Raw genomic sequence first — 110,308 nt, forward strand, 5'->3', positions numbered from 1 at the left:
CGGCGAGACCTGCCAGATCGTGTAGGCGACGCCGCTCTGATTGCCGCCACCCCACGGCGGAATGACAAGATGCGTGGTGTCGGTCACGTCGGAGATGACCGACTGAAAATTTCCGATCTGGAAAATGTCGCCGGGCTTGACGTTCGTTCCCGACCAGATCGTGCCGGAGCCGGTGACGGTCGTTCCGCCCGCCGAGACAGTGGCGAGGCCTGTGGAGTAGCTGGCAAGCGCGGTCAAAGGGATTTCTTCCTTGCTTCAACAATGGCATTTGCTTCGGCGATCGGCAGCCATTTGCCGTCGATCTTGCGCCAGGCTTTGCCCGTGGACGGCTGCCAAGCTAGCCAGCCGCGCGCGTCATGCGGCGGCTCGGTGAGTTCGGGCGGAAGGTCGTGAAGTTGGGTCATCTAATCTCGTCCGGCCATCGCTTCAGCAGCTTAATCCGGATGCCATCCGCATCGACCTGCGTGTGTTGAACGAAGCCTCCGACAACTCTCCCGATAGCGCCCGCGCCGAATGTGCCTTCGGCGGCTTGTTGACACTTCGTTGCATACTGTTTTTCGAGCAATCTCAGTCCTTCCTCAGGGAAACGCATCTCACTTGAGCCATCCACGCGGGGCCGGATGTATCGCTCGACTGCCCTTCCCTTGAAGATGTCGTGCTCGAAATAGCATTCGGTGACGAAGATCAACGGTCCTGCATTCTCAGACCAGCCTGCCAGCACGACTTCGCACCGGCCGGTCAGATTGTGGCCGACTGCCCTGCCCCGTGCGATGCATTTCTTGACCAGATCCGGCATGGCCGCGACAAGCGAAGGAAGATCGGCAAACTGATTTTCGATCAACAGTGCCGATAGCAGAGTCGGCACCGTCGACAGGCCCGTGACCCCAAACGCGGCATTGTACTGAGGCAAGACCGAAACCTTGGTGCCGATGCCGGCAAGTTTTCCGGATGCTGGGTCGTGCCAAGCACCGTCGCTAAAAACGTGCACCGAATCGGGAGTTGCAAATGCATTGATCGCAGTCATTAGTCATCTCTCTCGTTCTCAGTCTCTTCTGCGACTTCGACGATCTCTGCTTCGCCGCAAAGGGTGCTGGTGATCCCGACAGTAGCCAACGTGGCTGCTGCCACGGCTGTAAAAATTGGCATCTAAAATTCCTTTGAGGTTGTAAGTTCAGCAGTTCGGTAGCCGTACTTTAGTTGCTCGCATCAGCTGGCGTTGCGTGCAGAAATGCCGTGCACGCGTCGGATTCTTTCTGTTGAAATATTATGCCGGAACGTAATGGCGAGCGGACATTTGGTTCAGGTAGTGGAACGTAGCGAGAGGTGGCGATATGGCCCACCACGCCCTCATGCACTGTAGGGTTCTCATCCTAGAGGATGAGTATTTGGTAGGTGATGACCTCGCAATTGCACTGCGGTCGCTTGGCGCTCATGTGATCGGGCCAATTTCCCAAATCGCAGAAGCGCTGTCTCTTGATCGCGATTGCTTCGATGTCGCAGTACTCGACGTAAATTTGCGCGATCGCTCTAGCTATCCGTTCGCGGACGAGCTCGCTCGTATCGATAAGCCATTTATGTTCGTGACCGGATACGGCGCCGAGACAATCCCCGACCGCTTCACGCATGTGCCCCGAAGGGAAAAGCCGTGTCTTCCTGAAGAGGTAATCGACGACATCGCTGAACTGTGTAGCAAGGTTCGGCCACCTGTCACGGTGTAGTGCGCGCCAGCCTCTTCGAGAGTGAGTATCATTGAAAATCCCTTTGGTTATCAATTCGGTTCGCGGCTCTCAGCAGCTCCGCCCTAAGCGCCAGCACCGCTTCAACGGGCTCTGGGTCACCACCGATCAGCGATCGAGGCTCCGCACCCAGTGGACAGGCGGCGAACTTGCTGCGCCCGAGCGCAGTAGCCAATGCGATCTTGATGTCACGAAATCTGTACGGGTCGCTCTCGCGGAGGCCCTGCCGGAACAGCTCGATGGCCCGTGGCGTGATCTGACTGAGGCGGTGCCGTTTATTTCTCCTCAGGCGCGCGGGCATCCGGATCTCCGAATTGTTCGAATCCCCAGCAGACGTACTGCGAACCGTTCGGGTGCTCGGCGCGCCACCTGGCCATGATTTGCGATCCGTAGAGCTTCCACGCGCTGCGCGCAGCCTCCCGATCAGGATAACCATGCTCGTCGAGTTCGCAGATGCCGTCCAAATCCCCGGTGCACGGCCATCCCAGTTCGAGCGCCCATTCCCAATCTTCCAGAGTGCCCGTGTTGCGTCGCTTGCCGGCTCGTTTGCGAACCGGCATTAGCGGCGGTTTCCGTAGCTTGCGTCACGCGGCATGCGCGGCCCGTCTGGAGGCTGCACGTCCAGGCCGAGTTCACGGCAAAGAATCCGGAATCGGTTCTGCGCTTTATGCTGAATATCAACCCAAGGGCTGGGTTTCTGGCAGCCAAAGCGGTCCAGAACTACCGCACCATCCTCCGAAATGGCTGCCCGCGCCTGCTCAGATTGATCCAAACTTTCGCAGGCCAGCCGCAAGAGGTGGCGATGGTGATCATCCAAGTCGAAGTCCGTATGAACTTGGCGCCACCAGCCTTTGGCGGCCCCAGATAAGTGATCTGGCGGTCTCGGTGAGGCCATTAAGGTCTCCAAAATATTTTAAACTCTGGGGCAGCGCCCGCGAATGTTGAGGTATGGCGCCGGTAGCTAGAAGCCGAGGCTGGAAAGATCTGACCCACCCCCCTGGGGCCGCTGCCCGGCCCGAGCTAATGGTGCCTTCGCGAGAGAGGGTACTGATCCCTAAGACGAGAAAGGGGGCTGCTCTTGGCCACAGCGACTCGCTCAGTCTCACCGGGGGCTAGCCCACACTTGCCGCCAACAAGCGGTTGTCGGACCAACAAATGCGAGCGCACCTGCAAAGAAAACGAGCGGCAATTCGCCGAAAAGAGATGGCGACGCCGGTAGTGGCCAGCGCGCCGAAGTCTTGCACGTCACGTTGAGAGCGTTGCCCTCGTCGAAATACGTTCCGAATTATGATTAGAATGTGTTCTTAGGCCACAAGGGCAGCATTCTGCGAGCGCTTGCGCCGCGACCTTCGGCGCCTGCCAGCGGGCTCGTTGTCGTTCGCTGCGACAGTCGGCGCACGCTGGGCATCGATCAATGCGATCATCGCATCTTCAGCCGCGTCGAACTTAATCTGGCGTCCACCGACAGAGGGGGTTGTCTTGCCGCCGAGGAATTCCGCGCCTTCCGCGACGGTCGATGCGTAAAGATGGTACGTCGCGCCCACGTCTTGACCCCGATAAAGCAGAGCCGGTCGCGCCGGCTTGCTCGGCTTGACGAGCCGTCTGCTGCCCTTCTGTTGGCGATATCGTTCGACGCAAGCATGCCAGCGGCCGTCGCTGCCCAGCCACTTCGAAAAATCAGCGTTGAAGGTTTTCCGAGCAGCTTCGTCCAATTGCCAGCCATGGGCCGGCCCGATGCCCGTGAAGCGGCGATGAAGCAGCCGGTTCAATTCCTGCGGAGATGGGCGGATCTCCATCACGCGGTCAGCGGCTGGCATGTTGTCGTTCGCGTGTCTCAACGAAACCTCGTGACTTGGTGTGTGCGGGATCCGGCCATCTGCGCGGCTTTAATTTGGAAATCGGCCCAAATGCCCAAGAGATCAAATACTTGCCTACGAAAACAGGGCCGAAGGAAATCAGGGGGGCCGACATGCTCCCCTACTCCGTCACGCCTTAAAGCCTCTCAGTTCGGAGATACACCCCATCCCGCTCGGCACGGCAGGCGTCCACCGTCTCGGCACCAAAACGCTCTATGAGTAGTTCCTGGTCGAGCCTCCTGCTGGTGCGATTCTCCAACACAACTGACCACGTATGGCCCACCAACTCGACGCGGCCTGTACTCAAGATCTGCTGCCTCAGCTCTTCACGGCGCACCTTCAGTCGGCGCAGCGCAGCATCTACCTCACCGAACTGGTCAGCCAATGAAACCCTTCGCGCGGGAGCTGGCGGCGGCTCCAGGCCCAGGTTGAGGTGATAGGTGACGGTTGAAGCGTCATCGTCCGCGCTGGTGCGGTGCAGGTCGGCATAGGCCATTTTATTTGTCTCTCTGCTTCAAAAATCAGGTTGTCTTCTTCCACACCACCCCTTTGCTACGTACCTCCCCACCCACCCCCTTAAAGGGGGGGGTGGTAGAGGTTGAGCACGTAGCGCGCGCAACTACTTAGCTGGAGGGTTGCGCAAGGTTGCGCAGGGTTGCGCAAAAAGTGCAGTTCGAGTGATCGACGTCCTATGATGCAACCTCTACGTGATCGAAGGATTTCCGCTTTATTGGGTCAATGCGCGAAACTTTGATCAGCAGGCCGACCGTAATCATGGCATCGAGAATGGCCTGCACGCGCCCCTTTTCTGAAGTCAGCTTCTTGCCGTCGTCCACCTCGATCCCAAGAACGCTTGCGATCTCGTTGCCGGCCCAATTTGACGATTGGTAGTTGTACCTCACGTCACGATTCCTTATGCCGATCAGAATGGCGGCAATCTGATCCTGCTCGACTGCTGCAAGAGTCATCTCCGCACGCTCTTCGGCCGAGGCATCTGGAGCCATCCAGCGCCTGACCGCAGGGGCGAATTCCTGTGGCCTGGCCAGACCATCGCCATTTCCCAGAGGCACGCTCTCGATGCGATACCAAGCCCCGGTTCCGACGCGCGAGAGATTCCCCTTGTCGATGACCGCGTTGAAGTACTCCCGACGTAGCCCCTCCGGGATGTTCCACCTTTTTGCTTGATCTTCGGTGAGCGGATTGATGACTCGTACGATGCGAGCTTTGTCTTTCAAGGCACTGCCACCACGGCCCGAGTTTGCCGTGACGGGACCCTCGGATTTTACGACATGGTGGGCGAGATCAATCGCGCAATTTAGCCTGTCTGCGATCGTCACCCAGAGCGTCGCAACCTGCTGAATCGCATTGTTGTCGTTCTCGCTGACACCGTGGGTGGATACGAAGGGGTCGATGATGATTGCGTCGGGTTTGAATTCGCCCCCGATTTGGGCGATACCCTCTACCACTGGATGATTGATCCGGAATCCAGTCCTTTTGTCTTCGGTCGCAACCACAAAATTGGACTCGCGTCCACTCGACCACATCAAGCGACCACCGATGTCATCATTGGTGATGCGGTGCAGTGCTGCGGCGGTTTCGAATTGACGCTGGATAAGCTCTGGTGGATCTTCAGTGTTGACGTACCAAACTCGAGTTCTCTTCTTGTGTCCGACACCCAACAAATCGCGGCCCGTCACCATGTCCAGAGCTTCCGCAGTTAGCAACGCTGTCTTCCCGCCACCGCCCGGCGCATAAATAGTCGAGATGTATTTTCGGACTCTGGTTTTCCCATATACAAATTCAAGTTGCGGGAGGGTCTCTGTCCCGCTCAGCTGTAGGATTGTGGTCTTGGGACGACCATCTCCAATGGTATTATCATTCGCAGGCGATAGGAAAGTGTGCAGCACGGGACTGTGCTGTTCGCCATCATCATAGTCCGCGCAAACGCGCGCCCCAATAACCTCGCGCACTGTCGCGAAGCCGAACTGCTGATGTTTTACGCGATCGCCGGCTTGGTATGGGTTATCGGCCTCAACTGCGGTGGTCGTCACTGGTCTGAAGCTCCTTGAAGGCAAGATCTGCAATCGCCCTGTTGAAGGACGGAGAAAAGCCAGCGACACGTTGCTGGAACGCGTTAGGAGCGATGACGTGCGCACGCCCGTCACCGCGTTGGCGAAGCGCCAAGTTGTAGAGACGCAAGTGGTCGTTCAGCTCAAGGTCGAAACGAGCGAGTGTGGCCGAGCCTGGTGGGCTCGGTCTGCAATCCAAGATCCTCACGCTCCGATCCTCTCTTCTGAGCCTCGAGCAATTCCGTACACTATGCGGTCGCCATCAATGGCGCAGAAGGTCCACTCCTCACGAATGATCACGCGTTCCCGTGGCTGCTCATACGGAAGATAGCGACGCCTAAAGTCTTCACAGATCTGCTGGCCGAGCGTCACAGATTGTCTCCTTGGGTTAGACCCGCTGCAAACTAGTAGGGTTGGTGGGGTGAAACACTAAACGCGCTATGACCTAGAGCGGTCAGCTGGAGACCTTCCGATCGGCACCGGTTGACTCATCGTGCGGCTCAGGCTCGCAAGCGCGCACGCCTTCTTCTTCGAAACGAGCGCATGCTCGTCCGGGACAGCTTCGTAGCCATGGGTTGTCGGGTGGTTGGACTAACAGGCCCGGAAAAAGTGCAATTAGCGGGCGTCGTCTAGGGACCGATGCTTCCTGGGCAGAAGGGCCAGTCGAAGCTGCGACTTATATCGCGTAGGTGTCATCAACATGGCCGACAAGTTCGCTATTGACAACTCGAAGACCGTACAAAGCCGCTTTTTATTTTCTGCGATTCCGCTCGATCTGTGAACGGATGCCGTCCTCGGGCGGTTTGTGCCGCCTTGAGCGGAGTGCTGGACAGAAGTAGCTAGATGCTGGGCAAGCGCTCGCCCCCCCCGACCCAGCTAATGCCCTTGCGGCCCGCTGTCGCGGAGCATGCCGCCGCGTTCAATGGCTCGGCGAACTCCCCCTACCCGCCGACCGGCCCTGATAAGCACTCCAACGCTGCCTCAATTACCGGGCGCAAAGCCGCCGACGGTGCATATTCATGTTATCGAGCGAATGACGGTCGTTGAGCCCGCATGGCTCCAGGATCATTTTCGTCGAGCTGGACATAACCTCGCCTCACAAGGTCATTCGGGTTGCACTCGACGCAGCCCATCCTCCTGCCAGGCTCGTCGGAAATCAGACAAACAGCCTAGCGCCTGCCCACCGCGCCCGGACTTTAGTCTGATAGCGACATTGTGCCTTGAAACCGGCGTGCCGCAGCCTATACGGACACTTGGGCTGGCGCTCTACCTCCTGCTGTCTACCGACGCTGCCGGAGGGTCACGGGGAAAATACGTGAGAAACGTTCGAATACTACTGTCCATGGCCGCGCTAGGGGCGGCTATCGCTTTGGTGCTTTACAACAGCGACGTCGAGTCCCTAAAGCTTGCCGCACGTAACATTTCGACACCTACGGTAGTTGAGATCGCGGTAGCCATTGCGATCGGCTATTTGATCGCGAGTGCGCGCGTTCGGATGTTGGCAGCCTACTCGGGCCATTCGCTTGGGTTCAGGCAAGCCGTGGCAGCAGTCAGCGTTGGCCAGATTGCCGCCAATCTGTTTTTTCAAGTCGTTGGCCAAGTGATCGCGAGAGGTTTTCTGTTCTCTCGAGCTGGAATCCCGCTGGCGACGACGGTCGTCATCACGGGATACGAAAGGCTGTTTGCCCTGATCGTATCCGTGCTGCTCGCGGCCTCTGGCGCGCTGTACCTGTTCGGAGTTATCAGCGTCGATGGTCAATCGGGTGGATATGATCTGGCTAAGTTGTTCGTCGGAGCAATTACGGCCCTGATTAGCGGCGCTTGGTTGGGATGGGGAGAAATCGCTCGCTCCCAATTACCCACGATCGATCGCGGACACATCGGCCAGTTCGCGGTTGCATTCGTGTTAAGCGCGGCCATCCAGCTATCAACCATGACGGCCTACATCTTCGTTGCGCATGCGCTCGCGCCGAATACCCCCCTTCTCCATCTTGCCGCAGCTACCACTGTCGTCATGCTGGCTGCCAGCCTGCCGATCAGTCTCGCCGGGTGGGGCATCAGGGAAGTGAGTGCTGTCTTCGCGCTCGGCGCGGTTGGCCTATCTCCCGGCGAGAGCCTAGTGTCCGCGGTGACCATCGGTGTCTTATCCCTGCTCGTGGCGGCAGTTCTCGCTGGCATCTCGCACAGAGCATGGAGATCGACGGGCGCTGTCTCTAATGTCGACGAAAGCACGGCTGGCCGCGATTTCGGAACCGCCCTCGCGAACTGGCTTCCGATCGCAGCAGCAACAGCCGTAGCTTTTCAGGTCTACCTGCCATCCGGCCACGGACGGATCAATGTCAATTTCGCCGATCCGGTGGCCATTCTCGGCGGCGCACTCTTTGCCATTTGGCACATCCGCGACCGCACTTGGCCGCACTGGCGCGTCCCGTTCGTGAACGCATTCCTGATCTTCTTTTCGATCGATACGCTCATCGCGCTGGTCAACGGATATTTCCAGATAGGCTGGACCTCGTGGGCGTTCACGAACAAGGGGCTCGGCTGGCTCGTTCTCATCGCTTACTTCTTTGTGGGGGCCTTGGTCGCAAGTCTCTCTGAAAAGAAGGGGTTCAACATCCTGCTTGGAACGTTCGTTGGGACGGTAACGGCCATCGCAGCTCTCGATCTCTTTCTTCTTATTTTGCGTAGTGCTGGCGTGCCCGTTCCCGAGAGCCTACTTCCGTTCAGGATATCAGGGTTCGCCCAGAACCCTAACGCGTTCGGATTTCAGCTTCTCCTGGCGGTTGCGGCGACAACCGTTTTGGATATTGGCCGGGTGAAGAAGACCTGCATAGCAGCTACGCTTTTTGCTGCGATTTGGTTTTCGGGATCTCGCGCATCCTTCGGTTCGGCGTTGGTACTATCTCTCGTCATTCCACCAGCATTCTGGGGACTCAGCAGGAAGACTTTGCTTCGCGGAGCTCTAATCGCTGTAGGTCTCGCCGTTTTGTCGATGGCGCTTGTCCTCGTTTTCAATAACTGGACCAAGCAAGGCGATGTTCTCTACTCGTTGCTCTACAACCAAGACGGAGAGCGATTTCAAAGTCTCAAAGGAGGTTTTGCACTGTTCCTCTCCAGTCCAATTTTCGGAGATGGGCTCGGGGCGTTTGTGCATGACTACGCTATGCAGACGGGCGATTTCCTTCCCATTCACTCAACGCCAATCTGGCTTTTGGCCGAATACGGAATAGTCGGGTTCCTCATCATCTATGGTGCCGTCGTTTATCTCTGGAAGCGGTCCGCCGGCAACGCATGGACTGGCGACCCAATCGACAGGTTTGTGTTCTTGCTGTTGACAGTTTTCGCAACGATGTCCGCCGCTCATGAAATGCTATACCAGAGAAGTCTATGGCTTCTCCTCGGCGCCGCCCTCGCTGCTCACGGCACGTTTCGATATGCGGCTGCGGAATCCAGATGATACCTAAGCACCTTCGCGCTGCCCTAGAGAGTGCGCGCTATATCACAGCTATTGCTACAGCCTTCATGATTCCAATCAGCACAAGCGGATTGGCGATCGCACTGGGGATCTTTACTTTATTGGCGCTGCTAACAGCGAGACCGTCGGCTTGGTCTGTGACCATGCGATCCGCAGCGGCAATCACACCGGTGCTTATCTTCGCGCTTGTAGCTATCGGGACCCTATGGTCCCATCAGCCCCTCGGTCCGGGAGGCTTGAGCCACTACGTAAAGCTGCTGCTCATTCCTCTCGTGATGGCGACGACATTCAACCGGCAAGAAGCGCTCCACCTGGGCTATGCGTTCGTGGCCTCTTGCCTAATCATCCTCATACTTTCGCTTGCCTCATTGGCCTGGCCATCTGGGCCATGGAGCTGGTTTAAGACACCGGGCGTTCCGGTGAAAGATAATGCCGTGCAAAGCACCTGCTTTGCGCTCTGTGCTTTCGGATTGGCGCTGTTGGCGATTAAGACCTTTGCTGAGGGTCAGAAAAGGCGAGCCCTGGTCGCGGCCGTCCTTGCTCTGCTTTTCTTTGCCGATATCTTCCTAATCTATCTCTCCAAGACAGGTATGCTGATCAGCGCCGCACTACTTGGTCTTTTGCTGGCAAGAATTGCCGGCTGGCGCAAGAGCGCAGTACTCGTGCTGCCCCTGGCAGTCATTGCTGTTGCGGCGACGATGCTATCGAGCGAAGCTCAGCGTCGCATTGTTCAGATCACGACTGACGTTCGCTCACTGAGCGGCGGTGACTCAAAAGCAGGACCAACTCTCTCGACTGCCAGTCGCGTCGACTTTTGGCAAAAAGCAATCGGGATGATCAGCGAAGCTCCTCTCCTCGGACATGGAACAGGCAGCACAAAATCACTTTACCAGAGGTTAGAGGCAGAAACGCCCTCTCCTTACGGCGAGGCAGTTCCTGACCCACATAACCAATTCCTAGCGATCGCTATACAGGTGGGGCTCCTTGGCGGTGCGCTCTTGCTGGCAATGTGGATCAGCCACTTCCTGCTTTTCGAGGGGTCGAGCGTCTTCGCTATGCTGGGACAAGCTGTTGTCTTCCAAAACGTACTCGGCTCGCTATTCAACAGTCAGCTTTCCCAGGTGACGCAAGGAACGTTGTACTGCCTTGCAGTGGGATTGTTGGGTGGCTTGGTGGCCAGAACCAAGACCGACAAAGATGCGCCTCGGCGAGAGTCGGCGGGCCGGCGGTGAGTTTCGCAGGACAGGAAAAGAAAAACCCGCCGGGAATAGCGTGAGCCTGCAAATCAACCTTTGGGCGGGAAAATCGTATAGCCCTTCCGCGCCATGCATTCCGAAATGATCCCGTGAGTCCATACGGTGTCTGCGGTGCGGGCGATCTTCCCGTGGGTGCAGGCCGAGAGGACATGCGCGGCATGGGAGTGCGCGGCGTGCTCGTCTACTGCCACTGCGGCCATCACGTCGCTCTGAGCGCCGATCCCTGGCCGGACGAGATGCGACTATCCGACCTTGAGCCGCGGGTCATTGTGGGGGGTGCGGTAGTCGTGGCGCTGATGTCCGGCCGGACTTCCAGAGTGGAAACCAAAGGCTTGCAATCAGGTCCGTGGCGACCCCAGCATCGGGCCGGGGGGCGTAATGATGCTGGGGCCTCCGGACAGGCTCTTGCCCCGTGAGACCGAGACCGTCGCCGGTGCAACAAGCCAGTTGCCGAGAGGACGTTCCCGCCCCTCTCTCACTCTTTTCAGCTGTGGCGCAATTCCCACACAGCGCGCGTCGCGTGAACCAACGCCGCCTCTTGCCATCAGAGCGTCAAACTAGGCGGTCAGAAAATAGCAGGGCGGCAAGAATTCCGACTATCATAAGCGGGATGAGCCAAAGTTCCATGGTTCCAATATGGATCCCTAATAGGCGAAATTGGTTACGCGTGACACGACAATCGAGTACGCTTGAGGGGACAGGCGATGGATTGGGTTCTCGGGATGATCGCGGTGTTTTTCTACGCCGCTGGTTTTAGCTATGTCGCATTCGCCGTTCTTGCTGCGGCTCTAATCAGCAGCGCCACTACGTTCGCTCTCAGATTGAGGGCTCGAGCTCAGGGATCGTTTCCTGATGATAACTGGATAGCGCCGAAGCTGTTCACCGCTATGGTGCTCTTTGCTGCGACCTGGTGCCTGGCCGCGCAGACAGGCATTGTCCGAGGGTAGATAAGCGGCGCGCACGGAAGTGTCATGACCGAAAAAGAGCCTCCGCTTGAGTGGCATGGCGTCGCTGGACTTCGGCTTATTGTGCCGCACGGCAGGCCCGACGTGATGCTCGTCGAGATCAAGACGATCTCCGGACCTATCCGATTGTCGATGCCAAAGAGCATTGCTCTTAGGGTTGGCCGCTCCATCTTAGAGGAAGCGGAAAAGCTTGCCCCCGAGTCGTTCGTTTCCTGAGTGTGAGACGGCGAGCCCCTGCCCTTAGACTTCCCAAGTTCAAAGAAAACCGGACGACTCTGGTAGCCGGCGGGTTCTCCATGGCTTCGTTCAGGTTTGCTTGCCGCGCATGCAGTTCATGACAAACTCTCGCTTTGCGCGACCTTGTCCCTTCATTATTCCGCCCGCACTCGAGAACCCACGCTCGGCAGCAAGCTGCTTGCAGCTATCTAAACTGCGGACAAAGCCTTTACGAGACATGCCCTGCTGAGCCTGCACGGTGCCGGCGGCCAGAGCCAAAGCGACGAAAGCAAAAACGATAGGCCTGATCATTCCCAGTCTCCTGCGGTAAAGAGGAGAGGAATGGCGTGAGCGCCCGTTTTGCGCGGGATGTCTCACGCCCGTGTCAAATGATGAGACCAGCGCGGGAAGTTACCTACACCTATGGCGCCGACCTAGTCTGTTGGAAGCTGAACGAGTCGACCTGGACCGCGAACGGCGCAACTGAGCTTGCGCTAATCGGTTCCGCACGACCCCAAATTCGGACATTTGACAGTCGAGAAAAACGATACGTTGGTGCAGAGCAACAGCGGCATCGAAAGTGCGATCGGAAATACTCATCACGACCTCAACACAACTGGACTGGATAATCTCTCAACAATCAAAGCACTACGACAGTAGACGGGCACAATTGCAAGGCGAATTCTTGGGCGCCCCGGCGACCCGCGGCTACAAAAAGGAACATGTTGGCGGTTGCCCGGGCACTCAGCGGAGCGCCAAGCCCAAACCGTTAGCATTGCCGGCCGCTGGCACGATCACCGGGTGCACGAAACCATTTAACGCCATCGGCGAAGTCGTCCAGAAACGGACAAGGTTCTAGGTTGATGGCGTCAGACACGGGGATGCCACCATGCTAGTTCTGATGAACCTGATTTGGCGGCGACTTGCCTACACAATGCTGATCGGCATGAGATCCAAGCTCGTACGTCAATGAGACTAGGGGCGGCTGTGGTCAGGAGGCCACCATGCCCAAGGAGGATTGTGATAGCTCTCTGCTCACTAGCTGCCGCATGCGTGGTCGCTTTTGGCATGGCAGCGTTGGTTGCGCCACACTAGGACCGCTACAGGACGCGAGCTGGCACGGAGTGGAATGTGAATGGGGTCTGGTTTGTTTGGCTTCGCAGTTTGCGCGGCCCGACGGCTGAGATCTAGCGAGATCATCTGGACGTTTACCGCAACCGGTCTGGTGCCAGGGTCCTCGGATTTCGCCAGCTCATGAAGCACGTGAGCCCCTTGATCGGCTAGTCAGGAAGTACCCAGCCCCGCCGCAAAAGGACGATTGAGCGGGGACTTTTCCGACACCGCGACACGCAGTAGCTCACTCGCGTTCCGAACCCCTAGGCATTGATAATTTGACTCTCGCCGGCGCCGCGCTTCGATAACGCCATGCCTCGTGTTCGACGCCACACACCCACCCACCCCGACGGCCGGCCGATGAAGATCACGTTCGGCCAGATGCGTGCGATGGGCCTGAGCTGCATCTTGATCTATTGCCATTGCGGCCACCATGTCACGTTGGATGCTGCCTCCTGGCCCGACGAGGCGCGGCTGTCGGACGTTGAGCCTCGCTTCGTATGTCGGGGCTGCGGCGCGCGGGGCGCCGAAGTCCGGCCCGATTTCGAGCGAGGCAATCCGAAGATGGCAATCACGGGCCGCCAACCTGAGAGCGATGAGACCTGACAAAGTACGCAGCCCCACGTCCCTATGCAGATCCTGAAGCCACCGCCCGGCTCGTCCAGCTCGCCGCCAGTATCGAGCCGGCTCAGGACGGGCGCGAGAAGGATCAACTCGTCGTTTCTCTTCACCTTGAAGCGCGACGCCTCAGAGTCGGGCGCTGGTACCAAGTATGCTATCGAGCGAGGCTGGCTCGATCTGCACGAGCGGGACATATGTGCGATCGAAATCCAGAAGCTGATTCCGAGACAATCAAGGCGCGGTGATCCCCTGCCGCCGTTATCAGCTGAACTCTCACGCACCAGCCGGGCAACCCTGCGAGGCCTGTCCCACACCTCAACGGACTGATGTGCGTCTAACTCTGGCACTGCAGAGGGGGCTGAAGGCCAGAGCACAACCAAGCCCGCCGCATTACCACTAGTTCCTAATTGATGGGCCGCCTCCACCGCTGATCCTAGAAATAGTAGCGCCGTAGGGGAGCTAACCATTCCCAGCAAGTCAGGGGATTGGTGAGCCGATAACTGCAAGCACGCCATCGATGAAGGCCCGACATTCAGCATGGGTCTTAAATGCCCCCTTGTACCTCCCAAACAGCAAGACGGTTCGACCCGCGCCCTTCCCAAAAAAGTATTGACCGACAGGCCGGCCGAGCTGGTCTTTGAGCTCTAGGCTGCCAATGGTTTGCACGGTCTTGAGGTCTATTTCGGGAAGATCGATCTTCACGCCAGTCTCCGGCTCCCTAACGTGGTTCAGCCTCTTAGCGGTGCGGCGGACAACAGGACCAGCATAATTGACTTGCGTTGGCATTCGAAAGCGTGTGCGGCCCGCGTCCGCATGTCGCAGTTTCCGCCCTTAGCCTGATTACGCTTATCTCGGCGCAGCCGCGCTTGCTTCGACGGAGCGAACTCTCATAAAAACCAAGCAACTACCAGCTGAGGGACAGATCGATTGCATCGCCACTGTTGCGGGCGAGTAACACCATTCGCGCGACTCTGAGCTATGTTGCATCATCAAATTGCTTGCATTCAACGTCTGAAAATTGGGGAAGATAATGAAAAAGCTTGTCATCAGCGCTGCCGCTCTCGTCCTCGGCACCGCCAGCGTGTCAGCGGCCGATCTGGCCGCCCGGCCTTACACCAAGGCTCCCGCGCCTGTCGCCGCCATCTACAACTGGACCGGCTTCTATATTGGTGCGCAGGTCGGTTACGCCTGGGGTGACAACAGCACCCGTGAGTTTGTCACCGCAACTGGCGCCCCCACCGGCTTCGTCCAGGGATTCAATGCTGATGGCGTGGTTGGCGGCGGTCACATTGGCTACAATTGGCAGGCTGGCCAATTCGTCTTCGGCCTCGAGGGTGACGTGGAAGGCGCCGACGTAAAGGGTGGCTACCGCCTGGCAAACACCAACGGCACGGACTTTCGGATCGACGCTCAGGCCTCTATCCGCGGTCGCCTCGGTGTCGCTTTCAACAATTCGCTGCTCTACGTGACCGGCGGTGTGGCTTGGGCAGACATGGACCACACCTACGTGCTCGCGAACACTCTTTTTGAGAGGGTCTCTACCACCCGCACCGGCTGGACCGTCGGCGCAGGCTGGGAATATGGCTTCACGCCCAACTGGTCGGCCCGCGTCGAGTATCGTTACACCGATTTCGGCACCTTCCGGAACAACTCGACTGTCTCGTTCCCCGGCTTCTCGTACGAGCATGATCCGGTGTTCCACACCGTGCGAGCGGGTGTCAGCTATCGCTTCGGCGGGCCGGCGGTCTCGGCCTACTGATCGCCCAACTGATCAAAGTTAAGAGCTCAAAGCCCCGGCATCGTCCGGGGCTTTTCGTTTGCCTCCTTCGCGGCCCCTCGAACGGCCAATACGCACAGATTCCGCACTCGTTTGTTCTCTTTGCGTTCACATGCGATAACTCTGCCATGACCGCCCTCACCCGCCGGCCCGACGACGAGCAAGGCTGGCACGTTTATTTCGGCGACGTCCGCATCGGCCAGATCGGCAAGCGTTCCGGCGTGCCAAACCACGCCGATCAATGGGGTTGGATCATGGGCTCCATCCAAGTCTAAGCACCCGCTTGACCGAGAGGGCGCAATCCTTCGAGGCGGCTCGGGAGCAGTTCGAGACAGCATGGGCCCGGTTCCCGACCCTGTCCGAGGAGCAATTCGAGCGCTGGCGCCGCGACCGCGATTTCCACGCATGGAAGCGCCGCATGTGGGACACGGGCAAGCGGCTGCCGACGCAAAACACGGATCGCCGCGCGCGCTGCTTCTGCGGCGAGGCTGCCGACTTCGAGCCGCACATTCAGGGCGCCCATCGCGGGATCGGGGCATGAAACATGTCGAGACCCGCCTCTATGCAGCTGGCCGCCGGCATCGAAGTCGACAAGATCAACACGCCATTCCTGTTCCCGGTGAACGGCATTCGCTGGCACTCGTTTTGCCGCCGAAAAGAGCTGAGAGCGGTGCGACTACCGGCATATCGCGATGAGAAAGAAAAGGCCCCAGCTCGCAGGGGGGCGATGGAGCTGGGGCCACGTCAACTTGGGGACTTGCCCTCGGGCAAAGGGCACCGGGAAAACGTGGTAGTCGCGCAAACGTTCCAGAGGAGGCGAGTTCTCAAGTTAAAACCTATTCAGATTCACATTTGCGATAGTTGGAACTTATAGGATCGGGAAAAACCGGCAAACCGGGGCTGGCCGCATATTTCACCTGCATCCATTTTACCCGGCATTTTGACACGGTGCGGGCCGCGGCGATTGAGTTCGCCGCGGCCAACGTCCTGGGACAGTGGCTCGCGGATTGCCGCTTTCTCCCTATCTACATGCCATACCCAATGCGTTCGAGTTTTGCCTGCCGACCGCCGCCAAGGTCGTACCCGCCGGCCCCGACTGGATCCACGAAATCAAATATCGAAGGCGTAAAGCTGCACCTCGTCCTCATGCCGGCGCGAATGCGGGGGCGTTGAAGTCGGGACGCCGTCCACGCCGAGCACCACGGCCTCTCCCGTCGACGACGAAGTGCTGCTCACGGTTCTTCAGCGCGGCTTGGACAAATCCGCCATCAGCGAATTGTCGGAAGAAATGCATTGCCGGCAGATGAGGACAGATGAAGCTTCGACCGCTTTAGTTGAATGTTTGCAGCCTCAATTTGAGCGAGCCGTCGGCTTGGCGTTCGAATACATGCATCGCCAAGCCACCCAACGGAGATGGCTTGCCCTCCTTGTCCTTACCGGTGGCACTCCACTTTGCTGTGCCGAATACAACCTTGTCGTCTCCGCCGGCGTCGATCATCTCCAACTTGTGACCCGTCACACCGTTCGCGAAGAGGCCGGCAAAGAAACTCTCGATCTCAGCCGGACCTGACGCCACCTGATGCGTGGGCGGCATCAATTTTGCCGTCGCGACATAGGAAGCGCCGATGGCTTTCGCGTCATGCTTGTTGAATGCGGCATCCCAAGCGGCGTAAGCCTGCTGCACGTCCCCCTTGGCGTCCGCGGCCAACGAAATTCCCGGCGCGCCGAGCAGACAAATGACTAGTGCTGATATTTGAGCCAACTTCATAGGATACTCCTCTGTTGGATAACGCCTCCGATTGATCAGATCATCAGTCCAGTCGCCTGCCGCGGCAGCGCGCCCGCCAGCATGACGACACCCTCGCCGGTCGCTCTGGTGGCCGGCCATTGGTTCATAGGGAAGAGGTGCAGGCGATGGTAACTTCAACGGCGCCGTTCACCTCGGAAGTCCATATCGCGCGCCATGACACCGCTAATGCAGCCGGTCGCACATGCGCCGAACTTCACCACCACGACCAGTTTTGCGAAGACACGTTCGTCATGGCTCGTGCCGGAAGACTCCATCCAATAGTTCGCGCAACAGCAATTCCGGGCGATTACCGTCAGCCACGTTGACAAATGGGAGAGAGCGACGGCGCATATAATCCTGGCCGGAAATCCCTGCGCTTATCACCGAGTAATTCGCCTTTTGGCCCATCAGCGAAGTTGCGCCGCATCTGGCGGAGGTGCGCTCGCTGCGTCAGAGCGGACCAGATTTGCTCAACCTGAGTGCTTCGCATTTTGACGGCGGACGCAGCGACCCCGAACGTCTTGTTTCTGGCTGCGCCTGCTAAGCCGAGGCTTTCGAAATGGCATTCAGCAAGACATCCCGTGCGAATGGCTTGCGTAAATATGCGATACATCCGGCGTTCATCGCCTCATTGCGCGTGGCCTCGTCGTCCGGTCATGAAGACGGCGGTTTGATCCCGATGCCGCAAGCCGGCGCTGCAGCGCAATCCCCCGAAATTCCCCCTAGGTTAATGTCGAGCAAGCCGCGCCACGCTCTTCAGAAACTCGCATCGTCATCGACTACTACAACAACTGTCCGCCGCGCCATCCTGTCACCCTCCAGCCCCTAGCACGACACCCCAAGGGGCCAGCCTTTGATCTGCATCAAAGGAGAGTCCGCTGGCGCTGACTGATGTTATCGCTGGGACCTGCGAGGCGCTGACGCAGGGGCCGGCCGCAACTCCATGCTGGACACGCCCGCTGTAATGTTCACGCCCGTCTGACCCTGCAGGGACAGTGGCTGCAAAGCGACCGTGCGGTCCGAGCCGCCGATCAAGAGGTTGGCACCCACTCCGGCGCCGACCGTGCCGCCGGCGGTCGCACCCGTATAGGTTCCTGCCAATGCGGCCCGACGCAATGTGGTCGGTGCAAAAACGGCCCAAGTCAGCTTGCCGCCGGACGTGGCGCCGATGTCGAGCCCAAGGGTACTGACGGTGCCTTCATAAGTCTCGCGCGCCCTACCTCTGGCCGATGCATAGATGCAGCTCAGTTGCCGCTGTCCAGCGACAATCATGCCAACGCCCGGCGATATGCTGCAGGTGAGCGTGCCGACCTGCGTTCGCCCAGCCTGCTGAGCCGTAGCAGGAACAATGGCCAGCGCGAGCACTAGGGCGGCGCATGCGATTGGTCTGTTCAGCATTGCTTTGTTCATGGGGCGGCCTCTCAACGACGTATTCTGGTGCTCCCTAACGCGGACTAGCATTGCGATGTTCCTGTTTCTCGCACGTGCGAGTTGAGCGCAGAACCTGTCGCGGCGAGAGAGCTACGAATAAAGGCGCTAGATCAATTATCAGGACCGCCAAGGAGCCCGGGTTCGCGGCCGATGACTGAGTGAAGTCCGTTTGTGGCCCAACTGCGAAGTTGCGCCGCATCTGCCGGACGTCCGCCCACCGCTCCTCAATGGACATCGCGCGATAGCACAGTGCGCTGGGCTCCGTTGCTTTTTGGCACTCTCACGGCATTGACTGCCAAGCCAGTGACGAACAGGCTGTTTTACGTCATCACCCGCCACCTGCCTTGAATGTTAACGCGAGAAGAACATCTCAAACTGAGCAAGGAAGCCGCGCTCGCGCTTCTGAGCGCCGGCCGTATGCGCAATGCGGTTTTTTCGGTGATGACGGATATCGTCAAGAGCCCAAGGAGCGCATTGCCTCATGAAATCCATGCATTCGGCATCTGTGCTGCCGCGGATGGCGACACAAGGGCGGTGCGAGAATACATCGAAGGCTTTATCTGATATCTCTCAGCTCTATGTCCGCATGTGATGCTGTGGACGGCTCCTCCACGGGCACGAGAGTGCCAAGGAGTGGGCGCCGTTTGAGGCTCTCACGATTCGGAGGAGCAGCCTATGCAGTCAATTTCGACGATTGGTCTGGATATCGCGAAGTCGGTCTTTCAAGTGCATGGCGTCGATGCAGCCGGTCAGGTGGAGATCCGCCGCCAGCTCAAGGCGCCGTTTGGTGCTATCCTTCTTTGAGAAGTTGCCGCCGTGCCCGGTGGGGATTGAGGCTTGCGCGTCATCCCATTATTGGTCCCGCGAACTGCAGGCGTTGGGGACATACGGTGCGGTTGATGCCTCCGGCCTATGTGAAGCCCTACGTCAAGCGGCAGAAGAACGACACCACGGACGCGGAGGCGATTTGCGAGGCGGTCACCAGACCCAACATGCGGTTCGTGCCGACCAAGACGGTCGAGCAACAGAGCTGTCTGATGCTTCATCGAGCGCGCCATCTCTTCATCCGACAGCAGACTGCCGTCAACAATTCAATCCGCGCTTTCATGGCGCCTCTAAGCGTCATCGGGCTATCTGACGCAGGGTCTCGCCGGCTTCGGCGTCATGGTCGTGCTGCTCAACGGATTGTTCCAGGAAGAGGCCCTGTTCGCGCCACTCGCGCTCGGGCTCATGCTCTCGCTCACGGGCCTCGTCATCGGCAGCCATGTGAGAATGCAGAGTGCCGCCAGCGAGGACGCGGAAGTCGAGCCTCTCCCGCGCTACCAGCCGCAGCGTAGCTCGGCCTCAGGCTTGCGGTCCCGCTCGCCGACCCGACTGTGTGATGCAGGAACTTCCACTTTTTCCCGGCGTTGAGCCGCGGTCCGCATCAGCGGCCGGCGCACGCGATGAAGAACTTTTCCAACGCTGAATTTTCCCCCGAGATGATCGAGATCATGACGCGCGCCCTGGAAGCCGCGGTCGCGAGCCTGCCGGAGCCCGTGCACGCCTCGCACGTCAATGCGCTCGCCGAATCCATCCTGCGCACCGCGGGCGCGGGCGAGCGCGATGTCGCCGACCTGCAACGCATTGCCTTGATGGAGCTGCAACTGATGCCCCGCAACTGATGAGGCGGAGATGAAATGGACGCTCGCTCCCACCCTCGCGCTGCTTGCCACGCTGTCTGCCGCCCGCGCGGAGAGCTGGACGACCTTCCGGGTCGACGAGTCCGGAACATCGGTCGACATGCCGGCGTCGCTCTTCACGGAGATGGCCGGCAGGCCCGACGGATACGGCCAGCAGTTTCGCACGACCGACGGCAGGGGCGATCTCACTATCCAGGCCGTCTCGAACCGGCAGGGTCTTTCGCCGGCCCAATTTCTGGCGGAGAAGAAGCCGCCCTCCGGAATCATCTACAAGCGCGTTTCGCCGAACTTCTTCGTGGTCTCCAGCATCAAGCGCGACAAGATCTGGTACAACCGCTGCATTTTTTCGCGCAGCTACGTGCACTGTGTGCTGATCAATTATCCCGCGGCCGAGAAGCGGCAATGGGACCGCGTCGTCACGCGGATCAGCCATAGCCTGACCGGCGGCTGAAAGGGATCCAAAGAAAAGAGCTGCCCGACCTGGTCGGGCAGCAGGTCGTGAGGTTTATCGGGCAGTCGTCGACGTGGTCGACATGGTCGGCTTGGAGCCCGGCACATGCGACATCGACTTGGTCGTCGAGCCGACCTCTTCGCCGGCCTTGACCTTGGTGCGCGTATGCGAGCGGCTGAAGGTGCCGCCGTCATGAGCCTGCGCGCGTGCGTTCGAGTTCATCACCGGGCCATTGCCCTTGTTCATGCTGACGCCGGTCTTCGTCTTGCCGTCCACGGCCGCGGCGCTGCCGCCGGCCGCGATCGACGAGCCGGTGCTGCCGTTCGTCGAGGTGGACGTGCCACCGGTGCCGACCGTCGAGGCCGAGGTGCCGCCCGCTGCGGCCGAGCCGCCGCTTCCGCCGGTGATACTTTTCTGGGCGAGAACGGGCGAAGTGGCGGCTAGCAGGAGTACGACCGCCGAGGTCGTAAGCAGAGTCCTCATGTTTCAATCCTCTCAGATGGAATTTAAGGGGACGATGTCGAGATCGTGCAGCCGTTGACGGTGATGGTGCTGGCGCTGGTGGTGCCAGGACCGCCCGCCGTCGACGAGGAGCTCGAGACGTTGCCGCCGCCCGCCTGCACATGTACCGACGACCCGCCGGCCGAGCTCGAGCTCGAAAGCGAACCGCTCGACGCCGTTGATCCGGTGGTGCTCGAGCCCGACGCGCCGACTGCGGCAATGCTGCCGTCTGCATGCTTTTCGACAGTGACCTTGCAGGTCTCGCCCGATGCCGTCTTGCCAGTCTTTTCCATGGTTGCCGCCTGAGCTGCGCCAGTCATCAAGGCCAACGCCGCGATCACAATGATTGATCTGTTCATGCGAAGTCTCCTCCAACAAAGACGAAGGAGCGGCATCGCTGCCGCTCCCTGGTCAAGTATCAATCCTTGTCCTTCTTCATCTCGCCCTTGTGATGGCCTTTGCCCTTTTCCATGCCCATGTCGCTGGCATGGCCCGCAGAGGAGCCGGCCGCGCCGACCGTCGAGCCGCTCTTGCCGCCGCCGGCAGACGACCCGCCGGTGCCGACGGTCGATGCGGAGTTCGAGCCACTGCCCGCGGCTGAGCCACCGGTGCCGACACTGGACGAGCTCTTGCCGCCGCCGGCCGATGAGCCGCCGGTGCCGAGCGTCGATGCCGAGCCGCTGCCCGAACCGCTGCCCGCCGCGGAGCCGCCGGTGCCGACCGTCGAACTGCTGGTGCCGCCGCCTGCCGACGAGCCGCCCGTGCCGAGCGTCGATGCAGAGCCCGATCCGCTGCCGCCCGCCGACGAGCCACCGGTTCCCACGGTCGAGTTGCTGGTGCCGCCACCCGCCGACGAACCGCCGGTGCCGATCGTCGAGCTCGATTGCGCGACGGCGAGTGCGGTGCCGGCCAACAGCGCGGCCGCGGCTGCAGAAAGCTTCAGGATCCTCATGTCCGTTTTCCTCCAGGGGTTTCCAAAATCAAATTGCCAATTAGGCCCGGGATAAATTGGCAAATGCGCAAACGTTCCTTGTGTCCGTCACGCTGACGCATTGATTCAAATGCTGATGCGAAGTTCCGTGGCGCGAGCCGTCTGGCACCGCTTCATTCATTCATTGTTCATCGAGCTCACTGCTGCGCGCCGCGGTAATGCGACAGCACTGTCAGAATGTCCCGACGATCACCTGACGATCGGCGAGCCAGCGTGGAGAGGCGGTATGCGCTGTCTGGGCGGACGCGTCGAAGATGATTTTTTCGGGCCATGCGCGTGCGGAGTGGATACGAATGTTGCTGCGGTCGACACCGGGCCCCGTCGAAAGCTCGGCGAGCGGTGGCAAAGAGCGATCCAGCGCGAACAGCAGCGCCACCACGAAAGCGCCTGCGATCAAAAAATATCGAACGATGGGCATCAAGTATTACCGCGGTATGTAAACGGTGCGATGACGCCGGCGGACCGTGCCTTCACGGCCCGCCGTGCGGTGGCGTTAATCAACCTCTTGAACAACCATGCGGGTCTCGGGATCGACCAGCATCACGTGGCTACCCGAATAGACGTAGCGGTATTTGGTGAGCGACGGGCCCCAATCGCCTGGCACCGTCGCGAGTTCGACGTCGCGCGGCACCGGCGAGCCGACCACGATCTTCTCCCGCGTCTCGACCGGCCGGACCTTGTGCTCGGTGACATAGGACCGGATCTTGGTGCGATACTCGGGTTCGATCTGGACAGTCGCGCCGCGCGCGGTTCCCGTCGTTGTTGTGACGGTAGTCGTGGATTGAGCCATCGCGCCAGTGGTCATGAGCAGCCCAGCTGCCAGTATCAAAATTCTATTCATCGCGTTCTCCCTCGCCGCTGGATGCGGCGCGGCAGAAAACTCCTCATTGCGGGGTGGGGTTCCTTCTGGAACGTATGTTGACCTTTCCGGTTTTACCCGGGAGGGCACAACTGAGGAGAGACGAATGCCTGTGCTTCTGCTTTGGGCTGTTCCGGCCGTGATCGTTCTTGGTGGTGGCATCTATCTGATCGGCCACATGCACTGATTGCGCGCTATTAGGGTAGCGCCGATGCAAACTCCTGGTGCGAGCACAACCTAGCATTGCCCGGTCGTATCGCCTGACCGCCGCCCGTGAGTACGACGCACGGGCGGCGGTTTGCGTTCGCCACCTGTTAAGGCCCAGAACAAAATAAGCCACTCAATGGCGATGTCGGACAGCGCCAACTGACGCACTCTGCACTTCGCGACCAGCGGTCCCGATCCGCTTTGCCATTCCTTCTACTCTGGTCCTCTTCATCGGTTGCTCGGCCATAAGCACTCGCATGCGCAATTCTTCCAGCTCAGCCTGTTCAAAACTCAGCCTTTCGCGTTCATGAAGGAGTGCAATATCGCGTGCGAAGCTGAAAGCATGCATCGTCAGGCCCTCTACGCAATGCCGATTTCCAAATTTTCCCAATGCCCATCCCCAAGTGGGTACTGAAGGTCGGGCCCTAGCTCTTCCCCCGCTGCCCGGAGCTGGGGCCCATTTTTGTTCAGTTACTGGCGGCCCACGGCGCTGGGCGGTTTCTCAGGGACATCGACTCAGCAAGCCCTCTCCTGGCTCTTAGCGTCGGACGAGGGACACAGATTGCGATCTGCCCTGCTAGTGTTTGCGTGAAGTGTGTCAACGCAGCAGTCACAAGTTTTCATCAGTTTGGCGGAAATGTTCGGGGCTGCGCACGTTGATCAAGCGGCGGGGCTAGATGGAGAAACAGCCATGCGATACCTATCTGCAGCATTGCTTGTCGCACTTCCAGTGATGTCGATACCTGCTGCCGCCCAGCAGCAAACGGAGACGACGTCTCAATCCGGTGTCGTTCAAAACGTGCAAACTGAAGCTGATAAGGGCATTAAGACCCGCAATTCCGGCGAATCCGGCTATGTGGGCAACCAGGACCGGGCTGGCTCGGCTTCTCACGCACCGGGAGAGCCAACGAGCACGAGCGCGGCGACGACCGGTAGCAGTGCGCCCGGCAATCCATCAAACATCAATAGTTCGCAGGCCGACTACAACGCTTCCTTGAAGGACGGCTCCGCGCCGAAGAAATAGAAATAGCTTTCGAGGACCGCCTTAGAAAACGAGATCGCCCGCGATCTGCCAGCGGCGCAAGGAGCGAACCCGCGAGAACGCTCGGCTGGTTTCTTTGTTTGCGCAGGGCTTTGCCTCTTTTGGAGATGTCGGCTGTCGGCCCATCGGCGACGTTCGCAGCGAGTTTCGGTTGTTCGGTTACCGTGGGAATAGCGGACATTGTGTCCGTCCCCGCCCATTAGGAAGCGGTATTCTGCACAGGCGCTACGGAACACGGGGACAAGCCCTTCCCCTGCCGATTGCGAATCCCTGACCCGTGCTAACCGCCTGGAACGAGCAGTCGGGCCGAAGGATTCGTCCCCGCAGGAGTGATCTCGATGCTGATGACCAAGGAACGACGGCCGGCGATCCGCACGTTGCGCGGCTGGGCGATCAACTTGCTGCAGGAGGCAGGTGCCGTCCGCGAATGCGAGGAGCATGGCTGGCACTGGACCGGGCAGACCCGCACGCTCGAGAGCGCGCCGTCGATCTCGCCTGCCAGGATCCACCGCGCGGGATCCCTCCGGATGACGCCGTCGCCGAGATCCATGAGGTTCTGAACTCCATCAGCGAGGCCTGCCCGGAATGCCTCCCCGGAGGGTAGGACGGTCGATCAGACCGGCGACTTGTTGGCGGCGCACCCATCTTGCAGTCCCTGAGGCGCACTCGCGCGCAGCAAAAGAGCGGCTGCACTCAGCTTAGCGCCGGCGCGCCACCCACACTCCGAGCACGAAGGCGGCGAAGAGTGACTGCAGCGGCGCTTTCACGGTCACCTCGCGCAACCGGTCGGCCCAGCGAATCAAATCATCCGGCGAGGGCAACACACGCGCAGTAGAGCCCGCGTGCGCCGTGGACGGGGCCGGCGTGCCTTCCTGTTTGCTCGCGAGGCCGGAGGCTTCCGTCATTGCAGAGCTTTCCTTGACGTCCATGCGAACCTCCCTTCGCTGCAAACAAGGCAACCGATGCGAGGACATCCGGTTCCTTGGAGACGGCGCTAGGCCGACTTCCGTCGCGCCCCAGGTGCAGGCTTCTTCGCCGCAGCTTCCTTCGCAGGCTTCTTGCCCGCGATGGGCATCAGCATTTCCTTCTGGCCAGCTGGCGCCTTCTTTGGCTTCTTGGCGGGCTTTGCCTCCTTCGCCGGCGCAGCTTCCCGACCGACGCTCTTGCGTAACGCGTCCATCAGATCGACGACGTTCTCCCCCTTCGGCCGCTCTTTCGGACGAATGACCTTACCGGCCCGCTTCTGATTGATGAGCTCGACCAGGGCGCTTTCGTAGTGGTCCTCGAACTTCTCTGGATCGAAGCGGCCGGCCTTCTGGTTCACGATGTGCTTGGCGAGATCCAGCATGTCCTTGGTGACTTTGACGTCCTGGATCTCGTCGAAATATTCCTGCTCGCTGCGGACCTCGTAGGGGTAGCGCAGCAGCGTTCCGACCAGGCCCTTGTCCATCGGCTCGAGCGCGATGATGTGCTCGCGGTTGGTCAGCACCACTCGACCGATGGCGACCTTGTCCATCTCGCGGATGGTCTCGCGGATCACCGCAAAGGCGTCGTGGCCAACCTTGCCGTCGGGCCGCAGGTAGTAGGGGCGGATCAGGTAGCGCGGATCGATTTCAGTCCTGTCGACGAATTCGTCGATTTCGATGGTTCGTGTTGATTCCAGCGCGATCTCCTCGAGCTCCTCTTTCGAGACCTCGATGTACTGTCCCTTGTCGAGCTCGTAGCCCTTGACGATGTCCTCGTTCGGCACCTCGTCGCCGGTGTCGGCGTCGACCTTCAAGTACTTGATGCGATGGCCGGTCTGCCGGTTGAGTTGGTTGAACGAAATTTTTTCGCTCTCCGACGTGGCCGGGTAGAGAGCGACTGGGCAGGTCACGAGGGACAGACGCAGGAAGCCTTTCCAGTTGGCACGCGGGGCCATGGTACGCAGAACTCCGGTTCGGAACGCCTGATTCAAGACGAATAAGCGCGCCCAGTTCCGACAGCACTGCCCCTGCCCGCCCGGAATCTTTTCCGCGCACTATCGACTCTTTTGTTCTCTTTATGTTCTAATTCAGCATGACGAACCGACCCGCGAGCTGGCGCATGCCGACACCCAAGCAGATGGACAAATTGGCCGCTCTCGTCGGCCGAAACGTGCCGCAGAGGCCCGAATTGCCTCCCGAAGCCGATTTACCCGCGGAATATTGGCAGGCGCTGCTGGACGACCCTCGCGCCGAGGCGCGGTCGGTCGCATCCGGAGCGGCGCTGCGGCTCAACCAAATTCCTCAGCATCTTCTGAGGGTCGGGTGCCGCCGCTGTGCGAGGGTGGTCGAGATCCAGAAGGTCGACGCCATGCGCCTCTATGGCCGGGAGGCGCTCTGGAAGGATGTCGGGCGGCGCCTATTGGACAACACCTGCACCCAACGGACTGGGCGTCATGAGGAAGACGGTTGCTGGCCTGCGTTCGAGTAGTCGCCGGCGCGGCCGGGGATGGATGCTGCCATGGCACCGAAGCGCCACCCGACTCCGCTCTCCGGAGGCGACCGCAAGGCTCTCGCAAAAGAACTCAGCCGCGACCGCCATGACCACGATTCTCACGACGCAATCAGCTGAGGCTAGATCCAAAGGTGAGGCGCTGGTCCGAGGCCGACAAGTTGCTCTGCGAATTTTGGAACGAGCGGATGTGGTCCGATGGTGGACCGATCGACCGTCCTAACGAACGACCTGCGCTCCCCGCCCCTCTACGTGCGCAAGAACAGGTGCAGCAGCTATTCGCTCGCCGGCCGGACGGGATCATCATGGCGCCTTTCGAAGGCGAGATCGGGCGCGATGTATTTCGAGCCGCCTGCTTCAAGGGCCTGCGCGAGGACCTGCAAACATCGCCCCACTCACCCCCGCCGAGCAGAACGAGCAGAGCTATGTAGAGGGGTCATCGGGCACTAGCCGGGCCCGGTTGCTCGATTCCGGTCGCTCTAGCGCACCGACCATGGCCATGCCAATGATGGCTGCGGGTTTTTGGCTTGCGGCAGCGCCGGGGTTGGCGCCGGCTTTTGCGTCTGGGCTACATTGGCCGACTGCCGCGTCCGCGGCAGTGGTATTTTGGACATCGCCTTTGGCTCTTCGGGGCTCACCTTTGGCTCTTCAGGCATCACATTGGGCTCTGAGGCGTTGGCGATGACGTGGGCGGATTCCTGTTTTGCGTTGAGCCGCTCGGTGAGCGTTTGGCTGTCGCGCGCCATCTGGATCTGGGACGCCTTGATCTGGTCGATGGTACTGTTGTTGTGTGCCATTTCTTCCCGGGTCGCCTTGATTTGGCTCAGGAGACTTTCATTGTCGCGGACCAATTGTTCTTGCCTCACCTCGAGCTGTTCGACCGTTTGCCTCAAAGCAGCGAGATCGTGCGCCATCGGTTGGAGCTGCCGCGCAAGCTCGGAAGACAGGGCAACTGCAGTCGGCATGGCAGCGTGCGGCGCGGCCTGAGTCAGATGTCCCGGGTCTGAGGGAGCCACCATCGCCGTATCAACGGAGGGTGACCACCGCCACGCAGCGACACCAATGGATGCTGCCAAGAGAGAACCGAAAACAATGTAGCGCCGACCCGCCGAGCGATGAACCGTTGCTGGCGTGGCGCGAGACGTCGGCGGGGCCAAAGCACCGACTTCCTCTTCGCGCGCTGGGTTGAGCAGTTTAGAAAACTGCTCCTCCAGGCTCTTCGTGATTTGCTCTTCCGCGAGCTTGTCGCCCAGCGCGGAATCCATTTGGCGCTCCATATCAAACGCAGTGGCACCCGCCTGAGAGCGATAAACGCATCTGCGGTACGGCGAGCTAACATTCAAACGACTCAAGATGGTTTTTGAGACTTCGAAGCCTTCTGGAGCTGCCCGTCACGTCGTCTTTTTACTGGCTCACCCCAGAGCTGTACTGGCGTTTTTAACGCAGTCGAGGAGGCGGAAGTATGTTCAGAGGCGGGGAACTACAAATTTACGGATGACCGGAGTGCCGTGCTCTTTGGCATAATACGGAAGAGCTTTTGGAGCCGCCCAAGAGCCTCAGACGTGACCGGTGAGTGCCTCTAGAGCGGAAGGTTCTGCACGGCTCTCGCACCTGAGCGCACGGCGAGACGCTGACGATCGCCACTTCAAGATCAAGGAGATCCTTCGACGGCGTCTATGTGGGCCGGGATCACGGCGGCAAGCTGGTATATGCCGGCGAGGTCGAGCAGGGCTTCCAGCCCGCGACCTCAAGGATTGCAGCAGCGATTGAAGAAGCTGGTGCGCAGTTACTTTGGTTTCTCGGCGTGGATGTGGAGGACGTAGAGGGTGTTCTGGAACTCGTCCACGACCTCCATCCGCCATCCACGGTCCGGCGTTAGCTTCCCGTCGAGGCCTTGGAGTATCTGCCCAGCCGTCACCGTGGCTTCATGCCAAGCGGCGTGCTTGTCGGGCAGCTCCTCGCCCTCAAGGTCAGGTTCGTGGCGTTCGTGGGTCACATGGAAGAAATAGCGCGGCATGCGTCAATAATGCTGACACGCGGGCGCACGTTCCCGCCGACCGTCTACTTCTGTTCCTGTACAACCGTATTTAGTCTTTAGGTTGTGGTGCATGCGAACAAACCGGGAAGCGGGATTCGCGACCAGTGAACCTAGGACACCTTATGTTGCCGGACTTCCTCAGGCTGCATGTTCAACGCCGCCACCTCGCTGGCGCCGAGCTCCCGATCAACAAGGCTAGCCGTCCACCCCTCAGGGATGGCATCGAGCACCGCGTCGATTGCGTTGTCCCGAGCGGTTGCCGCAAGCCATATCTGGCGTTCGCCGCGGTCAGTGATCACCCGAACAATGTGAACCCGCTACATCCTTGCGTTTCAATGCTCATAAGAGCTTTCCCGCTGCGCTTTCTCCGCCATGGCCATCCACTCTTCGCTCAGCTTCAGCCACGCCTCCTTGTCGGCAACACGCGTTGCCTTCTGCGCCTCCTCGAGACAGGCGTTTGCTTGGCGGAGGTATCTGTCAGCATCGTTGTCGTCCATGAGCAGCAAATACGTCCCGGGGGCGAAGGTGCCAAAAAAATAACACGGGCGCAGCTCTGGAGCGGCGCGCCCGGCTGCGCCGCGAGGAACGTGAATCCCCCGGGCCGAAGGACAGGTGACCTCTCTTGGCTGGTGCCCCAGCCTTCCAAACAGCGGCTGGGGCAGCCGGAGCGCCGCGCCGAAATCTCCTCTCCATATCGTGATCGAACCTATTAACTATTTAATATATTTAATTGTGGATTAAATAATTATATCAGCCGCGCAACTCTCGGAGGGTGGAATGGCAGAACAAGAAGATGACGATCGGCGGGAATTTCTGAAGACCTGCGGCAAGTTCGCCGTTGTAACTCCCCCTGCCATCACAGCACTGCTGTCGACGTCCCTGACTAGCACAGCCATCGCGCATTCCGGCGGCGGCTTGAAGGATGGCCCTCGTGGCAACAATGGCTACGGCAATGGCGGGGGTGACGGCAGCCCCAACGGCAAACCCGACAAGAACCGGTGACCTGAGGCAGGGCCAGGACGCTTGGCATATTGCCTAGTTTTCCCGATGCCATTTCCCCAGGACGCCCCGGCAGGCCCCAGCTCCGGCACCCTGCCCCACGGAGCTGGGGCCATTTTTGTGGGCCTCGAGCCACTCATTTCGCACTCAATCGTGACCGGCCTCACCGGGTGCGTTGCAATGTTTTCCCGACATTCATGAATCAAGCTGATACACTCCCTAGGTGCAGGGCACGTGGGGAGCAACTTCATTGCCTGTCGAAATACCACCGCCCAACCGATTCTTCGTTCGAATGGGAGGCAAGGGTTGGATGGTCTACGATCGAGAACGCAAAGGCCCTGCAATGATCGGGACCGGTTGGGCGGCCAATTTAACCAAGGAGCAGGCCGAACAAGTGCTACGTTCGCTTACTGCTTCGCCTGCCGACAAGCCGCGCCTCTGAAACCGACAGAGGCCAGCCGCGTGAACCGGCAGCAATAATGTACAGTTGGTCCAAGTATTCCTTGCGAATCCGGCTTCGGTCGGGAAAAATAAGCAGCGCGCGCCTATTTTCGAGGCTGCGCCGAACGGCCTCAGCATCCGAGCCAGCCCCGGAACTGCTCGAGGCCGTTTTGCTATTTCCTGTCACAAACCTGTGGCACGGTCATTGCTAAGCTTAGGCCAACTGGGATTTCAGGGCTCAGTTGGAGAATAAATGCTGCCGGGACATTCATTTCGAGCCCGGCAGCGTTCTACTTCGAGACGCGCGGGACATTTGCCAGCGTAAACTAAATGAACGGCCTCGGCTCGGCGGGAGCTGCGTCGGGGACTGCTCCGAGGGAAGATCCAGCTCATCAAATTGCCACCTGTTCCCAACTCGTAAAGTCAGCGGGAAATCTTATCTTCAGCCTATGCGTATGGCGTACGAGCTCTGCCTGGCTACCGCCAGCAAGCAGGTCCCGAACGGGCCGGACTGGATTCATGAGGTGAAGCACGACGGCTACCGGATGCTGGTTATCCGGGAGAACGAGCGCGTGCGCCTCCTCTCTCGCAACGGAACGGACTGGACGAAGCGCTATCCCTGGATTGCTGAAGCGGCCCTCAAGAACCGGCAGCAGCGCTTCGTGATCGATGGCGAAGCTGTGATCCTGGGCGTAGACGGCATCTCTGATTTCAACGCCCTGCTCGCGCAAGCACGAACATGAAGTGCAGCTCTACGCCTTCGATATCCTCGCGATGGGGGGGCGACGACTACCCCTCCACATGCGCAAGGCCAATCTAGAGCAGCTCTTGGCCCGCCGGCCGGACGGCATCACCGTTGCACCGTTCGAACGGGGCGAGATCGGGCCGGAGCTGTTTCGCGCCGCCTGCCGGATGGGCCTAGAGGGCTTGGTCTCCAAACATCGCGATCGGCCATACCGCGGAGGCAGGCAGAAGTACTGGATCAAGATCAAGAACAGGAGCCATCCTGCGATGGGGCGCGAGCTTTAGTTTGTCTCCTGCAAGGGTCGCCCTTGGAGACAGCCGTCCTACTGCACGGTCGGGCGCCCTCAACTATTCAGGGCGTCCGAGCGCAACTCTCCCCTCTGAGGGGCGAGTACCGGGTCGGCGCCATCTGATCGGCCCGGGGAAGCGATTGGCGATGCTCAAGGCGCGTTCCTCATCCGTCTCAAGAGCTACTTTCTGAGCTAACATGACATCGCCCTCGACCAAGCCACCCAACGGGACGAAGCACCAGCCTGTGCCGAGCCGCCCATATTCGTCGATCTCGTTGACGTTGCCGGACGTGCCCCGCCGGATGCGGTACCGCTTTCCGGTATCGCAGCCCACGACGTCGAAGTACCCCTTCCTCTCGAACTCGAGCCTTTGCTGGGGCGAAAGCCAAGAACGCAGCAGTCGCAGCGCGCGAGCCTGAACCGTTTTCTCCTCCTTTGCTGCTTGATAAAGCGTACCAACAGCCATGCTCCGAAAAGTCCACGGGCCGATGCGACCAAACCCTCTCTTCACTGGTCCTCACCCGCCCACGAGCCGCGGGAAAAACAATGTCTCTTCGGCGGCCGGATCGAACGCGGTGATCCTGGTTACCTCACCAGGCCCCTTCCGCACCGCCGCGGTATAGCCTTTGTTGGTAAATTGCACAAAAAGCTTCTCCGCCTCTACCAACGCTTCTGCATTGGAGTTGTCGAAGAAGTGCCGGCTGTCGCCGCTATGATCCATCACGATTTGCACTGCCATGCTCAGACTCCCGATTGCACATCACAAGCAATGTGGAATGCGATCGCTCGTTCCTAACTGACCCAATCGCCAGTGAGATACCTTCTATTGCTCTGCATCATGCGCACGGGACGGTGTAATGGCTTGGAGCAACAGTTTCCCGGCACCTTGACCAGTGCGCGATTGTTAATTTGCGTCGTGTGAGCGACTCAGTCCTCCTTTCTGCACGAAGCAGACAAAACCTAGGGGGCGGGGAATGATTGTACGCGCGGGGGCCACTGTTGCGTTGCTGCTGTTGCCGCTGGGGTCCGATGCCTTCGCTTCCCGTCACCACAGGCCCACAACGCGCATATCTTGCAGTGAGTCAGATACTACGTCGCAAAATACTCGGCAGCCGTCGCCGAGATGTACGCTCGAAATCATGGCGCTACCGACGCACAGATCGAGCGGGCGCGACGTTGCTTGGCGTCAAACGAGACTGCCGAAACCGACCGACCACGCGCTTATACCGATTGAAGTTGATCGGCCCCGGAAACTGGACCATCTGACGGCGGCCCGGCCTTGCATTCGCACCCGTATCCCATGGCACGAGCACAATGAATCCATCGCACGGCCAGATTTCGGCCGTATAGCTGCCTAGGTCGGTGCAAAGGGTCATCCCGGGTGGGCGCAACACCGGGAGTTTTCGATGTCCGGTTCTTTGCGATTGTGCTTCGTCAGTTTCGTTCTTCTTGAAACTCTCACGGCGCCTGCGTCCTCCAATCCTCTTGCGGATCTCAACACTGCTGCAGCCCCACCTCCGGTGACTTCTCCACCGCAAGCAGAATGCGTGGGACGCCCGGGCAACTCGGCTCCCGACGGCCAACATTGGGTCTATCGACTGGACGGGCATCGCAAATGCTGGTTCCTGACCGAGGCCACCGCGAAAGTGAAGAAGATCGCTCGTCGCGCCCCCAAACCTGCCACGGCCAGTTTAGACGAAAGCGAGACCGCGCGGCCCAGGCAGAGCGGGGTCCTCGATGCGCGCGCGGAGTTGCTGCGCTCCGCACCCGCCTTGCCTTCTCAGCCGCCTCGCGCAGAGTTCAAGGTGGCTGATGCTGACCCTGATCTCGGTACAAGCACTGCTCTGGCATCGGCCGCTCTCACTGCCCAGCACAGTCGCCAGACCATGCCCTTCGGACAGAACCAAAATCAAGTCGACGTTGAGCAACTTCTAGCGGCCGCGCCGGCCAACGATGTGGCAACTTCGTCCGAACTTCAGAGCGTTCCGGCCGGCGTACGCCTCGCTAAAGCCGATGGCGAGGCGACGAGCCGGACGGCAACTTGGCTCGGCGTATTGCTGATGATGCTAGGGATGCTTTCCATCCTAAGCACGAGCCGCCCGGTTCGGCATGCGGTGAGATTGCGCTCCTGAAGCGCATTGCGCTTGGCAGGATACCTTGCCGCCAAGGCGAGTCTCGCGCCAAGTTTGCCTAGGTACAGCAAACGGCGACCCCAGAGCGGACATTCTCGCGATGGCGGTTAGTGGACGTCTCGGTCCAACTCTCGCAACAGTCGATGCAAGAAGTCGCTGGCGTGGTTATATTGTGCGTCGCCGTCCAAGATCTGATGAGCGAGCGGTGACATTATTTTGCCAACAGCCTCAGGGCCAATCAGCTCGGTCCGTGATGACCACAACTCTAACAGACGATCGGGGATGTGGTCACTCGATCCAAACAGTTTGAGGAGCCGGCCTTCGGCGACGCCGTTATGATCATGGTGGGCTTTGGCCGCATAGAACGCGAACGAAAGGCGTCACGGGAAACGGAAGGCTTAGCCATCGCAATGTCCCCCAAAGAGTTTTATGAATGTTCGAAATCTGGAGCTGTGCGGAACCCATTCCTTCAAAATACTGCGCGAAGATTCTACAGCAGACCGGGAAAAAGTGGCAAGCCCTTTATTGATGTTAGATGTGGCCGACTGATGGCGATCCGGCTTGTTCTTTTTCATAATGTTGGCGCGTCAAAGCGCGTCCATCACGGCCCGCGAGGGCCTAACGGCAGAATGCTATGCGAATCTCGCCAGCAAGCGTTGCAATGTCAGAATCCGAACCGACCAGAGGGTCGGATTGCTCTCTAGTTCGTCCGTTGCTGAGCACCGAACCATATTGGCGATCAGTCCGGCGCAAATGCCGGCCTTTTCGTCGAGCTCATCCCTTGGACAACGCGCGTCGGGCGCCGAACCATACTAGCGATCTGGATTGCACGACGCACTGGCTACGCGGCTCACTTCTCGAACACGCTATCATTTCCCTTGAGGGCCGCGTTCGTCTCCCGGTCAGGAACCTGCTCCGGGCGATAGCGCACCTCGCGCGGACGCGGCGGCGGCCGCTCGGAAGGATTGCGACCGATCTTAGCCTGAAGCTCGGTGAGTTCGGTGAACACGTCTGCTTGGCGTCTTAGCTCGTCCGCGATCATAGGCGGATGGCTGGCGATCGTGGAGATCACCGTGACCCGCACGCCGCGGCGCTGCACGGCCTCGACCAGAGAGCGGAAGTCACCGTCACCGGAGAACAGCACCATCTGGTCTATGTGCTCAGCGACCCACGCACGATCTCTATTGCGAAACGCAGCCGGTCCATACATTTGGGTCAGAAGCGGTCGTCGGGCGAGCGCGGCTCCGCGTCCGCTCTACCAACGATAACGGACATCACGCTGGGATTACCATGGTTCGACTAAGGGCCGAGAGCTAACGTTCACGTCGCTCATACTTCTGGAATGTGCACCTCCGGTCAGGAGTGAATACCGAGACTCACCTTAAGCTGCCTCGCTCATTCCTTTAGATCAACGGTTCTTTTTTCACCGGACAGTGTGACGAAAGTACCGGTTTTGAGGCAAGCTAGACGGGCGGGCTCGCATCGTGAAGCCATGTTTGGATTGAGGCTGTTCTCTCTGCGGCAAGAATCGGCACGAGAAGAGCAGCTAATAGCGGGTCGCTGAGCATTGAGCCCCTCTTGCCCTTTGCTGCAATCACCCATGAAGCAGCCTTTGCCGCCGTTGATCCTCTTGTCGTACCCGGCACTACGGTCGCCAACGTACTTATAGTTGAATGCGGCTGCGCAATTGCTGGTGAAGATCAGCACCAAAACGATGAGTGCTGAAGTGGATGAATGATTTTTCATTAATCGCCTACTCCAAGCCCCTTGCAACTTAAACAGGTAGAGCGCGGTGCCCCTCGGCCGCAGGAGCGCTAACCGCGAGCTCGGGGACCGGTTGGTGTCAACTGGCTCCAGCCGATCCCGCGAAGCGCGCCCCGCTCATCCCCGCCGGGCCCGCGCCATCGCTTTTTGGTTGCCAATGCGGTTTTGCAAAGACGTCGGTTGGGTCTGCGAAAACCATCCGGACCTGCCCCGGGATGGAGAGGCGCTTGCCGTTGAGACGGAGCCCGCGCGCCCTGCCCTCGCTGCAATGTGCCGACTGAAGGTAGCGCACCGCGCCTGGAGGACGTTTTTCCGGGTCGAATTCGACAAAGATGTCTGGCGCCACTAGGCGTCGCCGAAGGCCTCCCCACTGAGGCGGATCACTGAATCAGCAAATGCAGAAATAGCCCGCGACGGCGGCGAGCCCGACCAGCGACGGGATGTAAAGGCGGTCGTGGGGCGCGGTTGTGAGAACGTCACGCTGCCAACGGGCCATAGCTTGCGCGGCGGGCTAACCGACCAGCGCCACTCTACACTACGCTATGGTGGCAAGCATCGAACCACCCCGCGGTCGGCGAGGTTCCTATTAGACCGTTGCTCCTAGGATTATTTCGGCGGTTGCAGCCCTGTCGAGCGAGCGACCTTGCGCGGTGGGACCGCGATGTATTCTGTCGACAAGACATTTCATCGGGGAGCTAATGCGATCCTCGAATTGTCCTAGATTGATTGCGGCCAAGTTCGCCTAATTATCCCCTCCTGCGGGCGCTTCGGCGCGCTGGAACGTTTGGTGCCGTGGCGCGTCCTTGAGATATCGATCCAGCTGCTTGTGGGTCGACCGATGGACACAGTAGCTGCCTATGCGATCTCGGCCTTTATCGTCGGCTTTGGCATCGGGATCTTCATTGCCGGCCTAAACTCTGGCGCGCCGGCTTTGTGGGCCTGCGTCGCCCTGATACCCGTCGCGATCGGGCTGCTCAGCCTTTTCGGTCCCAAATAACGAAACCTCCCGAAAAAAACGGCCCCAGCCGTCTTGGCAGCGACTGGGACCGTTGGACTACTCCGGCCCACGGGGGGCATGGAGTCGGAGCACAGCATCAATCCAGTCGCTTGCCGGTCGTTCCTGGGCTGTCCGCGGGCTTGAGGCCGCCCAACTCAGGCAGCCTTACTTCTACGTGTTCCGTTTATAAATACACGCCTGGGGAACAAATGCTGACCTATTAATTTCCACGGGTGTTCTTATCCGGAGAACTACGGGCCCCGGGCCTTTGTTCTCCGGTCGGAGAACTACGGGCCGCCAACTGAAGGGGCCTTACCTTGTCATAGCGTAGACGAAGAAGCCCGCCGCGATGGCCAGCCAAATCAGCGAGAGGCGGAAGTACAGAAGGTCCCGGGCCATCAGTCGTCCCATATGCGCTCGCCGCAATTGCACTGAAATAGCCGGACCGTGCGCCCCTTAATCGGATCCAGGAGGGATTGCATCAAGCGGGGGAAGGCTGCGCAGGTTGGGCATCGGGGGCCATGGTCCTGTGCCTGTTGCTTGGGAAGATCGGCTTCCTTCTCGTCGGTCACCATCTCCTCCTCCTCCGGAGTCGGGCGAGATATGCGCCAAAGTGCGCACTTGTTCCAAAGACGAAGCTAGGACAGCTCTAAAATCAACTCGGACACTTGACGGTCAAATACGGACAGCACCTCCGGTTAGGAACGCGAGCCTCCTCAAGGTGCTTGACCTGCACACCTGCCGAAGAACAGGTGAACTCTCTTGGTTGACGCACCAGCCGTCCAGACAGCGGCTGGGGCTTTTTCGGTGGGCCTTGGGCCTACAACACTCATGCAAGGGCGGTTTCAACTTCGCCCTTTTCAGCGCTCGTTCTGGTTCCAGGAAAGTTGAAACTCGCATTGAGATTGAGGACCATTAGGCCGGCCTGTCACGCCGGAGGTCGCGGGTTCGAGCCCCGTCTCTCGCGCCATTTTGGCAACCCCTTCATAGTCTTAGCTTGAACTCCTCGACTTCGGCCGCATCTGCGCCGGCGATTGCCTGCCGCTGGCGGGAACTCTCGGCATAGTCAGCCCGCGCCCGAATCGTCTACGTCTCAAAGGACTTAGAGGGATCCCCACGCATTCTCGGCTTTTCCAGGGATACCCTGTCATTGGACAACCGAGGAGGCCAGTCATGGCTAAAAAGGATACGGCCAAGAAGGATTCGGCGAAGAAGGCAGCTGCTCCCGCTACCATCACGCTCAAGCACCTCGCTGCCGATATCGCCGAGAGCCAGGACCTGTCGAAAAAGCACGCCGAGGCGGTCCTGACCGACATGGTCGATTTGATCGCCAAGCACCTTAGGAAGGGCGACCGGGTCCGCATCGTCGGACTCGGCATTCTCCAGGTCCGCAAGCGCGCCGCCCGAACCGGCCGCAATCCCGCCACCGGCGAGCCGATCCACATCAAGGCCAGCAAGAAGGTCACCTTCCGCCCGGTCAAGGAACTGAAAGAGGCGATCTGAGGCTACTCTTCGTTAAGCCTGATCCTACCCCCTTCCTGCCGCAACGCGGCCCGCTTTTCTGGTATACCGGCTGCTCCCCTGACCCCGGCGGTTTGACCAGAAATGTCCTCCCTCACCTTTTCGCATACCGTGACCGAGCGCTTCCTGCGCTACGTCACTATCGACACCCAGTCCGATCCGGAATCCCCTCACTCGCCCTCGACCGAGAAGCAGAAGGATCTCGGCCGCGTGCTCGCCGCGGAGCTGAAGGCCATGGGCGTTGAGGACGCGCATCTCGACGATTACGGTTACGTCTACGGAACGATCCCGGCCAACACGACGAAGAAGGTGCCGGTGATCTGCTTCTGCTCGCACATGGACACTTCGCCCGACGTCACCGGCAAGGACGTGAAGCCGCAAGTTCTGAAGAACTATCGCGGCGGCGACATCACCCTGCCGGGCGACACCAGCCAGGTGATCCGCTTCAATGAGCATCCCGCGCTGAAGAACCAGATCGGCAACGACATCATCACCACCGACGGCACGACGCTGCTGGGCGCCGACAACAAGGCGGGCGTTGCCGAGATCATGGATGCCGCGCACTTCTTCATCAACAATCCCGATGTGAAGCACGGCACCATCAAGATCCTGTTCACGCCGGACGAGGAGATCGGCCGCGGCGTCGACAATGTCGACATCAAGAAGCTGGGTGCCGATTTCGGCTACACCATGGACGGCGAAAGCGCCGGTTGCGTCGAGGACGAGACCTTCTCGGCCGACGGCGCCACCATCACCATCAACGGCGTCAGCGCCCATCCCGGCTACGCCAAGGGCAAGATGGAGCACGCGATCAAGATCGCGGCCGCCATCGTCGAGCGGCTGCCGAAGGAAGGCTGCTCGCCGGAGACGACCTCGGGCAAGCAGGGCTTTCTGCATCCGATCGGCATCGAGGGCGCGCTGGAACAGGCGAGGCTCTCTTTCATCGTCCGCGACTTCACCGAGGAAGGGCTGAAGGAGAAGGAGGTCCTGCTCGAGAGCATCGTCAAGGACGTGATGAAGGACTATCCGCGCTCGACCTACACGTTCGAGGTGCGGGAGCAGTACCGCAACATGAAGCAGGTGATCGACCGTCACCCGCACGTGCTCGAATACGCCATCGAGGCGATCCGCCGCGCCGGCCTGCGGCCGATGCGCACCGCGATCCGCGGCGGCACCGATGGCTCGCGCCTGTCCTTCATGGGCCTGCCCTGCCCCAACATCTTTGCTGGCGAGCACGCATTTCACTCGCGGCTCGAATGGGTCAGCCGGCAGGACATGGAAAAGGCCGTGCAGACCATCGTGCATCTCGCGATGATCTGGGAAGAGAAAGCCTGAGGCTTCCGTCCGTTATGGCCGGGCTTACGCCCGGCCATTTGTTTCAGAGCTTACGGCACCGGCATTGCGCGCGGATTGCGATGGAAGCGGTTTGAGCTCGCCATCCAGTTCGGCAATGGTTCGCCATCGCGATGCCGCCCACCGGCCACAGCCGCAGCCCACGCCACCGCGGCGCCGATCAGGGTCGCGGCCGCGACCGAGAACGCCACGATGATCGAGTTGCGCCGCGCGCGGTTGATGGCGGTCTTGGAGTCCGCGATCAGCGCATCTACCCGCCGTTCGGCGTCGGGGGCCTGTAGCCCCGTCAGACCAGCAACCTGCTGCACCAGATAGGCGCGGTCATCGGTGCTGATTCCGCTATGGCTGGACGACGTCATCAGAATCCGTCCCGCCTCAGCGCGTGCCTCCCTCAGATCGATGTTTGGGGCGCGACGCGGCGCACGGAACAGCTTGTCGAGCTCATAGCTGAGCAGCGGCTCGGCCGCGGACGTATTGCTTGCCGAGCTGCGCATCGGCGAACGGTCGATCGCGGCAGCGCCGAGCAGCGCGAGCAGAGCCGCGCCAGCCAGCACGGCCAGGGCCCAGGAGGTCAGCCCATGCAGGCCGTCCCGTCGTTCGCCATCGTCTTCGATCGTCGTCAGCGCGGGCGCCGGTCGCGTCGTCCGGCCGGCGATGTAGCCGCCGAACCCGAAGCTGATGATCGCCTGGATGATCAGGTACAGCCCGGACAGCAGCGCCAGCGCCGCCGAGGCATCGCGCCATGTCGGCGAGGCTGAACTGACACCCAGGCCGACCGCGACGCCAAAGCCGATCAGGATGAACGACATTGCACCGGCGGCGAGAGCGCCTGCGAACACCGAGCTCCACTGGATGGTCCGGCGGTTGTCGGACGCCGCCCCGCCGCCCTCCATCATGTCTTCCCGTACGAGCGTTTCCATTGCCGTTCTCTCAGCGCAGGCCGAAGAACGACAGGATCGCCATGATCACGACGATCAGGCCGATCAGATAAATCAGTCCGTCCATAGTCCCATCCTCCTCAACATTCCTGATCGCTAATCGGGAGGAATGAGGAACGTTCCTAATTCGGCATCGAGGTGCGGAACGAACCGGCCCGATGTGCATTGTCTGTTCAAGTCCCAAGGATGAAGATTGTGAGCACGAAGGCCTCAGCCGGTCAGCCCCGGGCTGGGGCCCTTCCTTTTGCGCTTCCTGTCCTATGTTAACGACGCCGGCTCTCCGATCATAAAGGATGCCACCGGGGCGGAACCTCCGGATCGGGGAGAGCCGCGTGGACCGCAGAACGGCGTGCCTTCATCAGGCAGATGCATTTCGGGAAAAGGCGATCGCCGATCCCGAGCAGCACGACAGATGGATCGATGAAGCCATCAAATGGCTGGAGCGGGCGATGGAAGCCGGCCGTTGCGCAATCGTCTCGGCCGAAGCCGGCGACACCGGCGATGTTCCAGAGGTGGCATGCGAAGTGGCAGCCGACCCTCAACTCGGCCTGATCACGCGTCAATGAGACGCGTTGGCGTTTGCGGCCAGGACTGCGGCAATTCTTCAAGGGACGTAACAATGTTGCGGGTCGACACTGTTCCTGCCCCCATGCTAGGCCGGGCATGGACCGCAACCAGAGTGACGTCGTGCCCACGAACCGCCAGCCCTCAGGAACTTGCCGCCGGCGCAACTGGCGCGGGCTGCTGTCTGTGCTGATCGCGGTCGTCTACCTGCTCGCGAGCGCGCTGCATGGCTCGCACGACATCGACGTCACCACGCCCGGCGGTGGCTCGGAGATCGCCGCGGTGCTTGATGGCCCCACGGGCCATAGTGACCACAAGGCCATCGGCGGACATCATTGCCATGGCTGCTTCTCGCTGACGGTGACACAGCCGGCGCCGGCAGCCGTGTCGGTCGCGCTTGCATCCGCATCGAGCCCGCAGCATGCGCCCCGGCTCGCCGGAATTACCCCCGACACCGATTCCCCGCCTCCCAAACATATTGCCTGAACGGATTGGTCGGGCGTCCGCGCCCATTAGGTTCATCCTTCACAGGTCGGTTTTATGTTTCGCAGGAGAATGGCCGCGCGCATGGCGTGCGCGGTGGCGTGTCTGATTGCAGGATCGGCGATTGCGCCGTCGCACGCCCAGACTGTGACGATGCGGAGCGCGCTGTCGCGCGCGCTGGCCGCGAGCCCGCGGCTGACGGCGGCGGAGCGCGACGTCGGCATCGCCACGGGCCAGCGCATCCAGGCGGGCGCCCTGCTTAATCCGGAACTGTCCTACGAGCAGGACGATTCATTCGGCTCCGGCAACTACCGCGGGACGCGATCGGCCGAGACCACGCTCCAGATCAGCCAGGCCTTCGAGCTGTTCGGCAAGCGCGACGCGCGGATCGCCGCTGGCGCGGCCGGGATCGAGGTCGCCGCGATCCAGCGCAAGGCTGTCAGGCTGGAAGTGCTGTCGGAGACCGCGATCGCCTTCCTCAGCGTGCTCGGCGCGCAGCGGCGCATCCAGATCCTCGACGAGCAGATTGCCGCGATCGACCGCTTGACGCCGCTCTTGCGCCGCCGCGTCGAAGCCGGCGCCTCCTCGCCGGCCGAGACCGGCCGCGCCGAAGTCGCCTCCGCCCTGGTGAAGGCCGATCGCGAGCGCTTCAAGGCAACGCTGGCCAGCGCCCGGCGCGAGCTTGCGGTGCTGATGGGCGATCCCGCAGCGAAATTCGGCGAGGTCTCCGGCCGGCTCGACACCATGGGCAAGCCGCCGACCTTCCAGTCGGTGGTCGCCGCCATCGACGCCAATCCGCAGCTGGTGCGCTGGACCGCCGTCTTTGCCCAGCGCAATGCCGAGCTGCTGCTGGCCCGGCTCAAGCCCTATCCGGACGTGCGGATCGCGGCCGGCTGGCGCCACTTCAACGAGACCAATGACGATGCGGTGCGGCTCTCCCTCTCGGTGCCGATCCCCGTGTTCGACCAGAACCAGGGCAATATCCTCTCGGCGCAGGAAAGCCTCGCCAAGACCAAGGCCGAGCGCGAGGCCAACCGCAACGCCTTGATCGTGATTGCCGGCCGCGCTTATGACTCGTTGCAAGGCTCGCTGCGCGAGCTCGCCGTGCTGCGCGAGACCGCCATTCCCAAGGCCGTCGAGGCGTCCGAGGCGATCTCGCAAGGCTACGGCCAGGGCCGCTTCACCCTGCTCGAGGTGCTCGACGCCCAGGCGAGCGTCACCCAGGCGCGCCTGCGCGAGCAGGAGGCGCTTCAGAATTTCCACGCAGGCGTTGCGACCATCGAAGGCCTCGTCGGCAATCCCTTCACGCTGGCGCGGGAGAGCGCACGATGAAGACGTCCTCCACCATTCTCGTCGCCATCGTTGCCGCCGCGCTCGGGGCTTACGGCTATTCCCTGCTCGCGCCGACCACGCCCGCACATACCGAGCACACCGAGCATTCCGAAAAGAAGCCGAACGACCATGTCGAGCAGGACGAGCACGGTGCCGACCGCATCCGCATCTCCGACGTCAAGCTGGCAGCCGCGGGCGTCACGCTCGCCGAGGCCGCGAGCGCGACCCTGACCGACACGCTCGCCTTCAATGGCATCCTGCGTGCCAATCAGGAAGCCGTGGTGCAGGTGACGCCGCGCTTTCCGGGCCTCGCCAAATTGATCCAGAAGCGCATCGGCGACAAGGTCGGCAAGGACGATCTGCTCGCCGCGATCGAGAGCAACCAGAGCCTCACCGTCTACGAGCTGAAAGCGCCCATAGCCGGAACCATCATCGAGCGACAGATCTCGCTCGGCGAATACGCCTCCGAACAGAAGCCGGCCTTCGTCGTCGCCGACCTCTCGACCATCTGGGTCGACCTGTCGATCTACCGGCAGGACCTCCGCCGTGTCCACCTCAACGACGAGGTGCTGATCGATCCCGACGATGGCCGCGGCGAGATCAAGGGCACGATCTCCTACATGGCGCCGATCGGCTCGAGCGAGACCCAGACCGCATTGGCACGCGTGGTGCTGCAAAATCCGGACGGCCGCCTGCGCCCCGGCCTGTTCGTCACGGCACGGCTGATCCTCGCCGCACGCAACGTCGCGGTCGCCGTACGCCGCAGCGCGATCCAGACGCTGGAGAACCGGACCATCGTGTTCGTGCGCGAGGACGGCGACAAGATCGAGGCACGCCCGGTCGAGCTTGGTGATTCCGATCCGCGCCATGTCGAGATCAAGGCCGGCCTGTCGGCCGGCGAGCACTACGTTGCCGAGAACAGCTTCGTCGTGAAGGCGGAGATGGGCAAGGGCGAGGCCGAACATGATTGAGCGCCTGATCGCCGCTTCGCTGCATCAGCGCTGGCTGATCCTCCTGCTCGCGCTCGGCGCCATCGCTTTCGGGGCCTGGAATTTCCAGCGCCTTCCGATCGACGCGGTGCCTGACATCACCAATATCCAGGTCCAGATCAACACCCGCGCCCCCGGTTATTCGCCGCTCGAGACCGAGCAGCGCATCACCTTCCCCGTCGAGACCGCGATGGGCGGACTGCCCAAGCTCGACTATACCCGCTCGCTGTCGCGCTACGGCCTCAGCCAGGTGACGGTTGTCTTCAAGGACGGCACCGACATCTTCTTCGCCCGCCAGCTCGTCGGCGAACGCATCCAGCAGGTGAAGGACCAGCTTCCGGCTGGCGTCGAGGTCGCGATGGGTCCGGTCTCGACCGGGCTCGGCGAGATCTTCATGTACACCGTCGAAGCCAAGACGGGCGCGAAGACGCAGGGCGGTCACGACTATTCGCTGACCGATTTGCGCACGGTGCAGGACTGGATCATCAAGCCGCAGCTTCGCAACGTGCCAGGGGTGATCGAGGTCAACACCATCGGCGGCTTCGAGCGGCAATTCCACGTGCTGCCGGACCCGGGCAAACTGATGGCCTACCGGCTCGGCTTTCGCGACGTCATGACGGCGCTCGCCGCCAACAACGCCAATGTCGGCGCCGGCTATATCGAGCGCAACGGCGAGCAATATCTGGTTCGCTCGCCGGGCCAGGTCGGCAATATCAGCGAGATCCAGGACATCGTCATCGGCTCGCGCGGCGGCAATCCTGTCCGGATCAGGGACGTCGCGACCGTCACGGTAGGCCGCGATCTGCGCACGGGCGCCGCGACGCGCGATGGCGAGGAGACCGTGCTCGGCACCGCCATGCTGCTGATCGGCGAGAACAGCCGCACGGTGGCCCGCCGCGTCGCAGCCCGGCTCGAGGACATCGCCAAATCGCTGCCCGACGGCGTCGTGACGCGAACCGTCTACGACCGCACCGATCTGGTCGAAGCCACCATCCGCACGGTCAGGAACAACCTCCTCGAAGGGGCCGCCCTGGTGGTGGCCGTGCTGTTCCTGATCCTCGGCAACATCCGCGCCGCCCTCGTGGTGGCCTGCGTCATTCCGCTGTCCATGGCGATGACGATCACCGGCATGGTCGAGACGAAAGTCAGCGCTAACCTGATGAGCCTCGGCGCGATCGACTTCGGCATCATCGTCGACGGTGCCGTAATCATCGTCGAGAATTGCCTGCGCATGCTGGCCGCGGCCCAGCGCGAGAAAGGCGGCCTGCTCACGACCTCTGAGCGGCTGCGCGCGATCCTGCGCGGGTCGAGCGAGGTGATCAAGCCGAGCCTGTTCGGAACGCTGATCATTGCCGTGGTCTATCTGCCCGTGCTGACGCTGACGGGCGTCGAGGGCAAGATGTTCACGCCGATGGCGCTGACCGTGCTGATGGCGCTGGGCGCCGCCGTGCTGTTCTCCATCACCTTCGTGCCGGCGGCCGTCGCCATCTTCGTCACCGGCAAGGTGTCCGAGCACGAAAACCTGTTCATGCGCATGGCCAAGCGCGCCTACGTCCCCCTGCTCCGCTTTGCCATCGACAACCGGCTCGCAGTCGCCGTCATGGCTGCATTCATCGTGGTCGCAAGCGGCGTCGCCGCTTCGCGGATGGGCGGCGAGTTCATTCCGAGCCTGGACGAAGGCGACGTCGCGCTGGCCTCGATCCGGATTCCCGGCACCAGTCTGACGCAATCCCTCGACCTGCAGAAGGCGCTGGAAAAGCGCATCACGCAGATTCCGGAAGTGAAGGAGTTCTTCACCCGCATCGGCACCGCCGAGATCGCGACCGATCCGATGTCGCCGGCGCAGACCGACGGCTACATCATGCTGAAGCCGCGCTCCGAATGGCCCGACCCGGGCAAATCGAAATCGGAGGTGATCGAAGCGATCGACAAGGCCGCCGACGACATTCCCGGCAGCGCCTACGAGATCTCCCAGCCGATCCAGTTCCGCGTCAACGAGCTGATCTCGGGGGTGCGCAGCGACGTCGGAGTCAAGATCTTCGGCGATGACCTCGACATCCTGCAAGGCGCGGCCAAGCAGGTCGAGGCCGCGATCCGCGGCATCCGCGGCGCCAGCGACGTCAAGATCGAGCAGGTCGCAGGGCTTCCGATCCTCACCGTCCGCCTCGATCGCCAGGCGCTCGCCCGCTACGGCCTCAGCGTCGGTGAGGTGCAGGGCATCGTCGAGATCGCGGTCGGCGGCAAGTCGGCCGGCAAGCTGTTCGAGGGTGATCGCCGCTTCGACATCGTGGTTCGCCTGCCGGAGCATTTGCGCGGCAATCTCGAGGCGATCCGGGCGATCCCGATCCCGCTGCCGCCCGGCGAGGAAGCCGGCTCCGGCACGGCCGTTCGCACCGCGCTGTCCGCCTCCCCGCTCACCCAGATGCGCTATGTGCCGCTGTCGTCGGTCGCAACCGTCGACGCGACGCCCGGCCCGAACCAGATCAGCCGCGAGAACGGCAAGCGGCGCATCGTCGTCACCGCCAACGTCCGCGCGCGCGACCTCGGCTCCTTCGTGGCCGAAGCCGAGACGGCGGTAGCGGAGAAGGTCAAGCTGCCACCCGGCTACTGGATCGGCTGGGGCGGACAGTTCGAGCAGTTGGTCTCCGCGACAAAACGGCTGATGATCGTGGTGCCGGTGGCGCTTCTGCTGGTGTTCCTGCTGCTGTTCATGGGCATGGGATCGGCGGCGGACGCGGCGCTGGTATTTTCCGGCGTGCCGCTGGCGCTGACCGGCGGCGTCGCCGCGCTCTTGCTGCGCGGCATTCCCTTGTCGATCAGCGCCGGCGTGGGCTTCATCGCGCTCTCCGGCGTCGCCGTGCTCAACGGCCTCGTCATCATCGCCTTCATCGAGCGGCTGCGCAGCGAGGGGCGGCCCATCGCGGACGCCGTGCGCGAGGGCGCGCTGACGCGGCTGCGCCCGGTGCTGATGACGGCGCTGGTCGCCTCGCTCGGCTTCGTGCCGATGGCGCTCGCGACCGGTGCCGGTGCAGAAGTTCAGCGGCCGCTGGCGACCGTGGTGATCGGCGGCATCATCTCCTCGACGGTGCTGACATTGCTGGTGCTGCCGGCGCTCTACGTGCTGTTCCGCCGTGACGTCGCAAACGAAACGCCTACAATGGCGCCTGATTTGGCGGCTTCCGGGGAGCGCTAGGATTGGGCAGCCACGACCATCACGGTCATCACCACCATGATCATGGCGACCATGGACATGGTCACGACCACGGTCACGGCCATGTCCATGCGCCCGTCAATTTCGGCAAGGCGTTCGCGATCGGCATTTCGCTCAACACCGCGCTGGTGGTGGCCGAGGCGGTCTACGGCTATCTCGGCAACTCCACCGCCCTGCTCGCGGACGCCGGTCATAATCTGTCCGACGTGCTCGGTCTGGTCGTGGCCTGGGGCGCCTCGATCGCGGCACGGCGGGCGCCTAGCGGCCGCTTCACCTACGGTTTTCGCGCCTCCACCATTCTGGCGGCGCTGGCCAATGCGGTGTTCCTGCTGGTCGCGACCGGCGCAATCGGCTGGGAGGCGATCCTGCGGCTGCGCGAGCCGGAGCCGGTCGCGGGCGTCACCGTGATGGTGGTCGCCGGCATCGGCATCCTCATCAACGGTTTTACCGCCATGCTGTTTGCGAGCGGCCGCAAGGACGACATCAACATCGAAGGCGCCTATCTGCACATGGCCGCCGACGCTGCGGTCTCGCTCGGCGTCGTGGTGTCGGCGGCGCTGATCATCTGGACCGGCTGGCTCTGGCTCGACCCCCTCACCAGCCTCGTCATCTGCGCCACTATCCTCTGGAGCACGACCAGCCTGTTGCGCGGCTCCGTCGACATGTCGATGGCGGCAGCGCCCAGAGGCACTGATCTTGCCGCGATCAGGTCGTTCTTGCTCGCGCGTCCCGGCGTCACGGCGATCCACGATCTCCATGTCTGGCCGATCTCGACCACCGAGACGGCGCTGACCTGCCACCTCGTCATGCCCACTGGGGCTGGCGATGCCTTCCTGATGGAGACGGCGCAGCTGCTAAAGACGACCCATCGCATCGGCCACACCACGCTTCAGGTCGAGACCCAACCGGACAATGGTTGCGCGCTGGCGCCGGATGATGTGGTGTGACCGCGTCTATGCCTCGACGCGCTCGGCCCGGTCGGACTTGGCCCTGGCCCTGAGCCAATCACACAGCACGCTCCCCAGGATCGCACTCGAGCCGGCGAGGAAGGGAATGACGTAATACGCGTAGCGATTGAGCCCATAAACGAGGAAGGTCGGAAATGCGGCGCTGGCCAACGCCAGCAGGATCATCAAGCTGCCTCCGGCAACGAGGCGGCCGGTCGGCCACCGCACCAAACCCGCATGGCTCGCAGGGACGCCAATCAGAAGCACGAGAGCGAGGCCGAGTGTCGCCGAGGATAGCCACCAGATCGGACCCGGGAAATCGTCGTATTCGGTCGAAACCTGCAACCCGCAGCACAGCGCGACCAGTTCCGAGTTCGGCGCGTAGCCACGCGCAAAAAGGCGATTCAGGGTGAGCTGAAGCCGATCCGCGGAGAGCAGCCGCGACAGTGGCCACCAGGGTTTGTAGTAGTCGTGAACCAACTGTCCGGGTTTGAGCCCGGTCGGGCTGTCAAAGAACGGGAACCTGTCGCGGTCCATGAAATATTCGTAGCCCTGCGGATTGGGAGTCCGCCGCGCCACCGAATTTGCGTCGAACAGCAGGAAGTACATTTCCCGGAGAAAGTGCTTCGTGAGGTGTCGATAGAGCGTCGACGGCGTCGTCAGCGTTTCCACGAAGATGTCACGCACGACCCGCTCGAGATCCACTTCGCTGTCGCCGGGCTTCGCCAGCCGGTGTATCGCGCCGAACGGCCACTGATAGACACCGGTGTCGAGCCATCCCTGAGCAGTGTCCGCAGCCCGCATCTGCTCGACGTATCCCCGCGCCTGCGCCTTCCGGTCGAGATGAACGCCGTGCTCGAAATCGCCGGAATAGCCGACCACGAAGGCCATCGCGGCCACGATCTCGTTGCCGGCGGGGCGTTTGCCGATCGCCAAGTTGATCGCTGCCGGCGTCAGGTAGACGACCGAGGCGAAAAAGCCTGCCAGTGCAAGTACGCCAAGCCGACGCAGGAGCCCTGCGTCCAGCACCACCACCAGCCACAACAGAATGACCGCGGCCTGTCCTATCGCCGCCGACCGGCATGTTATCACGGTGCCGAGCGTCAAGCCCACGGCCGCTGCGGCCGGCAACGCCGGCCATTTCCTCAAGGCGGCGCCCGCGGCGATGAAAGCCGCAAGACTGACCAGGAAGTTGGAGATCGTCTCCGCACCGATCGTGTTATCGTAGTGGACGATGCGGCCGTGCAACGCGGCCAGACAAAAGGCCACGAGCGCGAAGAAACGCGGCGCGCCGGCAAAACGCACGATCCCTGCAACGAAAAGCGCAGTGCCGACGCTCATCAGGTGCTGCGCGATGACGAAGACGAGGATGTGCGGGCCGAACAGTTTTGACAGCAGCACAAGGAAGGCGGCCACGCCGTACGGCCGCTTCATCATATCCTCGAGATATTGTCCTCTCAGGATGGATTCGGCCTGGATGATATAGGCCGCGCTGTCCTCATGGATGAAGTGATCCGGCCAGTTCATCAGGAAAGCAAGATGAACCATCAAGACCAGGCCGATCGCGCAAAACCAGACCCAGAACCACGCGATGGAGTTCACCCACCGGGGCAAGGCGGACCAAAGACCAGTGCGCTGGTTCAGTGCTGGATTCATCTTCAATGCTCGCAACCGGGAGTTCGGGGGCGACTACGTCGCCTTCGCGGTCACGATCAAGATCGCGCCCTGCAACGCGACGCTCTGCCCCTTCTGGAACGGCGCGAGCATCTCACGGATCGAGGCTTTTGCGGCCGCATACGTCTCCGGCGGGTGTCCCTGCAGCGCGCGGCTGGCGGGGCCGATCTGCAAGGCGCCATCAACCGCGGCATCGAGGCCGCCGCCGATCGCCACATCCATCGCCAGATTGCGCGGCTCCATCGCCATGTCGACGAAACCCGCTCCCTTCAGGATGCGCATCACACGCCCCTCCGAGGCGAACGCGAACGGGCCCGGCTCCTCCGGCCCGACCGGCGGCATCTTCGGCACGTGCTTGTAGACCGCCATCAGCGGCGCCATCATCCACGGATTTTCCTTCGGCTCGCGCCAGCAGGCAAAGGCAAGACGCCCGGTCGGCTTCAGCGCGCGCCGCAAGTTGGTGAAGGAGGCAACGGGATCGGCGAAGAACATCACGCCGAAGCGCGAGGCCAGCAGATCGAAGCTCGCCGGCTCGAACGGATGCACCGTCGCATCCGCCAGCACGAAATCGAGCGGCAGGCCTTTGGGCGCGAATGCGCGCGCCTGCGACAGCATCGGCTCGGACACATCGAGGCCGAGCGCGAATCCACCGGGCGCCACCGCCTTGGCGAACGCGAACGTCGTCGCGCCGGAGCCGCAGCCGACATCGAGGACGCGCTCCCCGGGCCTCGGCTTGGCGCGGTCGATCAGCGCGTCGGCAATCGGTCTGAGCAGGCTCTCCTGCGCCGCATGGCGATCGGCCCAGCGCTGGCCGCTCGGGCCGTTCCAATAGGCGATCTGGTCGGCGTTTTGCTCGTGGCCGCTTGGCTGCTGCATGGTGTTCCCGGTCATTCCCATTCGCGATGCCCATCCCGTCGCGGTTTTGCAACCGCACAGGGGCGATACCACGTCGGGATGGCGGGCGCACCCTTCAAGGAGTCAAGGCGGGTCGCACGCCGGGCCCGGAACTACGAGATTGCGATGGTCGAACGGCCTCGGCTCATGCGACGCGCTTCGCGCAGGCACGCCCGGCAGCAATAGCGATAAATGAAATCAAGCAGCGCGCACATTGGACCAACCCTCCGTTGTGACTTGCAAGTCGATCATGGCGCGGGCTGGCCCGGATGCCTGTGACGTTGGTCACATAGGGGGCTTTGCCTTGATGGCATGCTCTGGACTATTCTGGTCACATTGCGATTTGGGGCTGCAATGGGCGTGTTTCGGTTTTTTCTATTTTTATTGACGGTCTTGTGCCTCGGCTGCGGCCCGGCGCACGCGGAAAAGCGCGTCGCCCTGGTGATGGGCAATTCCGCCTACAAGAGCGCGCCTCGGCTGACCAACCCGGTGAACGACGCCTCGGCGGTCGGCGGCATGTTGAAGAAGGCCGGGTTCGACCTCGTCGACATCAAGCTCGATCTCAATGCCGCCGAGATGCGGCGGGCGCTGCGCGACTTCGGTGGCAAAGCGCGTGAGGCCGACGTCGCCGTCGTCTATTATGCCGGCCACGGCATCGAGCTTGACGGCACCAACTATCTGATCCCCACCGACGCAACGCTCGAGACCGACAGCGACGTCCTCGACGAGACGCTGCCGCTGGACCGCGCTTTGTTCGCGGTCGAGCCGGCCAAGCAGCTCCGCCTCGTCATCCTCGATGCCTGCCGCGACAATCCCTTTGCCAAGACCATGAAACGCACGATCGCCGCGCGCGCCATCGGCCGCGGTCTCGCTAAGGTCGAGCCGACCAGCCCGAACACCATGGTCGCCTTCGCGGCGAAGGCGGGCTCGACGGCCTCAGACGGCAACTCCAAAAACAGCCCGTTTGCCGCAGCGCTGGTCGAACGCCTGCCGACGCCGGGGCTCGACCTGCGCAAGGCCTTCGGTTTCGTTCGCGACGATGTCCTCAAGAACACCGGCTACAAGCAGGAGCCTTATGTCTATGGCTCGCTGGGCGGCGACGACGTGCCGCTGGTTGCGACGAAACCGGTCGTCGCCGGCCCCCAGGCCAACCCCGACAGTGAGATCCGGCGCGACTACGAACTGGCGCTTCAGCTTGGGACGCGCGACGGATGGACCGCCTTCCTCAACCGCTTTCCGAGCGGCTTCTATACCGATCTCGCCAAAGGCCAGTTGAACAAGATCGCCGCCGAGGAAACCCGCGCGACCACGGCGGACAAGGCCCGGCAGGCGGAAGAGGAGAAGGCCCGGCTCGCAGCCGAGCGCGCCACCAAGACCGAGCAGGAGAAGGCGGCGGCCGCGGCCAAGGCGGCCGAGGACAAGCGTCTCGCCGCCGAGAAGGCCAAGCAGGTCGAGGAAGCCAAGGCGGCCGCAGCCGAGCAACGCCGGAAAGAAGCCGAGGCGGCAGTCGCGAAGGCAATCGCCGAGAAGCAGGCTGCCGAGAAGGCGCTGGCCGAGAAACTCGCGAGCGACAAGGCCGCAGCTGAGCTCGCCGCCAAGCAGGCCGCCGAGAAACAGGCCTCCGCCAACACGGAGCAGAAAGTGGCAGCGGTTGCGCCCTCTTCGACTCTGCCGGCGATGTCGCCGCAGGAAACGACAAAGCTGGTGCAGTCGGAGCTCCGCCGTGTCGGCTGTCTGACAGCTTCCGCAGACGGCGATTGGAATGCCTCGTCACAACGTTCGCTGGCGCTGTTCAACAAATATGCCGGCACCAAATTCGATGCAAAGCTCGCGAGCTTCGATGCGCTGGACGCGATCAAGGCCAAGCCCGGCCGCGTCTGCCCGCTGATCTGCGATCGCGGCTTCAAGGCAGACGGCGACACATGCACCAAGATCGCCTGCCGCGCCGGCTACCGCGTCAATGACGACAATGAATGCGAGAAGGTGCAGGACAAGAAACCGGTTGCGACGCGCGAGGACGCCAAGAAGCGGGATACTGAGCGCAAGCAAACGGAAGCCAAACCATCCAAGCCTCAGGCAAGCGGGCAGCTTATATGCGGCAGCGGAGGCTGTCGTCCGGTCAAATCGGGATGCCGGGTCGAGAGTGGGAGCTCGTCGGGTGCGGGATCGGTCGGATACAGGGAAGTGTGTCCCTAACTCTTCGGCAGCTTCAGGAGTTTAGCCGGGTCGAATTTTGGTGCCGGCCCGTCCGGCCCCAGAGTTGGCTGTTCTTCACTTTCCTGGTGCCAGCATTCCGCTCCCTCTCTAATCGTTGCCGATCTCGCTCAAGGCCGCCCCCCGCGTGCATTTCATTGGGCCACCGCCTGTTGCGCAGGTGGATATGCCTGCGGTGCACGTCGCTCCCGGTCGCATCGTGCCTGTCGAAGTGAACGCCGCGGGCGCAGCGCGGCGAAGGCGAGTCTTGCAAACTGGAACACCTGTCCTCGTCGAGTGGTTTGATTGCTGTTCGACCTTTTGGCGTCGACGTTGAAATGTTGCCTCGCTTTCGAGCGGGTGGGCGGTCACGGATTCGAACCGCGGACCCTCTCGGTGTAAACGAGATGTCCTAACCAATTAAGCTACCCCCTTGCCGTAGACATCACCGAAGCCCGCGCAGCCGGTCTCACCTGTGCGCATTGCGGCCGCATTGGTTTCACCGAACGGCCACATCGGAATCAGATGCCAACCAGATTTCGTCGATAGGTTTCGCCGTTCCTCAAACTGGAAAAGGCATGCCCATGCGCAGATTCACCGCATCCGTCATCGTTGCGGCTCTCTCCCTCGGAACACCGGCTCTCGTGCAGGCACAGGGCGCATCGTCACAACCCGGCGCGGAACAGCCATCCACTCAGTCCAGCACGGAGATCCGCAGCATCCAGGTCGTCGACGTCAAGGAATTGCAGCCGGCGGTGCGCGCGAAGGTCGATGAACTCGTGGCGCACACAAGCGACAAGGACATCCAGTCGCTCCGGCAGTCCATCGACGCCACACCGCAGGCGGCCTCCGTGCTCAAGGCCAAGGGCTTGAGCTCGTCGCAAGTCGTCGCGATCAATATCGCCGACGGTGTCCTGACGATGTTCACCAAGACAGCCTGACATCAGGCGGGGTTCCGGGCCGAGGCGTTGCACAGCGGCGGCGAGCACGATCGCCGCCTCCTCGGGCGCGCTCGGCCCTTGCTCCGACACCCGCCGAGGCGCTAAAGAGGCGCCGTGGGGCGGTTAGCTCAGCTGGTTAGAGCATCTCGTTTACACCGAGAGGGTCCGCGGTTCGAATCCGTGACCGCCCACCAGCCTTCGCTCGCTTCGCGAGCTACGGCTCGGCAAGCCAGCAACTCGGCAAGCCAGCGTTAGTGCTCGTGGCGCGAAGCGAGCGCAGGCCGCCGCCGAAAGCCCAACGGGCGAAGCCGGGCCTGTCGCAAACCAACCTCAATCCTGCGGCCTCCCCGGCAGCAGCGGCACCGCGTCGATCCACACCGCCGCCGACTGGCACCAGATCTGCCTGACGGGGCGCAATTTGTCGCGCTGGCGGATAGAGCCCCAGCGGATGCCCCAATCGTCGGCCTGGTCGCCCTCGCCGCTGGTGAACAGCGGGGAACCGCAATCGGCGCAGAAGTGCTGGAAGCGCATCCGGCCGTTGTCACCGCGCTTGCCGTAGATTTTGGGCGTACCGCCGGTCAGGCGGACATCAGCACCGGCACAGACGGCCGTCACCCGGAACGGCGAGCCGGTCAGCGTCTGGCAATCGGTACAGTGACAGACCGAGACCTCCTCCGGATCGACCTCGGCCTCGAAGGTGATTGTCCCGCAATGGCAATGCCCGTCGATCTGCATCGGCCTCCTCCCCCTGCCCGCAAAACAAAAACGGCGCCCGAAGGCGCCGTTCTATCATCTTTTCGCTGAGCCTCAGTGAGCGGTCAGACCGCCGGCAGCTTCATCGCCGTCCGGCTTCACCGTCACCTTGGTGTCCTCTTCCCAGACGATCGGCACAGGCTTCTTCACCAGCGCCTTGGCGACGACGTCGTCGAGGCGCGAGACCGGGATGATCTCCATGCCGCCCTTGATCGCATCGGAAATCTCCGTGAGATCCTTGGCGTTGTCCTCGGGGATCAGCACCGTCTTGATGCCGCCGCGGGCCGCAGCCAGCAGCTTCTCCTTCAGGCCGCCGATCGGCAGCACGCGGCCGCGCAGCGTGATCTCGCCGGTCATCGCGACATCGTGGCGGACCGGGATGCCGGTCATGACCGAGATGATCGCGGTGGCCATGGCGACGCCCGCGGACGGGCCGTCCTTCGGCGTCGCGCCCTCAGGCACGTGCACGTGGATGTCGCGGCGGTCGAACATCGGCGGCTCGATGCCGTAGTTGATCGCACGCGAGCGGACGTAGGACGCCGCCGCCGAGATCGACTCCTTCATCACGTCACGCAGATTGCCCGTGACCGTCATCTTGCCCTTGCCGGGCATCATGACGCCTTCGATGGTGAGCAGCTCACCGCCGACATCGGTCCAGGCAAGGCCGGTGACGATGCCGACCTGCGGCTCGCTCTCGATCTCGCCGAAGCGGTACTTCGGCACGCCGAGCAGCTCTTCCAGAGTCTTCTCGGTGACCTTGACCGACTTCTTCTTGGAGATCATCAGCTCCTTCACCGCCTTGCGGGCGAGTGTGGAGAGCTCACGCTCCAGATTACGCACGCCCGCTTCGCGGGTGTAGCGGCGGATCAAAAGCAGAAGCGCGTCGTCGTCGATCGAGAACTCCTTGGAGTCCAGGCCGTGCTTGGACACCGCGTTCGGGATCAGATGCTTGCGCGCGATCTCGACCTTCTCGTTCTCGGTGTAGCCCGCGATCCGGATGATCTCCATGCGGTCCATCAGCGGCCCGGGAATATTGAGCGTATTCGCGGTCGTGATGAACATCACGTTGGACAGATCGTAGTCGACCTCGAGATAGTGGTCGTTGAAGGTCCCGTTCTGCTCGGGGTCGAGGACCTCGAGCAGAGCCGAGGACGGATCGCCGCGGAAATCGGCGCCCATCTTGTCGATCTCGTCCAGCAGGAACAGCGGATTCGACGACTTCGCCTTCCGCATCGACTGGATGATCTTGCCGGGCATCGAGCCGATATAGGTGCGGCGATGACCGCGGATCTCGGCCTCGTCGCGCACGCCGCCGAGCGAGACGCGCACGAATTCACGCCCCGTCGCCTTCGCGATCGACTTGCCGAGCGAGGTCTTGCCGACGCCGGGAGGACCGACCAGGCACAGGATCGGGCCCGTGAGCTTGTTGGCGCGTGACTGCACCGCGAGATACTCGACGATGCGTTCCTTGACCTTCTCCAGCCCGTAGTGATCGGAGTCCAGGATGGCTTGCGCCGCTTCCAGGTCCTTCTTCACCTTGGACTTCTTGTTCCACGGGATCGACAGCAGCCAATCCAGATAGTTGCGCACGACGGTCGCTTCCGCGGACATCGGCGACATCTGGCGCAGCTTCTTCAACTCATGCTGCGCCTTCTCGCGCGCTTCCTTGGAGAGCTTGGTCTTGGCGATCTTCTCTTCGAGATCGGCGAGCTCGTCGCGACCGTCGTCGTCGCCGAGTTCCTTCTGGATCGCCTTCATCTGCTCGTTGAGATAATACTCGCGCTGGGTCTTCTCCATCTGGCGCTTGACGCGTGAGCGGATGCGCTTCTCGACCTGCAGCACCGAGATCTCGCTCTCCATCAGGCCCAGCACCTTCTCCAGGCGCGTGGTGACGGACAGCGTCTCCAGGATACCCTGGCGATCCGCGATCTTGACGGCGAGATGCGAGGCAACGGTATCGGCGAGCTTGGCGAAATCGGTGATCGCCTGCACGACGCCGACGACCTCGGCCGAGATCTTCTTGTTGAGCTTCACATAGCTCTCGAAGTCGGACACGACCGAGCGCGACAGCGCTTCCGCTTCGACCGACTTCGCATCGGTGTCGGCCAGCGCAATGGCGGTCGCTTCGTAATAGTCGGCGCGATCGGTGTATTTCTGCACGCGCGCACGCTCGAGCCCTTCGACCAGCACCTTCACGGTGCCGTCGGGAAGCTTCAAGAGCTGCAGCACGCTGGCAAGCGTACCGGTCTCGTAAATGGAGTCGGGCGCCGGATCATCGTCGGACGCGTTCTTCTGCGTCGCGAGCATGATCAGCGCGTCGTTCTTCATCACCTCTTCGAGCGCGCGGATCGACTTCTCGCGACCGACGAAGAGCGGAACGATCATGTGCGGGAAGACGACGATGTCGCGCAGCGGCAGCACGGGATAGGCGTGCGTTTCGCCATGAACGATGGTTGGCCTGGGTTTTGGATTAGTCATGGCCTTTTCCTTTTGCTTTGCCCCCTTGCACGCAGCCCGCCATGCTCATGCGCAACCGCCACAAGGTGCCGAGGTGATCCGCAAAACCGATCGGTCCGTTTTTTCGCGTTGGACCGGCTCGCCGGATCGGAACTGAGGCGAATCTGGAAGAGAATTTTCGCTCGCCGCCGACATTAGGTGGCTATCGACCCGGGGGGTGTCAAGTCATTGAAAAACGCGCGCCATCAGGCGCTTACGCAACGCGGTAAGCGACGCAACACCGGCTGCGGAGATACACTTCCGCAGCCCACTTTGAGGATACAATTGGAGCGTTCCAGCGCCGAAAGATCAGGCGCTGGCGTTCTCGACGGCGCGATCGGACCGATCGGCGTAGATGTAGAGCGGACGCGCCGTTCCTTCCACGACTTCGCGCGAAATCACGACCTCTTCCACACCTTCCAGGCCCGGCAGATCGAACATGGTCTCGAGCAGGATCGCCTCGAGGATCGAACGCAATCCGCGCGCACCGGTCTTGCGCTCGATCGCCTTGCGGGCAACCGCGCCAAGCGCCTCGTCGGCGAAGGTCAGCTCGATGTTCTCCATCTCGAACAGCCGCTGGTACTGTTTCACCAGCGCGTTCTTCGGCTCGGTGAGGATCTTCTTCAGCGAGGTCTCATCGAGGTCCTCGAGCGTCGCCACGACCGGCAGACGGCCGACGAACTCGGGGATGAGGCCGTACTTCAGGAGGTCCTCAGGCTCGACGTGACGGAAGATCTCACCGGTCCGGCGGTCTTCCGGCGCCATCACCTGGGCTGCGAAGCCGATCGAGGTCGACCGTCCGCGCGCCGAGATGATCTTCTCAAGGCCGGCGAAGGCGCCGCCGCAGATGAACAGGATGTTGGTGGTATCCACCTGCAGGAACTCCTGCTGCGGATGCTTGCGACCGCCCTGCGGCGGGACCGAAGCCACCGTGCCTTCCATGATCTTGAGCAGCGCCTGCTGCACGCCCTCACCCGACACGTCGCGCGTGATCGAGGGGTTGTCGGACTTGCGGCTGATCTTGTCGATTTCGTCGATGTAGACGATGCCGCGCTGGGCGCGCTCGACATTGTAGTCGGCGGCCTGGAGCAGCTTCAGGATGATGTTCTCGACGTCCTCGCCGACATAGCCGGCCTCGGTCAGCGTCGTCGCATCGGCCATGGTGAACGGCACGTCCAGGATGCGGGCGAGCGTCTGCGCGAGCAGCGTCTTGCCCGAGCCGGTCGGACCGATCAGCAGGATGTTCGACTTCGCGAGCTCGACGTCGTTGTGCTTGGTCTGGTGGTTGAGGCGCTTGTAGTGATTGTGCACCGCGACCGACAGGACCTTCTTCGCATGGCTCTGGCCGATCACGTAGTCGTCCAGGACCTTGCAGATTTCCTTCGGCGTCGGAATGCCGTCGCGCGACTTGACCAGCGAGGATTTGTTTTCCTCGCGGATGATGTCCATGCAGAGCTCGACGCACTCGTCGCAAATGAAGACCGTGGGACCCGCGATCAGTTTGCGGACTTCGTGCTGGCTCTTGCCGCAGAACGAGCAATATAGCGTGTTCTTGGAGTCGCTCGTGCCGACCTTACTCATTCATGTCTCCGTCCGCGGTTCGATCCCGTTCCGCTCGATCGCTCCATTCCGACACGATGGTCGGCATGAAGCTTAAGTAGAGCAAATTCCGTACCAAAAAAGACCCTACGCGTTACATCCCGTGCGAATCACGGTCACTCGATTCTCCGCGATCATAGCCGATCATTCGTAGCCAACCATGCTGTCACCCGACTATCAAGAATTCGCTAATCGGGGCTCGCCGGCTACCCGTGACAATACCGTGATTTCCGGTCTTGGCACGGGCGAAGTGATCGAAATCACCCCGGCGTTGCTGGATTGCCACGAAAAACAAGCACGAAAGCGGAACTTTCTGCTTGTCGCAGGGCGCAAACCACCGTTTTGCGACGCGCGCACGCGTCCATAGCGTGAACGCCACCTGATGGTAACAGGCGATCCCAAGGAGCTGCCCAAGGAGTTGCCCAAGGGCCTAACAAGGGATCGCCGCAGCCCCAGTAGTGCTACGGGGTCTTCGCCGCCGCCGGTTCCTCGGCGCGCTTGTCGATGACCTTGTCGACCAGGCCAAACTCCTTGGCGTCGTTCGCGGTCAGGAACTTGTCGCGCTCCAGCGCGTCCTCGATCGACTTGTAAGTCTGGCCGGTGTGCTTGACGTAGATCTCGTTGAGCCGCTTCTTCAGGTTCAGGATTTCCTGCGCGTGCAGCATGATGTCGGTGGCCTGGCCCTGGAAGCCGCCGGAGGGTTGATGCACCATGATGCGCGCGTTCGGCAGCGAGAAGCGCATGTCCTTCTCGCCGGCGGCGAGCAGCAGCGAGCCCATCGAGGCCGCCTGCCCCGTGCAAAGCGTCGAGACCGGCGGGCGGATGAACTGCATGGTGTCGTAGATCGCAAGGCCCGACGTCACCACGCCGCCCGGCGAGTTGATGTACATCGAGATTTCCTTCTTCGGATTTTCCGCCTCGAGGAACAACAACTGTGCGACGACCAGCGTCGACATGCCGTCCTCGACCGGGCCGGTCAGGAAGATGATGCGCTCCTTCAAGAGGCGCGAGAAGATGTCGTAGGCGCGCTCGCCACGGTTGGTCTGCTCGACCACCATGGGCACGAGGTTCATGTAGGTTTCAACCGGATCGCGCATGAGTCACCTAGGGTTTTTAAGAGGCGGACATCGCCAGTCTTGACTGCCAGTTTGGGCTGGATCTGTTGAAGGCCGACGGACGTCCTGTGATGCAGGAACTTGGTAGAGATAGAAAGGCGTACCGACAGATATAGCCCAATTCGCTTCTGACAAGTGCGGAGCGCATTAAGGCTTAATCCGTCGGGCAGTTGAAGCTGATTCGCACAAAGAGGCCCAGCCGGCCATCTGGCTAGCTGGGCCTCTTCGCTGATCATCCTTAATAGATGACTGCCTCAAGCTCTTCAGGCAGCGGTCTTTTCGGCTTCGTCGTCCTTGTAGAGGTCCTCGCGCGAGACCTTCTTCTCGGTCACGTTGGCGAGCTCGAGGATGAAGTCGACGACCTTGTCCTCATAGATCGGTGCACGGAGCTGGGCCAACGCCTGGGCGTTGCTGCGGTAATAGTCCCAGACTTCCTTCTCGCGGCCGGGCATCGAGCGGGCGCGCTCGATCACGGCGCGGCCGACCTCGTCGTCGGTCACGGTGATCTTGTTCTTCTCGCCGATCTCGGAGAGCACGAGACCGAGCCGCACGCGGCGGTCGGCGATCTTGCGGTACTCTTCCTTGGCGGCGTCCTCAGTGGTGTCCTCGTCGGCAAAGGTCTTGCCGGCGGAGTCCATCTCGGCCTTGACCGAGTTCCACATCAGATTGAACTCCTCGTCGACCAGCGAGGGCGGCGCCTCGAAGCGATGGGCTTCGTCGAGGCGGTCGAGCAGCGCGCGCTTGACGCGCTGGCGCGTCGCGCCGGCGAATTCGACGTTCAGACGCTCGCGCGCGGCTTCCTTGAGCTTGTCCAGCGATTCCAGGCCAAGCGTCTTGGCGAACTCGTCGTCGATCGCAATGTCCTGCGGCGCCTCGATCGAGGTCGCGGTGGTCTCGAACTCGGCCGGCTGGCCGGCGAGCTTGTCGTTCATGTAGTTCTTCGGGAACGACACTTTCAGCGTGCGGGTCTCGCCCGCGCCGATGCCGGTCAGCTGCTCCTCGAAGCCGGGAATGAAGGTGTTGGAGCCGATCACGACCTGGATGCCTTCGCCGGTGCCGCCCTCGAAGACTTCGCCGTTGATGGAGCCCTTGAAGTTGATGGTGACGCGGTCGCCGGACTCGGCCTTGGCGCCCTCCGCCTTCGCGGCATAGCCGCGGTTGGTATCGGCAATGCGCTTGATCGCCTCGTCGACGTCGGAATCGGTGACGTCGGCCACGGGCTTCTCGACCTGGAAGGTTTTGAAGTCGGCGAGCGCGATCGCCGGCACCACCTCGATCGCGACCGTGTAGGTCAGATCGGTCTTGCCGCTCAGCAGCTCCTCGACCTCGGCCTGCTCGCTCGGCATGGTGATCTTCGGCTCGGTCGCAAGGCGGAAGCCGCGCTCGGAGAACAGCTGCGTGTTGGTGTCGCGGATGGTCTGGTCGATGGTCTCGGCCATCACCGAGCGGCCGTACACCTTCTTCAGGTGAGTGACCGGCACCTTGCCGGGGCGAAAGCCGTTGATGCGGACCTTGTCCTTGAGGTCGACGAGCTTGGCGCCGGCCTTGGCGTCGAGATCAGACGCGGGAACGCTGATCTTGAACTCGTGCTTCAAACCTTCCGAGAGGGTTTCTGTGACCTGCATGGCGTCCAATCTTCTTCCCGTTCGGTCCCGGCGCGCATGCGTCGGGACGCTGTCATTAATCGATCCGGCGCGAGGCAAACGCCTCAACGCCGGTGCTTCATCAAACCGGCTCCCGGCGGACAAACATCCGCGCGAAAGCAGGTCTCGTAATCCGTGCAAACGCGATAAGCGCTTGGTGCGGGCGGAGGGACTCGAACCCCCACAACTTTCGTCACTGGAACCTAAATCCAGCGCGTCTACCAGTTCCGCCACGCCCGCGTAAATTTGCATCAAGACCGGCCGCGATGCCGCGGGCGGCCGGGCTTATAGCATGTGCCTGACTGTTCGCAGCAAAAAAATGGCCCGATGGAGGCAGGCTTTACGTAGGCACGACGGCTGGACTTATCCAGCGCGGCGTGGTCGGGATCGGCCCATGAAAACGCGGTTCTTCGACCCGACCCGACGTGAGCTTTTGGCCGGCCTTGCCGCCGGGCTTGGCACCTCGGCGGCCGGGTTGGTCGCCAGCAGTGCCGCGCCGGGCCTGACCACCCAGCTTTCCCTTCAGGCGAGGCCCCAAACCCTGGCTCTGAGGCCGGGTCAACCACCTACACCAATCTGGGAGCTGGCCGCCGTAAGCCACCTCGGGAACGTCCGTCTCAAGCGCGGCGATCGCTGTGAGGTGGTGTTTCGCAACGACTTGCCTGTCCCACTTGCCCCAGCCTGGTACGGCCTCAATGGCCCGGCCGCGGCCGACCCACTGCGCGGGCGCGCGCCCGCTCCGCCGGGCGCGACCGAAACCTCAATTATTTCAGTACCAAGCGCGGGAACCCTGCTGGCGGACTTCCGCCTCTTCGAGGACGTCCTAACGCGGCCCGCGCGCCCGCTTCCGGTCATCGCGCAGGAGGCAAACGCTGGCGCGGTCGATCGCGACGAGGTCCTGCTGATCGAGGAGTGGCGGCTGCGGCCGGACGGCACCGCTCTCCCCCCGGGACGGGCCCCAAAGGACGCGACGCCGCTCTATACGCTTAACGGACAGACTTCATTTGAACTCTCAGCTGCAGCTGGTGAGCGTTTGCGGCTGCGCTTTATCAACGGCTCCCAACGCACTGTTCTGGCAATCAAATTGGAAAACCACGACGTCCGGGTGATGGCCCTGGACGGACAACCAGCCGAACCGTTCCCGGCGCGCAATGGCGCTCTGGTCCTGGCCCCGGGCGGGCGTGCCGATGCCATTGTGGATGTGGCCAGCTCGGCCCCGATTCTGCTCCATGACGGCAAGGAGGCGTACCAGGTCGGCTCGCTTGCGGTCTCCGGCAGACTGGAGCGCCGCGCGCCGCTGTTGCCGCCGCAGCCGCTCCCTTCCAACGACCTGCCCGACAAGCTCGATCTCCGAGGCGCCCTGCGGTTCGATGTCGCGCTCGGCGCAGCCGACGCTGGATGGGCACGGTGTGCCGACTTCTCCAGATCCTCCGCCCCGGCCTTCCGCGCCAAGCCCGGCCGCACCGTCGTGCTGGCCCTCAAGAACCCCGACCCGGTCGCGACCGTCTTCCATCTCCACGGCCACCACTTCCGCCTGCTCGACAAGCTCGACGACGGCTGGAAGCCCTACTGGCTCGACACGCTCGCGATCGAGCCCGGCCAGATCCAGCGCATCGCTTTCGCGGCGACCGCATCCGGACAATGGCTGATCGAATCCGTCGCGACCGACTGGGCCGCCCCGCGGCTGGTGCGCTGGTATGGGGTGGAGTGAGGTTGCGGCTACGCGTGCGGTTTGGCCGTCAGTTCGATGCCGAGCGCCTTCATCACTGCGATCGTCGTTTTGAGCGTCGGATTGCCGTCGGTGCTGAACGAGCGATAGAGCTGCTCGCGAGAAAGACCGGTCTCCTTGGCAATCTGCGCCATTCCCTTCGCACGGGCGACGACGCCAAGCGCGTGCGCGATATAGGCGGCGTCCTCGGTTTTGAAGGCCTCTTCCATGAACACGGCAATGGCTTCATCGGATTGAAGGTCCTCGGCCGGATCGTAAGTCGTCAGCTTCTCGCCCATCTTTATTCGCTCCACATCTTGGCAAGGCGCTTGGCCTCCTTGATGTCTTTCGCCTGCGTGGCCTTGTCGCCCCCACACAGCAAAATGATGATCGTCTTGCCCCGCTGCTGAAAATAGATCCGATAGCCGGGGCCGTGGTGGATACGCAGTTCGCTCACCCCATCGCCGACCGGCTCAACGTCGCCTGCGTGGCCTCGAGCTAGCCGATCCAAGCGCGACGCAATCAACGCTCTGGCGCGCTCATCCCGCAGACGCGATCGCCACTTCCGGAACGTCTCAGTCTGCTTGAGTTCGACCACCTGTAGTTTTTAGACTACAATCGATCTCCGATCAAGTGGTCTGCGCGCCCAGAGGTAGCGAGCATCGGGCTCCCTCTCCTCGTTCCTCGAACCGTCGGATTCATCGACCAACTCGAATCCACGCGCCTCATAGAAGCGCCGCGCCGGCGCATTACGCTGGAAGGTCCAGAGTTCGAGCCGGTCGTAAGCACCTTTGGCGACGTCGAGGAGCTCACTGCCGGCGCTGCGGCCCTGGGCCACGGGGAGCACGTAGAGCTGCTCGATCCAGCCCTCGCGGAACGCGATGATCCCGCTCAGCAGGTCATCGTCGAAGCGGCCCCACACCCGGCACGTCGGAAAGACACACTCGCGGTAGAACCAGCGGTCCTCGTCCGGCGTGTGCAGCCCGGCGAGCCACGGCATCGCCTGGTCGAACGCGATCCGATGGACTTGCGCCGCTGCGCCCATGTCGGCGAGCGCGAGCTGTCTGAGCACTAGTACTCCACCCCGAGCGCATCATAAATCCGCCGGTGCACGGCCGGCAGCGTCTCGGTGAGATCCTCCGCGATCAGGCCTGGCCCGGCTTCGCGCCCCGCCTCGCCGTGCATCCACACGCCGATGCTGGCGGCCTCGAACGCCGGCACACCTTGGGCCAGCAGCCCTGCGATGATGCCGGCGAGCACGTCGCCGGCGCCGGCGGTGGCGAGCCAGGGCGGCGCGTTGGCGGCGATGATGGCGCGGCCGTCGGGGGCGGCGATGGTGGTGTCCGGGCCCTTCAGGAGCACGACGGCGCCGGAGCGCTCGGCGGCATCGCGCACGCGCTCCAGCTTGGAGCGGCCCGGAAATTTGTTGCTGAGATCGGAGAACAGACGCGGAAACTCGCCCTCGTGCGGGGTCAGCACCACCGCATTGTCCTGGGAGGCCTTGATCGATTCGAACAGGCGCTCGGGGGTTGCGGCAAAGCTCGTCAGGGCATCGGCATCGAGCACCAGACGACGCTGCGCACTGAGCGCGGTGTGAACGAGATCGCAGGTGCGCTCTCCGATACCCGCGCCGGGACCGATCATGCAAGTGTTGTAGCGCTTGTCGCCGAGCAGCTCGCCGAACTCGACGACGGTATCGACGGGACGAACCATCACCGCCGTGAGCGCGGCCGCGTTGATCGCGAGCGCATCGCGCGGGCTCGCCAATGTCACGAGGCCCGCCCCGGCGCGCAGCGCCCCGCGCGCGGCGAGCCGCGCAGCGCCGGTTGCCGCTGCATCGCCGGAGACCGCCAGCACATGCCCCCGCGCGTATTTGTGGCCGTCGATACGCGGCACCGGAAAAGCGGCGCCCCAGACATCCGGATCGTCCTCGAACGTCTGCGGCGCGATCTCGTCCAGCACCTGCGCGTCGATGCCGATGTCGGCGACGCGCACCCGGCCGCAATGCATCCGGCCGGGCAGCAAGAGATGCGCCGGCTTCTTGCGGAAGAAGGTGACGGTCTCGGTGGCGTTCACCGCCGCGCCCATCACCGCCGCGCTGGTGCCGTTGATGCCGCTCGGCAGGTCGACCGCGAGCACCGGGGCGCCGTTGGCGTTGATCGCCTCGATCATCGCGCGCGCCTCGCCATCGACGGGGCGGCTGAGGCCTGCGCCGAACAGCGCATCGATGATCAGCGCAGGCCGACCGATCGCCTGCGGATTGAACGGGAGCACCGGGTGCTTCCAGCCGCGCGCCGCGGAGGCGGCGTCGCCCTGGAGCTGATCGCGCTCGCACATCAGGATGACCGAGACCTCACGCCCCTGGGCGGCGAGCTCGACGGCCGCGACAAAACCGTCACCGCCATTGTTGCCGGGGCCGGCCACGATCAGGATTGGCCCCTCCTCCACCAGCGCCTGGGCGGCCTCGGTGACCGCCTGGCCCGCGCTCAGCATCAGCTTGAATCCGGGCGTGCCGGCCGCGATGGTGAGCTGGTCGGCGCGCTGCATTTCAGCGGTGGTCAGAACTTCCATGCCACTTCCCTGGTCCAAACGCCTTTTCAACAGGCACGTTCCGTGCCGCCCCACCCTGGGGAACGTCGATCTGCACACATATTGAACCGTTTGCCTATTTCGTAGTCTTAGGTATTTTGTGCAGGTCGGCACCACTACTCAGAGATGCTCGTTAAAAGGCTGATAACGCTCCAATAATCAGGGCATTTGCAACTTGGCATAGACCCTGCTTTCGAGGAAGCCGCTTCGGTTCGTCGTGCTCACTGGCATTTATCAGAGTGTGGCCGGCCGTTGTTGCCGGACTGGTCAGGGATCCCGGCATAGCGAAGACAAGATCGTGCGTTAAGAAAAGCGCATCCTGACGAAGACGTTGCTATTTGATCGAAAGGCCGGGAGGCGCGCAGTGAAGAAAATCGAAGCCATCATCAAGCCATTCAAGCTCGACGAGGTGAAGGAAGCGCTTCAGGAAGTCGGCCTTCAGGGCATCACCGTCACCGAAGCCAAGGGCTTTGGCCGGCAGAAGGGGCACGCCGAGCTCTACCGCGGCGCAGAATACATCGTCGACTTCCTGCCCAAGGTGAAGATCGAGATCGTGATCGGCGACGATCTGGTCGAGCGCGCCATCGACGCGATCCGCCGCGCCGCGCAAACCGGTCGCATTGGCGATGGTAAGATCTTCGTCTCCAACATCGAAGAGGCGATCCGCATCCGAACCGGCGAATCCGGGCTGGACGCTATCTGAGCCGGGTGCTATCCCGAATTTTGCGACACTCCGACTAGAAAGAAGGCTGCTTCGGCGGCCTGATTTCGTTTGTGCGGTCGCGCAAAACTCGCCCGAGCGAGAATAATTTTGCTCATCTGGAAACCGACCCGCAGAGCCAAAAGGGGTATGCATGAAGACCGCCAAAGACGTCCTGAAATCGATCAAGGACAACGACGTCAAGTACGTCGACCTGCGCTTCACCGATCCGCGCGGCAAGTGGCAGCATGTGACGTTCGACGTCAGCATGATCGACGATGACATCTTCGCCGAAGGAACGATGTTCGACGGCTCCTCGATCGCCGGCTGGAAGGCGATCAACGAGTCCGACATGTGCCTGATGCCCGATCCGGTCACCGCGACGATCGACCCGTTCTTCGCCGAGACCACGATGGTCATCACCTGCGACGTGCTCGAGCCGACCACCGGCGAGCCCTACAACCGCGACCCCCGCGGCATCGCCAAGAAGGCGGAAGCCATGGTGAAGTCGATGGGCGTGGGCGACAGCGTGTTCGTCGGTCCCGAGGCCGAGTTCTTCGTGTTCGACGACGTGCGCTATTCGGCAGAGCCCTACAAGACCGGTTTCCGCCTCGACTCCTCCGAGCTGCCGACCAACTCCGACACCGAATATGAAGGCGGCAATCTCGGCCACCGCATCCGCACCAAGGGCGGCTACTTCCCCGTCCCGCCGCAGGACTCGGTGCAGGACATGCGCTCGGAGATGCTGGGCGCCATGGCCAAGATGGGCGTCAAGGTCGAGAAGCATCACCACGAGGTCGCTTCCGCCCAGCACGAGCTCGGCATGAAGTTCGACACGCTGACGCTGATGGCCGACCACATGCAGATCTACAAGTACTGCATCCACCAGGTCGCGCACATCTACGGTAAGACCGCCACCTTCATGCCGAAGCCGATCTTCGGCGACAACGGCTCGGGCATGCACGTGCACCAGTCGATCTGGAAGGACGGCAAGCCGGTGTTCGCCGGCAACAAATACGCCGACCTCTCGGAGACCTGCCTGCATTACATCGGCGGCATCATCAAGCACGCCAAGGCGATCAACGCCTTCACCAATCCGTCGACCAACTCCTACAAGCGTCTGGTCCCGGGCTATGAGGCCCCGGTGCTGCTCGCCTACTCCGCGCGCAACCGCTCGGCCTCCTGCCGCATCCCCTACACCGCTTCGCCGAAGGCCAAGCGCGTCGAGGTGCGCTTCCCCGATCCGATGGCCAACCCCTATCTCGGCTTCGCCGCGATGCTGATGGCCGGCCTCGACGGCATCAAGAACAAGATCGATCCGGGTCCGGCGATGGACAAGGACCTCTACGACCTGCCGAAGGAAGAGCTGAAGCAGATCCCGACCGTCTGCGGCTCGCTCCGCGAGGCGCTGGAAAACCTCGACAAGGATCGCGGCTTCCTCAAGGCCGGCGGCGTGTTCGACGACGACTTCATCGACGCCTATATCGAGCTGAAGATGACCGAAGTCGCCCGCTTCGAAATGACCCCGCACCCGGTCGAGTTCGAGATGTACTATTCGGGCTAAGCCGCCCGGACGTCTGCGACAAGCAAAAGGCGCTCCGCAAGGAGCGCCTTTTCGTTTGAATCGGAGCGTGTACGACCCTGCCCGCTACCACGTCGCCGTAAAGGCCTTCTGCAGCTCTGCCGGCGCGGTCACGCCGCCCGCGATCAGCAATTGCGTGAGCACCCGCGCCTTCTGCGGATTAAGGTCTTCGGACACGACGAACCCGTTCTTGTCGTCGTCGACCTCGACGTTCCGCGTCACGAAGCCCGATCGAACCCGCGTCGAGCGAACCACGATGACGCCCTTCTTCGCCGCCGCTTCGAGCGCATCGAGCGCCGCCTTCGAGGTGTTGCCGTCGCCGACGCCGGCCAGCACGATGCCCTTTGCGCCGTGCGAGATGGCGTCCTCGATCGGAACGGCGTCCATGTTGGCGTGCGAGTACACGATCGCGACGCGCGGCAATTGCTCGCCAGCTGGAAGCTGATAGGTCGCGCGCTTGAGACTTTGAGCCTGCGCCATGAAGCGAATGCCGCCGGCGGTGTCGACATAGCCGATCGGCCCGTCATTGGCCGAGCTGAACGTCTCGATGCTGGTGGTGTTGGTCTTGGTGACCGAGCGCGCGCCCTGAATCTTGTCGTTCAGCACCGCCAGCACGCCGCGCCCGCGCGAGCGCGGGTCGGCCGCCACCTGCACCGCTTCGTAGAGATTGCCGGGGCCGTCGGCGCTGACGGCCGTCGCCGGCCGCATCGAGCCGACGATCACCACCGGCTTGTCGCCGCGCACCACGTTGTCGAGGAAGAACGCGGTCTCCTCCAGCGTATCGGTGCCGTGGGTGATGACGACCGCATCAGCCTCGTTCTTGTCGAAGGCGTCCTGGATGCGGCGGGCCAGCGCAAACCAGACCTTGTCGTTCATGTCCTGGGATCCGATCGACGAAATCTGCTCGGCATTCAGCTTTGCGAGCTTGTCCAGGCCCGGCACCGACTGCATCAGCTGCTCGCCCGTGATCTGGCCGGATTTGTAGGCGCCGGTCGCACGCGCGTCGGCCTGACCTGCGATGGTGCCGCCGGTCGCAAGCACGAGAATGCGCGGCAAGCCGGCAGCCATCGCGTCCTTGCCCGATTCCGCGGCCTGCGCCGCGGCGATCCCCCACGACCAAAGTGCGAGGGCGATCAGCGGAACGGCAAGGATCGACGGCCGATTTCGGCGGTGGATTGCGGGTCTGGCGGCATGCTTCGTCATCGAATTCTCCTCCCGTTCAAGTTGGGATCGACATTCGATACGCCCATTGAGGCCGAAGATGGTCCTCCCAATGCTTATGGCTAAGGATTGTCCCGCCGCGGCATAAAATGGTCGAGCAAGCCCGTCGGCAGCGGAAAGACGACAGTCGATGACCGTTCGCCCGCGATATCGTGCAGGGCTGCGAAGTAACGCAGCTGCATCGCCTGAGGCTCCTGCGCGAGAATCCGGCCGGCCTCGACGAGCTTTTCGGCAGCCTGCTGCTCGCCCATCGCATTGATCACCTTGGCGCGACGCAACCGTTCCGCCTCGGCCTGTTTGGCAATCGCGCGCACCATGGTTTCGTTGATATCGACGTCCTTGATCTCGATGCCGGTCACCTTGATGCCCCAGACGTCGGTCTGCTTGTCGAGGATCTCCTGGATATCGGCGTTCAACCTGTCGCGCTCGGCCAGCATCTCGTCGAGCTCGTGCTTGCCGAGCACCGAGCGCAACGTCGTCTGCGCGAGCTGGCTAGTGGCGGCCATGTAATCGCCGACCTTGATGATGGCACGTTCGGGGTCGACGATGCGGAAGTACAGAACGGCGTTGACCTTGACGGACACGTTGTCCCGCGAAATCACGTCCTGCGGCGGCACGACCTGCACCATCACCCGGAGGTCGACCTTGACGAGTTGCTGCACGACCGGAATGAGGATGATGAGGCCCGGGCCCTTCACGCCGGTAAAACGGCCGAGCGTGAAGATGACGCCACGCTCGTATTCGCGCAGGATTCGAATGGCCTGGGATAGAAACATGATGACAAGCAGCAGAAGCGCCGCATAAGTCAGATATTCCAGCATCATGATGTACCTCCCTCACCGGTCCTGGCCGGTGCGCGCCGTATCAGCAGCGTCAGGTCGACGACGTTCGCGACTTCGACCGTCTCTCCGGGCTTGAACGTTTCGGCGCCACGCGCCTGCCAGCGCTCGCCATGGGCGAAGACGTGACCTTCGCTCCCGCTCCAGTCGAGAACCTCGGCGGGCAAGCCTCGCATCGCCTGCGCGCCGACCCGTTCCGGAGCCCGGGCGGCACGCCGAAGCGAACCAAGCACGACCAGAGCAAAGCCGGCGAACACGGCTGCCGTGACGCCGATCACCCACCACGACAGGTGGTAGCCGGGCGCCTCGACCCTGAAGAGCATCAGCGCTCCCAGCACGAAAGCGATGATCCCCCCGAGACCGATCACCACGGTCGGATTGAAGGCTTCGACGGTGAGAAGCACGATGCCGACCAGCATCAGGGCAAGGCCGGCATAGTTGATCGGCAGCAAATTGAGCGCATAGAGACCGATCAGCAGGCAGATCGCGCCGACCACGCCGGGAGCGACGGCTCCGGGAGACATGAACTCGAAGATCAGGCCGTAGATGCCGACCATCAGGAGAATGAACGCCACATTCGGATCGGTGATGACCGCCAGGAAGCGGGATATCCATCCGGGGTCGATGGCTTCGACGACGGCATCCTTGGTCGCGAGACGCTGCGTCTTGCCGCCTGCAACCTCGACCTCGCGGCCATCGAGCTGCCTCAGCAACTCAGCCTGATCGCGCGCGACGAGTTCGATGGCATGGGACTGCAGCGCGCCGTTGGCAGAGAGAGTGGCAGCCTCACGGACCGCCTTCTCCGCCCAGTCCGCATTGCGGCCACGCAGCTCCGCAAGGCTGCGGATGAAGGCAACCGCGTCATTGGTCACCTTTGCCGTCATCGCATCCTTGAACTGATCCTTGGACTGATCCTTGGGCTCGCTCTGCTGGCCGCCGTCCTTCTTGTCCTTGCTGCCCTTGTCCGGTGTACCGCTCGGCAGCCCCGGCAGCGGTCCGCCAATCTGCACCGGCGTTGCCGCACCGATATTGGTGCCCGGCGCCATCGCCGCGATGTGGGTCGCATAAAGGATATAGGTCCCCGCGCTCGCCGCGTGGGCGCCGGAGGGAGCGACGTAACCGACGACAGGAACGGGCGAGGCCAGCACATCCGCAATGATCTCGCGCATGCTGGAATTGAGACCGCCGGGCGTGTTGATTCTCAGAAGCACGACCTCGGCGCGCCGTTCGCTTGCCTTGGCCAAGGCCTCCTTCACGTAACTGGCCGACGCAGGGCCAATGGCCCCTTCGATCGACACAATCAGTGCAAGGCGGCCGTTCTCCTCCGCTGAGCTGGGAAGGAGGCAGCAGATCAAAGCAACGACGCCAATCGCCGCAACGAGGGCCGCCTTCATGGTCTGCACGGCAGGGCTCCCTTGCAGAGCATATGGTGTTCGCCTCTCGAACCTCAATGCAGCCGTGTGCTGGTGCAGGCCCCCGTCCTGATTGTGCGATGCAATGGAAACCGCCCCGTAGATCGGTTGAGCACGGGGCGGTGGCGGGCGGGCCATGCCTTGAGCTGATCCGCCCACGCATTCCGTGCTGCTAGCGCCGCGCGATCCGCACCCCGTCCGTCCCGATCGCGCCGAACGTGCTCGCGATGATCTCAGCTGTCGGCTGCATGCCGCCGAGCGACCAGTGTGTGGGCTCCTGCTCCTCGATCCTGACCCAGACGTTGCGGCGGAAATCCGGGCTGCCCTGCCCTTCGACCTCGACCAGGAGGTCGGTGACGCGTTCGAGCAGCGTCTTCTTCTGCGCGGCATCCAGAATGCCGCGGACGGTGGAAATGGTGACGTAAGGCATGTCTCTCTCCAATCATGTCGGGTGACGACGGCGGCAGATTGGACCGGACACGCTCCGCAAGGCAGTGGCGGATAAGACAGAGATCAGGCAATTTCCGCCACGCGCCCGCGGACCCGATCGGATAGGATCGCGGCATCAACACCGGGTGATCTCATGAAGCTCGCAATTCTGGCACTGGAAGGCTGCATGCATTCGGCGATCGCCGGCGTCGCCGACATCCTGTCGCTCGCCAATCACGTCATGCAGCAGAGCGGCGCAAAATCCAGCTTCAGCTGGCAGACGTTTTCGCTCGACGGCAAGCCCGTGTGCGCCGGCGGCGGCCGGATGGTCGCGGTCGATGGCGGGATCGGGCAACGCACTCGCTTCGACGCGATCCTCGTCCCCGGCAATCTCGTCGATCATGTCACCGCCCAGCGCCTGCAGCCGCAATATGACCGCGCCGGCGCCTGGCTCCGGCAGCAGCACGCGAACGGCCGCCTGATTGGCGCGTTCTGCAGCGGCGTGTTCCTGCTGGCCGGCGCCGGTCTGCTCGACAACCGCCGCGCCACCATCACCTGGTGGCTGCAGGGCGAGCTGCGGCAGCGTCATCCCTGCATCGACCTTGCCCCGGATGCCGTCGTCACCGTGGCGGACCGCATCGTCTGCGCAGCCGGCCCGATGTCATGGGTCGACCTCCTGCTCAGGCTGATCGAGATGGTCGAGGGCAAGGAGACCGCAAGATTATGCGCGGACTACGCCGTCATCGATACCGCGCAGCGCACCCAGTCGATCTTCATGCCGGTCGGCTATCTGCTCTCGCAGGACCCGCTGCTGACCAGGGCCGAACTCCTGGTTCGCCGCACGGGCAAGGCCCCGATGACGGTCAAGCGCCTTGCCGGCGCACTCGGTCTCAGCGAGCGCACACTGAACCGGAAATTTCAGGAGCTCACGCACGAGCCGCCGCAGGCCTTCATCATGCGCCGCCGCGTCGAGCGCGCACGCACGCTGCTGGAGACGACGACGCAGCCGATCAAGGCGATCGCACGCACAACCGGCTATGAGGACGAGAGCAGCTTTCGCAAGGCGTTCCGCAAGCTCACCTTGATGTCACCGCAGGCCTATCGCGCGCGACGGATGGAGCGGACGATGTGAGGCGCCTTCGAGCCATCCGCTTTCGTTCCGCATCCGACTCCACTTTGTTCTCAAAGAACAAATCAGAGCCGCAAAAATCAGGGCGGACCAATTCCTACTGATTGGTTTATCTCTTCCGAATTTTTGAATGCGCCTCGAATGCGTGGCGCCAGTCCTCGTGGGGCGGATTAGCCGAAGGCGTAATCCGCCGACTGCTGGCGACGCTCACGCGCGTTCGCCAAAGTCACCGTCCGTGCTGCTATCTCCTGCCCGATCCTCAGGAAACAGGCCCGCCTCGACATCTCGGTGGAACGACGAATGCGGCCAGTCCAACACGCGGGTCACATAACCATGCTTCACGGGATTGATGTAACAATACTCGACATGGCGTGCGTAGTCGGTTTCGTCGCGGATGAGGTGCTCCCAGAATCGGTTCTGCCATATGCCACGCTCCCGTCCGGCGATCTGTACCGCGGTCAAAGGCTCCGTCTTCGGCAAGGTCTTCGCGAAGCGCGTCTTGATCAATCTCCACCGCATGGAAAAATCGGCATCGCCTTCCGGAAGCGTCCAGACTGCATGAAGGTGGTCCGGAAGAACGACAAACGAATCGATCGCGAAAGCATAGTCCCGACGCGTCGCTGCAACAGCCGCGCGCAGCGCTGCGACGTGCTCGACGAGCAGCCTCTGCTTCCGGTCGAGAAGATTGACCGTGAAAAACCAGCAACCACCCGGAACAAATGCACGGCGATAGTTTGGCATTGAAGCTGCCCAATCAAGACAAGATGGCGGATTACGCCTTCGGCTAATCCGCCCTACGCGCGCTCTGGGCGAATGCGGAGGATGCGAGCAGGAGATGGACCGTGACGGTGGCGCTACGCTCCATCGCGAGGCCATTCCGTCGCGGGAGAGATTCGGCCATTGAGCTGCCCTTAGCGAACAACGCCAGCCGCGTCGTCCGCGCTCGGGATCAGCCAATCGAGCCCGATCAGGCACACTTCGAGGATAACGAACGCGACAATGCCGCCGATCCAGCCGAAGAAGACGATGGAAAAGGTCCCGAGCAAGATTGCGCAAAACAGGTCGGCAAGCACCTTGCAGACGCGGAAGTCTCGGTCTTGTCCAGATGGGAAATACGGCATCGGGCTCCCCTTTCGCTACTCTGGGCCTGGACTTAGCCACAGCGCGAGGCGACCGTCTACTCCGCCAGCCTGCCGATCGGTTGCGACGTCGCAATCAAGGTCCGCGGCTCCCTGCGCAAGGGCAGCGTTGGCAGGTCACCGCCCTCCAATATTTGGATCAATCCCCGGGCAGAGATGTTTCCTCAATTCTTGGGCTGGCCGAAATCGAGCGGCGGCGGCAGCTCGATGTCGGGAATTTCGATCTTGATCTTGTCCAGATCCACCTTGACGGGAGCGTCCAGCAGCCCGGTGACCGTGATCGGGAATGCGATGACGACCGCAACCATGATCGCCTGCAGGCCGATCCAGGGCATCGCGCCCCAATAGATGTCCGAACTCTTGACCTCCTTCGGCGCCACGCCTCGCAGGTAGAACAAGGCAAAGCCGAAGGGCGGATGCAGGAAGGAGGTCTGCATGTTGACGCAGAGCATGACACCGAACCAGATCAAGGCGGCATCCGCCCCCACCACGGGGGTGAGCAGCTTCTGCGCGATCGGCGCGATCATCGGGATGATGATGAAGGCGATCTCGAAGAAGTCGAGGAAGAAGGCGATGAAGAAGATGAACAGGTTCATGAAGATCAGGAAGCCCCAGACCCCGCCCGGCAGCGATGTCAGCATGTGCTCCAGCCAGACACCCCCGTTGCAACCGAGAAAGACGATCGAGAAGCAGGTCGATCCGATCAGGATGAACGTCACCATGCAGGTGATGCGCATCGTGGTCTCGTAGCCCTGCTTGACCAGCAAGCGCAGGTCCGGAATCCTGATCGCCTCGATGCAAACCCAGGCGACGGCGAGATAGGCAATCGCAAAGGCGATCTTGAACGGCAGATTCGGCGTGAAGTAGATGCCGATAATCGTGCCGACACCCGCGGCCGCAACGCCGACGAGCAGCACCTTGTGCCCGGCCGAGCTGAAATCCTTGTGATGGATGACGGCAAGGACGATCGCGCCGACGGCGCCCATCGCGCCTGCTTCGGTCGGGGTGGCAAGACCAAGCATCATCGTGCCGAGCACCACGAAAATCAGAACAGCGGACGGGATGATCCCCAAAAGGCATTTGCGCCAGAGCGCCCAGCCCGTGAGCGTCCTTGCTTCCTTGGGCACTGCCGGAACGTGGCCCGGCTTGATCACGCTCAGCGCAAACGTGTAGCCGGCGAAGAGTGCGATCTGGAGGATCGATGGGCCCCACGCGCCCAGATACATATCGCCGACCGACTTCCCGAGCTGGTCCGCGAGCACGATCAGAACCAGCGAGGGAGGCACCAGCTGGGTAATGGTGCCGGAGGCTGCGAGCACGCCGGTGATGTAGCGCATGTTGTAGCCGTAGCGGATCATCACCGGCATCGAGATCAGCGCCATCGCAATGACCTGCGCCGCCACGGTGCCTGTAATGGCACCGAGGATGAAGCCGACGATGATCACGGAATAGCCGAGACCGCCGCGAACGGGGCCGAACAACTGCCCCATCGAATCCAGCATATCCTCGGCGAGGCCGCATCGTTCGAGGATCGCGCCCATGAACGTGAAGAATGGAATTGCCAGCAGCAGCTCGTTCGCCAGAACGCTGCCATAGATGCGCTCCGGAATGGCCTGGAGGAAGCTGAACCCGAAGAAGCCCTCGTGGATCGCGAGGAATCCGAACGAAAGCCCGAGAGCGGCCAGCGTGAAGGCGACCGGAAATCCGATCAGCATGGCCAGAACCAGCCCGCCGAACATCAGCGGCGGCATCATCTCAATCGTGATCATTGGGTCGGCCGCTCATATTTCGCATCGATCGTGACTTCACCGCGCAAGGCGGCGGCGCGTTTGATGGCCTCCGAGACGCCCTGCAGAGCGACCATGAAGAATCCGGCCGGCAGCACGAACTTGATCGGCCACCGCAGGAGGCCGCCCGCGTTGTTGGACATCTCGCCGATGATGAACGAGTTGTAGAACATCGCCCATGAGAGGTAGCTGAGGAGCAGGCACGCCGGGACGAGGAAGACCAATGTCCCGATCAGGTCGAGCCACAGCTGGCCGCGTTCGGACAGCATGAGATAGAGGATTTCGACGCGCACATGCTCGTTGCGCTTGAAAGTATAGGACGAGCCGAACATCACGACGACGGCGAACATATACCACTGCGTCTCGAGCCAGCTGTTGGAGCTGTAGCTGAAGGCATACCGGATCATCGCATTTGCAGCGCTGACCACGCAGGCCGCGAGCACCAGAATATTGCAGACGTTACCGACCTTTTCGTTCAGCCAGTCGATAGCCGTACTCACCTCCAACAATGGGCGCATCGATGCCTTTTCCCCCTCGCCGAGTGCTACCCCCGAACGCGCAGTACCATGGCGCGCTGTATCAGCGACCGTCCAGGTCTGCGCGGGAGCTAGTTCACCCTCCTGATGCTTCCGCTCGTTCTTGTTGTCGGTTTTCGCCGAGACGTGTTCGGGTCTCGGCCGCGCGTGAAGCACGGCACCTTTACCGTCAGCAATTTCGTGGTCAACAGGAAAATGGACAGTTTGCCGCAGTGATCTCAAAAATGGATCACTGTGCCTAATTTGGTCGATGCAGGGGCAGCGGCAATCCGGCTCTCGGACGAGCCTAACCCTCGACGTCGTACTGCTTGCAGAGGTGATCGCCGATCTGGACAAGCATGGCGACGCATTCAGGGTAGCCGGGCCGATCCGAGGTGGCCCGGTCTGCGCTGGCCCGAAACTCCCAGGAATTGCCATCGCGGAGGATCGAAATCGTCATTCCATCGGGACAGTCGGCATGAACCTTCAACTCGGCCTTGGCCATGGCGATCAGTTCGCTTTCAGTCTTCACAGGTCTGCTCATGAAAGTCATCCTCCGTCCTGGGACAAAACTTAAGGTGTATCTGCCAAATCCACCAAGCAAGTCTTCCCGATAAAGCGGCTCCCGGCATTGGGATAACGCAATAAGCCCCTGCCAGGGTCACTCCCGAGAGGCGTCGGGCAAAACACCCGGTCAAGCCCTCCCCTCAAAAATATTCCACTTTCCCGAATTTCGGATTTGTGGCATAGACGCGCTATCCCGGCCCTGCCAAAGGGGCGCTTCGCGATCGTCACGAGATGCGGGCCGGGTGGCGGTGGACGCGGTAGCGCCGGCGCGGCTCGGCATGATGACAGGGCGGGCAACCGTGAGTCCTCAGGCGACGCGATACGACACGGCGCGGTCACAGCGGTTTCGTCGATGCCTGGGGGCGAGCACACGCAAGCCTACGGGTATCCCGGCGGGACCGTCCGCGGACGGAGAAGTCGTGTGGTCCTGACGCCCGGGGTCTGTGCGTCAAGGCTTGCGGTGATGTAGCGGCCCGACCGGGCACGCGCATCGATCATCCGCGAGGCGACGGGGGCAATAGTGCATCGCTCCCCGGGGAGAGCACGAAGGACACCGTTAAAACCAGCCGCGCAGGGAAGGCCGGGCGACCGGCATCACCTGTGGTCCACCCCGTGTGCATCTTCGTCGCGCACGGACTTGCGGGTGCCGCCGGCGCCCGGCCTTCCCTGCGCCCTTTGGTCTTCATGGGGTGCGAACGACAGCAAGCCTCGGGCGAAACGCGCCGCGAGAATGGGAAGGCGTGTGTGCGAGTTCCGCTGAGAGCGTGGCGATGCCGACGATGCACCTTGCTCCGTCATTGCGAGGAGCTCTTGCGACCAAGCAATCCAAACTGCCTCCGCGGAGAGATTCTGGATTGCTTTGCTACGCTCGCAATGACGGGTTTGATGCAGCTGTGCACCAGATTTCCGCTCTCGTGCCCCGGACGCAGCGCAGCGCTTCTTCAGCGGTGCGCTGCAGAGCCGGGGCCCATGCCGCAACGGACTCCAGGGTGCTGGGTCCCGGCTCTGCGCAGAAGCGTAAGAACGCGGCAGCGCGTCCGGGACACGCGTGTGCCCTACGCCGCCGCGCGCTGCCGCGCGACCAGCGCTTCGCCGAAGGCTTCGAACAGCTTGCGGTTGACCGGATTGCGCTGGGGATCGTATTCGGCGTGCCATTGCACGCCGAGCGCGAACGTCGGGGCTTCCGCGATCCGGATCGCCTCGATGGTGCCGTCCTCGGCGACGCCCTCGACCAGCACGCGCTTGCCGGGATCGAGGATGCCCTGGCCGTGCAGTGAATTGACCCTGATCTTCTCGCAGCCGAGCAATTTTGCGAACGCCCCGCCCGGCGTCAGCTCGACGTCGTGACGGTCGGCGAACACCACGGTCGGATCGGGGTGAATCTCGCCGTTCTCGAGCCGGGGCATGCGATGGTTCATGCGGCCGGGAATTTCGCGGATCTCGGGATGCAGCGAGCCGCCGAAGGCGACGTTCATCTCCTGGAGGCCGCGGCAGATGCCGAACAGCGGCACGCCGCGGGCGACGCAGGCGACCGAAAGCGCCAGCGCCACCTCGTCGCGATGGATATCGTACGGCTCGTGCCGCTCACACGGATCGACATTGAAGCGGGTCGGATGGACGTTGGCGCGGGCGCCGGTGAGCACGATCCCGTCGACCACGTCGAGCAGCGCACCGATATCGGTGATATCGGGCGCGCCCGCGAACATCATCGGCAGGCCACCGGAAACCTCGGCCACGGCGCGCAAATTGCGCTCGCCGACCATCTGGACCTGAAATCGATTTTCGACGCGATGGGCATTCCCGATCACGCCGACGACCGGCTTTCTCATCTGTCGTTCCGCGCCTCTCCGATAAGAAGATTCTCCAAACATGCCCTTGGGCTGGAACAAATTCAACAGAAGGGATCGCGGGACGGCAATGCTATTTTCGCGCAAATGCCTCCCGGGCCTCGCCCCCGGCGGGCAGCCCGGCGGCCTGCAGTGCGGTTGCGGCCGGATCGCCCGGGGCGGCCAGCCAGGGCAGTTTCGCGTTGACGCCGCGCGTCACGGGCTCTCCGAGCACCCCACCGAAATCAACCGGCCAGATCCCGTTGGGCACGACTTCGACCGTGATGCCCCGGATCGCATAGCCCTCGCCCAGAACCGCCTCCGCATGGTCGCCGGCGACAAGGCGCGCCGTCTTGGGATCCTTGGGATCGCCAAAGCTGACGAGCACCGGCACGAGGTCTGCCTGCACCGGGACAACGCCGGTCTGCCGGTGGATATCGTTGAACGAGACGCGGTTGCCGCGCGCGGCGCCATAGGCACGGAGCGCGACATAGTTGATGTCGTCGAAGTCCAGCTTGGCGTCCTGCCGGTGCGCCAGCAATGCCACCAGATTCTTGCTCTGACCGAGATCGACGAACACCGCCTCCCCGCGCATCGTGGTGCGGCCGCCACGGTTATAGTTGCGGTCGGGCACAACGGCCAGAACCCCGGATCCGGCCTTGATCCCGTCAGGCGTCGTGACCTCGACCGTGAGACGAAATTTGTGGCCGGGCCGGTTGATCCGGATCTGGTCGCCGACCACGAGCACGGCCAGAAGCCCGAGCAGACCGGCCCATTTGCTGATGAAGCTCAAACCGCCCCCATTGTTCTTTCCTCATCGCTCTGCACCGTCGGCGCGCCGACGTCAAACCAGCGCGTTGACGCGGTCTTGATCCGAAGCGGGTTTGTCGAGAGAGTGCGGCGCGCATTGCGCTGAAAAGGACCCGATGTGACCATGTCCAAAGATGAACGCTCCCGGACCCGCGGCGACCTCGCTTGGGCGATCTCGGTCGGGGGCATCGGCGTCGTGCTGTTCACCGCGATGCTCGCCTTCACCTGGTATTTCGCCGCCACCCTGCTGCTGATCTTCACCGGCATGCTGCTCGGTCTCGGCCTCAACGCGCTGACGGGCGCGCTCGGCCGCCGCGTGCCCCTGCCGCATCCGGTGCGGCTCGCGATCGTCTGCACCGCGCTCGCCCTGATGCTGGCCGGCATCGCCTATCTCGGCGGCGCCACCATCGCCGAACAGGCTTCGCTGCTGAGCAAGACCATCAAGTCGCAGATCGGGAACGTGAAGTCCTTCCTGGACAACCACGGCATCGACACCAGCTTCTTCGATTTCGGCAACGGCGCGACTGACGCCTCGGCCGCTGCGCCCTCGGAGACGGCGACCGCACCAGCGGCGCCCTCGCGCGGTCCCCTGCCCGGCGCTGGCGCGCTGGCGTCCAGCGGCGGGGCGATCGTGAGCCAGACCTTCAAGCTGCTGCTCGGCACCATCCACGGTGTCGGCAACATCTTCATCGTTCTGTTCCTGGGCTTCGCCTTCGCCGCCCAGCCGGCCGTCTATCACGATGGTCTGCTGTTCCTGGCGCCTGCCAGGCACCGCACCCGCGTCGCCCTCATCATCGATCGCATCAGTGAGACTCTGGAGCGCTGGCTGATCGCGCAGATCATCGTCATGCTCGCGGTCGGCGTGGTGACCTGGATCGGGCTTGCCGTCATCGGCATCCCCAGCTCGTTCATCCTGGGAATTCAGGCCGGCCTGCTCGCCTTCATCCCGACCATCGGGGCCATCATCGCCGGCGTCGTCGTGGTGCTGGCGAGCCTCGCCTCCGGCTGGATCCCGGCGCTATCGGCCTTTCTGCTCTTCATGGGCGTGCACGCCATGGAGAGCTACGTGCTGACGCCGATCCTGCAGCGGCAGGCGCTGGACATTCCGCCGGCCACGCTGTTCGCGTTCCAGATCGTGCTCGGCGTCGTATTCGGTATCTGGGGCCTGGCGCTGGCGCTCCCGCTGGTCGCCATCGCCAAGGTCATGATCGACCATTTCAAGACCTACGAGGCGCCGCCTTTAGCAGAAGCGGCCTAGAGCATGATCCGGAAAAGTGTGCAGCGGTTTTCCGATAAGATCACGCTCCAGAAATAAGCCCTCAGGTCGTGAGCACGGTCTCGGTGTGCTCCACCTCGGGCGGCGAGGCAAAATACTGGCCAACGAGGCCGCGCCATTCGGTGAAGTTCTCCGAGCCGCGGAAATCGACGGTGTGATTTTCCAGCGTCGCCCATTTCACCATCAGCCGGTAGCGCTGCGGCTTTTCGATCGATTTGTGCAGCTCAAAGCCGTGAAAGCCCTTGGAGCGGCCGAAGGCGGCCTTGGCCTTGGCGACGGCGGCCTCAAAGTCCTTCTCGCTGCCCGGCTTGACGTCGATTTGCGCGATCTCGGTGATCATCGGTTTCCACCCGTTTTTTGTTCGATGGGCGTGTCTAGCGCAGCCGGCGAAAAAGAAAAAGGCGCCGAAACGGCGCCCTGGTCGGCCCAAAAATGCAGATCTCTCAGACCAGCAGCAGAACCGTGCCTGCCACGATGAGGGCGCAGCCGATGAACAAAGCGAGCGGCCAGTAGCTGCGGCGGCCTTGCGTGTAACGCCCCTGCGCGCGGCGCTCGGTGATCAGCGCGCTCTCGTATTCATCCGCAGTGGAGAACAGACAGGCGAAGCCACTGCGTGCCGAGGCCGCAGCGGCTTCGAGCGACATCAGGGCAGCTTGCGGGTTCTGTCGACGGATCGATTCCATGACCACAATGGTAGGGATCGAATGGTAAACAGGGGATTACCGCGATGCTGCTCTGCGTCTCAGGCGGTGGCCGGCCGCGGCTGCGGCGCACTGATCCGCGCGGCGCTCTGGCGGCGCCAGTTCTCCAGCGACAGCGGCAGCTCCTCCGCCGCCTCGACGCGGTTACGGCCGCCGCGCTTGGCCTGGTAGAGCGCAGTGTCGGCGGATGCCAGCAGCACCTCGAGCTCGGTGCCGGCAGGTCCGCCGGCGACGCCGATGCTGACGGTGGTGTCCACCGGGCCTTCGTCGACCACGACACCGGAGGTCTCGAACGCCTCGCGCACGCGCTCGGCGACCAGCACGCCCTCCTCCAGCGAACACGGCAGCAGTGCTGCGAATTCCTCGCCGCCGATGCGGCCCGACATGTCGGTGATGCGCAGATTGCTGACGACGACGGTCGAGAACAGTTTCAGCATCTCGTCGCCGGCGGGGTGGCCGAAGCGGTCGTTGATCGACTTGAAGTGATCGATGTCGAAGATCATCACGGTCACGGGACGTCCGGCCTTGGCCTCGCGCTCGATCACGCGGCCGCAGGCTTCCGAGAAACCGCGCCGGTTGAGCATGCCGGTCAGGGGATCGGTCGACGCGGCGGTGCGGTGCGCGGTCACGGTGCGCTCGGACACCAGCATGAAGATCACGAACACGGTGCCGACGGCATAAAGGATCAGTTCGACCGCGAACACCTTGACCCAGATGCTCTGGGAGAAGCCGGCATCGTGCGGACGCAGGAAGCTGCCGATCAGGACCGGCAGCATCAACACGCAGCCATGCATCACCGGCATCACGAAGGCCGGCCAGCGCCGCTGCAGGCTCTTGCGCCGTTCGGTCCAGAGCTCGCTGGCGGTCAATGCCGCATAAACCGAGACGATGCCGGCGCCGATGATCATCCGCAACATGGATGCCTCGGGGGCGAGCAGCGTGACGGCGGCGACCCAGGCGAGCGCGCCGACGAGGAGACCCGGCCAGTTCGGCTTGCGGCCGTGGAAGACGCGCGCCGCATTCCACACCATGCCGCAGGCGACGAAGCCGACCGCGTTGAGCGCAACGTAAAGATGCGGGCCCAGCCTGTCGCCGGCCGCGGTCCACAGCGCGACGGAGGCGGCACCGAGCAGATAGGCGGTGCCCCACCATTTCAGTGCAGGGCTGTTCTCCTGCCTGCCGAAAAACACCATCATGGCGCCGAGCAGTGCGGCGACCATGGTGGCGACCAAATAGAGCGTGATGCTATCGAGCGACATCATGTCGGCCCCCTCTAGAACATAGCAGTTACGCGACCGGCCCAGCCGTTTGCGCGCCCTTCCGAATGCGACGCTAGGTCGCGCGAGTTCCATTCAGGTTTTCGCGGGAGGCCAAGTTTTCGGGAAACACGCCATCAATTTGCATACAAACGAACAACAAAAAGGGCGCTGAAATCAGCGCCCTTTTGCATCTCATTGAAGCCGCTTTCGCGGCGAATGTGACCGAAGCGATTAACGCTTCGAGAACTGGAAGGACCGGCGGGCCTTGGCCTTGCCGTACTTCTTGCGCTCGACCACGCGGGAGTCGCGGGTCAGGAAGCCGCCCTTCTTGAGCACGGAGCGCAGCTCCGGCTCGAAATAGGTGAGCGCCTTGGAGATGCCGTGACGGACCGCGCCGGCCTGGCCGGACAGGCCGCCGCCGGCGACCGTGCAGATCACGTCGTACTGGCCCGAACGCGCGGCCACGGAGAACGGCTGCTCGATCATCATGCGCAGCACGGGACGGGCGAAATAGACCTCGACCTCGCGCGAGTTGACCGTGACCTTGCCGGCGCCCGGCTTGATCCAGACGCGGGCGACCGCGTCCTTGCGCTTGCCGGTGGCATAGGCGCGGTTGAACTTGTCGACCTTCTTCTCGTGCTTGGGCGCATCGGGCGCCGCCGCCGTCTTGAGCTGCGAGAGCTGGTCGAGCGACTGGATGGATTCGGCCATGTTATGCGGCCCTCGTGTTCTTGCGGTTCAACTTGGCGATATCGATCTTCTCGGGCGTCTGTGCCTCGTGCGGATGATCGGCGCCGCCATAGACGCGGAGATTGCCCATCTGGACGCGACCGAGCGGACCACGCGGGATCATGCGCTCGACGGCCTTCTCGAGCACGCGCTCGGGATGCTTGCCCTCGAGGATCTGGCGCGCGGTGCGCTCCTTGATGTGGCCGACATAGCCGGTGTGCTTGTAGTAGGTCTTCTGCTCGCGCTTGCGGCCGGTGAGGACCGCATGCTGCGCATTGATGATGATGACGTTGTCGCCGCAATCAACATGCGGGGTGTAGGTCGGGAGGTGCTTGCCGCGCAGGCGCATGGCGACGATGGTGGCGAGGCGGCCGACGACCAGACCCTTGGCGTCGATCAGCACCCACTTCTTCGTCACCTCAGCCGGCTTTGCCGAAAAGGTTTTCATGTCAGAGTTTCCGTGGACGGGGAGCATCGGCGCGAACACCGCACCGGACTGCGCGGTTTTCTAGAGAAGAGACGCGCAACGGTCAATGCCCGCGGACTGAAATTAGTATCGAAATATCAATGGCTTAAAAATATGGTGCTATATTACCTGCGAAAAGCTCAAACATTTGGAATGGAATAGGTCGAGGTGACATGGGCGATCGGATCGGGCGAGGAGCCAGACAGCAGTTTCACCTCCCCGACCGCCAGCCGCTTGCCGAGCTTGAGCAGCCGCGCCTCCGCCAGCACGTCCTGCCCCGGCAGGCCCTTGCGCAGGAAGTTGATGTTGAGATTGGTGGTGACGGCGAGCCCGACCGGCCCGATCGCGGACAGAAGCACCACGTACATCGCGAAATCGGCGAGCGCCATCAGCGTCGGGCCGGACACGGTTCCGCCCGGTCGCAGCATCCTTTCGCTGTAGCGCTGGCGCAAAAGGCAGGTCTGGCCGTCCGCGCTTTCGATCGTGACGTCGTCGCCGCTGAAGGCCTGAGGAAACTCGTGACGGAGGAACTGCTCGACCTCTGCCACGCTCATTTTCGCTAACGCCATGCTGTTCCCCACCCTCGCTTCACTCGCCCTGTTACATTAAGTTATCTGCGTCATTCAAATGCAATAATCCAACGGAAACGCTTCGATGTCCGCCCAGGCCGCCCGCGCCCCCTCCCCGCAACCGCCGATCCTGCTGCGCGAGACCGTAGGCCCGATCGCCGTGTTGACGCTGAACCGCCCCGCCGCGCGCAACAGCCTATCGGCCGCGATGATCGCCAGCCTGCATGCGGAGCTCAATGTTATCAGCAGTGACAAGGCCGTCCGCGGCGTCGTGATCGCCGCCAACGGTCCCGCCTTCTCCGCCGGCCACGACATGAAGGAGCTGACCGCGCGCCGCACTGACCCGGATCGCGGCCGCGCCTTCTTTGCCGAGATGATGACCGCCTGCAGCGCGATGATGCAGGCGATCGTGCACCTGCCAAAGCCTGTGGTCGCATCCGTCCAGGGTATCGCGACCGCGGCCGGCTGCCAGCTCGTGGCGAGCTGCGATCTCGCCATCGCCTCGGAGGACGCGAAATTCGCAACGCCTGGCGTCGACATCGGCTTGTTCTGCTCGACCCCGATGGTGGCGCTGTCGCGCAACGTGCCGCGCAAGCAGGCGATGGAGATGCTGCTGACGGGCGAGCCTGTTGCGGCCGCGCGCGCCCGCGAGATCGGCCTCATCAACCGCGTGGTGCCCGCCGGCACCGAACGCGACGCCGCGATCGCGCTGGCGGAGCAGGTTGCGCTGAAATCGGCCTACACCGTCAAGCTCGGCAAGGAGGCGTTCTATCGCCAGGCCGAGATGAGCCTTGCGGATGCCTATCGCTATGCCGCAGAGGTAATGACCGAGAACATGATGGCGCGCGACGCCGAGGAAGGCATCGGCGCCTTCATCGAGAAGCGCACGCCAACGTGGCGGGATGAGTAGTAGCAGTTTTTATGCTGTCATTCCGGGCGGCTCGAAGAGCCGACCCGGAATCTCGAGATTCCGGGTTCGATGCTTCGCGTCGCCCCGGAATGACGAATGAAGGATCACATGAACCACGACGCCTATCCCGACAATTACATCCGCGCCATCCTCAACGGCGTGAAGTCGATCGCGATGGTCGGCGCTTCGCCGGTCAATGTGCGGCCGAGCTATTTCGCGTTCAAATATCTGGCACAGCGCGGCTACGACATGATCCCGGTCAATCCCGGCCATGTCGGCAAGGAGCTGCTCGGAAAGCCCTTTATCGCCTCGCTGTCCGACATCGGCCGTCCCATCGACATGATCGACATTTTTCGCAATTCCAGCCACATCATGCCTGTCGTCGAGGAAGCTCTCACGCTCGACCCGCTGCCGAAGGTGATCTGGATGCAGCTTGGCGCACGTGACGATTTGGCGGCAGCGAAAGCCGAGTCGGTCGGTATCAAGGTGGTGATGAACCGCTGCCCCAAGATCGAATACGGCCGCCTGTCGTCCGAGATCTCCTGGATGGGCGTGAATTCGCGCACGCTCAGCTCCAAGCGCGCGCCGGCACCGACGCAAGGCATGCGACTATCCCTCAATCGGATGAGCGTCGGCGGCGGCGACACTGCGGCCTCCGATCGTGCCGCCAAAAACAAGACCGAGCAAAGCTGACGCAATTGCGAGGGATTCATTTTGCTAACGCGACAATGCGTAGCAAGATCATTCCCAAATGGTCTTGACGTGACGCGGCGCCTTGACGGCGAGCGCGGCGGCCATCAGCATGCCGCGCGATTTCAGACCAAGAGAACAGGACGCCCTCAATGAGCGATCGCCTTCCGGGATTTTCAACCCTCGCCGTGCATGCCGGTGCACAGCCCGACCCCACCACCGGTGCGCGCGCGACTCCGATTTATCAAACGACCTCGTTCGTGTTCAACGATGCCGACCACGCCGCCTCGCTGTTCGGCCTGCAGGCGTTCGGCAACATCTATACCCGCATCGGCAATCCCACCAACGCGGTGCTGGAAGAGCGCGTCGCCGCGCTCGAAGGCGGCACGGCCGCGCTGGCGGTGGCCTCGGGCCATGCCGCACAGGTCGTGGTGTTGCAGCAATTGATGCAGCCCGGCGACGAGTTCATCGCCGCGCGAAAACTCTATGGCGGCTCCATCAACCAGTTCACGCACGCCTTCAAGAGCTTTGGCTGGAACGTGGTGTGGGCCGATCCCGACGACGTCGCGAGCTTCGAGCGCGCGGTGACGCCGCGCACCAAGGCGATCTTCATCGAGTCCATTGCCAATCCCGCCGGCAGCATCACCGACATCGAGGCAATCTCGACGGTGGCGCGGAAGGCGGGCGTGCCGCTGATCGTCGACAACACCCTGGCCTCGCCCTACCTGATCCGCCCGATCGACCACGGCGCCGACATCGTCGTGCACTCGCTGACGAAATTTCTGGGCGGTCACGGCAATTCGCTCGGCGGCATCATCGTCGATGCCGGCACCTTCGACTGGTCGACCGGCGGCAAATATCCGATGCTGTCGGAGCCGCGGCCGGAATATCACGGCATCCGCCTGCAGGAGACCTTTGGCAATTTCGCCTTCGCGATCGCATGCCGCGTGCTGGGCTTGCGCGACCTCGGCCCCGCGCTGTCGCCGTTCAACGCCTTCATGATCCTGACCGGCATCGAGACCTTGCCGCTGCGCATGCAGAAGCAGTGCGACAATGCCAAGGCGATCGCCGAATTCCTCGCCGGCCATCCGGCGGTGGCCTCGGTGAGCTATGCCGGCCTTGCGAGCGACAAGTACAACCAGCTCGCGCGCAAATACGCGCCAAGGGGCGCGGGCGCCGTGTTCACCTTCAGCCTGAAGGGCGGCTATGACGCCGGCGTCAGCCTGGTGTCGAAACTGCAGCTGTTCTCGCACCTGGCCAATGTCGGCGACACCCGCTCGCTGGTGATCCACCCGGCCTCCACCACGCACAGCCAGCTCGACGACGCCGCCAAGGTGAAGTCCGGCGCCGGCCCCGACGTGGTGCGGCTCTCGATCGGCATCGAGGACAAGGAAGACCTGATCGCCGATCTGGAGCAGGCGCTGGGGGCGTAAGCCTCACCGTCATTCCGGGGCGCGCGCAGCGCGAACCCGGAATCTCGAGGTTCCGGGTTCGGTGCTCTGCACCGCCCCGGAACGACGAGGGGAGACATTGTTGGCAGGTGTCGCATCGCCGTCGGTTAATCCTCATTAACCATATCTGCCGCATACATCGTCTTTGGATCGCCCCTTTGATTCGGAGCCGACGATGCTGCGCTGGATGGTGCCTGCCCTTGCGGCGATGCTGACGGTTTCAGCCGCCGTTGCCGCCGACTTGCCGGCCACGCCGAAGCGGCGCGCCGCCGCTCCGCCACAGGAGCCGCCGCAGGTCTATGTCGATACCGATCCGGATGCGCTGATCTCGCCCGCCTATGGCATCGGCAGCTACATCCGCAACCTGCCGGGCACACCGCTGCTGCCCGGCTCCAGCACCCTGCCGGGCTATTATGGCCGGCCCTGGAGCTACGATTATCAGGGCCCGTATTACGGCGGGAAGCAGGTCGATTACTTCTGGCGCCTGCCCTACGCCTGCGGCGTCTACGGCTATTGCTGATCAGCCGGGCTGGCTAATCGGAACCGCACGCGGCTGCGCCTCCGCAGATCGCCGCGAAGCGAGCCGTTCCACCTGCATCACCGCGAGCGTCAACACGACGATTGCAACCGCCTGGTGCGACAGCGCGAGGTCGATCGGCACCTGGTTGAGCAACGTGAGAATGCCGAGCACCGCCTGCAGGCTCACCGCCGCGAACAGCCAGAGCGCGCCGCTTGCGGCCGCACCTGCGCGCGAACCCACCGCGTCGATCGCATGCAGCGCGGCCAGCGCGAACAGCGCATAGGCGGTCATGCGGTGCTCGAACTGCACCGTCAGCACATTGTCGAACATGTTGCGCCACCACGGCGTCTCGAACCACAGCCGCTCGGCCGAGGGAATGAACGCGCCGTCGATCTGCGGCCAGGTGTTGTACGCGCGCCCGGCGCGCAGGCCCGCAACCAGCGCACCGAAATAGATCTGCGCGAACGTCACGACGAGCAGCAGCGCGCTCGTGAAGCGCAACCGCGCCGGTGCTGCGATCTGCGGCCGCTCCTTGAGCCGCCGCACCGTCCAGACGATGCCAGCGAAGATCAGGAGCGCGAGCACAAGATGCGTCGCCAACCGATATTGCGACACCTCGACCCGCTCGGTGAGACCCGAGGCGACCATCCACCAGCCGACCGCGCCCTGGAGACCGCCAAGCGCGAACAGCAACCACAGCCTGCGCTTCAATTCACCGGACAGGCCGCCGCGCCACAGGAAGAACAGGAACGGCAGCAGATAGGCGACGCCGATGAAACGGCCGAGCAGCCGGTGGCTCCATTCCCACCAGAAAATCTGCTTGAACTCGGACAGGCTCATGCCCGCATTGAGCTCGCGATACTGCGGGATCTTCTTGTAGGCCTCGAACGCCTCGGTCCACTGTGTCTCCGACAGTGGCGGCACGCTGCCCGTGACCGGCTTCCATTCGACGATCGAGAGGCCGGATTCCGTCAGCCGCGTCGCGCCGCCGACCAGCACCATCAGCGCAATCAGCGCGGCGACCGAGATCAGCCACCAGCGCACGGCGCGATGCGGGTTGGTTGGAACGGAATTCGTCGTCATTTCAGGGACAAAACCAAGCCTTGAACTTAAGAGACTTGAACCGGACTGCGTGCCCCTTATAGTCCCCCGCTCCCGCAGCGCAAGTTACGTGAAAGCCGCTAGTAGTCCGCCATGACGATCCGCACCCGCAAGTTCCTCGGCGCCATCCTGCTCCTGGTGCTGGCCACCGTCTGGGCCCTGCTCGGCATGGCGGCGGCGCAGATTCCGTGGATTGCCGAGTCCGGCTGGCGGCAGGCGATCTACTACGTGGTCGTGGGCATGGGCTGGGTGCTGCCGGCGATGCCGATCGTGAGCTGGATGCAGCGGCCCGACCGCGTCAAGTCTGGCTCGTAGCGGTCGGCCTCACCGGCGCAAACGCAACACCCGACACCAGCACGCGCAGCATGCGCAGCGAGCGCACGCGGCCGTCCCAGGAAATCCGCGGCAGCGCGCGCAGATTGGTCCGCCCCTCCGCCTCCACGATGCCCGGGATCGTCGACACCGCGCTGGCAAAGCCCGCCTCCTCCGCCATCACAACGTGGCTGCGCCGGAACGAGGTACGATCACCGAACGGAAAGGCAAAATGCGCGACATCGCGGCGGAAGGCGGATTCGGCGACAGCCCTGCCCATCGTCATCTCCCGCAGCGCCGCACTGTCCTTCATGCTGGCGAGAACCGGATAGTTCACCGTGGCGCTGCCGATCGTGACGAGCGGATCGGCGGCGAGCTTCGCCAGATCCTCCCAATCCATCGACGCCTCGCGCGAGAGCGCGGCAAGATCAACGCGGTAGCGCGTGCAGAGATCGGCGATCGCGGCTGACAGATCCGCCGGTGACAGCGAGCGCAGCCAGCTCTCGAGATGCGAGAACAGCGCCTGCTTCTCGGCATTGCCGGTGACGGTGAAGCGCTGCTCCTTGTCGCCCATCATCAGGTTGACGCGGCTCTCGCGCGCGATCACCTGTTCGAGCCCGAGCCACCAGGCCTGCCCGACACCATCGGGAAACGCGGTGGGCACGTAGACCGTGAAGGGCACGGCGTGATGCGCCAGCACCGGATAGGCAAAGTCGATGAGATCCTTGGACGCACCATCGAAGGATAGCGCCACGAAACGCCGTTTCTCCGGCAGTGTCACCGCGCGCCGGCAGACCTCGTCCATGCCGAGAAAATCGTAGTTCCAGCGCTTCAACGCGCGAATGGCGCGGTCGAGAAATTGCGGCGTGATCTCGTGCGCGCGCAACGGCTGAAACCCGCCGCGCCGCCGTGGCCGCACCCGCGCAAAGCGCAGGATGGCGCCGGCACCGCGGCTGCGCAGCGCAGCCTGGCCGGTGAACCAGGCCAGCTCGAGGCGCAGCCGTTCCAGCCATCTGTCGTCGGATGCCAATATCCCACCTTCGCGCCCCCAAGGCGCCGTTCCCTCTCCATTGTCCTTACCCTTTGTTGACATTTCTTTGCAAAGGTCGGCCACAGGCCGAATTACGTCTATTTTGATTTCTCGACAGGTTTCGCGAATGACCATGGCTGCGGCGATGCAAAGCCGGACGGCAGAAGCGCCAGCGCGGTCGAAAGCGAGCCGTATCGCGCATGTCGATATCGTCACCGATCTCGGCGCCGCCGAGGCGGTCTGGCGCTCCCTCGAGGAGCCCGGCCATCTCTTCACGCCCTATCAGCGGTTCGATCTGCTGGGCCCCTGGCAGCGACTGGTCGGCGAGCGCGAGGGTGCGCGGCCCTTCGTCGTGATCGCCCGTGACGCCGATCACACGCCATTGATGCTGCTGCCGCTCTCGCTGCGCCAAAGCCACGGCGTGCGCACGGCCTGCTTCATGGGCGGCAAGCATACGACCTTCAACATGGGCCTGTGGAACGCCGCGTGTGCTGCGCAGACCACTGCCGCCGATCTCGATACGCTGCTTGCGCCGCTGCGCGAGCACATCGACGTGCTCGCGCTGACGCAGCAGCCGCAGCGCTGGCACGGCCAGCAGAACCCGTTTGCCCTATTGCCGCGGCAGAGCCCGATCAACGGCTGTCCGCAACTGGTGATGGAGCCGGGCGGACCGCCGGCATCGCGGATCAGCAACTCCTTCCGCCGCCGCCTCAAGAGCAAGGAAAAGAAGCTCCAGGCGCTCGCCGGCTATCGTTATCACCTTGCCACGTCAGACGCCGACGTCACCCGCCTGCTCGACTGGTTCTTCCGCGTCAAGCCGGTGCGGATGGCAGAACAGAAGCTCCCGAACGTCTTCGCCGAGCCGGGCGTCGAACAGTTCGTCCGCAGCGCCTGCCTTGCACCGCGCAGCGAAGGCCGCGTCATCGACATCCATGCGCTCGAATGCGACGACGAGGTGATCGCGATCTTCGCCGGCGTCGCCGACGGCGAGCGCTTCTCGATGATGTTCAACACCTACACGATGTCCGAGCACGCCCGCTACAGCCCCGGCCTGATCCTGATGCGCTACATCATCGATCGCTACGGCGAGCGCGGCTACCGTTCGCTCGACCTCGGTATCGGTTCGGACGACTACAAGCGGATGTTCTGCAAGGACGACGAAGATATCTTCGACAGTTTTGTTCCGCTGACCTCGCGCGGCAAGCTGGCGGCGATGGCGATGTCCTCACTCAGCCACGGCAAGCGGCTGGTGAAGCAGAACCAGATGCTGTTCGATCTGGCCCGGCGGCTGCGGCAGGCGTTCGGGTAATATCTCTCCGCGAACGCCGATATCGTAGGGTGGGCAAAGCGACTTGTCCGCCGTAGCTCGCAGAGCGAAGGCGGAAGCGTGCCCACCTCTTTTGTTACCGCATTGGACAGGTGGTGGGCACGGCGCAAACGCGCCTTTGCCCACCCTACGATTTCGAGTGCGCGGAGAAAGAAGAGCCTACGCCGCCACCACGCGCGGCGCATCCACCGCATCCGAAGCCTGCACCGGCTTGCTCAGCATGGTCACCTCGCTGAAGCCGACCGCCTTCAGCTGCTCGCACATCAGCGTGCGCGCATCGCTCGCCATCGAGGCATCGGGCACCACGACGGCGCGGGCATGCGCCGTCAGCAGTTCGGCCGGAAGGTCGGAGGCGCTGCCGGCGTCGATCAGCACGTGATCATAGGCGCGCAGCAGCGCGTCGATGGCGAGCGTCACCCGCGGCGATTGCAGCACGCTGCGGTCGAAGCCGGGACGGCCGGCCATGACGAGATGCAGCCGCGATAGCTTGTCCCGGGTGATGATTTGCGCGAACGACGCCTCGCCCTGCATCAGCTCGGCAAGGCCGGGCGCCGAAGCATCAACGGAGACCGCGGCAATCGTCGGCGAGGACGCGGTGAGATCGACCACGACGACGCGCGCCTCGCGCGCCAGATGACGGGCAAGCGTCAGCGTCGACAGCGTGATGGCTTCACCGACCGCGGTGCCGAGCACCGTGACCTTCCTCGCCGCAGCGCCCGCGGCGCGCAGGCTGCCGGCCAGATTCTCGATCTCGGTGAATTCGGTGACGTCGGCATCATCGGTCATCTCCGGCTGAAGCGGCGCGGTCTCCGCCATGACCGGATCGGCGATCGGCTCGACCTCGGGCCGGACAACTGGCTGGACGACAGGTTGGACGACCGGTTCCTGGCGCAGCGGTGCCTGCGTTTGCACCGGGCCGAACGCGGCCACCGTGCGCGGCGCGGTCTGGCGCAACAGCGCGCCGGTGACGACGACGCCGGACGAGAGCAGCAGCGTCGCGATCGTCGCGATCAGCACGATCGGCAGCTTCTTCGGATAGGCCGGCGTGTTCGAGACGATGGCGCGCGAGATGATGCGGCCGTCGGTCGGCGCCGTGTCGATGGTCTCGCGGGTATTGGCCTCGCGGTACTTGGCGAGATAAGTCTCGAGCAGATCGCGCTGCGCCTTGGCCTCGCGCTCCAGCGCGCGGAGCTGGACGTCCTGGCCGTTGGTCGAGGTCGCCTGCTTCTTGAGCTGCTCGAGGCTCACGGTCAGGCCATCGACCCGGCCGCCGGCGATGCGCGCGTCGCTTTCGAGCGAGCGGGAGATCTTGGCCGCTTCGTCGCGGATTTGATTGTCGAGATCGCCAAGCTGCGCCTTCAGCTCCTTGATCCGGGGGTGATTGCCAAGCAGTGTCGACGACTGCTCGGCGAGCTGCGCACGCAGCGTGACGCGCTGCTCGGACAACCGCCGCATCAATTCGGAGTTCACGACCTCGGAGGCCTCGATCGGCTTGCCGCTCTGGAGCATCTCGCGGATCAGGCGCGCCTTGGATTCCGCGTCTGCCTTCAGCGCGCGCGCGTTGTTGAGCTGGGTGTTAACCTCGCCCATCTGCTGGTTCGACAGCGTGGTGTTGTTAGTGCCGACGAACAGGCTCGACTTGGAGCGGAAATCCTCGACCCTGGCCTCGGCGTCGGAGACCTTCTTGCGCAGGCTCTCGATCTCGCCGGCGAGCCACTGGCTGGCGTTCTTGGCCTGCTCCTGGCGCGCGCCCTGCTGGAGCACGAGATAGCCGTCGGCGATCGAATTGGCGACGCGCGCTGCAAGGTCCGGATCGGCGGACTGGAATTCGACCACGATCACGCGCGACTTGTCGACGGCGTAGGCCTGGAGACGATCGTAATAGGCATCGAGCACGCGCTCTTCCGGCGTCATCGAAAACGGATCGCGGCCGATACCGATCATCGCGGCCAGCGACTTCAGCGGCGAGATGCCTTGCAGCACCGGATCGAATTCGGGGCGTTCGGCGAGCTTGTTCTTCTTGATGATCTCCCGCGCCAGATCGCGCGACAGCACCAGCTGCACCTGGCTGGTGACGGCCTCGGCGTCGAGCGCCTGCCGCTCCTCGGTGCGGTCGCTGCTCGGGCGCAGGAACACGTTCTCGCGGCCATCGATGAGGATGCGCGATTCGGACTTGTAGCGCGGCGTGACGAGGTTGACGACGGCGACGGAGGCGACGAGCGCCAGCACCGTCGGCACGATGATCCAGCCGCGCTTGCGCGCCAAGGCCGCGCCGAGCGCGTGCAGATCGATATCGCCGGATTCGACTTGGGCCTGCTTGGTGACGACCGGCGCAGGCTTTGGTTCAAGCCTGACTTCAGCCTTGGTCTCGACCTCGGGCGCGACTTCGGGTTTGGCCTTCGAGACGGCCCGCGCAACCACGGCCTTGTCCTTGCCGGCACGCCAGAACGCTAAACGCATCGAACACTCCCGCAGGGGCAACGCTACTAAGCTAGCTCAACCGGGGCGATTACACTCCATTAAGGTTGCCGCTGGGTTAATCGCGGCATGCGGCGACGTGCGCAGGCGCACTCGTCACCGTTTGTTAACCACGAGGGCCCTTAATCCGTCTCGATATTTTCCTAGGAATTGTTCGGCATTCGCCGTCGAGCGCTGGTTTTGATTCATGCCCCCCTCTCCTGACCGGCCGCTTCGTATCCTGCACGCCGTGCGTGCTCCGGTCGGCGGCATCTTCCGCCACATCCTCGACGTCGCCAACGGCCAGGTCGATCGCGGCCACCATGTCGGCATCCTCGCCGACAGCCTCACCGGCGGCGAGCGCGCCGACAAGGCCCTTACCGAGCTCGCGCCGCGGCTGAAGCTCGGCGTGCACCGGCTCGCGATCCGCCGCGAGCCGTCGCCGGACGATGTCCTGGTCTGGCTTCGCATGCGGCGCCTGATCGCCACGCTCAAGCCCGATGTCATGCACGGCCACGGCGCCAAGGCCGGCGCCTTCATCCGGATGCGACGACGCTCCGACGACACCATCCGCATCTACACGCCGCATGGTGGCTCGCTGCATTATCCTCTCAACACCTTCAAGGGCGAGTTTTACGCGCGGCTGGAGCGGACGTTGATGGACGCGACCGACCTGTTCCTGTTCGAGAGCGCATTCGCTCGCGACACCTATCAACGCATCGTCGGTACGCCCAAGGGCGTGGTGCATTGCGTCTTCAACGGCGTCACTCCCGAGGAGTTCGAGCCCGTCGTGACCACCGAAGATGCGACCGACCTCGCCTATGTCGGCGAGTTCAGGCACATCAAGGGCGCCGATCTCCTGGTCGATGCCGTGGCGCGCCTGCACGAGGGCGGCAAGAAGGTCACGCTGACGCTCGGCGGCGACGGCGAGGAAACGGCGGCGCTGAAGGCGCAGGTCGAAAGGCTCGGCCTCACCCATGCGATCCGCTTCATCGGCCACGTCAAGGCGCGCTACGGCTTCTCAAAGGGCCGACTGCTCGTCGTGCCCTCGCGCGGCGATTCCATGCCCTATGTCGTGATCGAGGCCGGCGCGGCCGGCATTCCCATGATCGCATCGCGCATCGGCGGCATCCCCGAGATCTTCGGCTCCGAGAGCCCGGCCCTGTTCGCGCCGAGCAATGCCGAGGCCATGGCCGAGGCGATCGCCGCAGCGCTCGATGATCCGCAGACCACCGCGCAGCGCGCCGTGTCCTTGCGCGAACGCATCTCGGCGCATTTCTCGCAAGCCGCCATGGTCGACGGCGTGATCGCCGGCTATCGCCACGCATTTGCCAATCATTAACCATCCTTAAGCCCGTTTTAGAAAATCTTCCGATTTGTTCGATAATCGAAGGACCAGGGGATGCCGCCCGGGGCGCCAACGCTATTGGCCCGCGGGTGCTTGAAATTGGACGTGGACGCCCGTGGAACCGCTCAACGCACGCTCGATGCTCGATGCCGCGACCAGCGCCGCGGCGAAACCCGCTGACCAACCCTTCGTGGAGCGCCGCCGCCGGCTCTCGCCCGCAGCCCTCGACGTCGTCAACCAGAAGGTCGCCCGCGCCTATTCGCCGATCGTGATCGCCGGCTTCGTGCGCGTCGCCGACTTCGCGCTGCTGAGCCTCGTCGGTATCGCGCTCTATGTCGGCTATGTCATGCCGCTCTCCGGCTTCAGCTGGGTCTATCCCGCCGAGGTCATCGCCGTATCGATCGCGGCCGTGGTCTGCTTCCAGGCCGCCGACATCTATCAGGTGCAGCTGTTCCGCGGGCAGCTCCGGCAGATGACACGGATGATCTCGTCCTGGTCGTTCGTCTTCCTGCTGTTCATCGGCATCTCCTTCTTCGCCAAATACGGCAGTGAAATCTCGCGGCTGTGGCTGGCCGCGTTCTACTTCCTCGGGCTCGCCGCGCTGCTCGCCGAGCGTCTGGTGCTGCGCTCGCTGGTGCGCGGCTGGGCGCGCCAGGGCCGGCTCGACCGCCGCACCATCATCGTCGGCTCCGACAGCAATGGCGAGCAGCTGGTCGAAGCGCTGAAGGCGCAGGAGGATTCCGACATCCACGTGCTCGGCGTGTTCGACGACCGCAACGACAGCCGCGCGCTCGACAGCTGCGCCGGCGCGCGCAAGCTCGGCAAGGTCGACGACATCGTCGAATTCGCCCGCCGCACCCGCGTCGATCTCGTGCTGTTCGCGCTGCCTATCTCGGCGGAGACGCGCATCCTCGAAATGCTGAAGAAGCTCTGGGTGCTGCCGGTCGACATCCGCCTCTCCGCGCACACCAACAAGCTGCGCTTCCGGCCCCGCTCCTATTCTTATCTCGGCGAGGTGCCGACGCTCGACGTGTTCGAGGCGCCGATCACCGACTGGGATTTGGTGATGAAATGGCTGTTCGACCGCGTCGTCGGCAGCCTCGCGCTGCTCGTGGCGCTGCCGGTGATGGGACTGGTGGCGCTGGCGGTGAAGCTCGACAGCCCCGGCCCGGCGCTATTCCGCCAGAAGCGCTTCGGGTTCAACAACGAGCGCATCGACGTCTACAAGTTCCGCTCGATGTACCACCATCAGGCCGATCCGACCGCCTCCAAGGTCGTGACCAAGAACGATCCGCGCGTCACCCGCGTCGGCCGCTTCATCCGCAAGACCAGCCTCGACGAGCTGCCGCAGCTCTTCAACGTGGTCTTCTCCGGCAACCTCTCCCTGGTCGGTCCGCGCCCGCATGCGGTGCAGGGCAAGCTGCAGAGCCGGCTGTTCGACGAAGCCGTCGACGGCTATTTCGCCCGCCACCGCGTCAAGCCCGGCATCACCGGCTGGGCCCAGATCAACGGCTGGCGCGGCGAGATCGACAACGAAGAGAAGATCCAGAAGCGCGTCGAGTTCGACCTCTATTACATCGAGAACTGGTCGGTGCTGTTCGACCTCTACATTCTCCTGAAGACGCCGATCTCGCTGCTGACCAAGAACGAGAACGCGTATTGAGTTTCCGTCATGCCCCGCGAAAGCGGGGCATCCAGTACGCCGCGGCGCCGGCCGTCGTCTCCAATGGCCCCACGGAGTACTGGATCGCCCGGTCAAGCCGGGCGATGACAGCGGTGTTTGTGGCGTGTGAGTTGCGTAAGCGTATGAGCATGTGATGGCGTATGCGGCGACAGCCGGTGAAGTGAACGTAGCCGTGCCGGCTGCGCCCGGCGTGCTGGCGCTGCAGCGCGCGCTGGTGTGGCTGGTCGGCGCCTCCGGCGCGGTCGTCTTCATCGAGCCGAGCCCCTACGAGATCATGACGCTGCTCGCGGCCGTCACGTTCTTCGCCACCGGCCTGAGGCTGCGGCTCGCGCTGATGCCGCTGGTGCTGATGCTGGTCCTGCTCAATGTCGGCTACACCATCAGCGCGATTCCGCTGTTCGAGCAGTCCGAGGTGGTGAGCTGGATCGCGACCTCATGGTACATGGCGGTGACCGTGGTGTTCTTCGCCATGGTCACGTCCGAGGATACCGCGGCCCGGCTCGACATGCTCCGCCGCGGCCTCGTGGTCGGCGGAATGATCGCTTCACTGCTGGCGGTCGCCGGCTATTTCCACCTGGTGCCCGGCGGCAACGACCTTCTCACCCTCTACGGCCGCGCGCGCGGCACGTTCAAGGACCCGAACGTCCTCGGCGCCTTCCTGATCCTGCCCGCGCTGTTCTCGCTGCAGAGCGTGGTTTCGGACAGACTGGGGAAGGCGTTCCGCAACGTCTTCGCCTTCGGCATCATGTCGCTGGCGATCCTGCTCGCCTTCTCACGCGCCGCCTGGGGCGGCCTGGTGCTGACCTCCGCCTTCATGCTGGCGCTGATGGTGCTGACCAGCCGTACCAACGCGCAGCGTTCGCGCATCATCATCATGGCGATCGTGGCCGCGGTGCTGGGGCTGGCGCTGATCGCGGTGCTGCTGTCGTTCGATTCCACCGCCGAGATGTTCAAGCAGCGCGCGAGCTTCGACCAGAGCTACGACGAGGGCCGCTTCGGCCGGTTCGGCCGCCACATCCTCGGTGCGGAGATGGCGCTCGACCTGCCGTTCGGCATCGGCCCGCTGCAATTCCACCGCTTCTTCCCCGAGGACACCCACAACTCCTATCTCAACGCCTTCATGTCCGGCGGATGGCTCTCCGGCGTGTGTTATCCCGCGCTGGTCTTCACCACCGTCATCATGGGCTTCCGGCACATCTTCGTCCCGGTGCCCTGGCAACGTGCTTATCTCGCAGTGTTCGCCGCCTTCGTCGGCACCGTCGGCGAGAGCTTCGTGATCGACACCGACCACTGGCGGCACTTCTGGATGATGCTGGGCGCGATGTGGGGCATGATCGCGGCCGCGCAGATCTACAAGATCAGGGACGACGCTTCGTCAACTTGAGAGCCGGACGCTTTTCCGGTGGCGTGTCGAGGAGGCCCTTCAGCGCCTCGGTCGCCGCGAGCACGCCCTTGTAGCCTTCGTTGGCGAAACGCAGCAGCAGCCGCAATTCCTCGTCGGAATAGCCGCCGAATACCTTCTCCATCGCCTGCTGCATCGGCACGTAGAATTGGCCGATCTTCATCGCCGCGTCCGGCACGACGGCGATGAAGACCTTGCGGCGGTCCTTCTCGTCGCGTTCACGGCGCACCAGGCCAGCCTTTTCGAGCCGGTCGACCACGCCGGTGATGGCACCCGTCGTGAGGCCCGTGACCTCGGCGAGCCTCCCTGCGGTGACGCGCCCCTCGAGATACAGGATGTCCATGCATTCGAGATCGGAATTGGCAATTCCGGCAACGTTGGCAACGGTTTGGCCATAGAGCACGCCCTGCGCCGACGACCGGCGCATCGCCTCCTCGAGCTCCTGCAGCAGCGCGTTGCGCGCCTTCGTCCTTGACAAGGCCGACCTCATATCTTAGGCGATATATATCTTAGCCACTAAGAGATTTAGCGACCGTAATTCCTCCTAGCACCACGGAAACGTCGGGAGCAAGCCATGTCCTATCGACCACGCAAGGCCCTGATCATCGGCGCCGGCATTGCCGGACCCGTGGCCGCGATCCTGCTCCGCCGCGCCGGCATCGAGTCCGCGATCTACGAGGCCTGGCCCTATTCCAAGGGCATCGGCGGCGGGCTGCAGATCGCGCCGAACGGCATGCATGTGATGGACGAGATCGGGCTGGCGAACGAATTGATCAGCCGCGGCTCGGTCGCGGAGGCCTTCGACTTCTATTCGCAGGGCGGCGCGAGGCTCGGCTCGATCAACCGCGACATGGAGCGGCGCTTCGGCCAGCCCGCGGTGAACGTCTGCCGCGCCACGCTGAACGAGATCCTGATCGACAAGGCCTGGTGCGCCTGCGTTTCGCTCTATTTCGAGAAGCGATTGATCAAGATCGAGGACCGCGGCGACCAGCCGATCATCGCCTATTTCGCCGACGGCACCACGGCCGAGGGTGACTTCCTGATCGGCGCCGACGGCGTGCACTCGATCACACGTCGACAGGTGGTGCCGGATGGACCGCAGCCGTTCAACACCGGACTGCTCGGCTTCGGCGGCTTCGTGCCGCATGCCGTGCTCGACGGCAGATCGATCGGCCGGCACGTCGAGACAACGTTCGGCCAGAGCGGCTTCTTCGGCTATGGCTATTGCAGCCCCGATCCCAAAGACGGCGTGATGTGGTGGAGCACGCAGCCAGCGCACGGCATGGACGCCGCGATGTTCCGGGCGCTCGACCCGTCGACGCTGAAGCAGCATCTGCGCGGCTTCCACCGCGGCTGGCACGATCCGATCCCCGACATCATCGAGGCCGCCGAGAACATCGTGGTCACCGACACGCTGGACGTCGCGACCCTTCCGACCTGGTCGCGCAAGCGCTCGCTGCTGATCGGCGATGCCGCGCATGCGACCAGCCCCCATGCCGGCCAGGGCGCATCGCTGGCGCTCGAGGACGCGATGCGGCTTGCCCGCCTGATGCAGGAGGGCCAGGAGCTCGGCGCCACCTTTAGGGCATTCGAGGCCGAGCGTCGTCCGCGCACCGAGAAGATCGTCGCGATGGCGCGCCGCAACGGCAACAGCAAGCGCGAGTTCAGCGCCACCGGCGCGTGGGTGCGCAATCAGATGCTGAAATGGCTGTTGCCGCTGGGATCGAAGAGTATGGAGTTCATGTACGCGTATGACGCGCGGGCGGCGTAAGCGGCACGAACGCTGCCGTAGGGTGGGCAAAGCGCAGCGTGCCCACCATCTCTCTCCAATCGGGACAATGGTGGGCACGGCGCGTTGCGCCTTTGCCCACCCTACGGCACCGAGCTAGCTCTCCACGGTGAACGTCAGCCCCGCATTGTCCCGCAGCCGCTTGATCAGCTTGTGCTGCATCGCTGCGCCCGGGGTCCAGAAGCCGGCCGGAACGTCCCCCGCGTCGCGGAGCAGGCAGGTCGCGCATTCGGAGATCATCTTCGAGGTCGAACCATAGCCGGGATCGCGGTCGCCGGTGACGCCGGCGCGGACCTGGCGGCCATCCGGCGCGATCGCAACATAGAGCAGGTTGAACAAACCGTTCTCGCGCTCTTCCTTCGACGGCCCCTCGCCCGGCTTCGGCGCGTTCGGGCCGGTCTTCTCGGCATTGACCGCCATCACGCGCTTCGCGTTGGCCTCGCCCTTCTCGCCGGGACCGGTCAGGACCATCTCGTCGTAGACGAAGTCCTGGCCGTAGGGAAAGCCCATCAGCATGTTGGAGCGATGGACGTTGCGCGTGTTGATCAGCGCCATCATGAACGGCGCGGCCCAGGATTGCAGATCCTCCTCGTAGGCCGCTCTATTGCCTTTCGGCTGCTTCGGACCGGTAAATCCGGGCGTCAGCGCGAAATGGTCGTTGAGGATGGCGACGAGGCTGAGATCCTTGGCGACGGCATCGAAGGTCGCTTTCGCGCTCGCCGCGGTACCGCCGGACAGCGTGCCGCGCATGTCGCGCACGCGGCCCTTGACGCGCGCGGCCGGCGCGCCGAACACGCGCCTGGCCTCTTCCTGCACGAAGAATGTGCCGAGCTCGAACGGCACGGAATCGTAGCCGCAGGAAAAAACGATGCGCGCGCCGCTCGCCTTGGCCGCCGCGTCGTACTTGTCGATCATCTGCCGCATCCAGACCGGCTCGCCGCAGAGATCGAAATAGTCTGTGCCCTGTGCAACGCAGGCTGCGAGCAGCTCTTCACCGTAGAATTGATACGGTCCGACCGTCGTGATCACCGATCTGGTCTGCGCCACCATCGCCTTCAGCGAGGCTGCGTCAGACGCATCCGCCACGATCAGCGGCGTATCCGCGGGCGCGCCGATCGCGTCGCGCACCGATTTGAGCTTGTCCAGGCTACGGCCCGCCATCGCCCATGTCAGCGCCTTATCGTCCTTGTAGTGTGCCGCCAGATACTCGGCGACGAGCTGGCCGGTGAAACCGGTCGCGCCGTAGACGACGATGTCGAATTTCGCAGAGCTCATGATTGGCCTTTACTTCTTCGCGTAACTCACGCCCATGCCGGCACGGACGTCGCTTTGAATGCCATAGGGCGGGATCGGATAGCGCAGGCCGTTCTTGGCCAGCGCCTTCATGCCTTCAATTGCCTTGGCGAGATGCGACGGCTTCAAGGCCATCAGCATCTCCTCGTCCGGCACGCCGCCATAGCGCCGTTCGGCATAACATGGCAAGGACAGGCTGGGCTCCCCGGTCTTGAGCGCCCGCCCCCAGGAATCCGCGCAGGCGGTTTCGCCGACGACACCCCATTCGAACTTCTTGTAGCCGGTATATTGCAGCCCGTTGATCAGGATGATCATCTGCCCGGGAGTCGCATAAACCAGGCAGATGTCGGGCGGATCGAGCCGGCCGCTGGCGAGCGGACTGACGGCGAGCGCCTGATAGTGTCCGAACGGAACCACGTCCAGCGCCTCCTGGCGCTTGCGCGCGTCTTCCGCCGTGCCGTGCCAGACCCCGACATAATTTTCGCCGGCGAGCCATTTCTCGTCCTGGGGGCTGAGCCCGATCACCGCGCGGCACTGTGCGCCGACAAGGTCGTCGGCGGTGATGCCGACGGTCCAGCCCAGGCGCGCGGCCATGCTGACGATCTGGTCGGTGGTGTGGATCGCATTCGGCCGCCGGATTTTCGGGATCGCCTCCATCTCTGCCGCTTGCGCAAACAGCTTCATGCCGATCACGGTCGTCTTCAGCCGCAGCAGGCTGTTGAGATCGGCGACGACGCCGCCAAGATCGATGCTGTCTGCACTTTGCTGTTGCATGGCTTCCTCCGGCCCGGCGATCGTGCGCCGTGTGTTCTTGTTTTGCAGCTCCGTTCTAGTCCTTGCCCGGTCCCGGAAGCAACTCGCCGGTCCGGCCCATCAGACGGTAGGCCAAAAGGCCGATCCACTCGCGCACTGCAACTTCGGTTCGGCCCAGCCCATCCGCGCCCATATTGGTGAAGGAGAACAGATCGTCACGCCCGCCCATCCGCCAGTCCACGGGATAGGCCTCGACGTCAAATCCGGCCTTGCGGAAGATCCCCATCGAGCGCGGCATGTGGAAGGCCGACGTCACCAGAAGCCAGCGCTCGCCCGGCTTCGGCGTTACCAGCTGTTTCGTGAAGATCGCATTCTCCCAGGTGTTGCGGGAGCTCCGCTCCAGGATGAGGCGCTGCTTCGGTATGCCGAGATTTTCCAGGATCGGCGCGGAATAGTCGGCCTCCCTCGCGTCGGTCGCGACCAGGTTCGCGGTCCCCCCGGTAAAGACGATGCGCGCATTCGGATAGCGGCGCGCGAGCTCGGCCGGCGCAAACAGACGATCGGCTGCGTGCGCGACCACGGGCGTGCGATGCGCCGCCGACAGATCGGTGTCGACCGAGCCGCCGAGCACGATGATGCCGTCGGGCGCGCCGCGTGCGGGGTCCCACGCCGGAAACCGCGACTCCAGCGGATAGATCAGGAGATTGCCGAGCGGCGAGAACGCCGCCAGCGCCAGCAGCACCAGCGTGATCACCGCAAGCTTGCGGCCGAGCGCGGCAAAGCGCGTCGCCATCAGCAGCAGCGAGACGATGCCGAGCTCGACCATGAAGTTGATCGGCAGCAGCGCGGTGCCAAGCGTCTTGGAAAGGACGAAAAACAGGGGAGCCTCGCTGGAATGAACTGGCCGGTCCGCGCGGGGCTTGACCTGCCCGGCGATCTTCAGAAATCTTCTTGAAAGAGGATCGATCGCCGGGTCAAGCCCGGCCTGATGAAAGCGACCGGACGCGGCAAATGACCCATCACCACCTGCATTCCAGCTCCAAAACCTGCCATTGGGGCTTCTTCGAAGCCGCGCTCAAGCCCGTGCTGACGATCAAAAGCGGCGACGAGGTGACGGTCGACACCATCAGCGGCGGCCCCGACATGCTGCCCGACCGCGACAAGTTTCACATTCCCCCCGAGATGTTCGAGGTTCACGCCAACAACGAGCGCATGCTGCCCGGCCACATCCTCACCGGCCCGATCGCGGTCGAAGGCGCCGAGCCCGGCGACGTGCTCGCCGTCGAGATCCTCGACGTCCAGCTCCGGCAGGACTGGGGCTGGAACATGATCAAGCCGCTGTCCGGCACCCTGCCCGACGATTTCCACGAGACCCGCATCCTGAACATCCCGCTCGACCGGGCGCGGATGGTCGGCCGCATGCCGTGGGGCCTCGACCTGCCGCTCAAGCCGTTTTTCGGCGTGATGGGCGTGTCGCCGCCCCCTGGCTGGGGCCGCATTTCCTCGCTAATCCCGCGCGCCATGGGCGGCAATCTCGACAACAAGGAGCTCGGCGCCGGCGCCACGCTCTATTTGCCGGTGTTCGTGTCGGGGGCGATGTTCTCCTGCGGCGACGGCCATGGCGTGCAGGGCGACGGCGAGGTCTGCGTCACCGCGATCGAGACCGCGCTGCAGGGCCGCTTCCGCCTGACGCTGCGCAAGGACCTGAAGTTCGACTATCCCCGCGCCGAAACGGCAACCCACTACATGACCATGGCGATGGACCCCGATCTCGACCAGTGCGTGGTGCGCGCGCTGCGGGACATGATCGCGCTGCTCGGCGAGCGGCGAAACCTGTCGCGCGAGGACGCCTACACGCTGTGCAGCCTGGCCGCCGATCTCAGGGTGACCCAGACCGTCAACGGCGCCAAGGGCATCCATTGCATGATCGAAAAGGCGATCGTGCACGGCTGAGCCCGGCCCGCTCCTCCCCGACCTGTTGACGCCACGCCGCCGCCGGGACTCCCGTGCGGCGCGCCTCGTCGCGTCTAATTCCCGTGCGATTCCAACATGCTGAGCATCAAGCTCAGCCTGCATTTGACTTCCACCCCCGAACCTAAATAGAGTCTTAATCGTTACTTTTATGTACCCGAGTAAGAGGCTAGCGTTCGGGCCATGGCCACCGAAAAAGCCGAGACTGACCGTATTCCCGTAACCTTGGCGCTCTCGACCATCACCTATTTGGAGAAGCTGGTGAGACAGGGCACCCACGGCACAAGCGTTCCCGGCGTCGCACGTACCCTGATCGAGGAAGGCATCCGTCTCGCCATCAAGGACGGGCTGCTGTCGATTCGCGACAATGGCAGGACGTGAGCGCGCGCCGAACGTGAACGGACCGATCTCGGCAAGGCGGATGGCTACATCTGCAACCTGGGACCGTGACACATGCCTGTTCTTTCACCCACCTGGACCGACGATCGCATCGAACTTCTGAAGCGGCATTTCGAGGCCGGGCTCTCCTGCCGCGAGATCGCCGCCGATATCGGCGTCAGCCGCAACGCGGTGATCGGCAAGCTGTCCCGCCTCAATCTCACGCGCGGCCGCACCTTCGACGAGCGCAAGGTTCAGGACAGGCCCGCGCGGGCGCCGAGAGCCGTGCCGCGGCTGCAATATGAGATGCTCGCCACGATCTATGGCGAGACCGACGCACCCGTGACCACAGGTCCGATCGACGACGCCAATCGCTGCTCGCTGATGGAGCTGGCCGAGAACCGCTGCCGTTGGCCGATCTCGACGCCGGGCGCCGAGGATTTCTGCTTCTGCGGCAACGCCGCGCCCGACGCTCAGCCCTATTGCGCCGGCCACAGCCGCCTCGCCTACCGGCCGAACTCACGCGCCCGCGTGATGCGCGGTTAGCATCTGTTTGACCCGTTTTCTTGACGCGAACCGGTATCCACGTCGCTCGAAAACGCCGTGCCTCCCAAAAACGAAAAACCTCCGGCGGGGCATCGCCGGAGGTTTCTGGAGGCTTAGCGTGAAGCTAAGAGCCGCAACTTTCGTATTTGGCTTGGAGATATATAGCTTAGTAACTCATGTAAGTAAATAAATCTGAGGCGATTGAATCGCATAGCTCGTCTTCGCCGTCTGCACGGACGGACGGATTGTGAAGATCTCCGCAAAGAAAAAGCCCCGGCGGTCTCCCGCCGGGGCTCTGTCGCATCGAGGGACGTTAAGCTTACCAGTTGCGCTGGGCGCGCAGCAGCATGCTGTAGGTGTCCTGGTCCTTCAGCTCGTAGGTCGCCGCCGGCTTGGCGACGCCCGTCAGTGCTCCGGTCGTGATCACACCCGAATACTTCTGGTCGAGATGGCTGTAGGTGAAGTCAGCCGAGAAGGTCAGGTTCTTCACCGGCGTCCAGCGGGTGATGACACCGACCTGGCCGATGTTGAAGTCCGGGTTGCAGGAGCCGGTCAGGGTGGCGAACGCCGCGCTGCCGCAGATCATGCTCTTCGCCGTGCCGCTGTAATTGACCGCAGCCCACGCGCCGTAGAGCGCCGTGTTCCAGTACGGGCTCCAATTGTGGGTGAAGGCACCCCGGAAGCCGTAGGTCTTGGTCAGCTCGAGCTGGCCGCCTGGTCCGAACACCGCGTCGGACACGCCGGCGAAGCCGATGCTCTGATAGGCGGCGTTCGAGCTGCCGAACATCGAGTAGCTGGTCGCGGCCAGCTCCTGGAAGTTGTAGCGGCTCGCGCCTTCGGTGTAGACGCCCGAGATGTTGATCACGTCGCCGGCGCCGGTCGGGATGTTCTTGATGCCCAACGCGAGCTGAACGGCCCAGCCCCACTTGTCTTCGGGATGACCGGTCACTTCAGTCGCACCGTAATAGGCGACATGGTTGTCGTGCGCGGCGACCGACGCCTGGAACAGGCCCCAGGCCTGGTCAACGCGAACCATGGCGACGAGGTCGGGCGCGCGGGTGCCGCCGAGATCGTTCGAGCCGTAGGCACCGCCGAGAACGCCGGTGGTGGACATGCCGGCCGTGTTCCAGATGTTGGTCTGGAACACCTGCGTCTGGTCCTGCGCCGAGAATGCAGCCGTGATGCCCTGACCGAAATCGGCGGTGTAGGTGAACTGGGTCACGCCGTTGGTGGTGCCGCTGCCGCCGACGAGCTGGTCGAAGTTGTTGCCGGGATAGTTGATCCAGGGCGCGTCGAACTGCGACACGGCCTTGCCCATGGTGAAGCCGGCGAACTGGATGAAAGCGTAATAGACGCCGAGCGCACCGCCCGAGGTGTTGCCGTCGGTGCCGTTGATGTTGCCGCCGCCCGAGCCGGTGAGGCCGGTGCCGGCCGCGTTGAGGCCGATCGTGCCGCTGTACTGGGTCGCGCCCGTGCCCGAACCGGTCCCGCCATAGCTGCCGGTCGTCCAGGTGAAGACCGCGTCGAAATAGGTGCGGACCACGCCGTACTCGGTCGCGGTGCGCGTGTCGATGTTGAGGTCTTCACGAGCGCGCATCGAGTAGTAGTTGGTGAGGCGGTTGTTGGCCGCGAACACGCCGTTGTACTGGGCGCTGTAATTGCCGCCGGCGTTGAGCGCCACTTCGGCACGCACATAGCCGCCGAGCTTGATGCAGGTGTCGCTGCCCGGGATGTAGTAGAAGCCCGCGCCGTACAGCGTGCAGATCTTGACGTACTCGACTGCCTTGGCCTTGACCGGAAGATCGGCCGCCTGGGCTCCACCGACGGCGATCAGGCCCGCCGCAGTGCCGAGCAAAAGGCTCTTCACCACTTTCATCTCAAAAACCTCCAAGTTGCTCATTTTACGGAGACCGGACCGTGAGGCCCCCCAAGATCCCCGTCTCCATCAATCCGCTCGGCCGCTTTCGGACACACCCGCTTCGACGCGAGCAACGTGAGCGAACCACCTGCAACGGGACGATCGAGACCCCCCCACCGTCAGGAACCAATATGCCTGCGTCGTTCGCTAATCAAAATACTTTATTAAGTCAGCCTTCCGGTTTTCGCTAAGCCTGTGCCCCGCGCGCAACACCGGCGCCGGGCTAATCGCTGAGCTGATCATCTTTGTAGTTTTAGTGACGAAATTACCCTGCCCTGCACTTGCGTCAGAGCAGGCTTGCGTGGACTATGGCCCTCCACGAACACCGGCCTGAACAATCGGTTCACGGGAGTGACGCTGTGTCCGCGACGAGGAAAGAAGGAGCGCGCCTGCGCTCGATCGGCAATCTGGATATCATCAGGCGCTTCACCTGGGAGATATCGTCGATCAACATGTATCTGGAGGAGCTGCGTCAGTTCTGGGCGAAGACACTCGGTATCAGCGGCCCGCAATGGCTGATCCTGATGGCCATCTCCGACCTCGACAAGGACGACGGCATTCCGGTCAACGTGGTCTCCAAGCTCCTCCATGTCGATCCGTCCTTCGTCACCACCCAGTCCAAGCTGCTCGAAAAGAAGGGCCTGCTCCGCCGTCGCCCCTCGCCGACCGACGCCAGGGTGGTCCGGCTGTCCCTGACCGACAAGACCCAGAAGCACATCGCAAGCCTCAACGAGCAGTACAAGACGATCCGCGAATTCGTCTTCCAGGAGTTCGACGAGAACGAATTGACGGAATTCACCGGCAAGCTCGCGACGCTGAAGAACCGCCTCCAGAAAGCCTGCGTCCGGATCTCGCTCGACTTCTAGGGTTCTGGGCCGCCGCGCTCAGATCCGCCGCGCGGCGGTGCCGAGCCGAGATTCGAGCCAGTCGAAGATGTATTCGTTGGCAAGGCTCGGATTGTCCGCATGGGCCTGCGCCGCGCCGGTCTCGGACGCGGTGAACACCTTCAGCATGACATCCGAGGTGGCGAGCCGGGAGCTCTCGACGATCTGACGCGCCCGGTCGGCCTTGAGCCAGCCGTCCTCGCCGAGCGTGATCAGCACCGGGCAGTCCGCGCTGGAGGCCATCAGCGGCGCATGCGGCACCGGCACGATGCTGACGTCGCTCATCGCGAATCGGCTGGCAAAGAAGGCTCGCTCGTGCAGGTCCCACAGGCCGCCGTCGCAGACGGCGGCGGCAAGCCGCGGCTCCTGCAACACCGCACGCGCCACGAAGGACGAGCCCCAGCCGTCGGCGATGATCCCGACCCGGGCGAAATCGATGTCGCCGCGCGTCTCCAGATAATCCATCACGCCGGGAATCGCGCTCTCGAGATCCCGGCGCCGCAACAGCGCGTCGAGATAGTCGTCGCGCTGGTCGCCGAGCAGGTCGAGCGCCAGCATCGAGAATCCACGCTCGCGCGCATGCGGCACGAGCTTGAACAGGAACTCCTCCTTGCGATGGCCGGGCTCGCCGATGCAGATCACGGTCGGAGCCCGTCCGCTTCCCGACGGAGCGGGAAGGAAATAGCCCTGCAACGCATGTCCGTCGAGCCAGGGGATCGTCACGACTTCGCCGGCCGGGCCGCGCGCCGCGAGATAGCGGCGGGCGCATTCCTGCATCGCAAGCACGGCAACCCAGCGGCGCTCGTCAGCCGGGTCGAGCGGCATCGCCGCCGCACCGTAGTAGTTCATGGCGCGCAGCCAGTTGCGCTGCGCGCTCGCCATGTGGCCTTCCGCGAACGCGGCCTCGGCGCGCTGCCGATTAGCCTGCGCCAGCTTCTTCCACTCGCGATGCCAGGAGCGGTCGTCACCGCGCTTCAGCTGCCGCGCGATCATCAGGCATTCGGCGATCGTGGCGCCGCCCTCCTGGGCCGCGGTCAGGAGCCGCGTAAATTCAGCGGAGATGTCCTCCCGCTCCGGGCAAAGGATCCAGTCGTCGGAGAGGCATGCGGGAATCATCGGAGCTACGCTCTATCATCGCGTTATCCCTGATTGACTAAACTATTTCAGTTGACCGACCAAGCAGCCGTGCACCGAATGAGAGCCGTTCGAGATCACCATCGCTTGAACGAAACGGTCCGCTCGCATGCGTGACATTCCAATTCGTCATAAGGCGATGAACACTGGCAGGAGGTGGCACGTACAATTACCTGCGCGCCTCTTGCCATGATGATTATCATACCTATATCGGCGCGCCTTTCGAGGCGATCTCAACCGAGCCGCCAGCCGACCTCCTGCGTAAAGCTTTCGTAGAAGGCGCGGTCATAGGCCTGCTCCGGCGTGGCGCGCACGCGCTCGTCGAGTCGCTCAGCGTCCTCGCCCACGAGGATGCGCCAGCGCTCCGCCTTGACCCCATCGAGGATGATCTTCGCGGCTTGCGCAGCCGTGGTCGGCGCATCCTCCAGGAAGCTGCGGGCGCGCTCGGCGAACGCCGCCTGGATGTCCTCGTCCGACATCTTGTCGGCATCCGGCACGCCGGCCGCGACCATCCGCTTGCGGGTCAGCGCGACCTCGTCCGCGTTGAGCCGCTCCGACCCGTCGGCGCTTTGCACCTTGCGCGAATTGGAGACGATCGAGGTGCCGATGTGACCGGGCATCACCACCGAGCATTTGACGTGGGGCGCATGCAGGCGGAGGTCGTTGATCAGCGCTTCGGTAAATCCCTTCACCGCGAACTTGGCCGAACTGTAGGCGGTGTGCGCTTGCCCCATGCCGATCGAGGCCCAGAAGCCGTTGACGCTCGCGGTGTTGACGATGTGGGCCTCGTCCGCCGCGACCAGCATCGGCAGGAAGGTGCGCACGCCGAGATAGACGCCGCCCCAGCAGATGTTGAAGGTGCGCTCCCACTGCTCGCGCGTGTTGGTGAACAGGCTGCCGCCGCCACCAATGCCGGCATTGTTGAACAGCAGGTGGATCCTGTCGGTCTTCTGCTGCTCGGCGAGCTCATCGCGAAAACGCTTCAGATGATCCTCGATCGAGACGTCGGCGACATGCGTCGTGACGCGGGCGCCTTGCGGCAGCTTCTCGACCTCGCAGAGCCGCTTGGTCTCGGCCATCGCGGCCACGGAGACGTCGCACATCGCGACATTGCAGCCTTCGGCTACGAGTTGCCGCGCGAGCTCGCGCCCCATTCCCGTGCCGCCGCCGGTGATGACTGCGATCTTTCCTGCGAAATCCTTCATGGGACTTTCGGCCCCTCCCTTGTCGGTATGTTTCTTCGTCATCGCGCATTCACTGGAGCGCGCACGAAATGTAGCAGCGCCACATCCGCAAATGAAAGCGGATCGGCGAGGCAATCTTCGGCATCAGTTATTTCGGCGTGCGGACTATTGCAGCCCCGGTGCAGTCGCTACGCGGTTGTTGCATGTGAGGCAGCCTCGCCCGCGGCACATCCTTCGAGACGCCCGCCGTTGGCGGGCCCTCAGGATGAGGGCGGAGTATGTGGCAGCAGTTTCAAGGAGCACCGACTCGGCTCAGCCTCATCCTGAGGAGCCGCGCGCCCCTCGCGCGGCGTCTCGAAGGACGAGGCGCTTGCTCAATCGTCGCCGGAAGCCCACGCGATAGCCCGGCC

At 62.9% G+C, this 110,308-nt stretch carries 117 protein-coding genes, 2 tRNA genes and 3 pseudogenes (1 of these 122 cut by a window edge); 54 read left to right on the forward strand and 68 right to left on the reverse strand.

Annotated elements, in window-relative coordinates; translation table 11 throughout:
* The 3 genes in view from RAD04_RS15935 to RAD04_RS15945 are tightly spaced (each overlapping or abutting the next) and all read right to left on the reverse strand, a layout consistent with a single transcriptional unit that may run on beyond the window.
* Positions 1 to 237: the 5' portion of a hypothetical protein gene (locus tag RAD04_RS15935; protein ID WP_461624518.1), read on the reverse strand. The gene continues 1,353 nt to the left of window position 1, outside the view; 237 of the gene's 1,590 nt are visible here — the first part of the coding sequence; the start codon lies at positions 235 to 237; the stop codon falls past the left edge of the window.
* Complete coding sequence (locus tag RAD04_RS15940; protein ID WP_461624519.1) at positions 234 to 404, reverse strand: hypothetical protein; 171 nt, start codon at positions 402 to 404, stop codon at positions 234 to 236. The genes RAD04_RS15935 and RAD04_RS15940 overlap by 4 nt, the downstream gene beginning before the upstream one ends.
* On the reverse strand, positions 401 to 1,024 hold the full coding sequence (locus RAD04_RS15945; protein ID WP_461624520.1) for a hypothetical protein: 624 nt from the start codon (positions 1,022 to 1,024) through the stop codon (positions 401 to 403). The genes RAD04_RS15940 and RAD04_RS15945 overlap by 4 nt, the downstream gene beginning before the upstream one ends.
* 307 nt (positions 1,025 to 1,331) lie before the next feature.
* On the opposite strand from RAD04_RS15945, the gene RAD04_RS15950 reads away from it, so the two are divergent.
* Positions 1,332 to 1,718 carry a response regulator gene (locus RAD04_RS15950; protein ID WP_461624521.1) on the forward strand — a complete coding sequence of 129 codons (387 nt, stop codon included), beginning with the start codon at positions 1,332 to 1,334 and terminating at the stop codon, positions 1,716 to 1,718.
* A 28-nt stretch (positions 1,719 to 1,746) separates the two neighbouring features.
* Here the strand turns inward: RAD04_RS15950 and RAD04_RS15955 are convergent, their stop codons facing one another.
* The 6 genes from RAD04_RS15955 to RAD04_RS15980 form a co-directional block, all read right to left on the reverse strand.
* Positions 1,747 to 2,037: a hypothetical protein gene (locus RAD04_RS15955; RefSeq protein ID WP_461624522.1), complete on the reverse strand. Its 291-nt coding sequence runs from the start codon at positions 2,035 to 2,037 to the stop codon at positions 1,747 to 1,749.
* On the reverse strand, positions 2,012 to 2,296 hold the full coding sequence (locus RAD04_RS15960; protein WP_461624523.1) for a hypothetical protein: 285 nt from the start codon (positions 2,294 to 2,296) through the stop codon (positions 2,012 to 2,014). The genes RAD04_RS15955 and RAD04_RS15960 overlap by 26 nt, the downstream gene beginning before the upstream one ends.
* Entirely contained in the window at positions 2,296 to 2,553 is a 258-nt protein-coding gene (locus tag RAD04_RS15965) for a P27 family phage terminase small subunit (protein WP_461624524.1), read from the reverse strand. The genes RAD04_RS15960 and RAD04_RS15965 overlap by 1 nt, the downstream gene beginning before the upstream one ends.
* A 487-nt stretch (positions 2,554 to 3,040) precedes the next feature.
* The gene (locus RAD04_RS15970; protein WP_461624525.1) at positions 3,041 to 3,553 is read right to left on the reverse strand and encodes a hypothetical protein; all 513 of its coding nucleotides are present in this window, start codon (positions 3,551 to 3,553) and stop codon (positions 3,041 to 3,043) included.
* 175 nt (positions 3,554 to 3,728) lie between these two features.
* Complete coding sequence (locus tag RAD04_RS15975; RefSeq protein WP_092257057.1) at positions 3,729 to 4,088, reverse strand: hypothetical protein; 360 nt, start codon at positions 4,086 to 4,088, stop codon at positions 3,729 to 3,731.
* 193 nt (positions 4,089 to 4,281) lie between these two features.
* Positions 4,282 to 5,643 carry an AAA family ATPase gene (locus tag RAD04_RS15980; protein WP_461624526.1) on the reverse strand — a complete coding sequence of 454 codons (1,362 nt, stop codon included), beginning with the start codon at positions 5,641 to 5,643 and terminating at the stop codon, positions 4,282 to 4,284.
* 1,360 nt (positions 5,644 to 7,003) lie between these two features.
* Here RAD04_RS15980 and RAD04_RS15985 point away from each other — a divergent pair.
* The 4 genes from RAD04_RS15985 (at position 7,004) to RAD04_RS16000 (ending at position 11,573) form a co-directional block, all read left to right on the forward strand.
* Positions 7,004 to 9,118 (forward strand): lysylphosphatidylglycerol synthase domain-containing protein, encoded by a 2,115-nt coding sequence (locus tag RAD04_RS15985; RefSeq protein ID WP_461624527.1) that lies wholly within the window; start codon positions 7,004 to 7,006, stop codon positions 9,116 to 9,118.
* A 254-nt stretch (positions 9,119 to 9,372) separates the two neighbouring features.
* Positions 9,373 to 10,368, forward strand: coding sequence for an O-antigen ligase family protein (locus RAD04_RS15990; protein WP_461624528.1), 996 nt, complete (start codon positions 9,373 to 9,375; stop codon positions 10,366 to 10,368).
* A gap of 728 nt (positions 10,369 to 11,096) precedes the next feature.
* Positions 11,097 to 11,339 (forward strand): hypothetical protein, encoded by a 243-nt coding sequence (locus RAD04_RS15995; protein WP_461624529.1) that lies wholly within the window; start codon positions 11,097 to 11,099, stop codon positions 11,337 to 11,339.
* 24 nt (positions 11,340 to 11,363) lie between these two features.
* Positions 11,364 to 11,573: a hypothetical protein gene (locus RAD04_RS16000; protein WP_461624530.1), complete on the forward strand. Its 210-nt coding sequence runs from the start codon at positions 11,364 to 11,366 to the stop codon at positions 11,571 to 11,573.
* Between the two features lie 90 nt (positions 11,574 to 11,663).
* Here RAD04_RS16000 and RAD04_RS16005 read toward each other — a convergent pair whose 3' ends face one another.
* Complete coding sequence (locus tag RAD04_RS16005) at positions 11,664 to 11,885, reverse strand: hypothetical protein (protein WP_461624531.1); 222 nt, start codon at positions 11,883 to 11,885, stop codon at positions 11,664 to 11,666.
* A gap of 1,113 nt (positions 11,886 to 12,998) precedes the next feature.
* Between RAD04_RS16005 and RAD04_RS16010 the strand changes: the two genes are divergently transcribed.
* Complete coding sequence (locus RAD04_RS16010; protein ID WP_461624532.1) at positions 12,999 to 13,292, forward strand: hypothetical protein; 294 nt, start codon at positions 12,999 to 13,001, stop codon at positions 13,290 to 13,292.
* Positions 13,293 to 13,784: 492 nt separating this feature from the next.
* Here the strand turns inward: RAD04_RS16010 and RAD04_RS16015 are convergent, their stop codons facing one another.
* Positions 13,785 to 14,009 carry a hypothetical protein gene (locus tag RAD04_RS16015; protein ID WP_461624533.1) on the reverse strand — a complete coding sequence of 75 codons (225 nt, stop codon included), beginning with the start codon at positions 14,007 to 14,009 and terminating at the stop codon, positions 13,785 to 13,787.
* A 328-nt stretch (positions 14,010 to 14,337) separates the two neighbouring features.
* Between RAD04_RS16015 and RAD04_RS16020 the strand changes: the two genes are divergently transcribed.
* The 3 genes from RAD04_RS16020 (at position 14,338) to RAD04_RS16030 (ending at position 15,625) form a co-directional block, all read left to right on the forward strand.
* Entirely contained in the window at positions 14,338 to 15,066 is a 729-nt protein-coding gene (locus tag RAD04_RS16020) for an outer membrane protein (RefSeq protein ID WP_461624534.1), read from the forward strand.
* A 146-nt stretch (positions 15,067 to 15,212) separates the two neighbouring features.
* Positions 15,213 to 15,359, forward strand: coding sequence for a hypothetical protein (locus RAD04_RS16025; protein ID WP_461624535.1), 147 nt, complete (start codon positions 15,213 to 15,215; stop codon positions 15,357 to 15,359).
* An 8-nt stretch (positions 15,360 to 15,367) separates the two neighbouring features.
* Positions 15,368 to 15,625, forward strand: coding sequence for a hypothetical protein (locus RAD04_RS16030; RefSeq protein WP_461624536.1), 258 nt, complete (start codon positions 15,368 to 15,370; stop codon positions 15,623 to 15,625).
* Positions 15,626 to 16,194: 569 nt separating this feature from the next.
* On the opposite strand, the gene RAD04_RS16035 is transcribed toward RAD04_RS16030, so the two are convergent.
* The 3 genes from RAD04_RS16035 to RAD04_RS16045 form a co-directional block, all read right to left on the reverse strand.
* Entirely contained in the window at positions 16,195 to 16,320 is a 126-nt protein-coding gene (locus RAD04_RS16035; RefSeq protein ID WP_461624537.1) for a hypothetical protein, read from the reverse strand.
* 94 nt (positions 16,321 to 16,414) lie between these two features.
* Positions 16,415 to 16,852: a YybH family protein gene (locus RAD04_RS16040; protein ID WP_461624538.1), complete on the reverse strand. Its 438-nt coding sequence runs from the start codon at positions 16,850 to 16,852 to the stop codon at positions 16,415 to 16,417.
* A 915-nt stretch (positions 16,853 to 17,767) separates the two neighbouring features.
* Positions 17,768 to 18,283, reverse strand: coding sequence for a DUF992 domain-containing protein (locus RAD04_RS16045; protein WP_461624539.1), 516 nt, complete (start codon positions 18,281 to 18,283; stop codon positions 17,768 to 17,770).
* Positions 18,284 to 18,652: 369 nt separating this feature from the next.
* On the opposite strand from RAD04_RS16045, the gene RAD04_RS16050 reads away from it, so the two are divergent.
* Positions 18,653 to 18,868, forward strand: coding sequence for a hypothetical protein (locus RAD04_RS16050; protein WP_461624540.1), 216 nt, complete (start codon positions 18,653 to 18,655; stop codon positions 18,866 to 18,868).
* A gap of 111 nt (positions 18,869 to 18,979) precedes the next feature.
* Positions 18,980 to 19,108, forward strand: a complete 129-nt coding sequence (locus tag RAD04_RS16055; RefSeq protein ID WP_461624541.1) for a hypothetical protein — start codon at positions 18,980 to 18,982, stop codon at positions 19,106 to 19,108.
* A gap of 318 nt (positions 19,109 to 19,426) precedes the next feature.
* Here RAD04_RS16055 and RAD04_RS16060 read toward each other — a convergent pair whose 3' ends face one another.
* Positions 19,427 to 19,570, reverse strand: a complete 144-nt coding sequence (locus tag RAD04_RS16060) for a hypothetical protein (protein WP_461624542.1) — start codon at positions 19,568 to 19,570, stop codon at positions 19,427 to 19,429.
* Between the two features lie 215 nt (positions 19,571 to 19,785).
* Between RAD04_RS16060 and RAD04_RS16065 the strand changes: the two genes are divergently transcribed.
* Together RAD04_RS16065 and RAD04_RS16070 are read left to right on the forward strand one after the other, a co-directional pair.
* Positions 19,786 to 19,968, forward strand: coding sequence for a hypothetical protein (locus RAD04_RS16065; RefSeq protein WP_461624543.1), 183 nt, complete (start codon positions 19,786 to 19,788; stop codon positions 19,966 to 19,968).
* Between the two features lie 10 nt (positions 19,969 to 19,978).
* On the forward strand, positions 19,979 to 20,437 hold the full coding sequence (locus tag RAD04_RS16070; protein ID WP_461624544.1) for a hypothetical protein: 459 nt from the start codon (positions 19,979 to 19,981) through the stop codon (positions 20,435 to 20,437).
* Positions 20,438 to 20,491: 54 nt separating this feature from the next.
* Here RAD04_RS16070 and RAD04_RS16075 read toward each other — a convergent pair whose 3' ends face one another.
* Entirely contained in the window at positions 20,492 to 20,920 is a 429-nt protein-coding gene (locus RAD04_RS16075; RefSeq protein ID WP_461624545.1) for a hypothetical protein, read from the reverse strand.
* Between the two features lie 45 nt (positions 20,921 to 20,965).
* Between RAD04_RS16075 and RAD04_RS16080 the strand changes: the two genes are divergently transcribed.
* Positions 20,966 to 21,244, forward strand: a complete 279-nt coding sequence (locus RAD04_RS16080; RefSeq protein ID WP_461624546.1) for a hypothetical protein — start codon at positions 20,966 to 20,968, stop codon at positions 21,242 to 21,244.
* A gap of 112 nt (positions 21,245 to 21,356) precedes the next feature.
* On the opposite strand, the gene RAD04_RS16085 is transcribed toward RAD04_RS16080, so the two are convergent.
* From RAD04_RS16085 to RAD04_RS16095, 3 genes are all read right to left on the reverse strand, one after another.
* Entirely contained in the window at positions 21,357 to 21,890 is a 534-nt protein-coding gene (locus RAD04_RS16085) for a hypothetical protein (protein ID WP_461624547.1), read from the reverse strand.
* 211 nt (positions 21,891 to 22,101) lie between these two features.
* Positions 22,102 to 22,347: a hypothetical protein gene (locus RAD04_RS16090; RefSeq protein WP_461624548.1), complete on the reverse strand. Its 246-nt coding sequence runs from the start codon at positions 22,345 to 22,347 to the stop codon at positions 22,102 to 22,104.
* A 75-nt stretch (positions 22,348 to 22,422) separates the two neighbouring features.
* Positions 22,423 to 22,770, reverse strand: coding sequence for a DUF1236 domain-containing protein (locus tag RAD04_RS16095; RefSeq protein ID WP_461624549.1), 348 nt, complete (start codon positions 22,768 to 22,770; stop codon positions 22,423 to 22,425).
* Positions 22,771 to 23,686: 916 nt separating this feature from the next.
* On the opposite strand from RAD04_RS16095, the gene RAD04_RS16100 reads away from it, so the two are divergent.
* Positions 23,687 to 24,019 carry a hypothetical protein gene (locus RAD04_RS16100; protein WP_461624550.1) on the forward strand — a complete coding sequence of 111 codons (333 nt, stop codon included), beginning with the start codon at positions 23,687 to 23,689 and terminating at the stop codon, positions 24,017 to 24,019.
* A 356-nt stretch (positions 24,020 to 24,375) separates the two neighbouring features.
* Positions 24,376 to 24,641, forward strand: a pseudogene (locus RAD04_RS16105) (hypothetical protein).
* Between the two features lie 94 nt (positions 24,642 to 24,735).
* Here the strand turns inward: RAD04_RS16105 and RAD04_RS16110 are convergent.
* Both RAD04_RS16110 and ku read right to left on the reverse strand, forming a co-directional pair.
* Complete coding sequence (locus RAD04_RS16110; RefSeq protein WP_461624551.1) at positions 24,736 to 24,966, reverse strand: hypothetical protein; 231 nt, start codon at positions 24,964 to 24,966, stop codon at positions 24,736 to 24,738.
* 65 nt (positions 24,967 to 25,031) lie between these two features.
* Positions 25,032 to 25,958, reverse strand: coding sequence for a non-homologous end joining protein Ku (ku, locus tag RAD04_RS16115; RefSeq protein ID WP_461624552.1), 927 nt, complete (start codon positions 25,956 to 25,958; stop codon positions 25,032 to 25,034).
* Positions 25,959 to 26,095: 137 nt separating this feature from the next.
* Between ku and RAD04_RS16120 the strand changes: the two genes are divergently transcribed.
* Together RAD04_RS16120 and RAD04_RS16125 are read left to right on the forward strand one after the other, a co-directional pair.
* Positions 26,096 to 26,491 (forward strand): hypothetical protein, encoded by a 396-nt coding sequence (locus RAD04_RS16120; protein WP_461624553.1) that lies wholly within the window; start codon positions 26,096 to 26,098, stop codon positions 26,489 to 26,491.
* A 30-nt stretch (positions 26,492 to 26,521) separates the two neighbouring features.
* A pseudogene (locus RAD04_RS16125) lies at positions 26,522 to 26,727 on the forward strand (hypothetical protein); the annotation flags it as partial.
* A gap of 264 nt (positions 26,728 to 26,991) precedes the next feature.
* On the opposite strand, the gene RAD04_RS16130 reads toward RAD04_RS16125, so the two are convergent.
* The 3 genes from RAD04_RS16130 to RAD04_RS16140 form a co-directional block, all read right to left on the reverse strand.
* Positions 26,992 to 27,777, reverse strand: a complete 786-nt coding sequence (locus RAD04_RS16130; RefSeq protein WP_461624554.1) for a hypothetical protein — start codon at positions 27,775 to 27,777, stop codon at positions 26,992 to 26,994.
* A 521-nt stretch (positions 27,778 to 28,298) separates the two neighbouring features.
* On the reverse strand, positions 28,299 to 28,529 hold the full coding sequence (locus RAD04_RS16135) for a DUF6894 family protein (protein WP_461624555.1): 231 nt from the start codon (positions 28,527 to 28,529) through the stop codon (positions 28,299 to 28,301).
* A gap of 353 nt (positions 28,530 to 28,882) precedes the next feature.
* The gene (locus RAD04_RS16140; RefSeq protein WP_461624556.1) at positions 28,883 to 29,047 is read right to left on the reverse strand and encodes a hypothetical protein; all 165 of its coding nucleotides are present in this window, start codon (positions 29,045 to 29,047) and stop codon (positions 28,883 to 28,885) included.
* 280 nt (positions 29,048 to 29,327) lie between these two features.
* Between RAD04_RS16140 and RAD04_RS16145 the strand changes: the two genes are divergently transcribed.
* From RAD04_RS16145 to RAD04_RS16155, 3 genes are all read left to right on the forward strand, one after another.
* Entirely contained in the window at positions 29,328 to 29,552 is a 225-nt protein-coding gene (locus tag RAD04_RS16145; protein ID WP_461624557.1) for a hypothetical protein, read from the forward strand.
* An 893-nt stretch (positions 29,553 to 30,445) separates the two neighbouring features.
* Positions 30,446 to 30,733, forward strand: coding sequence for an ATP-dependent DNA ligase (locus RAD04_RS16150; RefSeq protein WP_461624558.1), 288 nt, complete (start codon positions 30,446 to 30,448; stop codon positions 30,731 to 30,733).
* A 1-nt stretch (position 30,734) separates the two neighbouring features.
* The gene (locus RAD04_RS16155; RefSeq protein ID WP_461624559.1) at positions 30,735 to 31,019 is read left to right on the forward strand and encodes an ATP-dependent DNA ligase; all 285 of its coding nucleotides are present in this window, start codon (positions 30,735 to 30,737) and stop codon (positions 31,017 to 31,019) included.
* Positions 31,020 to 31,082: 63 nt separating this feature from the next.
* Here the strand turns inward: RAD04_RS16155 and RAD04_RS16160 are convergent, their stop codons facing one another.
* Positions 31,083 to 31,490: a hypothetical protein gene (locus RAD04_RS16160; protein WP_461624560.1), complete on the reverse strand. Its 408-nt coding sequence runs from the start codon at positions 31,488 to 31,490 to the stop codon at positions 31,083 to 31,085.
* Positions 31,491 to 31,541: 51 nt separating this feature from the next.
* The gene (locus RAD04_RS16165; protein ID WP_091966184.1) at positions 31,542 to 31,763 is read right to left on the reverse strand and encodes a hypothetical protein; all 222 of its coding nucleotides are present in this window, start codon (positions 31,761 to 31,763) and stop codon (positions 31,542 to 31,544) included.
* A gap of 667 nt (positions 31,764 to 32,430) precedes the next feature.
* Here RAD04_RS16165 and RAD04_RS16170 point away from each other — a divergent pair.
* Complete coding sequence (locus tag RAD04_RS16170) at positions 32,431 to 33,156, forward strand: hypothetical protein (RefSeq protein WP_461624561.1); 726 nt, start codon at positions 32,431 to 32,433, stop codon at positions 33,154 to 33,156.
* Positions 33,157 to 34,006: 850 nt separating this feature from the next.
* Here RAD04_RS16170 and RAD04_RS16175 read toward each other — a convergent pair.
* Both RAD04_RS16175 and RAD04_RS16180 read right to left on the reverse strand, forming a co-directional pair.
* Positions 34,007 to 34,336, reverse strand: a pseudogene (locus RAD04_RS16175) (NYN domain-containing protein); the annotation flags it as partial.
* 215 nt (positions 34,337 to 34,551) lie between these two features.
* Complete coding sequence (locus tag RAD04_RS16180; protein WP_461624562.1) at positions 34,552 to 34,902, reverse strand: hypothetical protein; 351 nt, start codon at positions 34,900 to 34,902, stop codon at positions 34,552 to 34,554.
* An 805-nt stretch (positions 34,903 to 35,707) separates the two neighbouring features.
* Here RAD04_RS16180 and RAD04_RS16185 point away from each other — a divergent pair.
* From RAD04_RS16185 to pepT, 3 genes are all read left to right on the forward strand, one after another.
* Entirely contained in the window at positions 35,708 to 35,917 is a 210-nt protein-coding gene (locus tag RAD04_RS16185) for a hypothetical protein (RefSeq protein WP_461624563.1), read from the forward strand.
* 1,173 nt (positions 35,918 to 37,090) lie between these two features.
* The gene (locus tag RAD04_RS16190; RefSeq protein ID WP_091965285.1) at positions 37,091 to 37,420 is read left to right on the forward strand and encodes an HU family DNA-binding protein; all 330 of its coding nucleotides are present in this window, start codon (positions 37,091 to 37,093) and stop codon (positions 37,418 to 37,420) included.
* A 102-nt stretch (positions 37,421 to 37,522) separates the two neighbouring features.
* On the forward strand, positions 37,523 to 38,773 hold the full coding sequence (gene pepT / locus RAD04_RS16195) for a peptidase T (protein WP_461624564.1): 1,251 nt from the start codon (positions 37,523 to 37,525) through the stop codon (positions 38,771 to 38,773).
* 50 nt (positions 38,774 to 38,823) lie between these two features.
* On the opposite strand, the gene RAD04_RS16200 is transcribed toward pepT, so the two are convergent.
* The gene (locus RAD04_RS16200) at positions 38,824 to 39,711 is read right to left on the reverse strand and encodes a hypothetical protein (RefSeq protein ID WP_461624565.1); all 888 of its coding nucleotides are present in this window, start codon (positions 39,709 to 39,711) and stop codon (positions 38,824 to 38,826) included.
* Positions 39,712 to 40,061: 350 nt separating this feature from the next.
* Between RAD04_RS16200 and RAD04_RS16205 the strand changes: the two genes are divergently transcribed.
* From RAD04_RS16205 to RAD04_RS16230, 6 genes are all read left to right on the forward strand, one after another.
* Positions 40,062 to 40,295: a hypothetical protein gene (locus tag RAD04_RS16205; protein WP_461624566.1), complete on the forward strand. Its 234-nt coding sequence runs from the start codon at positions 40,062 to 40,064 to the stop codon at positions 40,293 to 40,295.
* A gap of 121 nt (positions 40,296 to 40,416) precedes the next feature.
* Positions 40,417 to 40,779, forward strand: a complete 363-nt coding sequence (locus tag RAD04_RS16210) for a hypothetical protein (RefSeq protein ID WP_461624567.1) — start codon at positions 40,417 to 40,419, stop codon at positions 40,777 to 40,779.
* A gap of 54 nt (positions 40,780 to 40,833) precedes the next feature.
* A complete protein-coding gene (ihpA, locus tag RAD04_RS16215; RefSeq protein ID WP_461624568.1) occupies positions 40,834 to 42,108 on the forward strand; it encodes a divalent metal ion exporter subunit IhpA in 1,275 nt (424 codons plus the stop codon).
* Complete coding sequence (ihpB, locus tag RAD04_RS16220) at positions 42,105 to 43,079, forward strand: divalent metal ion exporter adaptor subunit IhpB (RefSeq protein WP_461624569.1); 975 nt, start codon at positions 42,105 to 42,107, stop codon at positions 43,077 to 43,079. The genes ihpA and ihpB overlap by 4 nt, the downstream gene beginning before the upstream one ends.
* Positions 43,072 to 46,290, forward strand: a complete 3,219-nt coding sequence (locus tag RAD04_RS16225) for an efflux RND transporter permease subunit (RefSeq protein WP_461624570.1) — start codon at positions 43,072 to 43,074, stop codon at positions 46,288 to 46,290. The genes ihpB and RAD04_RS16225 overlap by 8 nt, the downstream gene beginning before the upstream one ends.
* Positions 46,291 to 46,292: 2 nt before the next feature.
* Positions 46,293 to 47,255 carry a cation diffusion facilitator family transporter gene (locus RAD04_RS16230; RefSeq protein ID WP_461624571.1) on the forward strand — a complete coding sequence of 321 codons (963 nt, stop codon included), beginning with the start codon at positions 46,293 to 46,295 and terminating at the stop codon, positions 47,253 to 47,255.
* 6 nt (positions 47,256 to 47,261) lie between these two features.
* Here RAD04_RS16230 and RAD04_RS16235 read toward each other — a convergent pair whose 3' ends face one another.
* Both RAD04_RS16235 and RAD04_RS16240 read right to left on the reverse strand, forming a co-directional pair.
* Positions 47,262 to 48,911, reverse strand: a complete 1,650-nt coding sequence (locus RAD04_RS16235; protein ID WP_461624572.1) for a hypothetical protein — start codon at positions 48,909 to 48,911, stop codon at positions 47,262 to 47,264.
* A gap of 33 nt (positions 48,912 to 48,944) precedes the next feature.
* A complete protein-coding gene (locus RAD04_RS16240) occupies positions 48,945 to 49,805 on the reverse strand; it encodes a class I SAM-dependent methyltransferase (RefSeq protein WP_461624731.1) in 861 nt (286 codons plus the stop codon).
* Between the two features lie 372 nt (positions 49,806 to 50,177).
* Here RAD04_RS16240 and RAD04_RS16245 point away from each other — a divergent pair, with 372 nt between their 5' ends.
* The 3 genes from RAD04_RS16245 (at position 50,178) to RAD04_RS16255 (ending at position 53,151) form a co-directional block, all read left to right on the forward strand.
* Positions 50,178 to 52,019 (forward strand): caspase family protein, encoded by a 1,842-nt coding sequence (locus RAD04_RS16245; RefSeq protein WP_461624573.1) that lies wholly within the window; start codon positions 50,178 to 50,180, stop codon positions 52,017 to 52,019.
* 575 nt (positions 52,020 to 52,594) lie between these two features.
* Entirely contained in the window at positions 52,595 to 52,957 is a 363-nt protein-coding gene (locus RAD04_RS16250; RefSeq protein WP_092257364.1) for a hypothetical protein, read from the forward strand.
* Positions 52,958 to 53,074: 117 nt separating this feature from the next.
* Positions 53,075 to 53,151 (forward strand) — tRNA-Val (locus RAD04_RS16255).
* Positions 53,152 to 53,287: 136 nt separating this feature from the next.
* On the opposite strand, the gene RAD04_RS16260 is transcribed toward RAD04_RS16255, so the two are convergent.
* From RAD04_RS16260 to clpX, 3 genes are all read right to left on the reverse strand, one after another.
* Positions 53,288 to 53,692: a GFA family protein gene (locus RAD04_RS16260; RefSeq protein ID WP_461624574.1), complete on the reverse strand. Its 405-nt coding sequence runs from the start codon at positions 53,690 to 53,692 to the stop codon at positions 53,288 to 53,290.
* 72 nt (positions 53,693 to 53,764) lie between these two features.
* Positions 53,765 to 56,188, reverse strand: a complete 2,424-nt coding sequence (lon, locus tag RAD04_RS16265; protein ID WP_091965275.1) for an endopeptidase La — start codon at positions 56,186 to 56,188, stop codon at positions 53,765 to 53,767.
* A gap of 327 nt (positions 56,189 to 56,515) precedes the next feature.
* A complete protein-coding gene (gene clpX / locus RAD04_RS16270; RefSeq protein ID WP_018320118.1) occupies positions 56,516 to 57,787 on the reverse strand; it encodes an ATP-dependent Clp protease ATP-binding subunit ClpX in 1,272 nt (423 codons plus the stop codon).
* Between the two features lie 178 nt (positions 57,788 to 57,965).
* Here clpX and RAD04_RS16275 point away from each other — a divergent pair, with 178 nt between their 5' ends.
* On the forward strand, positions 57,966 to 58,172 hold the full coding sequence (locus tag RAD04_RS16275) for a hypothetical protein (RefSeq protein WP_461624575.1): 207 nt from the start codon (positions 57,966 to 57,968) through the stop codon (positions 58,170 to 58,172).
* Between the two features lie 94 nt (positions 58,173 to 58,266).
* On the opposite strand, the gene RAD04_RS16280 is transcribed toward RAD04_RS16275, so the two are convergent.
* The 3 genes from RAD04_RS16280 to RAD04_RS16290 all read right to left on the reverse strand — a co-directional run bounded on the left by RAD04_RS16280 (position 58,267) and on the right by RAD04_RS16290 (position 60,803).
* Positions 58,267 to 58,902, reverse strand: coding sequence for an ATP-dependent Clp protease proteolytic subunit (locus RAD04_RS16280; protein ID WP_461624576.1), 636 nt, complete (start codon positions 58,900 to 58,902; stop codon positions 58,267 to 58,269).
* 281 nt (positions 58,903 to 59,183) lie between these two features.
* Positions 59,184 to 60,545 carry a trigger factor gene (gene tig / locus RAD04_RS16285; RefSeq protein ID WP_104462888.1) on the reverse strand — a complete coding sequence of 454 codons (1,362 nt, stop codon included), beginning with the start codon at positions 60,543 to 60,545 and terminating at the stop codon, positions 59,184 to 59,186.
* Positions 60,546 to 60,718: 173 nt separating this feature from the next.
* Positions 60,719 to 60,803, reverse strand: a tRNA-Leu gene (locus tag RAD04_RS16290).
* A gap of 154 nt (positions 60,804 to 60,957) precedes the next feature.
* Between RAD04_RS16290 and RAD04_RS16295 the strand changes: the two genes are divergently transcribed.
* Positions 60,958 to 62,274: a multicopper oxidase family protein gene (locus RAD04_RS16295; protein WP_461624577.1), complete on the forward strand. Its 1,317-nt coding sequence runs from the start codon at positions 60,958 to 60,960 to the stop codon at positions 62,272 to 62,274.
* An 8-nt stretch (positions 62,275 to 62,282) separates the two neighbouring features.
* Here the strand turns inward: RAD04_RS16295 and RAD04_RS16300 are convergent, their stop codons facing one another.
* The 4 genes from RAD04_RS16300 to RAD04_RS16315 are packed head-to-tail and all read right to left on the reverse strand — an operon-like array spanning position 62,283 to position 64,842.
* On the reverse strand, positions 62,283 to 62,570 hold the full coding sequence (locus RAD04_RS16300; protein WP_461624578.1) for an addiction module antidote protein: 288 nt from the start codon (positions 62,568 to 62,570) through the stop codon (positions 62,283 to 62,285).
* A gap of 2 nt (positions 62,571 to 62,572) precedes the next feature.
* The gene (locus RAD04_RS16305; RefSeq protein ID WP_461624579.1) at positions 62,573 to 62,869 is read right to left on the reverse strand and encodes a type II toxin-antitoxin system RelE/ParE family toxin; all 297 of its coding nucleotides are present in this window, start codon (positions 62,867 to 62,869) and stop codon (positions 62,573 to 62,575) included.
* A 9-nt stretch (positions 62,870 to 62,878) separates the two neighbouring features.
* On the reverse strand, positions 62,879 to 63,343 hold the full coding sequence (locus RAD04_RS16310; RefSeq protein ID WP_461624580.1) for a GNAT family N-acetyltransferase: 465 nt from the start codon (positions 63,341 to 63,343) through the stop codon (positions 62,879 to 62,881).
* On the reverse strand, positions 63,343 to 64,842 hold the full coding sequence (locus tag RAD04_RS16315; protein ID WP_461624581.1) for an NAD(P)H-hydrate dehydratase: 1,500 nt from the start codon (positions 64,840 to 64,842) through the stop codon (positions 63,343 to 63,345). Before RAD04_RS16315 ends, RAD04_RS16310 begins: the two co-directional genes overlap by 1 nt.
* A gap of 382 nt (positions 64,843 to 65,224) precedes the next feature.
* Between RAD04_RS16315 and RAD04_RS16320 the strand changes: the two genes are divergently transcribed.
* Entirely contained in the window at positions 65,225 to 65,563 is a 339-nt protein-coding gene (locus RAD04_RS16320) for a P-II family nitrogen regulator (protein ID WP_007603495.1), read from the forward strand.
* A 151-nt stretch (positions 65,564 to 65,714) separates the two neighbouring features.
* The gene (gene glnA, locus RAD04_RS16325) at positions 65,715 to 67,124 is read left to right on the forward strand and encodes a type I glutamate--ammonia ligase (protein WP_018320110.1); all 1,410 of its coding nucleotides are present in this window, start codon (positions 65,715 to 65,717) and stop codon (positions 67,122 to 67,124) included.
* Between the two features lie 84 nt (positions 67,125 to 67,208).
* Here glnA and RAD04_RS16330 read toward each other — a convergent pair whose 3' ends face one another.
* The 4 genes from RAD04_RS16330 to RAD04_RS16345 form a co-directional block, all read right to left on the reverse strand.
* Entirely contained in the window at positions 67,209 to 68,345 is a 1,137-nt protein-coding gene (locus RAD04_RS16330; protein ID WP_461624582.1) for an asparaginase, read from the reverse strand.
* A gap of 80 nt (positions 68,346 to 68,425) precedes the next feature.
* Positions 68,426 to 69,187 carry a slipin family protein gene (locus RAD04_RS16335; protein WP_018320108.1) on the reverse strand — a complete coding sequence of 254 codons (762 nt, stop codon included), beginning with the start codon at positions 69,185 to 69,187 and terminating at the stop codon, positions 68,426 to 68,428.
* The gene (locus tag RAD04_RS16340) at positions 69,184 to 70,605 is read right to left on the reverse strand and encodes an NfeD family protein (protein WP_461624583.1); all 1,422 of its coding nucleotides are present in this window, start codon (positions 70,603 to 70,605) and stop codon (positions 69,184 to 69,186) included. Before RAD04_RS16340 ends, RAD04_RS16335 begins: the two co-directional genes overlap by 4 nt.
* 181 nt (positions 70,606 to 70,786) lie before the next feature.
* Entirely contained in the window at positions 70,787 to 71,044 is a 258-nt protein-coding gene (locus RAD04_RS16345) for a tautomerase family protein (protein WP_461624584.1), read from the reverse strand.
* Between the two features lie 153 nt (positions 71,045 to 71,197).
* Between RAD04_RS16345 and RAD04_RS16350 the strand changes: the two genes are divergently transcribed.
* The gene (locus tag RAD04_RS16350) at positions 71,198 to 72,175 is read left to right on the forward strand and encodes a GlxA family transcriptional regulator (protein ID WP_461624585.1); all 978 of its coding nucleotides are present in this window, start codon (positions 71,198 to 71,200) and stop codon (positions 72,173 to 72,175) included.
* Between the two features lie 204 nt (positions 72,176 to 72,379).
* On the opposite strand, the gene RAD04_RS16355 is transcribed toward RAD04_RS16350, so the two are convergent.
* From RAD04_RS16355 to RAD04_RS16385, 7 genes are all read right to left on the reverse strand, one after another.
* The gene (locus RAD04_RS16355) at positions 72,380 to 72,913 is read right to left on the reverse strand and encodes an REP-associated tyrosine transposase (protein WP_461624586.1); all 534 of its coding nucleotides are present in this window, start codon (positions 72,911 to 72,913) and stop codon (positions 72,380 to 72,382) included.
* A gap of 170 nt (positions 72,914 to 73,083) precedes the next feature.
* Positions 73,084 to 73,245, reverse strand: a complete 162-nt coding sequence (locus RAD04_RS16360; protein ID WP_461624587.1) for a hypothetical protein — start codon at positions 73,243 to 73,245, stop codon at positions 73,084 to 73,086.
* A 230-nt stretch (positions 73,246 to 73,475) separates the two neighbouring features.
* The gene (locus tag RAD04_RS16365; protein WP_461624588.1) at positions 73,476 to 75,080 is read right to left on the reverse strand and encodes a TRAP transporter large permease; all 1,605 of its coding nucleotides are present in this window, start codon (positions 75,078 to 75,080) and stop codon (positions 73,476 to 73,478) included.
* Positions 75,077 to 75,616: a TRAP transporter small permease subunit gene (locus tag RAD04_RS16370; RefSeq protein WP_461624589.1), complete on the reverse strand. Its 540-nt coding sequence runs from the start codon at positions 75,614 to 75,616 to the stop codon at positions 75,077 to 75,079. Before RAD04_RS16370 ends, RAD04_RS16365 begins: the two co-directional genes overlap by 4 nt.
* Before the next feature lie 304 nt (positions 75,617 to 75,920).
* A complete protein-coding gene (locus RAD04_RS16375) occupies positions 75,921 to 76,157 on the reverse strand; it encodes a hypothetical protein (protein WP_026202304.1) in 237 nt (78 codons plus the stop codon).
* A 1,078-nt stretch (positions 76,158 to 77,235) separates the two neighbouring features.
* Positions 77,236 to 78,009: a gamma-glutamyl-gamma-aminobutyrate hydrolase family protein gene (locus RAD04_RS16380; protein WP_028141424.1), complete on the reverse strand. Its 774-nt coding sequence runs from the start codon at positions 78,007 to 78,009 to the stop codon at positions 77,236 to 77,238.
* 91 nt (positions 78,010 to 78,100) lie between these two features.
* Positions 78,101 to 78,799 carry a hypothetical protein gene (locus RAD04_RS16385; RefSeq protein ID WP_461624590.1) on the reverse strand — a complete coding sequence of 233 codons (699 nt, stop codon included), beginning with the start codon at positions 78,797 to 78,799 and terminating at the stop codon, positions 78,101 to 78,103.
* 135 nt (positions 78,800 to 78,934) lie between these two features.
* Here RAD04_RS16385 and RAD04_RS16390 point away from each other — a divergent pair, with 135 nt between their 5' ends.
* Positions 78,935 to 80,074, forward strand: a complete 1,140-nt coding sequence (locus RAD04_RS16390; protein ID WP_461624591.1) for an AI-2E family transporter — start codon at positions 78,935 to 78,937, stop codon at positions 80,072 to 80,074.
* A 61-nt stretch (positions 80,075 to 80,135) separates the two neighbouring features.
* Here RAD04_RS16390 and RAD04_RS16395 read toward each other — a convergent pair whose 3' ends face one another.
* The 6 genes from RAD04_RS16395 to RAD04_RS16420 all read right to left on the reverse strand — a co-directional run bounded on the left by RAD04_RS16395 (position 80,136) and on the right by RAD04_RS16420 (position 83,816).
* Positions 80,136 to 80,432, reverse strand: coding sequence for an antibiotic biosynthesis monooxygenase family protein (locus RAD04_RS16395; RefSeq protein WP_035673823.1), 297 nt, complete (start codon positions 80,430 to 80,432; stop codon positions 80,136 to 80,138).
* Positions 80,433 to 80,535: 103 nt separating this feature from the next.
* Complete coding sequence (locus tag RAD04_RS16400) at positions 80,536 to 80,775, reverse strand: hypothetical protein (protein ID WP_104462879.1); 240 nt, start codon at positions 80,773 to 80,775, stop codon at positions 80,536 to 80,538.
* Positions 80,776 to 80,834: 59 nt separating this feature from the next.
* Positions 80,835 to 82,055, reverse strand: a complete 1,221-nt coding sequence (locus RAD04_RS16405) for a GGDEF domain-containing protein (protein WP_461624592.1) — start codon at positions 82,053 to 82,055, stop codon at positions 80,835 to 80,837.
* Positions 82,056 to 82,283: 228 nt separating this feature from the next.
* On the reverse strand, positions 82,284 to 82,763 hold the full coding sequence (rpsI, locus tag RAD04_RS16410; RefSeq protein WP_008547917.1) for a 30S ribosomal protein S9: 480 nt from the start codon (positions 82,761 to 82,763) through the stop codon (positions 82,284 to 82,286).
* Position 82,764: 1 nt separating this feature from the next.
* Positions 82,765 to 83,229, reverse strand: a complete 465-nt coding sequence (gene rplM / locus RAD04_RS16415) for a 50S ribosomal protein L13 (protein WP_091965253.1) — start codon at positions 83,227 to 83,229, stop codon at positions 82,765 to 82,767.
* Positions 83,230 to 83,387: 158 nt separating this feature from the next.
* Positions 83,388 to 83,816 carry a PaaI family thioesterase gene (locus RAD04_RS16420; RefSeq protein WP_461624593.1) on the reverse strand — a complete coding sequence of 143 codons (429 nt, stop codon included), beginning with the start codon at positions 83,814 to 83,816 and terminating at the stop codon, positions 83,388 to 83,390.
* 85 nt (positions 83,817 to 83,901) lie between these two features.
* Here RAD04_RS16420 and RAD04_RS16425 point away from each other — a divergent pair, with 85 nt between their 5' ends.
* The 4 genes from RAD04_RS16425 to RAD04_RS16440 all read left to right on the forward strand — a co-directional run bounded on the left by RAD04_RS16425 (position 83,902) and on the right by RAD04_RS16440 (position 87,387).
* Positions 83,902 to 84,726, forward strand: coding sequence for an enoyl-CoA hydratase (locus RAD04_RS16425; protein ID WP_461624594.1), 825 nt, complete (start codon positions 83,902 to 83,904; stop codon positions 84,724 to 84,726).
* A gap of 108 nt (positions 84,727 to 84,834) precedes the next feature.
* A complete protein-coding gene (locus RAD04_RS16430) occupies positions 84,835 to 85,419 on the forward strand; it encodes a CoA-binding protein (RefSeq protein ID WP_461624732.1) in 585 nt (194 codons plus the stop codon).
* Positions 85,420 to 85,568: 149 nt separating this feature from the next.
* Positions 85,569 to 86,849, forward strand: coding sequence for an O-acetylhomoserine aminocarboxypropyltransferase (locus RAD04_RS16435; protein ID WP_092257404.1), 1,281 nt, complete (start codon positions 85,569 to 85,571; stop codon positions 86,847 to 86,849).
* A 193-nt stretch (positions 86,850 to 87,042) separates the two neighbouring features.
* Positions 87,043 to 87,387, forward strand: a complete 345-nt coding sequence (locus tag RAD04_RS16440) for a hypothetical protein (RefSeq protein WP_461624595.1) — start codon at positions 87,043 to 87,045, stop codon at positions 87,385 to 87,387.
* On the opposite strand, the gene RAD04_RS16445 is transcribed toward RAD04_RS16440, so the two are convergent.
* Positions 87,388 to 88,470, reverse strand: a complete 1,083-nt coding sequence (locus RAD04_RS16445; RefSeq protein WP_461624596.1) for a COX15/CtaA family protein — start codon at positions 88,468 to 88,470, stop codon at positions 87,388 to 87,390.
* A gap of 111 nt (positions 88,471 to 88,581) precedes the next feature.
* Between RAD04_RS16445 and RAD04_RS16450 the strand changes: the two genes are divergently transcribed.
* Complete coding sequence (locus tag RAD04_RS16450) at positions 88,582 to 88,803, forward strand: DUF2842 domain-containing protein (protein WP_091965239.1); 222 nt, start codon at positions 88,582 to 88,584, stop codon at positions 88,801 to 88,803.
* Here RAD04_RS16450 and RAD04_RS16455 read toward each other — a convergent pair.
* Complete coding sequence (locus RAD04_RS16455) at positions 88,787 to 89,830, reverse strand: polysaccharide deacetylase family protein (RefSeq protein ID WP_461624597.1); 1,044 nt, start codon at positions 89,828 to 89,830, stop codon at positions 88,787 to 88,789. The two genes, RAD04_RS16450 and RAD04_RS16455, sit on opposite strands and share 17 nt — an antisense overlap.
* Positions 89,831 to 89,957: 127 nt before the next feature.
* Here RAD04_RS16455 and RAD04_RS16460 point away from each other — a divergent pair, with 127 nt between their 5' ends.
* A complete protein-coding gene (locus tag RAD04_RS16460; protein ID WP_461624598.1) occupies positions 89,958 to 91,139 on the forward strand; it encodes a GNAT family N-acetyltransferase in 1,182 nt (393 codons plus the stop codon).
* Between the two features lie 177 nt (positions 91,140 to 91,316).
* Here RAD04_RS16460 and RAD04_RS16465 read toward each other — a convergent pair whose 3' ends face one another.
* Complete coding sequence (locus tag RAD04_RS16465) at positions 91,317 to 93,617, reverse strand: GumC family protein (RefSeq protein ID WP_461624599.1); 2,301 nt, start codon at positions 93,615 to 93,617, stop codon at positions 91,317 to 91,319.
* 205 nt (positions 93,618 to 93,822) lie between these two features.
* On the opposite strand from RAD04_RS16465, the gene RAD04_RS16470 reads away from it, so the two are divergent.
* From RAD04_RS16470 to RAD04_RS16480, 3 genes are all read left to right on the forward strand, one after another.
* Entirely contained in the window at positions 93,823 to 94,956 is a 1,134-nt protein-coding gene (locus RAD04_RS16470; protein WP_461624600.1) for a glycosyltransferase family 4 protein, read from the forward strand.
* Positions 94,957 to 95,077: 121 nt separating this feature from the next.
* Positions 95,078 to 96,625, forward strand: coding sequence for an undecaprenyl-phosphate glucose phosphotransferase (locus RAD04_RS16475; protein WP_461624601.1), 1,548 nt, complete (start codon positions 95,078 to 95,080; stop codon positions 96,623 to 96,625).
* 154 nt (positions 96,626 to 96,779) lie between these two features.
* Positions 96,780 to 98,030 (forward strand): O-antigen ligase family protein, encoded by a 1,251-nt coding sequence (locus tag RAD04_RS16480; protein WP_461624602.1) that lies wholly within the window; start codon positions 96,780 to 96,782, stop codon positions 98,028 to 98,030.
* On the opposite strand, the gene RAD04_RS16485 is transcribed toward RAD04_RS16480, so the two are convergent.
* On the reverse strand, positions 98,005 to 98,475 hold the full coding sequence (locus RAD04_RS16485; protein ID WP_461624733.1) for a MarR family transcriptional regulator: 471 nt from the start codon (positions 98,473 to 98,475) through the stop codon (positions 98,005 to 98,007). The two genes, RAD04_RS16480 and RAD04_RS16485, sit on opposite strands and share 26 nt — an antisense overlap.
* A gap of 147 nt (positions 98,476 to 98,622) precedes the next feature.
* Here RAD04_RS16485 and RAD04_RS16490 point away from each other — a divergent pair, with 147 nt between their 5' ends.
* Positions 98,623 to 99,819 carry an FAD-dependent monooxygenase gene (locus tag RAD04_RS16490; RefSeq protein WP_461624603.1) on the forward strand — a complete coding sequence of 399 codons (1,197 nt, stop codon included), beginning with the start codon at positions 98,623 to 98,625 and terminating at the stop codon, positions 99,817 to 99,819.
* A 114-nt stretch (positions 99,820 to 99,933) separates the two neighbouring features.
* Here RAD04_RS16490 and RAD04_RS16495 read toward each other — a convergent pair whose 3' ends face one another.
* Genes RAD04_RS16495 through RAD04_RS16505 form a run of 3 tightly spaced genes read right to left on the reverse strand, consistent with a single transcriptional unit; the run spans position 99,934 to position 102,709 of the window.
* Complete coding sequence (locus RAD04_RS16495; protein ID WP_461624604.1) at positions 99,934 to 101,112, reverse strand: saccharopine dehydrogenase family protein; 1,179 nt, start codon at positions 101,110 to 101,112, stop codon at positions 99,934 to 99,936.
* Between the two features lie 9 nt (positions 101,113 to 101,121).
* Positions 101,122 to 101,904, reverse strand: a complete 783-nt coding sequence (locus tag RAD04_RS16500; RefSeq protein ID WP_461624605.1) for a DUF169 domain-containing protein — start codon at positions 101,902 to 101,904, stop codon at positions 101,122 to 101,124.
* A 55-nt stretch (positions 101,905 to 101,959) separates the two neighbouring features.
* Positions 101,960 to 102,709 (reverse strand): YdcF family protein, encoded by a 750-nt coding sequence (locus RAD04_RS16505; RefSeq protein ID WP_461624606.1) that lies wholly within the window; start codon positions 102,707 to 102,709, stop codon positions 101,960 to 101,962.
* Positions 102,710 to 102,894: 185 nt separating this feature from the next.
* On the opposite strand from RAD04_RS16505, the gene RAD04_RS16510 reads away from it, so the two are divergent.
* From RAD04_RS16510 to RAD04_RS16520, 3 genes are all read left to right on the forward strand, one after another.
* Entirely contained in the window at positions 102,895 to 103,836 is a 942-nt protein-coding gene (locus RAD04_RS16510) for an acetamidase/formamidase family protein (RefSeq protein ID WP_461624607.1), read from the forward strand.
* A 201-nt stretch (positions 103,837 to 104,037) separates the two neighbouring features.
* Positions 104,038 to 104,235 (forward strand): hypothetical protein, encoded by a 198-nt coding sequence (locus RAD04_RS16515; protein ID WP_007603456.1) that lies wholly within the window; start codon positions 104,038 to 104,040, stop codon positions 104,233 to 104,235.
* 72 nt (positions 104,236 to 104,307) lie between these two features.
* The gene (locus RAD04_RS16520; RefSeq protein WP_461624608.1) at positions 104,308 to 104,778 is read left to right on the forward strand and encodes a GcrA family cell cycle regulator; all 471 of its coding nucleotides are present in this window, start codon (positions 104,308 to 104,310) and stop codon (positions 104,776 to 104,778) included.
* 319 nt (positions 104,779 to 105,097) lie between these two features.
* Here RAD04_RS16520 and RAD04_RS16525 read toward each other — a convergent pair whose 3' ends face one another.
* Positions 105,098 to 106,654, reverse strand: coding sequence for a porin (locus RAD04_RS16525; RefSeq protein ID WP_461624609.1), 1,557 nt, complete (start codon positions 106,652 to 106,654; stop codon positions 105,098 to 105,100).
* 401 nt (positions 106,655 to 107,055) lie between these two features.
* Here RAD04_RS16525 and RAD04_RS16530 point away from each other — a divergent pair, with 401 nt between their 5' ends.
* Entirely contained in the window at positions 107,056 to 107,562 is a 507-nt protein-coding gene (locus RAD04_RS16530; protein WP_026202299.1) for a MarR family winged helix-turn-helix transcriptional regulator, read from the forward strand.
* Between the two features lie 18 nt (positions 107,563 to 107,580).
* On the opposite strand, the gene RAD04_RS16535 is transcribed toward RAD04_RS16530, so the two are convergent.
* The gene (locus RAD04_RS16535; protein WP_461624610.1) at positions 107,581 to 108,696 is read right to left on the reverse strand and encodes an alpha/beta hydrolase family protein; all 1,116 of its coding nucleotides are present in this window, start codon (positions 108,694 to 108,696) and stop codon (positions 107,581 to 107,583) included.
* 251 nt (positions 108,697 to 108,947) lie between these two features.
* Complete coding sequence (locus RAD04_RS16540) at positions 108,948 to 109,919, reverse strand: SDR family NAD(P)-dependent oxidoreductase (protein WP_461624734.1); 972 nt, start codon at positions 109,917 to 109,919, stop codon at positions 108,948 to 108,950.
* Positions 109,920 to 110,308 lie beyond the last annotated feature (389 nt).

The sequence above is a fragment of the Bradyrhizobium sp. 25ACV genome (genome assembly GCF_054863005.1).

Bases quoted from the DNA above. Each gene is read 5' to 3' on its own strand.
- RAD04_RS15940 (WP_461624519.1), bottom strand. From the start codon at position 404: ATGACCCAACTTCACGACCTTCCGCCCGAACTCACCGAGCCGCCGCAT.
- RAD04_RS15945 (WP_461624520.1), bottom strand. From the start codon at position 1,024: ATGACTGCGATCAATGCATTTGCAACTCCCGATTCGGTGCACGTTTTT.
- RAD04_RS15950 (WP_461624521.1), top strand. From the start codon at position 1,332: ATGGCCCACCACGCCCTCATGCACTGTAGGGTTCTCATCCTAGAGGAT.
- RAD04_RS15955 (WP_461624522.1), bottom strand. From the start codon at position 2,037: ATGCCCGCGCGCCTGAGGAGAAATAAACGGCACCGCCTCAGTCAGATC.
- RAD04_RS15960 (WP_461624523.1), bottom strand. From the start codon at position 2,296: ATGCCGGTTCGCAAACGAGCCGGCAAGCGACGCAACACGGGCACTCTG.
- RAD04_RS15970 (WP_461624525.1), bottom strand. From the start codon at position 3,553: ATGCCAGCCGCTGACCGCGTGATGGAGATCCGCCCATCTCCGCAGGAA.
- RAD04_RS15975 (WP_092257057.1), bottom strand. From the start codon at position 4,088: ATGGCCTATGCCGACCTGCACCGCACCAGCGCGGACGATGACGCTTCA.
- RAD04_RS15985 (WP_461624527.1), top strand. From the start codon at position 7,004: ATGGCCGCGCTAGGGGCGGCTATCGCTTTGGTGCTTTACAACAGCGAC.
- RAD04_RS15995 (WP_461624529.1), top strand. From the start codon at position 11,097: ATGGATTGGGTTCTCGGGATGATCGCGGTGTTTTTCTACGCCGCTGGT.
- RAD04_RS16000 (WP_461624530.1), top strand. From the start codon at position 11,364: ATGACCGAAAAAGAGCCTCCGCTTGAGTGGCATGGCGTCGCTGGACTT.
- RAD04_RS16005 (WP_461624531.1), bottom strand. From the start codon at position 11,885: ATGATCAGGCCTATCGTTTTTGCTTTCGTCGCTTTGGCTCTGGCCGCC.
- RAD04_RS16010 (WP_461624532.1), top strand. From the start codon at position 12,999: ATGCCTCGTGTTCGACGCCACACACCCACCCACCCCGACGGCCGGCCG.
- RAD04_RS16020 (WP_461624534.1), top strand. From the start codon at position 14,338: ATGAAAAAGCTTGTCATCAGCGCTGCCGCTCTCGTCCTCGGCACCGCC.
- RAD04_RS16025 (WP_461624535.1), top strand. From the start codon at position 15,213: ATGACCGCCCTCACCCGCCGGCCCGACGACGAGCAAGGCTGGCACGTT.
- RAD04_RS16040 (WP_461624538.1), bottom strand. From the start codon at position 16,852: ATGAAGTTGGCTCAAATATCAGCACTAGTCATTTGTCTGCTCGGCGCG.
- RAD04_RS16045 (WP_461624539.1), bottom strand. From the start codon at position 18,283: ATGAACAAAGCAATGCTGAACAGACCAATCGCATGCGCCGCCCTAGTG.
- RAD04_RS16050 (WP_461624540.1), top strand. From the start codon at position 18,653: ATGTTAACGCGAGAAGAACATCTCAAACTGAGCAAGGAAGCCGCGCTC.
- RAD04_RS16055 (WP_461624541.1), top strand. From the start codon at position 18,980: ATGCAGTCAATTTCGACGATTGGTCTGGATATCGCGAAGTCGGTCTTT.
- RAD04_RS16060 (WP_461624542.1), bottom strand. From the start codon at position 19,570: ATGGCTGCCGATGACGAGGCCCGTGAGCGAGAGCATGAGCCCGAGCGC.
- RAD04_RS16065 (WP_461624543.1), top strand. From the start codon at position 19,786: ATGATCGAGATCATGACGCGCGCCCTGGAAGCCGCGGTCGCGAGCCTG.
- RAD04_RS16070 (WP_461624544.1), top strand. From the start codon at position 19,979: ATGAAATGGACGCTCGCTCCCACCCTCGCGCTGCTTGCCACGCTGTCT.
- RAD04_RS16075 (WP_461624545.1), bottom strand. From the start codon at position 20,920: ATGAGGACTCTGCTTACGACCTCGGCGGTCGTACTCCTGCTAGCCGCC.
- RAD04_RS16085 (WP_461624547.1), bottom strand. From the start codon at position 21,890: ATGAGGATCCTGAAGCTTTCTGCAGCCGCGGCCGCGCTGTTGGCCGGC.
- RAD04_RS16090 (WP_461624548.1), bottom strand. From the start codon at position 22,347: ATGCCCATCGTTCGATATTTTTTGATCGCAGGCGCTTTCGTGGTGGCG.
- RAD04_RS16095 (WP_461624549.1), bottom strand. From the start codon at position 22,770: ATGAATAGAATTTTGATACTGGCAGCTGGGCTGCTCATGACCACTGGC.
- RAD04_RS16100 (WP_461624550.1), top strand. From the start codon at position 23,687: ATGCGATACCTATCTGCAGCATTGCTTGTCGCACTTCCAGTGATGTCG.
- RAD04_RS16110 (WP_461624551.1), bottom strand. From the start codon at position 24,966: ATGGACGTCAAGGAAAGCTCTGCAATGACGGAAGCCTCCGGCCTCGCG.
- ku (WP_461624552.1), bottom strand. From the start codon at position 25,958: ATGGCCCCGCGTGCCAACTGGAAAGGCTTCCTGCGTCTGTCCCTCGTG.
- RAD04_RS16120 (WP_461624553.1), top strand. From the start codon at position 26,096: ATGACGAACCGACCCGCGAGCTGGCGCATGCCGACACCCAAGCAGATG.
- RAD04_RS16130 (WP_461624554.1), bottom strand. From the start codon at position 27,777: ATGGATTCCGCGCTGGGCGACAAGCTCGCGGAAGAGCAAATCACGAAG.
- RAD04_RS16135 (WP_461624555.1), bottom strand. From the start codon at position 28,529: ATGCCGCGCTATTTCTTCCATGTGACCCACGAACGCCACGAACCTGAC.
- RAD04_RS16140 (WP_461624556.1), bottom strand. From the start codon at position 29,047: ATGGACGACAACGATGCTGACAGATACCTCCGCCAAGCAAACGCCTGT.
- RAD04_RS16145 (WP_461624557.1), top strand. From the start codon at position 29,328: ATGGCAGAACAAGAAGATGACGATCGGCGGGAATTTCTGAAGACCTGC.
- RAD04_RS16150 (WP_461624558.1), top strand. From the start codon at position 30,446: ATGGCGTACGAGCTCTGCCTGGCTACCGCCAGCAAGCAGGTCCCGAAC.
- RAD04_RS16160 (WP_461624560.1), bottom strand. From the start codon at position 31,490: ATGGCTGTTGGTACGCTTTATCAAGCAGCAAAGGAGGAGAAAACGGTT.
- RAD04_RS16165 (WP_091966184.1), bottom strand. From the start codon at position 31,763: ATGGCAGTGCAAATCGTGATGGATCATAGCGGCGACAGCCGGCACTTC.
- RAD04_RS16170 (WP_461624561.1), top strand. From the start codon at position 32,431: ATGTCCGGTTCTTTGCGATTGTGCTTCGTCAGTTTCGTTCTTCTTGAA.
- RAD04_RS16180 (WP_461624562.1), bottom strand. From the start codon at position 34,902: ATGAAAAATCATTCATCCACTTCAGCACTCATCGTTTTGGTGCTGATC.
- RAD04_RS16190 (WP_091965285.1), top strand. From the start codon at position 37,091: ATGGCTAAAAAGGATACGGCCAAGAAGGATTCGGCGAAGAAGGCAGCT.
- pepT (WP_461624564.1), top strand. From the start codon at position 37,523: ATGTCCTCCCTCACCTTTTCGCATACCGTGACCGAGCGCTTCCTGCGC.
- RAD04_RS16200 (WP_461624565.1), bottom strand. From the start codon at position 39,711: ATGGAAACGCTCGTACGGGAAGACATGATGGAGGGCGGCGGGGCGGCG.
- ihpA (WP_461624568.1), top strand. From the start codon at position 40,834: ATGTTTCGCAGGAGAATGGCCGCGCGCATGGCGTGCGCGGTGGCGTGT.
- ihpB (WP_461624569.1), top strand. From the start codon at position 42,105: ATGAAGACGTCCTCCACCATTCTCGTCGCCATCGTTGCCGCCGCGCTC.
- RAD04_RS16225 (WP_461624570.1), top strand. From the start codon at position 43,072: ATGATTGAGCGCCTGATCGCCGCTTCGCTGCATCAGCGCTGGCTGATC.
- RAD04_RS16235 (WP_461624572.1), bottom strand. From the start codon at position 48,911: ATGAATCCAGCACTGAACCAGCGCACTGGTCTTTGGTCCGCCTTGCCC.
- RAD04_RS16240 (WP_461624731.1), bottom strand. From the start codon at position 49,805: ATGCAGCAGCCAAGCGGCCACGAGCAAAACGCCGACCAGATCGCCTAT.
- RAD04_RS16245 (WP_461624573.1), top strand. From the start codon at position 50,178: ATGGGCGTGTTTCGGTTTTTTCTATTTTTATTGACGGTCTTGTGCCTC.
- RAD04_RS16250 (WP_092257364.1), top strand. From the start codon at position 52,595: ATGCCCATGCGCAGATTCACCGCATCCGTCATCGTTGCGGCTCTCTCC.
- RAD04_RS16260 (WP_461624574.1), bottom strand. From the start codon at position 53,692: ATGCAGATCGACGGGCATTGCCATTGCGGGACAATCACCTTCGAGGCC.
- lon (WP_091965275.1), bottom strand. From the start codon at position 56,188: ATGACTAATCCAAAACCCAGGCCAACCATCGTTCATGGCGAAACGCAC.
- clpX (WP_018320118.1), bottom strand. From the start codon at position 57,787: ATGAGTAAGGTCGGCACGAGCGACTCCAAGAACACGCTATATTGCTCG.
- RAD04_RS16275 (WP_461624575.1), top strand. From the start codon at position 57,966: ATGCTGTCACCCGACTATCAAGAATTCGCTAATCGGGGCTCGCCGGCT.
- RAD04_RS16280 (WP_461624576.1), bottom strand. From the start codon at position 58,902: ATGCGCGATCCGGTTGAAACCTACATGAACCTCGTGCCCATGGTGGTC.
- tig (WP_104462888.1), bottom strand. From the start codon at position 60,545: ATGCAGGTCACAGAAACCCTCTCGGAAGGTTTGAAGCACGAGTTCAAG.
- RAD04_RS16295 (WP_461624577.1), top strand. From the start codon at position 60,958: ATGAAAACGCGGTTCTTCGACCCGACCCGACGTGAGCTTTTGGCCGGC.
- RAD04_RS16300 (WP_461624578.1), bottom strand. From the start codon at position 62,570: ATGGGCGAGAAGCTGACGACTTACGATCCGGCCGAGGACCTTCAATCC.
- RAD04_RS16315 (WP_461624581.1), bottom strand. From the start codon at position 64,842: ATGGAAGTTCTGACCACCGCTGAAATGCAGCGCGCCGACCAGCTCACC.
- glnA (WP_018320110.1), top strand. From the start codon at position 65,715: ATGAAGACCGCCAAAGACGTCCTGAAATCGATCAAGGACAACGACGTC.
- RAD04_RS16330 (WP_461624582.1), bottom strand. From the start codon at position 68,345: ATGACGAAGCATGCCGCCAGACCCGCAATCCACCGCCGAAATCGGCCG.
- RAD04_RS16335 (WP_018320108.1), bottom strand. From the start codon at position 69,187: ATGATGCTGGAATATCTGACTTATGCGGCGCTTCTGCTGCTTGTCATC.
- RAD04_RS16345 (WP_461624584.1), bottom strand. From the start codon at position 71,044: ATGCCTTACGTCACCATTTCCACCGTCCGCGGCATTCTGGATGCCGCG.
- RAD04_RS16350 (WP_461624585.1), top strand. From the start codon at position 71,198: ATGAAGCTCGCAATTCTGGCACTGGAAGGCTGCATGCATTCGGCGATC.
- RAD04_RS16355 (WP_461624586.1), bottom strand. From the start codon at position 72,913: ATGCCAAACTATCGCCGTGCATTTGTTCCGGGTGGTTGCTGGTTTTTC.
- RAD04_RS16365 (WP_461624588.1), bottom strand. From the start codon at position 75,080: ATGATCACGATTGAGATGATGCCGCCGCTGATGTTCGGCGGGCTGGTT.
- RAD04_RS16370 (WP_461624589.1), bottom strand. From the start codon at position 75,616: ATGCGCCCATTGTTGGAGGTGAGTACGGCTATCGACTGGCTGAACGAA.
- RAD04_RS16375 (WP_026202304.1), bottom strand. From the start codon at position 76,157: ATGAGCAGACCTGTGAAGACTGAAAGCGAACTGATCGCCATGGCCAAG.
- RAD04_RS16380 (WP_028141424.1), bottom strand. From the start codon at position 78,009: ATGAGAAAGCCGGTCGTCGGCGTGATCGGGAATGCCCATCGCGTCGAA.
- RAD04_RS16395 (WP_035673823.1), bottom strand. From the start codon at position 80,432: ATGATCACCGAGATCGCGCAAATCGACGTCAAGCCGGGCAGCGAGAAG.
- RAD04_RS16400 (WP_104462879.1), bottom strand. From the start codon at position 80,775: ATGGAATCGATCCGTCGACAGAACCCGCAAGCTGCCCTGATGTCGCTC.
- RAD04_RS16405 (WP_461624592.1), bottom strand. From the start codon at position 82,055: ATGATGTCGCTCGATAGCATCACGCTCTATTTGGTCGCCACCATGGTC.
- rpsI (WP_008547917.1), bottom strand. From the start codon at position 82,763: ATGGCCGAATCCATCCAGTCGCTCGACCAGCTCTCGCAGCTCAAGACG.
- rplM (WP_091965253.1), bottom strand. From the start codon at position 83,229: ATGAAAACCTTTTCGGCAAAGCCGGCTGAGGTGACGAAGAAGTGGGTG.
- RAD04_RS16420 (WP_461624593.1), bottom strand. From the start codon at position 83,816: ATGGCGTTAGCGAAAATGAGCGTGGCAGAGGTCGAGCAGTTCCTCCGT.
- RAD04_RS16425 (WP_461624594.1), top strand. From the start codon at position 83,902: ATGTCCGCCCAGGCCGCCCGCGCCCCCTCCCCGCAACCGCCGATCCTG.
- RAD04_RS16430 (WP_461624732.1), top strand. From the start codon at position 84,835: ATGAACCACGACGCCTATCCCGACAATTACATCCGCGCCATCCTCAAC.
- RAD04_RS16435 (WP_092257404.1), top strand. From the start codon at position 85,569: ATGAGCGATCGCCTTCCGGGATTTTCAACCCTCGCCGTGCATGCCGGT.
- RAD04_RS16440 (WP_461624595.1), top strand. From the start codon at position 87,043: ATGCTGCGCTGGATGGTGCCTGCCCTTGCGGCGATGCTGACGGTTTCA.
- RAD04_RS16445 (WP_461624596.1), bottom strand. From the start codon at position 88,470: ATGACGACGAATTCCGTTCCAACCAACCCGCATCGCGCCGTGCGCTGG.
- RAD04_RS16450 (WP_091965239.1), top strand. From the start codon at position 88,582: ATGACGATCCGCACCCGCAAGTTCCTCGGCGCCATCCTGCTCCTGGTG.
- RAD04_RS16460 (WP_461624598.1), top strand. From the start codon at position 89,958: ATGACCATGGCTGCGGCGATGCAAAGCCGGACGGCAGAAGCGCCAGCG.
- RAD04_RS16465 (WP_461624599.1), bottom strand. From the start codon at position 93,617: ATGCGTTTAGCGTTCTGGCGTGCCGGCAAGGACAAGGCCGTGGTTGCG.
- RAD04_RS16470 (WP_461624600.1), top strand. From the start codon at position 93,823: ATGCCCCCCTCTCCTGACCGGCCGCTTCGTATCCTGCACGCCGTGCGT.
- RAD04_RS16480 (WP_461624602.1), top strand. From the start codon at position 96,780: ATGGCGTATGCGGCGACAGCCGGTGAAGTGAACGTAGCCGTGCCGGCT.
- RAD04_RS16485 (WP_461624733.1), bottom strand. From the start codon at position 98,475: ATGCGCCGGTCGTCGGCGCAGGGCGTGCTCTATGGCCAAACCGTTGCC.
- RAD04_RS16490 (WP_461624603.1), top strand. From the start codon at position 98,623: ATGTCCTATCGACCACGCAAGGCCCTGATCATCGGCGCCGGCATTGCC.
- RAD04_RS16495 (WP_461624604.1), bottom strand. From the start codon at position 101,112: ATGAGCTCTGCGAAATTCGACATCGTCGTCTACGGCGCGACCGGTTTC.
- RAD04_RS16500 (WP_461624605.1), bottom strand. From the start codon at position 101,904: ATGCAACAGCAAAGTGCAGACAGCATCGATCTTGGCGGCGTCGTCGCC.
- RAD04_RS16505 (WP_461624606.1), bottom strand. From the start codon at position 102,709: ATGGTCGAGCTCGGCATCGTCTCGCTGCTGCTGATGGCGACGCGCTTT.
- RAD04_RS16510 (WP_461624607.1), top strand. From the start codon at position 102,895: ATGACCCATCACCACCTGCATTCCAGCTCCAAAACCTGCCATTGGGGC.
- RAD04_RS16515 (WP_007603456.1), top strand. From the start codon at position 104,038: ATGGCCACCGAAAAAGCCGAGACTGACCGTATTCCCGTAACCTTGGCG.
- RAD04_RS16520 (WP_461624608.1), top strand. From the start codon at position 104,308: ATGCCTGTTCTTTCACCCACCTGGACCGACGATCGCATCGAACTTCTG.
- RAD04_RS16525 (WP_461624609.1), bottom strand. From the start codon at position 106,654: ATGAAAGTGGTGAAGAGCCTTTTGCTCGGCACTGCGGCGGGCCTGATC.
- RAD04_RS16535 (WP_461624610.1), bottom strand. From the start codon at position 108,696: ATGATTCCCGCATGCCTCTCCGACGACTGGATCCTTTGCCCGGAGCGG.
- RAD04_RS16540 (WP_461624734.1), bottom strand. From the start codon at position 109,919: ATGAAGGATTTCGCAGGAAAGATCGCAGTCATCACCGGCGGCGGCACG.